Annotated in this window: 98 protein-coding genes and 1 tRNA gene (1 of these 99 only partly in view); 50 read left to right on the top strand and 49 right to left on the bottom strand. The window is 75.5% G+C overall.

All coding sequences use genetic code 11. The features are described from left to right. Positions 1-95: 95 nt before the first annotated feature. Positions 96-1,043 (bottom strand): pentapeptide repeat-containing protein, encoded by a 948-nt coding sequence (locus GWJ10_RS05445; protein ID WP_163185874.1) that lies wholly within the window; start codon positions 1,041-1,043, stop codon positions 96-98. 141 nt (positions 1,044-1,184) lie between these two features. Then, positions 1,185-3,215 (bottom strand): acetate--CoA ligase, encoded by a 2,031-nt coding sequence (gene acs / locus GWJ10_RS05440; RefSeq protein ID WP_163185871.1) that lies wholly within the window; start codon positions 3,213-3,215, stop codon positions 1,185-1,187. A 343-nt stretch (positions 3,216-3,558) separates the two neighbouring features. Here acs and GWJ10_RS05435 point away from each other — a divergent pair, with 343 nt between their 5' ends. From GWJ10_RS05435 to GWJ10_RS05425, 3 genes are all read left to right on the top strand, one after another. Then, a complete protein-coding gene (locus GWJ10_RS05435; protein ID WP_163185868.1) occupies positions 3,559-4,233 on the top strand; it encodes a LuxR C-terminal-related transcriptional regulator in 675 nt (224 codons plus the stop codon). A gap of 125 nt (positions 4,234-4,358) precedes the next feature. Continuing rightward, positions 4,359-4,832: a hypothetical protein gene (locus GWJ10_RS05430; RefSeq protein WP_163185865.1), complete on the top strand. Its 474-nt coding sequence runs from the start codon at positions 4,359-4,361 to the stop codon at positions 4,830-4,832. Positions 4,833-4,899: 67 nt separating this feature from the next. Then, positions 4,900-5,616, top strand: coding sequence for a hypothetical protein (locus tag GWJ10_RS05425; RefSeq protein WP_021483279.1), 717 nt, complete (start codon positions 4,900-4,902; stop codon positions 5,614-5,616). Positions 5,617-5,702: 86 nt separating this feature from the next. On the opposite strand, the gene GWJ10_RS05420 is transcribed toward GWJ10_RS05425, so the two are convergent. From GWJ10_RS05420 to GWJ10_RS05410, 3 genes are all read right to left on the bottom strand, one after another. Further along, entirely contained in the window at positions 5,703-6,524 is an 822-nt protein-coding gene (locus GWJ10_RS05420) for an RNA methyltransferase (RefSeq protein WP_346773824.1), read from the bottom strand. 2 nt (positions 6,525-6,526) lie between these two features. After that, on the bottom strand, positions 6,527-8,002 hold the full coding sequence (locus GWJ10_RS05415; RefSeq protein ID WP_163185862.1) for an NAD-dependent malic enzyme: 1,476 nt from the start codon (positions 8,000-8,002) through the stop codon (positions 6,527-6,529). Positions 8,003-8,416: 414 nt separating this feature from the next. Next, entirely contained in the window at positions 8,417-9,238 is an 822-nt protein-coding gene (locus GWJ10_RS05410) for an HAD-IB family hydrolase (protein ID WP_076403453.1), read from the bottom strand. Between the two features lie 141 nt (positions 9,239-9,379). On the opposite strand from GWJ10_RS05410, the gene GWJ10_RS05405 reads away from it, so the two are divergent. The 8 genes from GWJ10_RS05405 (at position 9,380) to GWJ10_RS19775 (ending at position 15,320) form a co-directional block, all read left to right on the top strand. Continuing rightward, positions 9,380-10,096 (top strand): pilus assembly protein FlpE, encoded by a 717-nt coding sequence (locus GWJ10_RS05405; protein ID WP_163185859.1) that lies wholly within the window; start codon positions 9,380-9,382, stop codon positions 10,094-10,096. A gap of 140 nt (positions 10,097-10,236) precedes the next feature. Further along, the gene (locus GWJ10_RS05400; protein WP_163186337.1) at positions 10,237-11,496 is read left to right on the top strand and encodes a TadA family conjugal transfer-associated ATPase; all 1,260 of its coding nucleotides are present in this window, start codon (positions 10,237-10,239) and stop codon (positions 11,494-11,496) included. Positions 11,497-11,563: 67 nt separating this feature from the next. Next, entirely contained in the window at positions 11,564-12,214 is a 651-nt protein-coding gene (locus GWJ10_RS05395) for a hypothetical protein (RefSeq protein ID WP_163185857.1), read from the top strand. Positions 12,215-12,257: 43 nt separating this feature from the next. Further along, positions 12,258-12,857 carry a type II secretion system F family protein gene (locus tag GWJ10_RS05390; protein WP_163185855.1) on the top strand — a complete coding sequence of 200 codons (600 nt, stop codon included), beginning with the start codon at positions 12,258-12,260 and terminating at the stop codon, positions 12,855-12,857. 101 nt (positions 12,858-12,958) lie between these two features. Next, on the top strand, positions 12,959-13,762 hold the full coding sequence (locus GWJ10_RS05385; protein WP_163185853.1) for an aminoglycoside 3'-phosphotransferase: 804 nt from the start codon (positions 12,959-12,961) through the stop codon (positions 13,760-13,762). Between the two features lie 355 nt (positions 13,763-14,117). After that, complete coding sequence (locus GWJ10_RS05380; protein WP_043655695.1) at positions 14,118-14,324, top strand: DUF4244 domain-containing protein; 207 nt, start codon at positions 14,118-14,120, stop codon at positions 14,322-14,324. A 4-nt stretch (positions 14,325-14,328) separates the two neighbouring features. Then, a complete protein-coding gene (locus GWJ10_RS05375) occupies positions 14,329-14,718 on the top strand; it encodes a TadE family type IV pilus minor pilin (RefSeq protein ID WP_241005680.1) in 390 nt (129 codons plus the stop codon). Positions 14,719-14,951: 233 nt separating this feature from the next. Beyond that, entirely contained in the window at positions 14,952-15,320 is a 369-nt protein-coding gene (locus tag GWJ10_RS19775) for an Rv3654c family TadE-like protein (RefSeq protein WP_163185851.1), read from the top strand. Positions 15,321-15,528: 208 nt separating this feature from the next. Here GWJ10_RS19775 and GWJ10_RS05365 read toward each other — a convergent pair whose 3' ends face one another. Further along, entirely contained in the window at positions 15,529-18,090 is a 2,562-nt protein-coding gene (locus GWJ10_RS05365; protein ID WP_241005679.1) for a DEAD/DEAH box helicase, read from the bottom strand. Between the two features lie 100 nt (positions 18,091-18,190). On the opposite strand from GWJ10_RS05365, the gene GWJ10_RS05360 reads away from it, so the two are divergent. Then, a complete protein-coding gene (locus GWJ10_RS05360) occupies positions 18,191-18,838 on the top strand; it encodes a hypothetical protein (RefSeq protein ID WP_076403448.1) in 648 nt (215 codons plus the stop codon). 106 nt (positions 18,839-18,944) lie between these two features. On the opposite strand, the gene GWJ10_RS05355 is transcribed toward GWJ10_RS05360, so the two are convergent. Further along, a complete protein-coding gene (locus GWJ10_RS05355) occupies positions 18,945-20,315 on the bottom strand; it encodes a M18 family aminopeptidase (protein ID WP_076403446.1) in 1,371 nt (456 codons plus the stop codon). A 90-nt stretch (positions 20,316-20,405) separates the two neighbouring features. Here GWJ10_RS05355 and GWJ10_RS19770 point away from each other — a divergent pair, with 90 nt between their 5' ends. Continuing rightward, the gene (locus tag GWJ10_RS19770) at positions 20,406-21,161 is read left to right on the top strand and encodes an alpha/beta hydrolase (protein WP_240949205.1); all 756 of its coding nucleotides are present in this window, start codon (positions 20,406-20,408) and stop codon (positions 21,159-21,161) included. A 106-nt stretch (positions 21,162-21,267) separates the two neighbouring features. Here the strand turns inward: GWJ10_RS19770 and GWJ10_RS05345 are convergent, their stop codons facing one another. After that, positions 21,268-22,692, bottom strand: coding sequence for a hypothetical protein (locus tag GWJ10_RS05345; RefSeq protein WP_163185847.1), 1,425 nt, complete (start codon positions 22,690-22,692; stop codon positions 21,268-21,270). Then, positions 22,689-23,408 carry a sigma-70 family RNA polymerase sigma factor gene (locus GWJ10_RS05340; protein ID WP_163185846.1) on the bottom strand — a complete coding sequence of 240 codons (720 nt, stop codon included), beginning with the start codon at positions 23,406-23,408 and terminating at the stop codon, positions 22,689-22,691. The genes GWJ10_RS05345 and GWJ10_RS05340 overlap by 4 nt, the downstream gene beginning before the upstream one ends. A gap of 52 nt (positions 23,409-23,460) precedes the next feature. Here GWJ10_RS05340 and GWJ10_RS05335 point away from each other — a divergent pair, with 52 nt between their 5' ends. Continuing rightward, on the top strand, positions 23,461-25,776 hold the full coding sequence (locus tag GWJ10_RS05335) for a sodium-translocating pyrophosphatase (protein WP_163185845.1): 2,316 nt from the start codon (positions 23,461-23,463) through the stop codon (positions 25,774-25,776). A 66-nt stretch (positions 25,777-25,842) separates the two neighbouring features. Here GWJ10_RS05335 and GWJ10_RS05330 read toward each other — a convergent pair whose 3' ends face one another. Together GWJ10_RS05330 and GWJ10_RS05325 are read right to left on the bottom strand one after the other, a co-directional pair. Then, entirely contained in the window at positions 25,843-28,140 is a 2,298-nt protein-coding gene (locus GWJ10_RS05330; protein WP_241005678.1) for a glycoside hydrolase family 3 N-terminal domain-containing protein, read from the bottom strand. Between the two features lie 123 nt (positions 28,141-28,263). Beyond that, the gene (locus tag GWJ10_RS05325; protein ID WP_163185844.1) at positions 28,264-28,899 is read right to left on the bottom strand and encodes a TetR family transcriptional regulator; all 636 of its coding nucleotides are present in this window, start codon (positions 28,897-28,899) and stop codon (positions 28,264-28,266) included. Positions 28,900-28,994: 95 nt separating this feature from the next. Here GWJ10_RS05325 and GWJ10_RS05320 point away from each other — a divergent pair, with 95 nt between their 5' ends. The 6 genes from GWJ10_RS05320 (at position 28,995) to GWJ10_RS05295 (ending at position 35,480) form a co-directional block, all read left to right on the top strand. Continuing rightward, a complete protein-coding gene (locus tag GWJ10_RS05320; RefSeq protein WP_021482095.1) occupies positions 28,995-29,705 on the top strand; it encodes a DUF981 family protein in 711 nt (236 codons plus the stop codon). A gap of 83 nt (positions 29,706-29,788) precedes the next feature. Then, complete coding sequence (locus GWJ10_RS05315; RefSeq protein WP_163185843.1) at positions 29,789-30,400, top strand: hypothetical protein; 612 nt, start codon at positions 29,789-29,791, stop codon at positions 30,398-30,400. Positions 30,401-30,508: 108 nt separating this feature from the next. Next, positions 30,509-31,039: a hypothetical protein gene (locus GWJ10_RS05310; RefSeq protein WP_143310993.1), complete on the top strand. Its 531-nt coding sequence runs from the start codon at positions 30,509-30,511 to the stop codon at positions 31,037-31,039. Between the two features lie 110 nt (positions 31,040-31,149). Further along, positions 31,150-32,853: a 50S ribosomal protein L11 methyltransferase gene (locus GWJ10_RS05305; protein WP_163185842.1), complete on the top strand. Its 1,704-nt coding sequence runs from the start codon at positions 31,150-31,152 to the stop codon at positions 32,851-32,853. Between the two features lie 42 nt (positions 32,854-32,895). Continuing rightward, a complete protein-coding gene (locus GWJ10_RS05300; protein WP_163185841.1) occupies positions 32,896-33,897 on the top strand; it encodes a LysR family transcriptional regulator in 1,002 nt (333 codons plus the stop codon). A gap of 86 nt (positions 33,898-33,983) precedes the next feature. Continuing rightward, positions 33,984-35,480 carry a S1 family peptidase gene (locus tag GWJ10_RS05295; RefSeq protein WP_163185839.1) on the top strand — a complete coding sequence of 499 codons (1,497 nt, stop codon included), beginning with the start codon at positions 33,984-33,986 and terminating at the stop codon, positions 35,478-35,480. An 84-nt stretch (positions 35,481-35,564) separates the two neighbouring features. On the opposite strand, the gene GWJ10_RS05290 is transcribed toward GWJ10_RS05295, so the two are convergent. Continuing rightward, the gene (locus GWJ10_RS05290) at positions 35,565-36,263 is read right to left on the bottom strand and encodes a vitamin K epoxide reductase family protein (protein WP_241005677.1); all 699 of its coding nucleotides are present in this window, start codon (positions 36,261-36,263) and stop codon (positions 35,565-35,567) included. Positions 36,264-36,604: 341 nt separating this feature from the next. Between GWJ10_RS05290 and GWJ10_RS05285 the strand changes: the two genes are divergently transcribed. The 3 genes from GWJ10_RS05285 to GWJ10_RS05275 are packed head-to-tail and all read left to right on the top strand — an operon-like array spanning position 36,605 to position 42,698. Further along, positions 36,605-38,302, top strand: coding sequence for a DUF3375 domain-containing protein (locus GWJ10_RS05285; protein WP_163185837.1), 1,698 nt, complete (start codon positions 36,605-36,607; stop codon positions 38,300-38,302). Continuing rightward, a complete protein-coding gene (locus GWJ10_RS05280) occupies positions 38,299-39,054 on the top strand; it encodes a DUF4194 domain-containing protein (RefSeq protein WP_206158348.1) in 756 nt (251 codons plus the stop codon). The genes GWJ10_RS05285 and GWJ10_RS05280 overlap by 4 nt, the downstream gene beginning before the upstream one ends. Beyond that, complete coding sequence (locus GWJ10_RS05275; RefSeq protein WP_163186325.1) at positions 39,054-42,698, top strand: ATP-binding protein; 3,645 nt, start codon at positions 39,054-39,056, stop codon at positions 42,696-42,698. Before GWJ10_RS05280 ends, GWJ10_RS05275 begins: the two co-directional genes overlap by 1 nt. A gap of 4 nt (positions 42,699-42,702) precedes the next feature. On the opposite strand, the gene GWJ10_RS05270 is transcribed toward GWJ10_RS05275, so the two are convergent. Then, positions 42,703-43,401 carry a TetR/AcrR family transcriptional regulator gene (locus GWJ10_RS05270; RefSeq protein WP_163185835.1) on the bottom strand — a complete coding sequence of 233 codons (699 nt, stop codon included), beginning with the start codon at positions 43,399-43,401 and terminating at the stop codon, positions 42,703-42,705. A 148-nt stretch (positions 43,402-43,549) separates the two neighbouring features. Between GWJ10_RS05270 and GWJ10_RS05265 the strand changes: the two genes are divergently transcribed. After that, positions 43,550-44,671 (top strand): phosphatase PAP2 family protein, encoded by a 1,122-nt coding sequence (locus GWJ10_RS05265; protein ID WP_241005676.1) that lies wholly within the window; start codon positions 43,550-43,552, stop codon positions 44,669-44,671. A 155-nt stretch (positions 44,672-44,826) separates the two neighbouring features. Then, positions 44,827-47,604 carry a type I DNA topoisomerase gene (gene topA / locus GWJ10_RS05260; protein WP_076403430.1) on the top strand — a complete coding sequence of 926 codons (2,778 nt, stop codon included), beginning with the start codon at positions 44,827-44,829 and terminating at the stop codon, positions 47,602-47,604. Between the two features lie 161 nt (positions 47,605-47,765). Here the strand turns inward: topA and GWJ10_RS05255 are convergent, their stop codons facing one another. From GWJ10_RS05255 to GWJ10_RS05245, 3 genes are all read right to left on the bottom strand, one after another. After that, the gene (locus GWJ10_RS05255; RefSeq protein ID WP_043658558.1) at positions 47,766-48,911 is read right to left on the bottom strand and encodes a glycerol dehydrogenase; all 1,146 of its coding nucleotides are present in this window, start codon (positions 48,909-48,911) and stop codon (positions 47,766-47,768) included. Positions 48,912-49,057: 146 nt separating this feature from the next. Then, the gene (locus GWJ10_RS05250) at positions 49,058-49,795 is read right to left on the bottom strand and encodes a hypothetical protein (RefSeq protein ID WP_163185833.1); all 738 of its coding nucleotides are present in this window, start codon (positions 49,793-49,795) and stop codon (positions 49,058-49,060) included. Beyond that, positions 49,792-50,208, bottom strand: a complete 417-nt coding sequence (locus tag GWJ10_RS05245) for a PadR family transcriptional regulator (protein ID WP_163185830.1) — start codon at positions 50,206-50,208, stop codon at positions 49,792-49,794. The genes GWJ10_RS05250 and GWJ10_RS05245 overlap by 4 nt, the downstream gene beginning before the upstream one ends. Before the next feature lie 93 nt (positions 50,209-50,301). Between GWJ10_RS05245 and GWJ10_RS05240 the strand changes: the two genes are divergently transcribed. Beyond that, positions 50,302-50,808 (top strand): MarR family winged helix-turn-helix transcriptional regulator, encoded by a 507-nt coding sequence (locus GWJ10_RS05240; protein ID WP_163185828.1) that lies wholly within the window; start codon positions 50,302-50,304, stop codon positions 50,806-50,808. A 1-nt stretch (position 50,809) separates the two neighbouring features. After that, positions 50,810-52,093: an MFS transporter gene (locus GWJ10_RS05235; protein WP_163185825.1), complete on the top strand. Its 1,284-nt coding sequence runs from the start codon at positions 50,810-50,812 to the stop codon at positions 52,091-52,093. A 69-nt stretch (positions 52,094-52,162) separates the two neighbouring features. On the opposite strand, the gene GWJ10_RS05230 is transcribed toward GWJ10_RS05235, so the two are convergent. Continuing rightward, positions 52,163-54,817 (bottom strand): ABC transporter permease, encoded by a 2,655-nt coding sequence (locus GWJ10_RS05230; RefSeq protein ID WP_163185822.1) that lies wholly within the window; start codon positions 54,815-54,817, stop codon positions 52,163-52,165. Next, complete coding sequence (locus tag GWJ10_RS05225) at positions 54,814-55,599, bottom strand: ABC transporter ATP-binding protein (protein ID WP_163185819.1); 786 nt, start codon at positions 55,597-55,599, stop codon at positions 54,814-54,816. The genes GWJ10_RS05230 and GWJ10_RS05225 overlap by 4 nt, the downstream gene beginning before the upstream one ends. Positions 55,600-55,725: 126 nt before the next feature. Here GWJ10_RS05225 and GWJ10_RS05220 point away from each other — a divergent pair, with 126 nt between their 5' ends. After that, positions 55,726-56,820, top strand: coding sequence for a Gfo/Idh/MocA family oxidoreductase (locus tag GWJ10_RS05220; RefSeq protein ID WP_163185816.1), 1,095 nt, complete (start codon positions 55,726-55,728; stop codon positions 56,818-56,820). A 21-nt stretch (positions 56,821-56,841) separates the two neighbouring features. Here GWJ10_RS05220 and GWJ10_RS05215 read toward each other — a convergent pair whose 3' ends face one another. After that, complete coding sequence (locus GWJ10_RS05215; protein ID WP_021482922.1) at positions 56,842-57,051, bottom strand: hypothetical protein; 210 nt, start codon at positions 57,049-57,051, stop codon at positions 56,842-56,844. Positions 57,052-57,173: 122 nt separating this feature from the next. Between GWJ10_RS05215 and GWJ10_RS05210 the strand changes: the two genes are divergently transcribed. Continuing rightward, complete coding sequence (locus GWJ10_RS05210) at positions 57,174-57,677, top strand: MarR family transcriptional regulator (RefSeq protein ID WP_051027593.1); 504 nt, start codon at positions 57,174-57,176, stop codon at positions 57,675-57,677. An 86-nt stretch (positions 57,678-57,763) separates the two neighbouring features. On the opposite strand, the gene GWJ10_RS05205 is transcribed toward GWJ10_RS05210, so the two are convergent. Beyond that, the gene (locus tag GWJ10_RS05205; RefSeq protein ID WP_163185813.1) at positions 57,764-58,492 is read right to left on the bottom strand and encodes an HAD-IA family hydrolase; all 729 of its coding nucleotides are present in this window, start codon (positions 58,490-58,492) and stop codon (positions 57,764-57,766) included. A 100-nt stretch (positions 58,493-58,592) separates the two neighbouring features. On the opposite strand from GWJ10_RS05205, the gene tmk reads away from it, so the two are divergent. Beyond that, on the top strand, positions 58,593-59,357 hold the full coding sequence (gene tmk, locus GWJ10_RS05200) for a dTMP kinase (RefSeq protein ID WP_241005675.1): 765 nt from the start codon (positions 58,593-58,595) through the stop codon (positions 59,355-59,357). Then, the gene (locus tag GWJ10_RS05195) at positions 59,354-60,490 is read left to right on the top strand and encodes a DNA polymerase III subunit delta' (protein ID WP_163185808.1); all 1,137 of its coding nucleotides are present in this window, start codon (positions 59,354-59,356) and stop codon (positions 60,488-60,490) included. Before tmk ends, GWJ10_RS05195 begins: the two co-directional genes overlap by 4 nt. 6 nt (positions 60,491-60,496) lie before the next feature. On the opposite strand, the gene GWJ10_RS05190 is transcribed toward GWJ10_RS05195, so the two are convergent. The 3 genes from GWJ10_RS05190 to GWJ10_RS05180 form a co-directional block, all read right to left on the bottom strand. Then, positions 60,497-61,486 (bottom strand): TIGR03557 family F420-dependent LLM class oxidoreductase, encoded by a 990-nt coding sequence (locus tag GWJ10_RS05190; RefSeq protein WP_021483001.1) that lies wholly within the window; start codon positions 61,484-61,486, stop codon positions 60,497-60,499. Positions 61,487-61,556: 70 nt separating this feature from the next. After that, positions 61,557-61,937: an SHOCT domain-containing protein gene (locus GWJ10_RS05185; protein ID WP_051027601.1), complete on the bottom strand. Its 381-nt coding sequence runs from the start codon at positions 61,935-61,937 to the stop codon at positions 61,557-61,559. 109 nt (positions 61,938-62,046) lie between these two features. Further along, complete coding sequence (locus GWJ10_RS05180) at positions 62,047-63,360, bottom strand: low temperature requirement protein A (protein WP_163185805.1); 1,314 nt, start codon at positions 63,358-63,360, stop codon at positions 62,047-62,049. Between the two features lie 126 nt (positions 63,361-63,486). Here GWJ10_RS05180 and GWJ10_RS05175 point away from each other — a divergent pair, with 126 nt between their 5' ends. The 4 genes from GWJ10_RS05175 (at position 63,487) to GWJ10_RS05160 (ending at position 66,360) form a co-directional block, all read left to right on the top strand. Beyond that, positions 63,487-64,095: a hypothetical protein gene (locus GWJ10_RS05175; RefSeq protein ID WP_163185802.1), complete on the top strand. Its 609-nt coding sequence runs from the start codon at positions 63,487-63,489 to the stop codon at positions 64,093-64,095. 88 nt (positions 64,096-64,183) lie between these two features. Then, positions 64,184-65,737 (top strand): alpha/beta hydrolase, encoded by a 1,554-nt coding sequence (locus GWJ10_RS05170; RefSeq protein WP_163185799.1) that lies wholly within the window; start codon positions 64,184-64,186, stop codon positions 65,735-65,737. Positions 65,738-65,849: 112 nt separating this feature from the next. Then, positions 65,850-65,922, top strand: a tRNA-Thr gene (locus tag GWJ10_RS05165). Positions 65,923-66,078: 156 nt separating this feature from the next. Further along, positions 66,079-66,360: a hypothetical protein gene (locus GWJ10_RS05160; protein ID WP_163185796.1), complete on the top strand. Its 282-nt coding sequence runs from the start codon at positions 66,079-66,081 to the stop codon at positions 66,358-66,360. Positions 66,361-66,455: 95 nt separating this feature from the next. On the opposite strand, the gene GWJ10_RS05155 is transcribed toward GWJ10_RS05160, so the two are convergent. The 3 genes from GWJ10_RS05155 to GWJ10_RS05145 all read right to left on the bottom strand — a co-directional run bounded on the left by GWJ10_RS05155 (position 66,456) and on the right by GWJ10_RS05145 (position 70,171). Further along, on the bottom strand, positions 66,456-67,223 hold the full coding sequence (locus tag GWJ10_RS05155; protein WP_061266606.1) for a hypothetical protein: 768 nt from the start codon (positions 67,221-67,223) through the stop codon (positions 66,456-66,458). Between the two features lie 92 nt (positions 67,224-67,315). After that, positions 67,316-67,915, bottom strand: coding sequence for an alpha/beta family hydrolase (locus GWJ10_RS05150; protein ID WP_163185794.1), 600 nt, complete (start codon positions 67,913-67,915; stop codon positions 67,316-67,318). Positions 67,916-68,050: 135 nt separating this feature from the next. Then, on the bottom strand, positions 68,051-70,171 hold the full coding sequence (locus GWJ10_RS05145; RefSeq protein ID WP_163186319.1) for a heavy metal translocating P-type ATPase: 2,121 nt from the start codon (positions 70,169-70,171) through the stop codon (positions 68,051-68,053). A gap of 596 nt (positions 70,172-70,767) precedes the next feature. Between GWJ10_RS05145 and GWJ10_RS05140 the strand changes: the two genes are divergently transcribed. Further along, the gene (locus tag GWJ10_RS05140) at positions 70,768-71,262 is read left to right on the top strand and encodes a hypothetical protein (protein WP_163185791.1); all 495 of its coding nucleotides are present in this window, start codon (positions 70,768-70,770) and stop codon (positions 71,260-71,262) included. A 67-nt stretch (positions 71,263-71,329) separates the two neighbouring features. Here the strand turns inward: GWJ10_RS05140 and GWJ10_RS05135 are convergent, their stop codons facing one another. Beyond that, positions 71,330-72,040 (bottom strand): hypothetical protein, encoded by a 711-nt coding sequence (locus GWJ10_RS05135; protein WP_163185788.1) that lies wholly within the window; start codon positions 72,038-72,040, stop codon positions 71,330-71,332. 46 nt (positions 72,041-72,086) lie between these two features. After that, positions 72,087-72,419 (bottom strand): cupin, encoded by a 333-nt coding sequence (locus GWJ10_RS05130; RefSeq protein ID WP_076403395.1) that lies wholly within the window; start codon positions 72,417-72,419, stop codon positions 72,087-72,089. 164 nt (positions 72,420-72,583) lie between these two features. On the opposite strand from GWJ10_RS05130, the gene GWJ10_RS05125 reads away from it, so the two are divergent. Next, positions 72,584-74,647, top strand: coding sequence for an AarF/UbiB family protein (locus GWJ10_RS05125; RefSeq protein ID WP_163185785.1), 2,064 nt, complete (start codon positions 72,584-72,586; stop codon positions 74,645-74,647). 2 nt (positions 74,648-74,649) lie between these two features. Here GWJ10_RS05125 and GWJ10_RS05120 read toward each other — a convergent pair whose 3' ends face one another. Further along, positions 74,650-75,603: a universal stress protein gene (locus GWJ10_RS05120; protein WP_076403393.1), complete on the bottom strand. Its 954-nt coding sequence runs from the start codon at positions 75,601-75,603 to the stop codon at positions 74,650-74,652. A gap of 169 nt (positions 75,604-75,772) precedes the next feature. Then, positions 75,773-76,420, bottom strand: a complete 648-nt coding sequence (locus GWJ10_RS05115) for a hypothetical protein (RefSeq protein WP_241005674.1) — start codon at positions 76,418-76,420, stop codon at positions 75,773-75,775. Positions 76,421-76,700: 280 nt separating this feature from the next. On the opposite strand from GWJ10_RS05115, the gene GWJ10_RS05110 reads away from it, so the two are divergent. The 8 genes from GWJ10_RS05110 to GWJ10_RS05075 all read left to right on the top strand — a co-directional run bounded on the left by GWJ10_RS05110 (position 76,701) and on the right by GWJ10_RS05075 (position 86,716). Continuing rightward, positions 76,701-79,268, top strand: a complete 2,568-nt coding sequence (locus GWJ10_RS05110) for an ATP-dependent Clp protease ATP-binding subunit (RefSeq protein ID WP_031315080.1) — start codon at positions 76,701-76,703, stop codon at positions 79,266-79,268. Between the two features lie 520 nt (positions 79,269-79,788). Beyond that, positions 79,789-80,907 (top strand): ABC transporter substrate-binding protein, encoded by a 1,119-nt coding sequence (locus GWJ10_RS05105; protein WP_163185782.1) that lies wholly within the window; start codon positions 79,789-79,791, stop codon positions 80,905-80,907. After that, a complete protein-coding gene (locus GWJ10_RS05100) occupies positions 80,904-81,767 on the top strand; it encodes an ABC transporter permease (RefSeq protein ID WP_163185779.1) in 864 nt (287 codons plus the stop codon). The genes GWJ10_RS05105 and GWJ10_RS05100 overlap by 4 nt, the downstream gene beginning before the upstream one ends. Further along, positions 81,743-82,561, top strand: coding sequence for an ABC transporter ATP-binding protein (locus GWJ10_RS05095; RefSeq protein WP_163185776.1), 819 nt, complete (start codon positions 81,743-81,745; stop codon positions 82,559-82,561). The genes GWJ10_RS05100 and GWJ10_RS05095 overlap by 25 nt, the downstream gene beginning before the upstream one ends. Next, positions 82,558-83,967: an LLM class flavin-dependent oxidoreductase gene (locus tag GWJ10_RS05090; protein WP_163185773.1), complete on the top strand. Its 1,410-nt coding sequence runs from the start codon at positions 82,558-82,560 to the stop codon at positions 83,965-83,967. Before GWJ10_RS05095 ends, GWJ10_RS05090 begins: the two co-directional genes overlap by 4 nt. Then, complete coding sequence (locus GWJ10_RS05085; protein WP_163185770.1) at positions 83,964-85,040, top strand: LLM class flavin-dependent oxidoreductase; 1,077 nt, start codon at positions 83,964-83,966, stop codon at positions 85,038-85,040. The genes GWJ10_RS05090 and GWJ10_RS05085 overlap by 4 nt, the downstream gene beginning before the upstream one ends. Positions 85,041-85,144: 104 nt before the next feature. Beyond that, positions 85,145-86,017, top strand: a complete 873-nt coding sequence (locus tag GWJ10_RS05080; RefSeq protein ID WP_163185767.1) for a methyltransferase — start codon at positions 85,145-85,147, stop codon at positions 86,015-86,017. 156 nt (positions 86,018-86,173) lie between these two features. Then, positions 86,174-86,716 (top strand): hypothetical protein, encoded by a 543-nt coding sequence (locus GWJ10_RS05075; protein WP_163185764.1) that lies wholly within the window; start codon positions 86,174-86,176, stop codon positions 86,714-86,716. Between the two features lie 3 nt (positions 86,717-86,719). Here GWJ10_RS05075 and GWJ10_RS05070 read toward each other — a convergent pair whose 3' ends face one another. Continuing rightward, on the bottom strand, positions 86,720-87,436 hold the full coding sequence (locus GWJ10_RS05070) for an ATP-binding protein (RefSeq protein WP_346773823.1): 717 nt from the start codon (positions 87,434-87,436) through the stop codon (positions 86,720-86,722). Positions 87,437-87,508: 72 nt separating this feature from the next. Between GWJ10_RS05070 and GWJ10_RS05065 the strand changes: the two genes are divergently transcribed. Then, positions 87,509-88,198, top strand: a complete 690-nt coding sequence (locus GWJ10_RS05065) for an NUDIX domain-containing protein (protein ID WP_163185761.1) — start codon at positions 87,509-87,511, stop codon at positions 88,196-88,198. A 64-nt stretch (positions 88,199-88,262) separates the two neighbouring features. Here GWJ10_RS05065 and GWJ10_RS05060 read toward each other — a convergent pair whose 3' ends face one another. The 3 genes from GWJ10_RS05060 to GWJ10_RS05050 form a co-directional block, all read right to left on the bottom strand. Further along, positions 88,263-88,928, bottom strand: coding sequence for an LUD domain-containing protein (locus GWJ10_RS05060; RefSeq protein ID WP_076403382.1), 666 nt, complete (start codon positions 88,926-88,928; stop codon positions 88,263-88,265). After that, complete coding sequence (locus tag GWJ10_RS05055) at positions 88,925-90,409, bottom strand: LutB/LldF family L-lactate oxidation iron-sulfur protein (RefSeq protein WP_241005691.1); 1,485 nt, start codon at positions 90,407-90,409, stop codon at positions 88,925-88,927. Before GWJ10_RS05055 ends, GWJ10_RS05060 begins: the two co-directional genes overlap by 4 nt. 122 nt (positions 90,410-90,531) lie before the next feature. Then, positions 90,532-91,326, bottom strand: coding sequence for a (Fe-S)-binding protein (locus GWJ10_RS05050; protein ID WP_163185758.1), 795 nt, complete (start codon positions 91,324-91,326; stop codon positions 90,532-90,534). Between the two features lie 174 nt (positions 91,327-91,500). On the opposite strand from GWJ10_RS05050, the gene GWJ10_RS05045 reads away from it, so the two are divergent. Beyond that, the gene (locus GWJ10_RS05045) at positions 91,501-92,244 is read left to right on the top strand and encodes a GntR family transcriptional regulator (protein WP_061266622.1); all 744 of its coding nucleotides are present in this window, start codon (positions 91,501-91,503) and stop codon (positions 92,242-92,244) included. Between the two features lie 42 nt (positions 92,245-92,286). Here GWJ10_RS05045 and GWJ10_RS05040 read toward each other — a convergent pair whose 3' ends face one another. The 4 genes from GWJ10_RS05040 to GWJ10_RS05025 form a co-directional block, all read right to left on the bottom strand. Next, positions 92,287-93,618 (bottom strand): DUF6596 domain-containing protein, encoded by a 1,332-nt coding sequence (locus GWJ10_RS05040; RefSeq protein WP_163186307.1) that lies wholly within the window; start codon positions 93,616-93,618, stop codon positions 92,287-92,289. Between the two features lies 1 nt (position 93,619). After that, positions 93,620-93,976 carry a YciI family protein gene (locus tag GWJ10_RS05035; RefSeq protein WP_061266624.1) on the bottom strand — a complete coding sequence of 119 codons (357 nt, stop codon included), beginning with the start codon at positions 93,974-93,976 and terminating at the stop codon, positions 93,620-93,622. Next, positions 93,976-94,146 carry a hypothetical protein gene (locus GWJ10_RS05030; RefSeq protein WP_157464288.1) on the bottom strand — a complete coding sequence of 57 codons (171 nt, stop codon included), beginning with the start codon at positions 94,144-94,146 and terminating at the stop codon, positions 93,976-93,978. Before GWJ10_RS05030 ends, GWJ10_RS05035 begins: the two co-directional genes overlap by 1 nt. A gap of 144 nt (positions 94,147-94,290) precedes the next feature. Continuing rightward, positions 94,291-94,707, bottom strand: coding sequence for a TIGR03618 family F420-dependent PPOX class oxidoreductase (locus GWJ10_RS05025; RefSeq protein WP_061266625.1), 417 nt, complete (start codon positions 94,705-94,707; stop codon positions 94,291-94,293). 124 nt (positions 94,708-94,831) lie between these two features. Between GWJ10_RS05025 and GWJ10_RS05020 the strand changes: the two genes are divergently transcribed. Next, positions 94,832-95,857: a beta-ketoacyl-ACP synthase III gene (locus GWJ10_RS05020; protein WP_163185755.1), complete on the top strand. Its 1,026-nt coding sequence runs from the start codon at positions 94,832-94,834 to the stop codon at positions 95,855-95,857. Positions 95,858-95,880: 23 nt separating this feature from the next. Here the strand turns inward: GWJ10_RS05020 and GWJ10_RS05015 are convergent, their stop codons facing one another. Further along, the gene (locus GWJ10_RS05015) at positions 95,881-96,417 is read right to left on the bottom strand and encodes a DUF488 domain-containing protein (protein WP_163185753.1); all 537 of its coding nucleotides are present in this window, start codon (positions 96,415-96,417) and stop codon (positions 95,881-95,883) included. Positions 96,418-96,524: 107 nt separating this feature from the next. Between GWJ10_RS05015 and mgrA the strand changes: the two genes are divergently transcribed. Then, positions 96,525-97,574 carry an L-glyceraldehyde 3-phosphate reductase gene (mgrA, locus tag GWJ10_RS05010; protein ID WP_137279660.1) on the top strand — a complete coding sequence of 350 codons (1,050 nt, stop codon included), beginning with the start codon at positions 96,525-96,527 and terminating at the stop codon, positions 97,572-97,574. Between the two features lie 84 nt (positions 97,575-97,658). Here the strand turns inward: mgrA and GWJ10_RS05005 are convergent, their stop codons facing one another. From GWJ10_RS05005 to GWJ10_RS04995, 3 genes are all read right to left on the bottom strand, one after another. Continuing rightward, a complete protein-coding gene (locus tag GWJ10_RS05005; protein ID WP_163185750.1) occupies positions 97,659-98,996 on the bottom strand; it encodes an RNA polymerase sigma factor in 1,338 nt (445 codons plus the stop codon). 33 nt (positions 98,997-99,029) lie between these two features. Beyond that, positions 99,030-99,467: a YciI family protein gene (locus tag GWJ10_RS05000; RefSeq protein WP_061266628.1), complete on the bottom strand. Its 438-nt coding sequence runs from the start codon at positions 99,465-99,467 to the stop codon at positions 99,030-99,032. A 117-nt stretch (positions 99,468-99,584) separates the two neighbouring features. Further along, a complete protein-coding gene (locus GWJ10_RS04995; RefSeq protein WP_034656282.1) occupies positions 99,585-100,382 on the bottom strand; it encodes an ATP-binding cassette domain-containing protein in 798 nt (265 codons plus the stop codon). A 249-nt stretch (positions 100,383-100,631) separates the two neighbouring features. Between GWJ10_RS04995 and GWJ10_RS04990 the strand changes: the two genes are divergently transcribed. Beyond that, entirely contained in the window at positions 100,632-102,917 is a 2,286-nt protein-coding gene (locus tag GWJ10_RS04990; RefSeq protein ID WP_241005673.1) for a SpoIIE family protein phosphatase, read from the top strand. Positions 102,918-102,981: 64 nt separating this feature from the next. Here the strand turns inward: GWJ10_RS04990 and GWJ10_RS04985 are convergent, their stop codons facing one another. The 7 genes from GWJ10_RS04985 to GWJ10_RS04955 form a co-directional block, all read right to left on the bottom strand. Then, positions 102,982-103,455: an ATP-binding protein gene (locus GWJ10_RS04985; RefSeq protein ID WP_163185744.1), complete on the bottom strand. Its 474-nt coding sequence runs from the start codon at positions 103,453-103,455 to the stop codon at positions 102,982-102,984. Then, positions 103,452-103,787, bottom strand: coding sequence for an STAS domain-containing protein (locus tag GWJ10_RS04980; RefSeq protein WP_228485224.1), 336 nt, complete (start codon positions 103,785-103,787; stop codon positions 103,452-103,454). The genes GWJ10_RS04985 and GWJ10_RS04980 overlap by 4 nt, the downstream gene beginning before the upstream one ends. Positions 103,788-104,014: 227 nt before the next feature. Next, positions 104,015-107,623: an Ig-like domain-containing protein gene (locus tag GWJ10_RS04975; protein ID WP_163185741.1), complete on the bottom strand. Its 3,609-nt coding sequence runs from the start codon at positions 107,621-107,623 to the stop codon at positions 104,015-104,017. A gap of 225 nt (positions 107,624-107,848) precedes the next feature. Next, positions 107,849-110,077, bottom strand: a complete 2,229-nt coding sequence (locus tag GWJ10_RS04970; protein WP_163185738.1) for a beta-galactosidase — start codon at positions 110,075-110,077, stop codon at positions 107,849-107,851. A gap of 140 nt (positions 110,078-110,217) precedes the next feature. Further along, a complete protein-coding gene (locus GWJ10_RS04965; RefSeq protein ID WP_021481965.1) occupies positions 110,218-111,558 on the bottom strand; it encodes a sugar ABC transporter substrate-binding protein in 1,341 nt (446 codons plus the stop codon). Between the two features lie 84 nt (positions 111,559-111,642). Next, positions 111,643-112,599, bottom strand: coding sequence for a carbohydrate ABC transporter permease (locus tag GWJ10_RS04960; RefSeq protein WP_163185735.1), 957 nt, complete (start codon positions 112,597-112,599; stop codon positions 111,643-111,645). 2 nt (positions 112,600-112,601) lie between these two features. Next, positions 112,602-113,417 carry the 3' portion of a sugar ABC transporter permease gene (locus GWJ10_RS04955; RefSeq protein ID WP_061266633.1) on the bottom strand. The gene runs 123 nt beyond the window's last position, so the window shows 816 of its 939 coding nt (coding positions 124-939); its start codon lies beyond the right edge, outside the window; its stop codon occupies positions 112,602-112,604.

Genomic DNA, 113,417 nt, shown 5'->3' with positions numbered 1-113,417 from the left:
CCGCCGAGATCGGCACCCTGAGGTGGGATCGGCGGTCGCGACTGCCGATCCGGTCTCCCGGTGCCGATCTCGCGGGTGCGCGGCCGCGGGATGCGTCAGGCGAGCACGGCCGGGAGCGCCGTGCGCTCGTCCCGGCGGACGGCGCCGACCTGCGCCGGGGTGAGGAACAGCGCCCGGGAGAGGTCGGTGCCGCGGGCGTCGGCGCCCCGCAGGTCGGCGCCGAGCAGGTCGACGGCGTCGAGCCGGGCCCCGCGCAGGTCGGCACCGAGAAGCAGCGCGCCCCGCAGGTCCGACGCCGTGAGGTCCAGCCCGCGGAGGTCCGCGCCGACGAGGTCCGCCCCCGGCCGCAGCCGACGACGCACCCCCGCGCTCGGAGCCCGGAGTGCCGTCGGGGCGTCGGACCGGGCGGTGCCGTGCGGCGACGCGGCGCCGCGGCGGCCGGCCCGGTGCTGGCCGTCGCGCGCCTGCCAGCCGTCGCGGGCCGCGTCGCGCACGAGCGCGCTCGCCCGGTCGACCAGCGGGCCGACGGCGCGACGGACGGCGCCGACGTCGAGCGCGAGCAGGTCCGCCGCGGCGAGGTCGGCCAGGGGTGCGGTGCGGTCGAGCGCCTGCCGGGCGTCGTCGTGCACGGCGGCGGCCGCGGGGAGCGCGAGCACCTCCGCGAGGTACCAGAGCAGCTCCTGGAGCTGCGTGACGACGGGCAGGGCGGCGAACGCGTCGCGCGCGGCGGCGGGGTCGTCGCGCCAGGTCGCGCCGTCGTGCGCCGCCCGGACGGCGGCCGTCACGCGCTGGCCCGCGCCCAGGCAGTCGTAGGCGACGCAGCCGGGGAAGCCGGACTCGGGCAGCCGGGCGTGGATGCCGCAGCCGAAGTCCGTGCGCAGGTTCGGGCAGGGCGTGCCGGCGGGCTTGTCGATCGCGAAGTCGGCGGACCGCACGAGGTGCAGGCCCACGCAGCAGAGGCCCGTGCAGCGGGAGCAGTCGCTGCGCAGGTCGAGCTGCTCGACGAGGAGGGCGCGGCCGTCGGCCGCGGGGACGCGGGGCACGCCTCGACGCTACGCCGTCGCGGGGACGCCGGGCACGGGCATATCGCGGTGCGCACCGGCCGGGCGCTCGGCGCACGAGAACGGGGCCGGTGCCGTCATCGCGCGGACGACGGCACCGACCCGTGGTCGGCGAGCGGCGCGTCAGTCGCCCGACGACGACGGCTTCTGCAGGCCCGCCGAGATGAGCTCCATCACGGACGAGTCCGCGAGGGTCGTGGCGTCGCCCACCGTCCGGTTCTCCGCGACGTCCCGCAGGAGGCGGCGCATGATCTTGCCGGACCGCGTCTTCGGGAGCTCGGGCACCACGAGGATGCGCTTCGGCTTGGCGATCGGGCCGATCTCCTTCGCGACGTGGTTGCGCAGCTCGGTCTGCACGGCCGCCGCGCCGTCGGCGTCGGACGCCCGGCCGGCGTGCTCGCCGCGCAGGATGACGAACGCGACGACGGCCTGGCCCGTGAGGTCGTCGCTCGCGCCGACGACCGCGGCCTCCGCGACGATCTCGTGCGAGACGAGCGCCGACTCGATCTCCGTGGTGGACAGGCGGTGGCCCGAGACGTTCATGACGTCGTCGACCCGGCCGAGCAGCCAGATGTCGCCGTCCTCGTCCTTCTTGGCGCCGTCGCCCGCGAAGTAGATGCCCGGGAAGCGCGACCAGTACGTGTCCTTGAAGCGCTCGAGGTCGCCCCAGATGCCGCGCAGCATCGACGGCCACGGCTCGGACAGCACGAGGTACCCGCCGCCGCCGTTCGGCACGGAGCGCGCCTCGTCGTCGACGACGTCCGCCACGATGCCCGGCAGCGGCACCTGGGCGGAGCCCGGCTTGGCCGCCGTGACGCCCGGCAGCGGCGAGATCATGATCGCCCCCGTCTCCGTCTGCCACCACGTGTCGACGATGGGCGTGCGGTCGCCGCCGATGACGCGGCGGTACCACATCCACGCCTCGGGGTTGATGGGCTCGCCCACCGACCCCAGCACGCGCAGCGACGACAGGTCGAACTTCGCGGGGATCTCCTCGCCCCACTTCATGCACGCGCGGATCGCCGTCGGCGCGGTGTAGAGGATCGAGACCCGGTACTTCTCGACGATCTCCCACCAGCGGCCCTGGTGCGGGGAGTCCGGGGTGCCCTCGTAGATCACCTGCGTCGCGCCGTTGAGCAGCGGGCCGTAGACGACGTACGAGTGGCCCGTGACCCAGCCGATGTCGGCGGTGCACCAGTAGACGTCGGTGTCGGCCTTGAGGTCGAACACGTTGCGGTGCGTGTACGCGGCCTGCGTGAGGTAGCCGCCCGTGGTGTGGAGGATGCCCTTCGGCTTCCCGGTGGTGCCCGACGTGTAGAGGATGAACAGCGGGTGCTCCGCCTCGACCCACACCGGGGTGTGCGTCGTGTCGGCGGCCTCGAGCGCGTCGTGCCACCACACGTCGCGGCCCTCGGTCCACGCGGTGTCCTGGCCGGTGCGGCGCACGACGAGGACGTGCTCGACCGTCGTCGGCTCCGCGCCCTCCTTCGGCGCGAGCGCCTCGTCGACCGCGGGCTTGAGCGCGGAGGCCGCGCCGCGGCGGTAGCCGCCGTCGGCCGTGATGACGAGCTTCGCCTCGGCGTCGGCGATGCGGCTGCGCAGCGCGTCGGCGGAGAACCCGCCGAACACGACCGAGTGCGGGGCGCCGATGCGCGCGCACGCGAGCATCGCCACGACGGCCTCGACGACCATCGGGAGGTAGATGACGACGCGGTCGCCGGTCTCGACGCCGAGGGCCGCGAGCGCGTTGGCCGCGCGCGAGACGTCGCGCTGCAGCTCGGCGTACGTGACGGTGCGCGTGTCGCCCGGCTCGCCCTCGAAGTGGATCGCGACCCGGTCGCCCAGACCCGCCTCGACGTGGCGGTCCACCGCGTTGTACGCGGCGTTGAGCGTGCCGTCGGCGAACCAGCGCGCGACGGGCGCCTGCGACCAGTCGAGGGTCTCGGTGAACGGGGTCTGCCACGTGACGAGGTCGTTCGCCTGCCGCGCCCAGAACGCGAGCCGGTCGGCCCGCGCCTCCTCGTACAGCTCGGGCTGCGCGTTCGCCTGCGCGGCGAACTCGGGGCTCGGGGGGAAGCTCCGGGTCTCGTGGAGGAGGTTCTCCAGGCTGGACGTGGTGGCCGCTGCTGCGGCCTCGGGCTCGTTCTCTGGCACGCTGACCTCCGGTGCGCATCGACTCTGGTGCGGTCCCGCCGACCGCGGCGGCCGCCCGGGGGCGGCGTGACGGTACGACGGTACGACGGGGCGGACGGCCGCACGACCGGGGCCCCGACCTGGCGAGTGTAGACCTCCTGCGGTGAGCGCGGTCACATCCGTCCGGGATTCGGCGAGAGTGCTCGCAAAGGAGCGGGCGAGCGCCCCGGACGGCGGGGGAGCGCGCCGTCGGGGGACCCGCCGGGCACCCCGGCGCGCTGTTGCCGCCCGGGGGGTGGTGCCCCACCATGGGCTCACGTTCCTCGCGGAGCGTGCGGCCTCGCGGCGAGGCACAGGGGGCGGGTTGGCGTACGCGGCGGTGCGGGGCGCGCGGTCGCGCCCTGCCGCGCCCGCACGCCGGGACGACGGCGTCGACGTCGCGTCCCGCGACCGCGTGCTCGCCGTCGCCGTGGCCGCCGGGCTGCGCGCCGTCGGTTGCCGCGGGGCGCGCACGGTGCCCGAGGACGCCCTCCGGCCGGGGCCCGGCGGCCGCCGCGGGCTCGTGCTCGTGGCCGACGACGCGGGCTCCCTCCCCGGCCCGCCGCTGCTCGCGGTCCTGCGGCGCCCGGGCCCGGTCGTGGTCGTGGGCGCCGCGGTCGCCGCGGACCGGCTGCTCGTCGCCGCGCGCGCCGGCGCGCTGGTCGTCGCCGCGGAGCGCCCGTTCGGCGACCAGGTGCGGACGGTCGCCCGCATGCTCGCGGGGGACGTGCGCGCGGGCGACGCGCTGCTGGTGGACCAGCTCGTGGGGGTCGTGCGCGACCGCCGGGCGGTGGCGTCGCTCACGGGACGGGAGACCGAGGTGCTGGAGCACCTCGCGGGCGGACGGTCGGTGGCCGAGATCGCGGCTGCCCTCGTGCTGTCGGTCGCGACCGTGCGCGCCCACGTCCGCTCGATCCTCGGCAAGCTCGGCGTCTCGTCGCAGCTCGCGGCCTCCGCCGCCCTGGCCCGCGCACGGGGCGGCCGTCCCGTCCGCAGATAGTCAGAACTGACGATGTGGGGCGGTCGGCGCCCGGCGGATCCTGGCGACGGACCCGGACGAAGGCACCGGGCCGACGGCGGGGCGACGCAGCCCCGCCGACGCACGAGAGGGGGCACGACATGCTGGTGGTCTGCACACAGGACGACGACATCCGCGAGGCCGTCGAGGAGCACGGTTCCGGGGCGGACGCGTGGGGCGAGGTCGTCCTGCTTCCGAAGGGCTCACGGGCCGCGGCGGAACGGGCGCTCGTCGCGGCGCTCGCGACGGCGCGGGGCCCGGTCTGCCTGTCCGCGCACGGCAACGACGAGGAGATCGGCGACGAGGGGAACGGCGCCGACGACTGGGGGTGGAACCGGCGGCAGGTCGCCCGGCTCCTCGCCCGGGCGCCCGGACCGGTCGGCCCGGTGCTCGTGCACGCGTGCGCCGAGAACGTCTCCAACTTCTCGGCGGGGCTCGCCCTCGCGCTCGAGGAGGAGCGGGTGCTCGAGGGCGTCTGGGTCTACGGCTACAACCGGCCCGTCCCGGCGGACGCCCGCTACCCGCGGCCGGACGCGCTGAGCAGGCAGGTCGACCTGCAGGGCACGCAGGTCGTCTTCTGACCTCGCGCCACGGGGGCGGGGCGGTCGCCGCGCTCCGACACCGCACCACACGTCATCGGAGGAAGTCATGTCGCTCGTGAGAGACATCGTCAAGCAGTTCGACAACAGCGACGAGCTCGCGCAGACGCAGCGCGAGGTCGTGGAGTCGCTCGCCCGGCTCGGCGAGACGAAGGCCGAGCTGTTCGAGGCGAAGATCCAGGAGTCGCTCCGCGGGGCGGGAGGCACGAACTCGACCGTGCCCATCACGTCCATCCTCGCGTCCAAGAAGGAGGTGCACGCCTTCACGTCCACGTCGACGGAGCACCTCGCCGACACCGTGAAGTCGTCGCTCAAGTCGTTCGTCTCGGGGACGGCGGACAGCATCATCGACGGGGTGGGCGGCCTCATCTCCGAGGCCCTCACCGTGTTCCTCGGCGGCGCGTCGGCGTCGACGGGCACGATGGAGGAGTACTACGTCGTGACCGAGGGCCTGTCCATCGTCCGGGTCGACCTCAAGGCGTGGTACCTCAACGTCTCGGCCCGCGGCATCTACGAGAAGATGGAGCGCATCAGCGCGTTCGTCGCGGTCAAGTCCACGGTGGACCTGACGAAGATCGACTTCAACACGTTCCTGTACCTCTACCAGAACCAGCTGACCGCGGCTCACCTCGACAAGAACCAGGTCAAGCAGGCGCTGCAGGAGGCGAAGGAGATCTACCAGGAGTTCAACGGGGCCGGCCTGCGCACGCAGGCGGTGCACCACATCACCCGGGCCCCGGGCAGCACGGCGCCGCGCTCGTCCTGACGCGGGGACGACGGCGGGTGCGGCGCCCCCCCCCCGGGACGCCGCACCCGCCGTCGGGCGTGCGCCGACCGCCGCCGTGCGTGCCGTCAGCGCGCCCGGCGCTGGCGCACGGCCTCGTACAGCACGACCGTCGTCGCGCTCGCGGCGTTGAGCGAGCTCGCCGAGCCGAGCATGGGGATGCTCACCATGACGTCGCACGCCTCGCGCCAGCCCGCGCTGAGCCCGGTGGTCTCGTTGCCCGTGACGACGAGCGTCGGGCCCGTGAGGTCGTGGTCGGCGAGCTCGACGTCGCCGTGCTCGTCGGTCCCGACCAGGGTCAGCGGGGCCCCGGAGGAGCGCTGCGCGGCGACCCAGTCGAGGACGTCGCGCCCCGCGGGGACGCGGACGGTCGGGACGGAGAAGATCGAGCCGGTGCTCGCGCGCACGGCGCGCGGGTCGTACGGGTCGGCCGCGTGCCCGGCGACGACGAGCCCGCTCCCGCCGAACGCGTCGAGCGACCGCGCGACGGTCCCCACGTTGCCCGGGCTCGTGGGTCGGTCGAGCACGACGCCGAGGAAGTCGGCGTCCACGGTGCCGCCGCCGATCCGGCCCAGGTCGTCGGGCGGCGTCGCGACGACGGCGAGGAGCTCGGGCGTCTCGTCCTCCTTGCCGCCGAGCTCGCGCAGGAGCGCGGACGACACGGCGAACCGCTGTGCGCGGACCCGGTCGAGCATCGTGTGGGCCCACGACGACAGCGACCGGTCGGCGTCGACGAGCCACGTCCGCACGGTCCACCCGGACTCGACGGCGAGCGTGATGGGCCGGACCCCCTGGACGACCATCTCGCCCGCCCGGTGCCGCTTCGTGCGGTTGGTGAGCAGGGCCTCCCACTGCTGGAACGCCGCGTTGCGGGTCGTGACGCGCTGCACGCTCAGGCCTCCGGGGCGGTGGTGGTCGGGGCGGACGTCGTGGTCGCGACGCGCGGGAGGCCGCCGGTCAGCGCGGGAGGCTCGGCGACGCCGTCCTCGCGCGCGGCGCGCTCGACCGCCGCGGCGACGAGCGTCGTCACCTCCGGGTTGAACACGCTCGGGATGATGTAGGTCGGGTTGAGCTGGTCCTCGTGGATCGCGGACGCGAGCGCGCGGGCGGCGGCGAGCAGCATCGCGTCGGTGATCCGGTGCGACCGCGCGTCGAGCAGGCCGCGGAACACGCCCGGGAACGCGAGCACGTTGTTGATCTGGTTCGCGAAGTCGGAGCGCCCGGTGCCGACGATGGCCGCGTGCTCCGCCGCCTCGACCGGGTCGACCTCGGGCCGCGGGTTCGCCATCGCGAACACGATGGCGTCGGGGGCCATGCGCGCGACGTCGTCGCCGGTGAGGACGTCCGGCGCGGAGACGCCGATGAACACGTCCGCGTCGACGACGGCCCCGCGCAGCGTGCCGGTGACGCGCCGCGGGTTCGTGTTGACCGCGGTCCACGCGAGGGACGGGGACAGGCCGGGGCGGCCCGGGTGCACGACGCCCTCGATGTCCGCGACGACGACGTCGTGCGCGCCCGCCGCGAGGAGCAGCTTGAGCACCGCGGTCCCGGCCGCACCCGCGCCCGAGAGGACGATGCGCACGTCGGGCAGCTGCTTGCCCACGACCTTGAGCGCGTTGGTCAGCGCGGCGAGCGCCACGATGGCGGTGCCGTGCTGGTCGTCGTGGAACACGGGGATGTCGAGCTCGGCCCGCAGCCGTGCCTCGATCTCGAAGCACCGGGGGGCCGAGATGTCCTCGAGGTTGATGCCCGCGAACACGGGCGCGATCGCCTTGACCGTCCGCACGATCTCGTCGACGTCGGTCGTGTCGAGCGCGATGGGGAACGCGTCGATGTCGGCGAACCGCTTGAACAGGGCCGCCTTGCCCTCCATGACGGGCAGTGACGCGAGCGGGCCGATGTCGCCCAGCCCGAGCACGGCCGACCCGTCGGTGACCACCGCGATGGTGTTGCGCTTGATCGTCAGGCGGCGGGCGTCGTCGGGCTTGGCGGCGATGGCCTCGCACACGCGCGCGACGCCCGGTGTGTAGATCATCGACAGGTCGTCGCGGTTGCGGATCGGCACCTTGGACTCGATCTTCAGCTTGCCGCCCAGGTGCAGCAGGAACGTGCGGTCGGAGACGCGGTCCACGACGACGCCCGGGAGCGCGCGCAGCGCCTCGACGATCTGCCCGGCGTGCTCCTCGCCGCGCGTCGCGACCGTGACGTCGACGGTGATGCGCTCGTGGCCCGACGCCGTCACGTCCAGGGCGGTGACGATGCCCCCGGTGTGCTCGATCGCCGTCGTCAGCTCGCTCACGGCGGTGGGGCGGGCCTCGACCTGGAGGCGGGCGGTGATGGAGGAGGAGACACTCGGCGCTGACGTCATGGGCCCCAGTATCGCCCGGCCGGCGGGCCGCGACGCGGGAACGGGGCGCGTGAGCCCGGACACGACGACGGCGCCCTCGCGGACGCCGTGGTCGCCAGCGGCGGCGGTGAACAGGCGCGCTCGCTCCAAGTCGCTGCAACGGGTCGGGGGCCGTCGTGGCCTGGTCCGTCCCGGTCAGCGCGTCCTTCGGTGGACTGCCCTGCGCGTGGGTACCGCCGCGGTGCTGTTGTCCCTCCATCACAGCCCGCCGGGGCGACGGGCGCAAGCGCTCCGGGGGTTCTTCCACATCGTGTTCTACCGGGGTTCGAACACGCCGGTGCGGTTGGTCCGGGAGGTCCGGATCGGGCCCTTCGGCGGTCGTCCGCGGGGGCCGGACGGGCGGGTCAGCCGCGCGGGCGGCGACGCTGAAGAGGGTCAGCCGCGCGAGCGGCGGCGCCAGGCCCGCCACACGAGCCACCCGACGACGCCGAGCCCGACGAGGCCTGCGGCGGCGAGCACCGGCGTCGGCGCGGCGAGCTGCGAGCGCAGGGCGACGGGCCGCGAGAACGTCAGCGCGCCCCACCCGTGCTCGGCGGCGAGACGACGCAGCGTCCGGTCGGGGTTGACGACGAACGCGTGGCCGACGGCGCCCAGCATCGGCGCGTCGGTCACGGAGTCCGAGTACGCGTAGCTCGCCGCCAGGTCGTAGCCCTCGCGCTCCGCGAGCTCGCGCAGGGCGACGGCCTTGTTCTCGCCGTACGCGTAGAAGTCGATCGCGCCGGTGTAGCGCCCGCCCTCGACGGCCATCCGGGACGAGATGGCGTGGTCGGCCCCGAGCACCGCGGCGATGGGCTCCACCACCTCGCTCCCCGAGGCGGAGACGATGACGACGTCGTGCCCGTGCTCGTGGTGCGACTCGATGAGCTCGACCGCCTCCGCGTACACGACCGGGTCGATGTGCTCGTGGAGCGTCTCCTCGACGATGCGAGAGACGGTCGCGACGTCCCAGCCGGTCACGAGGTTCGACAGGTGCGCGCGCATGCGCTCCGTCTGGTCCGCGTCGGCCCCGCCCACCATGAACAGGAAGTGCGCGTACGCGCTGCGCAGCACGTCCCCGCGGTTGATGAGCCCGCCCGCGAAGAACGGCCGCGAGAACGCCGCGGCCGACGACGTCGCGATGATCGTCTTGTCCAGGTCGAAGAACGCGGCGACCCGGCCGGCGCGCGGCGGGTCCGTCGGGTCCGGGAGCGGGGTCACGGTCGCGAGCCTAGCGGCGGAACGTGGCCGTCCCCAGGAGCGCTCGCCGACCGGCCCGTCCCCAGGGCGGGTCGGGGGCCGACGGCGGCCCTCGCCCAGAGGGCACGATGGTCCCCGGTCGACGGAGGGCGGGGGAGCGCGATGGACGGAGCGGTCGTGGCGGTGGTCGGTGCGCGCGGCGGGGCGGGGGCGAGCGTCGTCGCCGCGTCGTTGGCCCGGGCGGTCGCGCGGCGGCGCGCGCCGACGTGCCTGGTCGACCTCTCCCTCGTGGGCGGGGGCCTCGACGTCCTGCTCGGTGTCGAGCAGGACCCGGGCGTGCGCTGGCCGGACCTCGCCGACGCGCGGGGCCGGCTCGACGGCGACGACCTCCTTGCGCGCCTGCCCCGCTGGGGCACCGTGCCGGTCGTCAGCACCGAGCGCGGCGGAGGCCCGGAGCAGGCGGCGCTCGCCGACGTCGTCGCCGCGCTCGCCGAGGCCACGGCGGCGAGGTCCGGGGTGCTCGTGCTCGACGCCGACCGTGCGGCCCTCGGGGCGGGTGCGGCCGGGGCGTCGCTGCTCGAGGCGTGCGACGAGGTGCTCCTCGTGACCCCGCTCGACGTCGCCGGGGTCGCGGGCGCCGCTGCGGTGCGCGACCGTCTGCCGGGCCGGGCCGCCCTCGTCGCGCGCGGCCCCGCACCCGGTCGGCTCTCGCCGCCCGAGGTGGCCGCCGCGGTCGGGCTCGACGTCGCCGCCACCGCCGGGTGGGACCGTGCGCTCGCCGGCGCGGTCGAGCGGGGGCACGGACCGTGCGTCGGGCGCGGGCCGGTCGTCCGGGCCGGTCGCGAGCTCGCCGCGCGCTACCTCGGGCCCGCCCGGTGAGCGCGCGGGAGGCGCGTGCACCGCGCGGCGGGCGTGGTCGTGACGGGGGTGCCACGGACGGGGCGCAGCGCCGTGGGGAGGCGCCGCCGCGTGCCGAGCGCGGCCGGGTCGCCCTGCTCGACGGCGTCCGGGACCGCCTCGTGCGGTCGGGCGACGAGCCGGGCGGCGCCACCGAGGCGCTCGGCGACGCGGCCGTCGCGGACGCGCTGCGGGCGTCGGGCCGGGTGCTCGGCACGACCGCGCTGCGCGAGCTGACCCGGACCGCCCACGCGGAGATCTTCGGGGCCGGGCCGCTCCAGCGGTACCTCGACGAGCCCGGCGTGACGGACGTGCTCGTCAACGGGCCCGACGACGTGTGGGTCGACCGCGGCGCCGGTCTCGAGCGGGTCGAGGTCGCGCTCGGCGGCCCCGAGGCGGTGCGGGCGCTCGCGGTGCGCCTCGCCGCGGCGGGCGGGCAGCGGCTCGACGACGCGTCGCCCGTCGTCGACGCCCGCCTTCCGGACGGGACCCGGTTGCACGCCGTCGTCGCGCCCGTGTGCGCGACGGGGGCCGTCGTCTCGCTGCGCGTCCTGCGGACCCGGACGTTCCGGCTCGACGACCTCGTGGCGGGCGGCACCGTCCCGCACGCGTGGGAGCCGGTGCTGCGCGGCCTCGTCGCGCGGCGCGCGAACGTCCTCGTCTCCGGCGGTACCGGCACCGGCAAGACGACGCTCCTCGCCGCCCTCCTCGCGCTCGTCCCGCCCGACGAGCGGGTCGTCTGCGTCGAGGAGGCGCGCGAGCTCGACCCGGACCACCCCCACGTCGTCCCGCTCACCGCGAGGCGTCCCAACGTCGAGGGCGCGGGCGGCGTGGACCTCGCCGACCTCGTGCGCGCCGCGCTACGCATGCGGCCCGACCGCATCGTGCTCGGCGAGTGCCGCGGGCCGGAGGTCCGCGAGGTGCTCATGGCGCTCAACACGGGCCACGACGGCGGCCTCGCGACGATCCACGCCAACGACGTCGAGGTGGTCCCCGCCCGGCTGGAGGCGCTCGCGGCGCTCGCAGGTATGGACCGGGCCGCCGTCGCCGCGCAGGCCGCGGGCGGCCTCGATGTCGTGCTGCACCTGCGCCGCGTCCGCAGCGCGGGCACGACCCGGCGCGTCCTCGCGCAGCTCGGCGTCGTGCGGCAGGACGAGCGCGGCGCGCTGCGCGTGGACGTCGCGGGGTCGTGGGACGGGACCGTCGTGCCGCCGGGCGGTGGGTCGCCCTGCGGCGGGTCGACGGTAGGCGGGTCGCCGGGCGGCGGGTCGCCGGGCGGCGGGTCGACGGGAGACGGGTCGCCGGGCGGCGGGTCGACGGGCGCGGCGGGGCCGGTCGCGGGACCGGCGTGGGACGAGCTCGTGGGGCGGTGGTCCGCATGACGCGACGACGTGCCGGGAGTCTCCGCGCCGGTGCGGCCCGGACGGTGCGCGGCGGGGGAGTGCGCGCATGACGGTCCTCGTGGGTCTCCTCGTCGGTGCCGCGGTCTGGTGCGCCACGGCCCGGGGCGGTCGGTCGGCGCGCAGGGTCGTCGGTCGGTCGGCGTCGCGCGGCGTGCGGTGGTCCGTCCTGCGCCGCCCGGCCCGACCGCAAGCGGTGCCCGAGCTCGTGCGCGTCGTCGTGACGCAGGTCGGGGCGCTCCTGCGGTCCGGAGCCGCGCCGGGTGTCGCGTGGGGTCGTGCGGTCGGGGTCCGGGTCGACGGCGGGGGTGTCCCGCGGGTCGCGGACCTCGCGCCGCACGTCGGCGGCCCGGCGACGGCGCGTGCCCTCGTCGCGGCGTGCCGGCTGGCCGCGGAGCTCGGTGCGCCGCTCGCGACCGTGCTCGACGAGGTCGCCGCGTCTGTGGCCGCGGACGCCGAGGCGCGGGCCGAGCGGGAGGCGGCGCTCGCCGGACCGCGCGCGACCGCCCGCGTGCTGCTCTGGCTCCCGGTCGTCGGGGTCCTGCTCGGCTACGTGCTGGGCGCCGACCCGCTCGCCACCGCGACCGACGGCGGCCTCGGGACGGCGGGCGTGCTCCTCGGGGTCCTGCTGCTCGTCGCGGGCCGCACGTGGTCAGCTCGGCTCGTCGAGCGGGCGCGCACCGCAGGGGACGACGGGTGATCGCGCGGCGCGCGGCGCGGCCCGCCCGGGAAGGAGAGCACCGGTGACCCTCGTCCTCGTGGCGCTCTGCGTCCTGGCGGCCGCGGCGCCGTGGTGGTCCGCGCGCACCGAGGTCGGACGGCGCCTCGTCGCCGTCGGGCGGGCAGCGCCCGGGCCCGACGATCCCGCCGACGGCCCGGGCGGCCGACGGCGCCGGGATGACGACCGCGAACCCGGCATCGAGACCGGGGTGCTCCTCGAGCTGCTCGCGGCCGCCGTCGGGTCGGGGGCGGCGATCCCGCGAGCGCTCGACGTCGTCGGGTCGTGCGTCGGGGGCCGCGACGGTGCGGGGCTGCGCGCCGCCGGCGCGGCGCTCCTCCTCGGGGCGTCGTGGGACGGTGCCTGGGCGGGTGCACCGCCGAGGCTCGGGGTCGTGCAGCGCGCGCTGCGGCCCGCGTGGCTGCACGGCGCCGCTCCGGCGTCGTCGCTGCGGGCAGCGGCCGGGGCGTCGCGCCAGGACCGGACCGGAGCGGCCAAGGCTGCCGCGGCACGGCTCGCCGTGCACCTCGTGCTCCCGCTCGGCGCGTGCTTCCTGCCCGCGTTCGTGCTCGTCGGGCTGCTGCCCGTCCTCGTCTCCCTCGGGGCGGGTCTGCTCTCCGGATAGGCGTCGGAGGTCCGGAGGCAGAGGCGGCCGTCGGTGTTGTTTTCGGGCCGGCGCCGGGGCCGGTGTCGGGTCGGGTCGAGTGGGGTCGCTACGGTGGCCGCATGGACCCGTCCCCTGTCTCCCATGTGCCTGCCGCGCTCCGGGACGACGCCTGGCGGGACGTCGGGAGCGGCGAGTCCTCGGCCCGCGTGCTCGTCAGCGCGGACGGCGCACGGCACGCCAAGGTCGTGGGCCCGGACCAGGCGGCCGACCTGGCGGACGAACGGGACCGCGCGCTCTGGGCGGCTGCCCACGGGATCGCCGTCCCCGAGGTGCTGGCGTGGGAGGACACCGGGGAGCAGGCCGTCCTCGTGACGCGCACGGTGCCGGGCGTGCCCGCTGACACAGTCCGCCCCGACCAGGTCGACCGCGCCTGGACGAGCGTCCTCGCGGCGGCGCGGACCCTCCACGACCTCTCCGTGGCCGACTGCCCGTTCGACCGGAGCCTCGACGCCATGGTCGCCCTCGCCCGCGACGTGGTCGACGGCGGCCGCGTGCACCCGGAGTTCCTGCGGCCGGAGCAGGAGACCCGTGACCCCGCGGACCTCCTCGCGGAGCTCCTCGCCGAGCTGCCGTGGCGGCGGGAGCAGCAGGCGACGGACCTCGTGGTCTGCCACGGCGACCTGTGCCTGCCCAACGTCCTGCTCGACCCCGAGACGCTGGAGCTCCGGGGGTTCGTCGACGTCGGGCGGCTCGGGGTCGCCGACCGGCACGCCGACCTCTCCCTCCTCCTGGCGAACGCCCAGGACACCTGGCCGGAGCACGTGCGTGCCCTGGAAGAGTCACTCGCGCCGCGCTACGGGTCCCCGGTCGACCCCGGCAGGCTCCGCTTCCACCTCGAGCTCGACCCGCTCACCTGGGGCTGACCGCGCCCCGGTTGGCTGGGGCTGGTCTATCGACCCGTCGCCGGGGGTGCTGCTCGCGCGACCTGACGACGGGTGCTGATCGTGCGACGGGTTGCCGGTGGCTCGACCTGTTGACCGGATGCTGTTCGTGCGACGGAGTGCTAGCGGCTCGACCCGTCGACCGGGTGCTGATCGTGCGACGGAGTGCTGGTGGTCCGACCCGTCGACGCGGGCGGAGCGCGCGCTGCCGTGCACAGGTCGTCGTCTTGAGAGCCCCGTCCACCGACGCCCCGCGGTGGGGTGCGGCAGGAGTGCAGGTCCCGGCAGAGTCTCCCCGACCGCCCGCACGACGTGGGCCACACGAGGGGAGCCGGAGATGACACGACAGCCGCGACGCGCGTTCGCGCGCCTGACGGGGACGAGCACGGGGCAGGACGGCGAGGCGGGTCTCGCGACGGCGGAGTACGCCATCGCGACGGTCGCGGCCGCGGGCTTCGCCGGGCTGCTCATCGTCGTGCTGAAGAGCGGCGAGGTGCGCGAGATGCTGCTCGGCATCGTGCGCAGCGCGCTCTCGCTGGGCTGAGCCCGTGCGACGGGACGCCGGGGCGGAGAACCGCCGGCTGAGGGGCCGGGTCCGTCAGGGCGGAGAGCGTGGTGCGGTCACGGCCGAGCTCGCGGTCGCCCTGCCGGCGGTCGTCCTGGTGCTCGTCGTGGTCCTCACCCTCGCCGCGGCGGCGGGCGCCCAGATGCGCTCCGCCGACGCGGCGAGGGCCGCCGCCCGGGCGGTGGCCATCGGTGAGGACGACGCGACCGTGCGCGCGACCGCGCTCCGGGTCGCCGGAGCCGGCGCGACGGTCGGCGTGCTGCGCGGCGACCCGTGGGTCGAGGTGCGCGTCACGACGCCCGTCGTGGGCGGGTGGCTCGCCGGGTCGCCGTTGCGCGCGAGCGGCGCGGCCGTCGCATGGGCCGAGCCGTGATCGCGGCGCGGCCTCCGGGGGGACGGTGCACCGAGACCGAGACCGAGACCGAGACCGAGACCGAGACCGAGACCGAGACGGAGACCGAGACGGAGACCGAGACCGAGACCGAGACCGAGACGGAGACCGAGACCGGGACCGAGACCGGGACCGGTGCCGAGACTCGGGCCGGAAGCGGGATCGAGACCGCGATCGGGACCGAGGCCGACGGCCGGCCGGGTGCGAGGCCGGGGGTGGCCGTGCACCTCGACGTCGAGCACGGAGCAGGCACGGTGCTGGTGCTCGGGGTCGTCGCGGCGGTCCTCGTACTGGCGCTCGCGCTCGCCGGGCTCGCGCAGGCGCAGGCGGCGCGTGGCACGGCGCAGACCGGAGCCGACCTCGCGGCGCTCGCGGCGGCGACGGCAGTCCGCGACGGGTGGGAACCCTGCGGCCGGGCGCGCGAGGCCGCGGCGCGCAACCGGGCCGTGGTCGTCGCGTGCACGGAGCAGGGCGCCGGGGTCGTCCGGGTGGACGTCGAGTCGAGAGCCGGCGTGACGTTCCTCGGCGCCACGCTCGGCCGCGCGACCGCCGCCGCACGGGCCGGCCCGGCGAGCGCGCGATGAACGGCCGCCACCGTCTGCTCCGGCTCGGCACACGCGAGAGGCCGGCGCTCCTGACACGGGCCGGCGAGGGCGCGACGAGGGTCCGCGACCGGCACGGTCAGCGGTCCGCCGGGTCGTGCGAGCGGAGCGTGACCTGGGGAGAGCGGCCCTTCGCGCGGCGGGAGCGACCGGACGGCACCAGGCCTCGACCTTGCGGAGGTGCCGTGCCCTATCGCGGGAGACCTGCGGTCCGCCCCGCGGCATCGGCGTCGGTGTCGGCCTCGGTCGCGGCGGCCGGGGCATACGCCAGCACGGCGTCGAGCAGCCGGACGGCGGCGGCCTTCTCGAGCGGGGCGTTGTACGACCCGCACTTGGGCGACTGCACGCACGCCGGGCAGCCGTCGTGGCACGGGCAGCGGGCGATGGCGTCGCGCGTCGCGCGGAGCCAGGTCGCGCCGAGCTCGAACCCGCGCTCGGCGAAGCCGGCCCCGCCGGGGTAGGCGTCGTGGACGAACACGGTGGCCTCGCCGGTGTCGGCGTGCAGCGCGGTCGACACGCCGCCGAGGTCCCAGCGGTCGCACGTCGCGAGGAGGGGGAGCAGACCGATCGACGCGTGCTCGGCGGCGTGCAGCGCACCGGGCAGCTCGTCGGCGTCGACGCCCGCCTCCTCGATCACGGAGGCGGGGACGGTCCACCAGACGGCCATCGTCGGCAGCGTGCGCTCGGGAAGATCGAGGGTCTCCGTGCCGAGGACCTGCATGTCGAGGAGGCGGCGGCGCTGGAAGCTCACCACCTGGGAGCACACGTCGACCGGGCCGTAGCCCCAGCCGACCGGACCCCAGCTGCGCTCGACGACCTCGCGGCCCGTCGCGACGTCCCCGTCCGTGGGCTCGTCGACGATCGTGATGGACGTGGTCGACCGGGACCACGTGCCGTGGTCGACGTCCTGCCGACGCACGAGCGCGACGTGGTCCGCGAGGTCGAGGTGCTCGACGACGTAGGTGCGGCCCTGGTGGACGTACACGGCGCCGTCGTGCACGGAGCCGTCCGCGGAGGCGGCGTCGACGGTCCCGAGCAGCCGGCCGGTGCGCGCCTCGGCGACCCGGACGGGCGCGCCGCCGGAGCCGCGCAGGTCGGTCATGCCCGACGCGGGCTGCGCGTGCGTCCAGTACCAGCCGGACGCCCGGCGGCGCAGGGCGCCGCGCGCGACGAGCACGTCGAGCAGGCCGCGCACGACGTCGGGCACGCCGAACGCGGCGAGGTCCTCGGAGCGCAGCGGGACCTCCGCCGCCGCCGCGCACAGGTGCGGCGCGAGGACGTAGGGGTTCGCGGGGTCGAACACGGTCGCCTCGAGCGGCGCGTCGAACACCGCCTCGGGGTGGTGCACGAGGAACGTGTCGAGCGGGTCCTCGCGCGCGACGAACGCGACGAGGCCGTCGGCGCCCGCCCTCCCGGCGCGGCCCGCCTGCTGCCAGACCGACATGCGGGTGCCGGGCCAGCCGGCGATGAGGACGGCGTCGAGCCCCGAGATGTCGACGCCCAGCTCGAGCGCGTTGGTCGTCGCGAGGCCGAGCACGTCGCCGGTGCGCACCGCGTCCTCGAGCTCACGCCTCTCCTCGGGCAGGTAGCCGCCGCGGTAGGCGGCGACGCGGCGCACGAGCCGGGGGTCGACGACGCGCACGCTGTCCTGCGTCTGGACCGCGACGGACTCCGCGCCGCGGCGCGAGCGCGTGAACGCGAGCGTGCGGGCGCCCGCGATGACGAGGTCGGCGAGCAGGTCGGCCGTCTCGGCGGTGGCGCTGCGGCGGGGGTGCTCCGGCCCCTCGGCGGGCGTCGCGACCGCCGGGTCGTCGTCGTGGCCCTCCGCGGGCCCGTCGTCCGCGGACGCCTCGAAGCCCACCACGACGGGCGGCTCCCACAGGGCGAACGTCTTGCGCCCCGCGGGGGAGGTGTCGCGCGCGACGGTCACGACGTCGTCGGGCTCGACGCCGACGAGCCGTGCCGCGCTCGTCGCCGGGTCGGCGGTCGTCGCCGACGCGACGACGAACGCCGGAGGCCGGTCGCCCTCGCGCGCGTAGTGCGCCGCGAGCCGGCGCAGGCGCCGCAGGACGAGGGAGACGTGCGCGCCGAACACCCCCCGGTAGGCGTGCCCCTCGTCCACGACGACGTACCGCAGGTCCCGCAGCAGCCGCGTCCAGCCGCGGTGGTGCGGCAGGAGCGCGAAGTGCAGGAAGTCCGGGTTGGTGAGCACGACGTCGGCGTGCTCGCGCACCCACCGGCGCTCGTCCTGCCCGGTGTCGCCGTCGCACGTCGCGACCCGCACGTCGCGCGTCCCGGCGGCGTCGAGGAGGCGCTGGAGCCCGGAGAGCTGGTCGGCCGCGAGCGCCTTCGTGGGCGAGAGGTAGAGCACGGCGCCGCGCCGTGCGACCGACTCGATGCGGCCGGGGTCGAGCACGCGCGCCGCGGCGTCGGCGCGCACGGCCGTGAGCGCCGGGAGCCAGAACGCGAGCGACTTGCCCGAGCCCGTGGAGGTCGCGAGCGCGACGTGCCGGCCCGACCACGCGGCGTCGGCCGCCTCGACCTGGTGCTCCCAGGGGCGCTCCACGCCGAGCGCGCGGTACCCGGCGACGAGCGACGCGTCGGCCCACGCGGGCCACTCGCCCTGGGTGCCGGGGCGCGCGGGCAGCTCGCGCACGTGCCGCAGCCGCTCGTCGCGCCGTCCGCCCGCGCGCAGCACGTCGAGCAGCGTCGCGCTCGTCGGTCGCGGGGAGGTGGTGGGGGCGTGCAGCACGTCTCCGAGTGTCCCACCTCGGGCCCACGGTTCGGCCGAGGGCCGCGCTCGGGACCTCCGGCCCTCGCGCGGGGAGGGGCGCACGGCCGACGATCGACGCATGGCAGCGTGGCGTGGGATCCGGGTCCTGACGACGACGGCGCTCGCCGCCGGGGCGCTCCTGCTCACCCGGCGCATGACCCAGACGTGGGGCACCTGGGAGGGCGAGCACGAGTGCGTGCTCCCCGGCGACGACCTCGTCCCCGACGCGCGCGCCGTCGTCGCGACGCGGGCCGTGACGGTCGGCGCGCCGCCGGCCGACGTCTGGCCGTGGCTCGTCCAGCTCGGTCAGGGGCGCGGCGGCTTCTACTCCTACGACGCGCTCGAGAACCTGGTCGGCCTGGGCATCCGCAGCGCGGAGTCGATCGAGGAGCGCTGGCAGGGCCTCGCCGTGGGCGACGACGTCCACCTGGCCGACGAGGCCGTCCTCCGGGTCGCGGCGCTCGAGCCGGGCTCTCACCTCGTGCTGCTCGGCGCGCCGGGGCCAGGGCAGCCGGACACCATGCCGTTCCGGTTCTCGTGGGCGTTCGTCGTGCGACCGCTGCCGCCGGGGTCGGACGGCACCCCGCGGTCGCGCCTGCTCGTCCGCGAGCGGTATCTGCCGCTGGGCGCCGCGGGCCGCGCGGTCGTCGAGGCGGTGCAGCCGGTGAGCTTCCTCATGACGCAGAAGATGCTGCGCGGCGTCCGCGCCCGCGCCGAGCGCCCCTGACGGGCGCGACCAGGCGATCGCGGCTGCCCGACCAGGCGGTCTTGGTCCGTCCCGCGCCCAGGACGAACCAGAACCGCCTGCTCGGCCGGTGGGGTGGGCGGGAGACTCAGCCTTGGAAGATCTTGAGCACCGCACGCGAGAGGTACCACGGGTCCACGACGGCGGTGAGCTCGCGCGCGGAGTGCATCGAGAGGATGGGGACCCCGACGTCGACCGTGCGGATGCCGAGGCGGGTCGCGGTGAGCGGCCCGATGGTCGAACCGCAGGGCACGGTGTTCTTCGAGACGAACTCCTGGCTCGGCACCCCGGCCCGGGCGCAGGCGCGCGCCCACGCCGCGGCGCCGTGCGCGTCGGTCGTGTAGCGCTGGTTCGCGTTGATCTTGAGGATCGGCCCGCCACCGGCGAGGGGACGGTTCGCGGGGTCGTGCCGCTCCGGGTAGTTGGGGTGCACCGAGTGGCCGACGTCGCTGGACACGCACAGCGACCCCGCGAGCTGGCGGTGCCGCTCCTCGTCCGTCGCGCCGAGGCCGGCCGCGACCCGGGCGAGCACGTCCGCGAGGAACGGGCCGGACGCGCCGGAGCGCGACTCCGACCCGATCTCCTCGTGGTCGAACGCGGCGAGCACGGGGATCGCAGCGCCCTCGACGGGCCGGTCGGGCGTGCCCGCGACCTCGAGCAGCGCGACGAGACCGGCGTGCACCGACAGCAGGTTGTCGAGCCGCCCGGACGCGAGGAACGCGTCGTGCGCGCCGAACACGCGGGGCGACTGGGTGTCGGCGACCACGACGTCGTACCCGGCGACCTCGCTCGCCCGCACGCCCGCGTGGTGCGCGAGCTCGGCGAGCACGTCCCCGCCGCTCGTCCCGTGCGGCGCGCCCGCGACGTCGGACCCGGCCGGACCCGACGCCGACGCGAGGCCCCACACGGGCTGCGTGTGCTGCTGCTTGTCGAGCGTGAGCCCGTCGTTCGCGGCGCGGTCGAGGTGGATCGCGAGCTGCGGGATGCGCAGCAGGGGGCCCGTGCGCACGAGGTGCTCCTCGCCGTCGGCCGTGACGAGGCGACCGGCGAGCTCGAGCTCGCGGTCGAGCCACGAGTTGAGCAGCGGGCCGCCGTAGATCTCCACGCCCGCCTGCCACCAGCCCTCGCGGCCGACGCTCGGGCGCGGCTTGAGCTTGAAGCCGGGCGAGTCGGTGTGGGCGCCGAGGATCGCGAACGGCGTGGTCGCCGTCGCGCCCGCGGGCACGGCCCAGGCGATCACCGCGCCGTCGCGCACGACGACGTACCGCCCGCCCGCGGGCCCGTCGCCCTCGGTCACCGACGGCCAGGCCGCGGTCTCGTCCAGGCGCTCGAAGCCGACGGCCTCGAGCCGGCGCGCGACCTCGTGCGCCGCGTGGTACGACGACGGGGACGCCTCGACGAACGTCGCGAGGTCGTGCGCGTGGGCGAGGGCGCGGTCGTGGAGGGTCGGGTCGGTCACGGGGGTGCTGGGCGTCGACACAGGCTCCACCCTACGCACGCCCAGGAGCGCTCCGTAGGGTGGTCGCGCACCGCGAGAGAGGGAGTCCGCATGACCTGGGTCGTCCTGCCGGGCCTGGCGCTCACGCCCGAGGACTTCGCCCCGCTCGCGCGCGCCCTCGGCACCGCGTCCGGCACCGACGACGTCCGCGTCCTCGACGCGTGGCGCGTGCCCGTGACGGGACCGGTCGACGTGGTGCGGGAGGGCCTGGGCGTCGACGGGTCGCGGCCCGTGGACCTCGTGGGGCACTCCGTCGGCGGACTCACCGCGATCGAGTGGGCGCTGCGGCACCCGGACGAGGTCCGCCGGCTCGTGCTCCTCGACCCGACGAGCCCGTGGGAGGCCCATCTCCCGGCCCTGCACACGGGACGGGTCACGGCCCGGGCCGGCACCGCGGCGGCGGGCGTGCTCGCGACCGGGCTCGCCGTGACGGGCGCGACCCTGCGCCGCGTGGGCGTCCGGGTCGTCACGCGCGCCCCGGACCGCCTCCCGCACGACGTCGCGCACGCCCGCTACGGCTCGCGCGAGGCGTGGACGCTGCTCGCCCACCAGTGGTTCGCGAGCTGGGAGCAGGCGCCGCGCGTGCGCGACCTGCTCGACGACGGCCGCCGTCTGCCCGCGGGCGCCGAGCCGCTGCTCGTCACCGGGCTGCGGGCGAGCGCCCGGTTCCTGCGCGCGCAGCGCGAGCTGTCGGACCGGCTCGGGGTCCCGCGGGTCGGGCTCGCGGGGGAAGGCCACCTCTACCCGCTCACCCGGCCCGACGCCGTCGCGCGCCTCGCAGTGGACGCCGACGCGCGCCGTCCGTGAGGCCGGACGGCCGCGCCGTCGCGCCCGCCCGGCGACGGAGCGGGCGACCCCGCTCCGTCGCCGGACGCCCGTCGCCGACCATGGGGACGAGTCGGACCGCCGGTTCTCACCGGACGACGAACGTCGCCTGCTCCGACACCAGCCAGCCCTGGAAGAGCGGTGCACCTCCGGCCGTCTGCGTGGCGCCCCACGAGCCGTCCTTCTGGAGCAGGCTGTACGACGTGATGGTCCAGGGCAGGAGCCCCTGATAGGTGTACGTGCCGGGAGTCAGCATCTGACCCGTGGCGGCGCCGTCGCCACAGTGGATCTCGGCGGAGTACTCGAACGGCACCGGCGTCTCGGTCCCGTCGACCATCGTCCGGAGGTCGGCCGCCATGCGCGAGCTCGACCTCGTGGAGCTGACGATCGTCCCGTCGCGCAGCACGACGTAGGCGTTCGCCGCGGCCGGGAAGGTGGCTTCGGCCCGGGCGAGAGAGTCCCCGTAGAGCATCGAACCCGTGCTCCGGGGACTGGTCGTCCCGACCTCGATGTTGCCGGGCAGCGCGAGGTACGCCAGGAGCGAGGTGGACGGCGCGGGCGCGGGCATACCGCACTCCAGGTCGGCGGAGGTGGGGCCGGCCGGGAACGCCCTGGTCGGCCCGTCGGCCGCGTGCTCGAGGCCGTCGGGACCCTCGGGCTCCGTCTCCTCCTCGCCCGCGGGTTCGACGACGAACGGCACGGTCGCGGAGACCAGCCAGCCGTCGAACAGCGGGTCGACGCCCGCCGCGCCCGGCGTCTCGGCGCCCGGCTCCGTCGTCGCGGAGGACACCGTCCAGGGCACGATGACGGCGAGCTCGTACTCGCCCGGCAGGAGCGAAAGGGACTCGACCGTGCCCAGCGGGGGGCAGGCCGCGAGCGAGTCGACGGCGATGGTGAGCGGCACCTCCGACCCGCTCGTCAGGCTCGTCGGCACGCGGTCGTCCGGGACGCGGGGCAGCGCCGAGGTGCTGGAGACGACGATCCCGTCCTGGACGAGGACGTACCCGGCGCGCGCTGCGGGATCGAGCACGGTCACGTCCGCCCCGTCCGTGACCCGAAGCGTCGCAGCGACGTCCACGAGCATGGTCGAGCGGACCGTGGGACGGGAGGTCTCGACGGAGACGGTGGCGAGCAGGTCGGGACCCGTCGCGGCCGGTGCCGGGTTCCCGCACCGGAGCTGCTCCGTCGTCACGGGCGCGGGGAGCTCGATCGAGGGCGTCGGAGCGGGGTCCGTCGGCGTCGGCGTCCCTGTCGGGTCGGGGCTCGGGGCGGGCGCGGGCATGAGGGGCTCCGGGCTGCGGTCCCACGCCGCCGTGACACCGACGCCGCCGAGGACCAGCACGAGAGCGGCGGCAGTACCGACGAGCCCGGCGCGGCGGCGGCGGACACGCCGTACCGCGCTGTGCAGGCGCTGACCGGCGACCGCGTCGTCGGTCGTGGGCTGCACCGCGTCCGCGGCGGAGCGCAGCGCCCGCTCGAGGTCGAAGGGCTCGTCGGTGATGGGCCGGTTCATCGCGCACCTCGCAGGTTCTTCACGGTCAGGTCGTCGTCGTCGGTCGCTCGGACCGGCCCGAGCCGGGCCGCGAGCTTGGTGGTCGCGTCGCTGAGGTACCGCTTGGCGGTCCCTTCGGTGATCCCGAGCTGCGCGGCGACGTCGCGGACGGGCAGGTCGCTGAAGTACCGCAGGACGACGCACGCGCGCTCCCGCGGCGAGAGCGTGGTCAGCGCCTCCAGGATGTCGAGGCGCACCTCGGGAAGGGCCGGCCCGTCCACCTCGGGGCGCGGGCCGAGGAGGTGGCGCACGCCGTCCCACCGCTTGCGACGGCGGGTCCCGTCGACGTACGCCGTGAGGATCGTCCGGCGGACGTAGCTCTCGGCGAGCTGGAAGTCCGTCGCCGCCCGCCCGCGGCGAAAGGTCCGGAACAGAGCTTCCTGGACGAGGTCCTCCGCCTCTGCGGCGTGCCCCGTGAGCAGGAAGGCGTACCCCACGAGCGCCCTCCGCCGGGTGCGGACGATCTCGTCCAGCACCGTTTCCCAACGCGCCATCGCGCATGCCTCCCTGCCTGTCGTGAACACCGTCGCCCCTCTCAACGCCCGCCGCGAGAGTTCGGTTGGGGCCACATCCTGACTTTCACCCGACCGCGCGCCGGAGTCGGGCGAAAGACGCGCTCGTGACGTCCTGCACGAGTGGTCGTGACGTACGACACACGTGCGTAGACTCACCCCCATCGCTCCGGCAGGGGACCGGCGCGACGGTCGCGCGGTTCGTCAAGGAGGACGGATGCTCACGCTCGGTACGGAAAGTCTCACCATCGTCGCGGTCATCGCGGCGATCGCCCTCGTGGCCCTCGCCTTCGCGGTCGTGCTGCGCAGACAGGTCCTCGCCGCGGACGAGGGCACGGCGAAGATGCAGGACATCGCCCAGGCGGTGCAGGAGGGCGCCGGCGCGTACCTGAGCCGCCAGTTCCGCACGCTCGCGCTGTTCGCGGCGATCGTCTTCGGACTCCTGTTCCTGCTGCCGGGCGACGGCGGCATCCGCGTGGGGCGCTCGGTCGCGTTCCTCGTGGGCGCGGGTTTCTCGGCCGCGATCGGCTACCTCGGGATGTGGCTCGCGGTGCGCGCGAACGTGCGCGTCGCGTCGGCCGCGACCCGGCCGGGCGGACGCTCGGAGGGCGCGCGCATCGCGTTCCGGACGGGCGGCGTCGTCGGCATGTCGGTCGTCGGCCTCGGCCTGCTCGGCGCCGCGGGCGTCGTGCTCGTCTACAAGGGCGACGCCCCGGCGGTGCTCGAGGGCTTCGGGTTCGGCGCCGCGCTGCTCGCGATGTTCATGCGCGTCGGCGGCGGCATCTTCACCAAGGCGGCGGACGTCGGCGCGGACCTCGTCGGCAAGGTCGAGCAGGGCATCCCCGAGGACGACCCGCGCAACGCCGCGACCATCGCGGACAACGTGGGCGACAACGTCGGCGACTGCGCGGGCATGGCGGCCGACCTGTTCGAGTCGTACGCGGTGACGCTCGTCGCGGCGCTCATCCTCGGCAAGGCTGCGATGGGCGAGGAGGGCCTGGTGTTCCCGCTCGTCGTGACGGCACTGGGCGCGCTCGTCGCGGCGCTCGGCGTGTTCATCACGCGCGTGCGCGGCCAGGAGAACGGCCTCAAGGCCATCTACCGCGGGTTCTACCTCTCGGCGCTCATCGGCGCGGTGCTCGCCGCCGTCGCCGCGTTCGTCTACCTGCCGTCGTCGTTCGCCGCGCTCGACGGCACGGCCGACCTCGGCGAGCTGTCCGGGATCGCGGCCGACCCGCGCGTCGTCGCGAGCCTCGCCGTCGTCATCGGGATCGTCCTCGCGGGCATCATCCTGTGGATCACGGGCTACTTCACCGGCACGACGTCGAAGCCCACCCTGCACGTCGCGGCCACCTCGCGCACGGGCGCGGCGACGGTCGTGCTGTCCGGCATCGGGGTCGGGTTCGAGTCGGCCGTGTACACGGCGGGCGTGATCGCCGCGGCGATCTGCGGCCTGTTCCTCCTCGCAGGCGGGTCGGTGTGGCTCGCGCTGTTCCTCGTCGCCCTCGCCGGGTGCGGGCTGCTGACGACGGTCGGCGTCATCGTCGCGATGGACACGTTCGGTCCCGTCTCCGACAACGCCCAGGGGATCTACGAGATGTCGGTCGGCGAGTCGGGCGACGGCGACGCGGAGGCCGCGCAGATCCTCACGGACCTCGACGCGGTGGGCAACACGACGAAGGCGATCACCAAGGGCATCGCGATCACGACGGCCGTCCTCGCGGCGACCGCCCTGTTCGGGTCGTACGCCGACGCCGTGAGCCACGCGCTCGCGGACGTGCAGGGCGTCGGGAGCGGTCTCGTCACGGCGATGCTCGACTACCAGATCATCTCGCCCATCACGCTCGTGGGCGTGATCCTCGGTGCCGCGACGGTCTTCCTCTTCTCGGGTCTCGCGATCGACGCGGTGACGCGCGCGGCGGGGGCGATCGTGTTCGAGGTGCGCCGCCAGTTCCGCGAGCACCCCGGGATCATGACGTTCCAGGAGCGCCCCGAGTACGGCCGGGTCGTCGACATCTGCACGCGCGACTCGCTGCGCGAGCTCGCGACCCCCGGCCTGCTCGCGGCGTTCGCGCCCATCGCCGTCGGCTTCGGCCTGGGCGTCGGGCCGCTGGCCGGCTTCCTCGCGGGCGCGATCGGCGCGGGCGTGCTCATGGCCGTGTTCCTCGCCAACTCGGGCGGGGCGTGGGACAACGCGAAGAAGATCGTCGAGGACGGCGCGTACGGGGGCAAGGGCTCGGAGGCGCACGCCGCGACCGTCATCGGCGACACGGTCGGCGACCCGTTCAAGGACACCGCCGGCCCGGCGATCAACCCGCTCATCAAGGTGATGAACCTCGTGTCGGTGCTCATCGCGCCCGCGGTCGTGCTCATGAGCGTGCCCGAGGACGCCAACCACGTCCTGCGCATCGCGATCGCGGTCGTCGCGGCCGCCATCGCGTTCGGCGCGGTGATCATGTCGCGGCTGCGGGCCGCGCGCGTCGACCGCGAGGAGTCCGCCGTCGAGCGGGAGCGCGTCGCGACGGGCGCCTGAGGCCCGGCCGCCGCAGACGACGGAGGGCGCCCGGGTCGACCCGGGCGCCCTCCGTCGTGCGCGGGACTAGCCCGCGACGGTGAACGACGCGCGCAGGAGCGCGTCCTCGCGCGACGACGGCCCGACGCGCAGCTCGAACGCGCCCGGCTCGACGACGCGGCGCCCGCGCGCGTCGACGAGCGTGCAGTCCGCCACGGGCACCTCGAGGCCGACGGTCGCCGACTCGCCCGGCGCGAGGTTCACCTTGCTGTAGGCCTTGAGCTCCTTCTCGGCCCACGTCACCGACGTGACGGTGTCGCTCACGTAGACCTGGACGGTCTCGCGCACCGGGCGCGACCCGGTGTTCGTCAGCGTGACCTCGGCGCGCACGACGTCGTCGGGCCCGTGCTCCGTGCCGAGCACCCGCAGGTCGGCGTACTCGACGCTGGTGTAGCTCAGGCCCTCGCCGAACGCGAACGCGGGGCTCTGCGTGAGGTCGGCGTAGCGGACGCCGTGCTGGCCGCGCACCACGTTGTAGTAGGTGGGCTGCTGGCCGGCGTGGCGTGCGAACGAGATCGGGAGCCGGCCCTCGGGCTCGATCAGCCCGAGCACGAGCTCGGCGACGGCCTGGCCGCCGCGCATCCCGGGGTTGGCCGCCCAGACGACCGCCGCCGCCGCGTGCGCCGACGGCGGCAGCACGAGCGGCTTCGACGCGACGACGACCACGACCACGGGGGTGCCGGTGGCGACGAGGGCGTCGAGCAGCGCGACCTGGCCGCCGACGAGCTCGAGCGTCGCGGTCGAGCGCCCCTCGCCCACGAGCTCGATGCGGTCGCCCACCACGGCGACGGCGAGGTCGGCGTCGCGCGCGGCGGCGACGGCCTCGGCGATCAGCGCGTCGTCGGGCGCGGCCGGGACGACGACCTGCGGCCGCGGCTGCCCGTCGGGGAACAGCTCGCCCTCGGGGTCGGGCGCGAGCGTGAGGATGTCGGCGCCGCGCGCGTGGGTCACGGCCCAGCCCTCCGGGGCGAGCGCGCGGAAGCCGTCGAGCACGGTCGTCGTCATCTCGCGCGGGTGGCCGTCGGGCAGCCAGTCGGCCTGGCCCGACGCGCCCGCCCAGTCGCCGAGCTGCGTGTGGTCGTCGTCCGCGTTCGGGCCGACGACGGCGATCCTCCGGGCGGGCGCCCCGGCCGGGGCGAGGGCCCGGCCGTCGGGCGTCCCGGCGTCGTGGTCGAGCCCGCCCGCGAACGGGAGGGTGCCGTCGTTGGTGAGGAGCACGAGGGAGCGGCGCGCGACCTCGAGGTTCACCGCGGCGTGCTCGGCCGACGCGATGACCGCCTGCTGGCGCGCGACGTCCGGGCGACGCGGGTCCTCGAACAGGCCGAGGCGGAACTTGAGCGTGAGGATGCGCCGGACGGCGGCGTCGATCGCCGCCTCCTCGACGAGGCCGCGGTCCACCGCCTCGAGCGCGCCCTCGAAGAAGCGCGGAGTCGTCATGACCATGTCGTTGCCGGCGCGCACGGCCGCGGCGGACGCGTGCACGTAGTCGGGCTGGATGTGCTGCTCCCAGACCATGCGGCCCACGTTGTCCCAGTCGGTGACGAGCGTGCCGGTGTACCCCCACTCGCCGCGCAGGACGTCGTCGAGCAGCCAGCCGTTCACGGTGACGGGCACGCCGTCCATGGACTGGTAGCCGAGCATGAACGTGGCGCAGCCCTCGCGCGCGACCCGCTCGAACGGGGGCAGGAACCAGGACCGGAGCTTGCGCTGCGAGATGTCGGCCTCGCTCGCGTCGCGCCCGCCCTGCGTCTCGGAGTAGCCCGCGAAGTGCTTCGCCGTAGCGAGGACGCCCGTCGGGTCGGACAGCCCGTCGCCCTGGTAGCCGCGGACCATCGCGGACGCGAGCTCGCCGATGAGGAACGGGTCCTCGCCGAACGTCTCGTCGACGCGGCCCCAGCGCAGGTCGCGGGCGATGCAGAGCACGGGGGAGAAGGTCCAGTGGACGCCGGTCGCGGCGACCTCGACCGCGGTCGCGCGCGCGACCTGCTCCACGAGCGCGGGGTCCCACGTCGCGGCCATGCCGAGCTGCGTGGGGAAGATCGTCGCGCCGACCCAGAACGAGTGGCCGTGGATGCAGTCCTCGGCGATCAGCAGGGGGATGCGCAGCCGCGTCCGCCCGGTGAGCTCGTGCGCGGCGAGGACGTTCTCCGGCGACGTGTGCAGCAGCGAGCCCGCGTGCTTCTCCAGCACCGCGGGGCCGACGCCGTCGCGCGCGTCGAGCTGGAGCATCTGTCCGACCTTCTCGGGCAGCGTCATGCGGGCGAGGAGGTCCTCGACGCGGTCGGCCACGGGCACGGCGGGGTCGAGGTAGGGCAGGGTGCTCAAGGACGGTCCTTCCACGGCGGCGGCGACGGCACCCGGCGGCGCCGCGGGTGCGGGCACGGCGTCGGCGGACCGGGCGCCGTCACTCTACCGGAAACCAAGTAACTGGTCAGTAAGTTTGCGCCGTCAGTGCCAGTGGTCGAGGAAGCGGGCGACGGTCCGCGTCGCGTGGTCGAGCACGTGACCGTCCTCCGCGGCGGCCCCCGAGAGCAGCGCCGCGTCCACGACGTGCGCGACGAGGTCGGTGTCGGTCACGTGCCCGTGGCCCGACGCGTCGAGCACCGTACGTGCCGCCGCCAGCAGGCGCGGGCGCGACGCGCGCATGATCGGCCGCAGCGCCGGGTCCCGCATGGCCGTGAGCATGGGGTCGAGGCGCACGTCGACCACCGAGTCGTCCACGTGCGGGGCGTACAGCGTCTCGATGAGCTCGCGCGCCGTCGCGGCGCTCGAGCGACGCCGGTGGGCGAGGGTGTCGGCGTGCTCCTGCGCGGCCGTCGCGCGCACGTCCTCCGCGGACTCGACGGCGGCGGCGACGAGCGAGGCGCTCGTCGGGAAGTAGTACGACGCCGACCCCTGCGGCACGCCCGCGGCGCGGGCGACCTGCCGGTGGGTCACGGCGGCGAAGCCCTGGTCGATGAGCAGGTGCGCGGCGGCGTCGACCATCGCGCGCTGTCGCTCCGCGCTGCGCCCCTGCACCGTGGTGCGCGCGCCCCGCGCGCCGCTCGTCGCCGACCGGTCCCGGGCACCCGCAGCGTCGTCCACGCGGCCATCGTAGTGAGGAATAACCTATACGTGCGTATGGTTATCGCCCTCGGACCGCGAGCGCGGCCCGTGGAACGAACGAGGAGTGGAGAAGGATGGTCGCCGCCGAGGGGCTCGTCATCGACTGGGCACAGATGCCCACCTACAACACCGTGATGTCCGTCGCCGTCGGCGCCGGGCTGATCCTGCTGGTCATGCTCGGCCGCGAGCTGCTGCGGGCGCCCGGGAAGATCGTCGTGGAGGGCTGGTCGCTCGCGTTCGGCGTGCTGGGCACGATCCTCACGGCGACCGGACTGCACATGACGCTCACGTGGCCGCTCGCCGCGGGCGGCTTCCCGTTCGACAACATCATCTTCGGCGAGACGAGCCTCGCGTTCGGCGTGCTGCTCCTCGCCGCCGCGTTCTACCTCTGGACGCGCGGCCGCGCCGCGCTCGAGCGGGCCGACGCCACCGAGCACCTGCAGGCCGTCGCGCGCCCCGTGTCGGTGTTCGTGCTCGGCATGGGCCTCGGTCTCGTCGCCATCGCGATCGCCGGCGTGACGTACCAGCTCTTCGCCGCGCCGCCGGAGGAGCCGATCTCCGGCGCGTTCGCCGCCTACCCGCTCGTCGAGGCGATCTTCATGTCCGGGCTCATCGCGCTCGTGGGCGTCGGCGCGATCCTCTTCCCGTTCGCGGTCCGCTCCGGGCGGCGCGTCGTGCGGGTCGTCATCGGGTGGGCCTGGGGCCTGTCCGGCGTCGCGTTCCTGCTGTTCGGCGCGATGAACTTCTTCACCCACATCGGCCTCATCGTCAACACGATGGGCTGACGCCGCGGCGACCCCGAGGACCCCGCCGGCCGACCAGGCCCGCGGGGTTCTTCGCGCCCGCGGGAGGCGTCATCATAGGGGCCATGCAATCACCGGTGCGCGCCGTGGCCCACGCCGCGGTCCTCGCCGTCGTCGCCGGGCTGTGCCTCGCCGTCGTCGCGAGCGGGGCGTTCGACGTCGTTGCCCTCCCGGGCGCAGCACCCGCCGCCGCACCGCCCCCGCCCGCCGCCCCCGCGGCGTCGTCCCCGGGTGCCGGGGACGGCGCGGACGACGGCGCGGCACCCGCCGACGGCACGGACCCCGACCCGTCGGACCCCACCGCGCCCGACGACGGCACGGACCCGGGGGCGGGCGCCGTCGACCCGGCGTGCCGGGAGGCGGAGGTCGCGTGGGGCGCGGCGGCCAAGGCGCAGGTCAACCTCACGGTCGACCACCCCGAGGCCCTCGTCGAGGGGTTCACCACCGCCCGCGACACGCTCGCCGGGGCCACCCCGCCCGTGGCGGTCGCGCGCGACTGGGCCGTCGTCACGACCTACCTCACGATGATCGCGGACGAGGTCGAGGCCACCGGCACGCGGGACACGGGCGAGCTGTCGCGGGCGATCGACCGTGTGGGGCGCCGGATCGACACGGCGGCGCTCACGTCGTCGTCCCGGGCGGTCACCGAGTACTTCCGGGCCGGCTGCGCGCGCTGACCGGCACGCGCCGGAACTTCACCCCGTGGCGATGGCCACATGGGGAGCGGTCCCCACTTCGACGTTTTGAGGGCGCGCGACGCGCGTCCGTGGGAAACCATGGGCGTCATGCGCACCCGACTGACGATCACCAAGACCACGACCGCCCTCGCGACGAGCGCCCTCCTCGTGCTCGGCCTGGCCGCCTGCGGTGGCTCCGGCGACGACGCGAGCACCGACTCGGAGACCACGCCGGCGGAGGAGACCAGCACGTCGGCCGAGGAGGAGACCACCCCGTCCGAGGAGCCCACCGAGGAGGAGTCCGGCGACACCGAGGCGTCGGGCGACTTCTGCACCGCCTACGACGCCCTGCTCGACGCCCAGACGACCCTGAGCTCGATCGACACGAGCGACCCGGCCGCCGCCGTGACGCAGTTCGAGACGTTCACGGCGTCGCTCGAGGCAGCCGAGGCCCCGGCCGAGATCAGCACCGACTGGGACAACGTCACGGGCGTCTTCCGCCAGCTCACGGACACGCTCGAGACCGCGGTCGCCGACCCGGCGAACGCGGACATCTCCTCGATCACGTCGCTCATGACGGACGAGACCTTCCAGACCTCGGCGCAGAACGTCGCGGTCTACGGCACGCAGAACTGCTGACGACGACCTCCCCCACGGACCCTCGGCACGCCTCGGCGAGCCGGGGGTCCGTCGCGTCCGGGGCGGCGCGGGCCCTCGGCAGCCGCGCGCAGATCGGTGAGGATGGAGCCATGCCTCCCGCCTCCAGCACCCCGAGCCCGTCGTCGCGCACCGTCGCGGACGGGCCCGGCCCCGTCCCGCCCGGCGCCGGCCTCGCCCCCGCCGACCTCGCGGCCGCCGCGGCGACGCTGCGCGAGGACCTCGCGGCGGCGGACTTCACGGTCGACGGCGTCGAGCGTGTGCTCGGTCCCGTCGCGTCCGCCGCGCTGCACCGCGAGCAGGCCGTCCCGGCGCGGCGCGCGCTGCGCGACCGCGGTCGGGAGGAGGCCGACCCCACGGCCGCTCTCGCCGCCCTCTTCCTCCTCGGCGACGACGTGCCCCGGCGCGCCCTCGACGCGGCGCTCGGGCGGACGGGGGTCGACGGCGCACGGCGGCTGGGCCTCGTCGAGACGGCGGGCGCGGGCGACGACGACGCGGTGCGCGCGCTCGTCGACCTGCGGCCGTACGCGGCGACCGACGCCGCGGGCCCCGTCACGTGGTGGCTGTCGTCGGACCTGGGCGAGCTCGCGACGGGCCGCCGGCTCGCCCCGGACCACGTGCTCGGCGCGGGCGGCGCGTCCCTGACGCTCGCCCAGGTGACGGTCCGGACGCCGGTCGGGCGCGTGCTGGACCTCGGGACGGGTTGCGGCATCCAGGCCCTGCACGCCGCGCGGCACGCGCGCGCCGTCGTCGGCACGGACATCTCGCGCCGGGCGCTCGGCTTCGCCGCGTTCAACGCCGCCTTCAACGCCGCCTTCAACGCCGCGTTCGACGAGGACTCCGGGGACTCCCGGGCGGCCGGGCCCGGAGGCGCCGCACCGGCCGGGCGGGTCGAGCTGCGCGAGGGCTCGATGCTGGAGCCGGTCGCGGGCGAGCGGTTCGACCTCGTCGTGTCGAACCCGCCGTTCGTCATCACGCCGCGCGCCGCCGGTGGCGCGCTCCCGGACTACGAGTACCGCGACGGCGGCCGGTCGGGCGACGACCTCGTGCGCGACCTCGTGACCGGGGTCGGCGCCGTGCTCGAGCCCGGCGGCGTGGCACAGCTCCTCGGCAACTGGGAGCACCGCCGGGGCGTGCCGTGGGACGAGCGCGTCGGCGCGTGGCTCGACGAGGCCGGCCTCGACGGCTGGGTGTTCCAGCGCGAGGTGCTCGACCCCGCGGAGTACGCCGAGACCTGGATCCGCGACGGCGGCACGACCCCCGAGCGCGAGCCCGCGGCGTGGGCGGCTGCGTACGGCGCGTGGCTCGACGACTTCGCCGCGCGCGACGTGGAGGCCGTCGGCTTCGGCATCGTCACGCTGCGCCGTCCGCTCGCGGGCGCCCGCCCGACGCTGCGGCGGCTCGAGGAGCACACCGGGTCGGTGCGCCAGCCGCTCGGCGCGCACCTCGCGGCGTCGCTCGCGGCGCACGACTGGCTCGCGGCGCGCGACGACGCGGCCCTCGCGAGCGAGCGGCTCGCCGTCGCGCCCGACGTCACGGAGGAACGGTTCCACACGCCCGGCGCACCCGACCCCACGGTCGTCCTGCTGCGCCAGGGCGACGGTCTGGGCCGCGCCGTGCGGGCGACGACGGGGCTCGCCGCGCTCGTCGGCGCGAGCGACGGCGAGCTGACGGTCGGCCAGCTCGTGGGAGCGATCGCCGCGCTGTTCGAGGTCGGCGCCGAGGACCTCGCGGGCGACCTCCTGCCCGACGTGCGCGGGCTCGTGCGCGACGGCTTCCTCGCACCCGTGGGCTGACGCGCGCGACACGCCCCGGCCGCACCGATACGTTGGGGCGGCATGGACCTCGAGGTGCGGCACCTGCGCATGATCGTGACGGTGGCCGAGACGGGCAGCGTGACCAAGGCGGCGGCGTCGCTGGGCCTCGCGCAGCCCGCCCTCACCGCCCAGCTCAACCGGATCGACCGCACGCTCGGCGGGTGCGTCTTCACGCGCGACCGGCAGGGCGCGCGCCCCACGGAGCTCGGCGAGCTCGTGCTGCGGCACGCGCGCGTCGTGCTGCCCGCCATGTCCGCGCTCGTCGACGACGCCCGGCGGCTCACGAGCGAGCACGGCACGGTCGGCCGCGTGCACGTGGGGACGGTGAGCTCCGCGATCGGCGGCCTGTTCGCGAGCCGGCTGCACACCGCGCTGCCCGGCGCGCTGGGGGTCGACGACCTGCTCGTCACGACGGCGACGTCGTGGTCGGTCGAGGAGACCGCGGACCGGCTCGCGAGCGGGACCCTCGACGTCGCGCTCGTCGGCATGTGCGGCGACGCGTCCCCGCCCGCGACCGGGGGCCTGGTGTGGACGGCGGTGTCCACCGACCCGGTGTTCGTGCTCGTCGACGAGTACCACCCCGTCGCCGGGCGCGACGCCGTCGGGCTGGGCGAGCTCGCCGACGCGCTGTGGCTCACGGCACCCGGGAGCGGGTGCTTCGAGCGCTGCTTCGTCGGGGCGTGCGCGCGGGCGGGCTTCACGCCGCGCGCGATGGGGGAGTCGGACCGCACGTCGTGCATCGACCAGGTGCGCGGCGGGCACGCCGTCGCGCTCGTCCAGCCCGTGCTCCTCGACGCCCCCGGCGTGCGGACCGTCGCGCTCGAGGGCGCCCCGCTGCGCTGGACGCACCACGTGGGGTGGCGGCGCGACGCCGTCGACCGCCTCCCGGTCGACGCGGTCCTGCGGGCCGCGACGGGCGCGCACCGCGACGCCGTGCAGCGCTCGCCCCGCTACCGGCGGTGGCGCGCCGAGCACCGGTGGAGACCGCGTAGGGGCGAGCCCCCACATAGCGCCCGCGTATGACCTGATCGTGATCTGGGCGCGCCCTGGACGTGTCCCTAGCGTGGCCTCGACCGGGCCACCCGGGCCCGGCGAAGGGAATGGACGACATGACACGACCACTCCGCAGGAGGCTCGCCGCGGTCACCGCCGCGGCGACGCTCCTGGCGGGCGGAGCCGCGACGCACGCCGTCGCCGCCACGCCCGCACCCGACGACCAGCGCGCGATGGTGCGCGCGGTCCCCAAGACGGCCCCCGGCCTGGAGCGCGCGCTGGAGCGCGACCTGGGCCTCAGCGCGCGGGACGCACGGACGCGCCTCGCCTTCCAGTCCGACGCGGCGGGCACCGAGGCCGCGCTCGAGCGGCGCCTCGGCGCCGACTACGCGGGCGCGTGGGTCGACGACGCCGCGAACGTCCTCTACGTCGGCGTCACCGACGCCGCCGACGCGCGCACGGTGCGCGCCGAGGGCGCCACCGCGGTCGACGTCGACCACACGCTCGCCGACCTCGAGACGTGGCGCGCGACGCTCGACGGCGCGCTCGCCGACGACCCGGCGGCGCTGCCGGGCTGGTACGTCGACGTGACGCGCAACCGCGTCGTCGTCGCGGTGCGCGAGGGCGGCCAGGCCGACGTCGCGGCCCAGGTCGCCGCCGCGGGCGTGCCCGCCGACGCGGTCGCGTACGAGGAGACGACGGAGTCCCCGCGGCCGCTGATCGACGTCGTGGGCGGCAACGCGTACACGATCGGCGGCGGCAGCCGGTGCTCGGTCGGCTTCGCGGTCCAGGGCGGGTTCGTCACCGCCGGGCACTGCGGCTCGACCGGTGCGCGCACGTCCGGGCCGGCGGGCACGTTCCGCGGGTCGAGCTTCCCGGGCAACGACTACGCGTGGGTCCAGGTCGACGCGGGCAACACGCCCGTCGGCGCGGTGAACAACTACGCCGGGGGCCGCGTCGCGGTCGCGGGCGCGACGCAGGCGCCGGTCGGGGCCTCCGTCTGCCGCTCGGGCTCGACCACCGGCTGGCACTGCGGCACTGTCCAGGCGTACAACGCGTCCGTCACCTACCCGCAGGGGACCGTCACCGGCCTCATCCGCACGACGGTGTGCGCCGAGCCCGGTGACTCCGGCGGCTCGCTCCTCGCGGGCAACCAGGCGCAGGGCGTCACGTCCGGCGGGTCCGGGAACTGCAGCTCCGGCGGGACGACGTACTTCCAGCCGGTGGGCGAGATCCTCTCGGCGTACGGCCTGACGCTCCTCACGAGCGACGGCGGGGGCGGCACGCCGCAGCCGCCGACGGGCTGCAGCGGCTACGCCCGCACGTACTCCGGGTCGCTCGCCGCGGGCACGACGGCGGTCCAGCCCAACGGGTCGTACTACACGGCCGGGGCCGCCGGGACGCACCGCGCGTGCGTGAGCGGTCCGAGCGGTGCCGACTTCGACCTCTTCCTCCAGCGCTGGAACGGGTCGACGTGGACGACGGTCGCGCAGTCGACCTCTCCGGGCGCGAACGAGTCCGTCTCCTACTCGGGGGCCGCGGGCTACTACCGGTTCGTCGTCCAGGCGTACTCCGGCTCGGGCGCCTACACGCTGGGGGCGACGACGCCCTGACCCGCCCGCCGCGCGCCGAGCACGAGGTTGCTGTCGTTCCCGTCCGCTTCCCGGGAGCAGCCTCGTGCTCGGCCGCGTGGGCCGTCAGGCCAGCAGCGCCGGGCCGTACTTGAGCAGCACGAGGGCGGCGAGGCCCACGAGCCACGCCGCGACGAGGTAGCCGTACGCGCCCGACCGCACGAACCCGAGCAGGCGCGCCTGGGCGCCGCGCGGCAGGTAGAGGTTGTCCTCCAGGACGTTCCAGTGCAGGAGCGACGCGAACACGAGCGTCGTGGAGACCGTGATGAGCAGGCACCACGGGCACAGCGCCCCGATGACGAACATCGACTGGTAGAAGAGCCAGTACGCGAACACGACCCCGAGCAGGTAGACGCACTGCGCGGCGAAGAGGAACCACCGGGGGAAGCGGGTCCCGCCGAGCGCCGCGACCGCCGTCGTGATGACGATCGGCTCCGCGATCAGCCCGAGGAACGCGTTGGGGAAGCCGAACACCTGCGCCTGCCACGACTGCGCGACCGTCCCGCACGACAGCACGGTGCTGACGTCGCACGACAGCACCGCGCCGGGGTCCCCGGCGAGGAGGACCGCGTCGTACGACAGCACGAACGCCGCGGTGAGGCTCAGCAGCCCGAACAGCAGCATCTCGCCGAACAGCACGCCGCGGGAGTGGGTCCAGCCGGTGGGCCGGGCGAAGGGGTCGAAGCCCGCGTCCGGCGTCGGGCCCGACGCCGTCGGGCCGGGCGAGCGGGCGTCGTCCGCGAGCGCGGTGGTCGTTCCGGTCACGGGCGGTCCTCGGGTCCGCGGGGCCCCGCCGGAGAGGTCCGGCGGGCGGGGCAGAAGGTGGCGCCGGCCGGCAGGGTGGGCGCGCTGCCGGCCCGGCGCCGCACCCAGCGTACGAACGTGCGCCGCGGGGCCGACAGGGACCATGGTCCCGGATCCGGGGCGCTTCTCGGGCGGTCCCGGGCGACCGGTCGGACGCCCGCCGAGCCCGTCGGGAGGGCAGCCTCGCGGTGGGTCGTGGGGGCGGTGCGGGCGGTCCGCCCTAAGATCTGGGGGCGCCCCCTCGCGTGGCGCGCCCTGGCCGCCGCGCCGGGCACCGACCCGCCCCGCCCGAGAGGACCTGCGTGCAGCACGACGACGTCGACTCCCTGCGACGGTCGAGCGCGGCGTGGCGGCTCCTGCGCGCGGACACGGCGCCGCTCGTGCTCTCGTTCCTCGGCACGCTGTTCGTCGAGGACAACGTGCGCGCCATCCCGGAGAGCGAGCTCGTCGCGCGCCTCGACGACCACCTGTGGGCCGTCGACGGCCGGGCCGCGCGCGCCTCCGGCACGGAGCCGCGGTACCCGCGCGCCCCGCAGGCGTACGTGGACCACTGGACGCACCCGGACCAGGGCTGGCTGCGCGCCTGGTACCCGCCCGGCTCGGCGGAGCCGCACTACGACGCGACGCCCGCCGTCGAGCAGGCCGTGCGCTGGGTCGCGTCGCTGCGCGGGCGCGGGTTCGTCGGCACCGAGTCGCGGCTCAACACCGTCTTCGGGCTGCTGCGCCAGCTCGCCGTCGGCACGCAGACGGACCCGGCGGAGCGCCTGCGCGAGCTCGAGGAGCGCCGTGCCGCGATCGACGACGAGATCGCCCAGGTCCGCGCGGGGCGCGTCGCCGTCCTCGACGCGGCGGCGCAGCGCGACCGCTACCAGCAGCTCACCCAGACGGCGGCCGACCTGCTCTCCGACTTCCGCGAGGTCGAGGCGAACTTCCGCTCCCTCGACCGGGAGCTGCGCGAGCGCATCACGGGCTGGGACGGCGCGAAGGGCGAGCTGCTCGAGGAGGTCGTGCGGTCGCGCACGGCCATCGCGGAGTCGGACCAGGGGCGGTCGTTCCACGCGTTCTACGACTTCCTCCTCGACCGGCGTCGCCAGGAGGAGTTCGCCGCGCTCGTCGAGCGCGTGCAGTCCCTCGACGCGATCGCGCCCGACGTCGTCCGGCCGGCCCCCGGGACGCCCGGCCCGGCCGTGGACGCCGCCGCGCAGGCCGCGGCCCGGGAGCAGGAGCACCGCCGCCTGCGCCGCGTCCACTACGACTGGCTCGACGCCGGCGAGCGCACCCAGGCGACCGTGCGGACCCTCTCCGAGCAGCTCCGCCGCTTCCTCGACGACCAGGTCTGGCTCGAGAACCGGCGGGTCATGGACATCCTGCGCGGCGTCGAGGCGAAGGCGCTCGCCGCGCGCGACGTCGCCCGCGCGGCAGGCCGCGCCGGCGCCCCGCCGGGGATGCCGGTCGACGCCGTCGCCCCCGAGGTCGTGCTGCCGACGGAGCGGCCGCTCTTCACGCCGCGGCCCACGGCCCGCCTGGACTCCGACCACGTCGAGGTCGGCGACGACGACTTCGAGGTCGACGCGCTGTACGACCAGGTGCACGTCGACCCGGAGCGCCTCGCGCGCACGGTCCGCGCGACGCTCTCGCGGCCCGGCGGCCCGGGGGAGGTCGCGCTCGCGGACCTGCTCGCCGACGCGCCGCTCGAGCACGGGCTGGCCGAGCTCGTGACGTACCTGTCGCTCGAGGACCCGCGGTTCGTCGTCGTGCACGACGACGAGCGCAGCGACGAGGTGCGCTGGGAGGGCGAGGCCCCGGCGGGGCCCGTCGCCGAGGACGGCGCACCCGAGCCGGTGGTGCGCGTCGCGCGCCTGCCCCGCGTCACGTACGCGCGGCGGACGAGCGGCTCCCCGCCCGGCGGGCCCCCCGCCCCGCACCCCGCCCCGCACCCCGCCGTGCTCGACGCACGACCCGACGCACGACCCGACGCCGTCCCGGAGGAGACCCCGTGAGCACGACCCGCACCGCGCGCGACCCGGAGCTGTCCGTCGTCGTGACGTCGCTGCTCAAGGGCGTCGTCTACCGCGAGTCCGGCGAGGCGCTGTGGCGCGACCTGCTCGCCCGCGAGGCGCAGGTGCGCGACGCCGTCGCGATGCTCGGGCTGCAGGTCGTCGTCGACGAGGGCGACGGCTACGCCTACCTGCGCTCCCAGCCCGAGCACGAGCGCGACGAGCGCGTGCCGCGGCTGATCCCGCGCCGCGAGCTGCCGTTCGACGTCAGCCTGCTGCTCGCCCTGCTGCGCAAGCGGCTCGCGCAGGCGGACTCGGAGGGCGGCGAGACGCGCCTCGTGCTCACGCGCTCGGAGATCGTCGACCTGCTGCGGGTCTTCCTCACCCAGGACGCGGGCGCCGCGGCGAACGAGGCGCGGCTCGTGGACCGGGTGGACGCGCTCGTGCGGCGCGTCGTGGAGCTCGGCTTCCTGCGCCCGGCGGGGCGCCCGGACCGGGACGGGCCCGACGCCGCCCCGCCGGGAGACTCCGGCGACCCGGCCGACGCCGAGGCCCGGCGGTACGAGGTGCGCCGCATCCTCAAGGCGTTCGTCGACGCGCAGTGGCTCGCGGACTTCGACGCGCGCCTCGCGCAGTACCTGGAGCTCGCCGCCGAGGGCGGCGGTCCGGGGGCGGGGACGCGCACGGGGGCGGCGGGCGCGGGGACTGGCCCGGCGACGGGCACGGCGACGACGACGACGAGGACGGTGGCGTGATGGAGGGCCTGTTCAGCGCGGTCGAGCTGCACGACCCGGCGGCCGACGTCGACGCGCGCGCCGGGTTCCGGCTCGAACGGCTCGAGGTGCTCAACTGGGGCACGTTCGACCAGCGCGTGTGGGCGTTCGACCTCGACGGTCGTAACGCCCTGCTGACCGGCGACATCGGCTCGGGCAAGTCGACCATCGTCGACGCGGTGACGACGCTGCTCGTGCCGTCGCACCGGATCTCGTACAACAAGGCCGCCGGGGCGGGGGCGCGCGAACGGTCGCTGCGGTCGTACGTCGCGGGGCACTACAAGTCCGAGCGCGACGAGGCGACGGGCACGACGCGCCACGTGGGCCTGCGCGAGCGCGGCACGTACTCGGTCGTGCTGGGGCGGTTCTCGAACCGCGGGTTCGACCAGGAGGTCACGCTCGCGCAGGTGTTCTGGCTCGCCCCGGGCCAGGCGGGCCAGCCGGACCGCTTCTTCGTCACGGCGGACCGCCCGCTGACGATCACCGAGGACTTCGCGGGCTTCGGCGGCGACGTCACGGCGCTGCGCCGCCGCCTGCGCGAGTCCGGCGCGCAGGTGCGCGACCACTTCCCCGACTACGGGCGGGACTTCCGCCGCCTGCTCGGCATCCCGTCGGAGCAGGCGATGGACCTGTTCCACCAGACGGTGTCGATGAAGTCGGTCGGCGACCTCGGCGAGTTCGTGCGCGAGCACATGCTCGAGCCGTTCGACGCCGACCGCTGGACGGACCGGCTCGTCGCGCACTTCGACGACCTGACGAGCGCCCACGACGCCGTCGTGCGGGCGACCGCGCAGATCGAGCGGCTCGCGCCCCTGCTCGCGGACTGCGACGCGCACGACGCGCTCGGGGAGCGGGCCGAGGCGCTCGTCGCGCGCCGCGACGCCCTGCGCGCGTTCACCGCGTCGCGCCGCGTGGCGGACCTCGACGGTCTCACCGCCGCCCTCGACGAGCGCGTGGCCGACGGCGAGGCCCGCCGCCGCCGCGTCGTCGACGAGCTGGGGCTGCTCGGCGCCGAGCGCCAGCGGCTCGAGCTCGAGCGCGCGGGCCACGGCGGCGACCGGCTCGCCGCGATCGAGGGCGAGGTCGCGCGCCGCGAGGTCGAGCGCGCCGCGCGCGAGCGCCGCGTCGCCCAGCTCGCCGGCTACGCGGCGGCGGCCGGCCTGACGCTCGGCGCCCCGGACGGCGCCGACGCCGCGGCGGGGGACTCCGGCCCGGCGGGGCCGGGGCAGGGCGCCACGGCGGGCGCGGTGGCCGCCGCGCTCGTCGATGCCGACGCGTTCGCGGCGCTCCGCCGCGCGGCCGACGACGCCGCCGTGCGCGTGCGCGACGACCTCGCCCGGGCCGAGGAGCAGGCGAGCGAGGTCGCGGCGCAGGTGCGCGCCGTCGAGCAGGAGACCGCCGACGTCAAGGCCGAGCTCGCGAGCCTCGCCGACCGCCGGTCCAACCTGCCGCGCACCCACCTGGAGGTCCGGGACCGGCTGTGCGACGGCGTCGGGCTCGCACCGGGCGACGTCCCCTTCGTGGGCGAGCTGCTCGCCGTCCGCCCCGAGCACGCCGACTGGGAGGGTGCGGCCGAGCGCGTGCTGCGCGGCTTCGCGCTCTCGCTCCTCGTGCCGGCGGTGCACTACGACGCGGTGTCCGCGTGGGTCGACCGTGAGCACCTCGGGCTGCGGCTCGTCTACCACCGGGTGCCCGAGCGCGTCCCCGCCGCCCGGCCGGCGCCGCGCGAGGACGGCGTCCCGCTCCTCGCCGACTTGCTCGACGTGCGGCGTCTCGACGACGCGCCGACCCTCACGGCGTGGGTCGAGGCCGAGCTCGAGCGCCGCGCCGACCACGCGTGCGCGCCGGACCTCGACGCGTTCCGCCGGCTCCCGCGCGCGATCACGCGGGCCGGCCAGGTCAAGCACTCGCCCGACCACCACGAGAAGAACGACACGCGCGCGGTCGACGACCGCCGGGGCTACGTGCTGGGCTGGTCGACCCAGGCGAAGATCGACGCGCTGCTCGAGCAGGCCGCCGAGGTCACGGCGCGTCGCGACGCGCTCGCACGGCGTCGGGACGAGGCGGCCGCCACGCGCGAGGCGCTCCAGGCCCGTTCCGCCGCGCTCGGGCGGCTCGACGTCTACCGCGACTGGGACGAGCTCGACCGCGGGGCCGAGACGGCGCGCATCGCCGAGCTCGCCGAGGAGAAGCGGCGGCTCGAGCAGGCGAGCGACGAGCTCGGCCGCCTCGCGGCGCTCCTCCACGACAACGCGCGCCGCCAGGCGGAGCTCGAGGCGGAGCGCGACCGCGTCGTCGCGACGCTCGGCGCCGACCGGCACGCGCTCGACGAGGCGCGGACGGCGCGGGCGCGGGCGCGCGCCGTGCTCGACGGCGCGGGCGAGACGCTCGACGAGGAGACGACGGCGGCCCTCGCCGCGGAGTTCGACCGCGAGCTCGCCGGGTTCGGCGCAGCGGACCCGGGCGGCGCTGCCGACGGCCCGACGCGCGCGGCCGACCTCGACGCGGTCGAGAACGCGGTGCGCTCGCGGCTCACCGCCGAGGCCGAGCAGGCGCAGCGCGAGCGCGCGGACCTCGGGACGCGGATCGCGGGGCAGATGGCCTCGTTCCGGTCGGCGTACCCGGTCGAGACGGCGGAGCTCGACGCGGACGTGCGGTCGGCCGACGGCTACCGCGAGATCCACGACCGGCTCGTGCGCGACGACCTCCCGCGGTTCGAGGCCGACTTCAAGGCGTACCTCAACACGAACGCGATCCGCGACATCGCGGGCTTCGCGGCCGAGCTCGCCAAGCAGGCCGACGTCATCCGCGACCGGATCGACACGATCAACGACTCGCTCCGCGCGATCGACTACAACCCGGGCCGGTACATCCGTCTGGAGATGTCGCGCACGCCCAACCTCGAGGTGCGCGAGTTCCAGCAGGACCTGCGCGCGTGCACCGACGGCGACGGGATCCTCGCCGAGGACGACCGCGCGCTCGCCGAGGGCGACGGGTCGCTCGCCGACGGCGCGCTGTCGTACTCGGAGGACCGGTTCCTGCGGGTCAAGGCGCTCGTCGAGCGGTTCCGCGGCCGCGAGGGCATGACGGACCTCGACGAGGCGTGGCGCCGCCGCGTGACCGACGTGCGCAACTGGTTCGTGCTCTCCGCGTCCGAGCGGTCCCGCGCCGACGACTCCGAGCACGAGCACTACTCCGACTCCGGCGGCAAGTCCGGCGGCCAGAAGGAGAAGCTCGCGTACACCGTGCTCGCGGCGTCGCTCGCCTACCAGTTCAAGCTCGACTGGGGCGCGGTGCGGTCGACGGCGTTCCGGTTCGTCGTCATCGACGAGGCGTTCGGGCGGGGGTCGGACGAGTCGACGCGCTTCGCGCTCGAGCTGTTCCGCCGCCTCGGGCTGCAGCTGCTCATCGTCACGCCGCTGCAGAAGATCCACGTCATCGAGCCCTACATCTCGGCCGTCGGGTTCGTCGACAACCCGACGGGCCGGTCGTCGCGCCTGCGGACGCTGTCCATCGCCGCGTACCGCGAGGGCCGCCGGGAGGGCGACGCCGCGCCGTCGGACGGCGGTGCCGAGCCCGCGGCCGAGCCGGTGCCCGATCCCGTGCGGGAGAGCGTGGCGACGTAGCGCGTCAGGCGAGCGGGCGGGGGCGGCGGGCGCCCGCCAGGGTCGCGGCGAGGACGGCCTCGATCGCGAACGCGGTCGCCTCCGCGAGGTCGACGGCGGCGGGGTCGAGGAGCCACTGGGTCTGGAGGCCGTCCATCGCGGCGATGATCGTCGAGGCGGCGAGGTCGAGCGCACGGTCGTCCGGCACGGCGGCCGTCTCGTCGCCCGCGGCCCGCCGCTCCTCGACGACCTCGCGGAGCGCACCGGCGACGTCGGCGCGCAGCCCGGCGAAGCGCGCGGTGACCCACGCGCGGGCGGGATGGTCGTCCGTGACGGCCTCGCCGGCGAGAACCGTGTAGGTCTGCACGATCCCGGGGCGCTCGGCGTTCGCGGCGGCGGTCGCGACGAGGTGCCGGAACAGGTCGAGCCCGCCCGGCATGTGCTGCCCCTCCAGGTGCGCGACACCGTCGCGGTCGCGGGACGCGAGGACCTCGGTGAGCAGGCGCTCCTTGGACCCGAAGTGGTGCAGCACGCCGGCGTGCGTGATGCCCACCTGCTCGGCGACCTCGGCGAGCGACCCCTGGTGGTAGCCCCGCGACCCGAAGACGCGCATCGCCGCGCGCAGGATCTCCTCCCTCCGCTCGGCGGTCCCGGGGCGCGGGCGCCGGGGCCGCGGGCTCCGGGAGGACGCGGAGTCGCTCGGCGCGGAGGAGGCGTCGGTCATGCCGTCACCCTACTGGCGGCCCGTGACGCCGTGCCCGGGCCACTCGGCCCGGACGGGCGGGCGCTGCCCCGGACCGGTCCGGGGCAGCGCCCGCAGCTCTTCCCGCCGTCTTCCCCGAATGCGCACACGCGTCCTCTACGGTGGTGGGATGCCTTCCGACCACGCCCCGACCCGGCCGCTGCCGACCAGCGGCGGGGCGGGTACGCGGCCGCTCCCGGCGACGCAGCCGATGCCGCCCACGCCCGGACCGGCGGCCGCGCCGCCGCCCGCCGCAGTGCCCCCCGCGGGCCCCGCCGCAGCGCCCTCCGCCGGGAACCCGTACCCGCCCGTCCCGCAGGCCGCCGCGGGCGGTCCCTCCGCCCCGGCGCCGCGCCGGGCGCCGCACGCGCACGCCGTCCCGGGTCCCGACGGACCGAGCACCGGCTCGCGCGTGGTCGCGGCCGTCGTCGCGCTGCTCGCGGTCGCGGGGGCGTGGCTCGTGTGGCGGTTCTTCGTCGACACGTTCGCCGGACAGATGCTCGAGCGGGCCGCGTTCGACGGCGCCGTGACCGGCCAGGGAGAACTCTGGGCGGTCGCCGAACCCGTGCTCGACACGGTCTCGGTCGCGTTCGTGGTCGGCGGCCTGGGCGCCGCGATGGGCATCGCGCTCCTGCGCCGCCGCTGGGGGCTCGCGGTGCAGGTCGCGTTCCTCGTCGTCGGCGCGAACGTCACGACGCAGCTCGTCAAGCACTCCCTCCTCGGCCGCGAGGAGCTCATCGGCGGCTGGCACTGGGAGAACTCGCTGCCCAGCGGCCACACCACCGTCGCGGGGTCGGTCGCGGCCGCGCTGCTGCTCGTCGTGCCGCGCGGGGCGCGGCCGCTCGTCGCCGTCCTCGGGGGCGCGTACACCGCGGCCACCGGGGTCTCGACCCTGGTCGGCCAGTGGCACCGCCCGAGCGACGTCGTCGCCGCCGTCCTCGTCGTCCTCGCGTGGGCCTCGCTCGTGTGCGTCTTCACGCCGAGGTCGTCGCTCGACCCGGGCGCCGGGCCCACGCCCGGCTCCACCGTCACGGCGGTGCTCCTCCTGCTCGGCGCGGCCGCGGCGGGCGTCGGGGCGCTGCTCGCGCTGCGCGCGACGCCCGCGACGTGGGGCACGACGGCGGCGCAGGAGATGACGGCCTACGCGGGCGGCGTCGCGGGCGTGCTGGCGGTGACGGCCGCGGCGTTCGCGGTCCTGCTCCTCGTCCGTCAGTCCACAGCCCGCCCCGACCGTCGTCCCGTTCGGGGGTAGGGTGCGTGCGGCTGGCGCGACGGGAGTAACGTCGTAGGCTGCCACGGCGGGCGACCGGACGGTCGTCCGGGTCGCCGGGGCCCCGGCGGGGCCCGCCGCCGTCGGGCAGGGAGCGCCCGCCACGGACACGTACGCACGGACGAAAGCAGGATCGGATGCCACGCAAGCTCGTGATCGTCGAGTCGCCCGCCAAGGCTCGCAAGATCCAGGGCTACCTCGGCGACGACTACGAGGTCGAGGCGAGCGTCGGGCACATCCGCGACCTGCCGCAGCCGTCCGAGCTGCCCGCGGACATGAAGAAGGGCCCGTACGGGAAGTTCGCGGTCGACGTCGACCACGGCTTCGACCCGTACTACGAGGTCTACGCGGACAAGAAGAAGAAGGTCGCCGAGCTCAAGCGCGCGCTCAAGGACGCCGACGAGCTCTACCTCGCGACCGATGAGGACCGCGAGGGCGAGGCCATCGCGTGGCACCTCCTCGAGGCGCTCAAGCCCAAGGTCCCGGTCAAGCGCATGGTCTTCCACGAGATCACGCGCGAGGCCATCCAGCGGGCGCTGCAGAACACGCGCGACCTCGACGAGCACCTCGTCGACGCGCAGGAGACCCGCCGCATCCTCGACCGCCTCTACGGCTACGAGGTCTCGCCCGTGCTGTGGCGCAAGATCGCCCAGGGGCTCTCGGCCGGCCGCGTGCAGTCGGTCGCGACGCGCCTCGTCGTCGAGCGCGAGCGCGAGCGCATGGCGTTCGTCCCCGCGGAGTACTGGGACGTCACGGGCACCTTCGAGCACGCGGACGCGTCGGCACCGGACGCGGGCAAGGCCTTCGGCGCCCGGCTCGTGCAGCTCGGCGACGCGCGCGTCGCCTCGGGCCGCGACTTCGACGACCGCGGGCAGCTCAAGCCTGCGGCGGCGCGCGACGGCGTCGCGCACCTCGACGAGACGACGGCGCGCGCCGTCGTGACCGGCCTCGCGGACGCGGCGTTCGCGGTGCGCTCGCTCGAGACCAAGCCGTACACGCGCCGTCCCGCGGCGCCGTTCACGACGTCGACCCTCCAGCAGGAGGCGAGCCGCAAGCTGCGCATGTCGTCGCGCCAGGCCATGCGCACCGCGCAGTCGCTGTACGAGAACGGCTACATCACCTACATGCGTACGGACTCGCCGTCGCTGTCGGCCGAAGCCACGACGGCGGCCCGCCGCCAGGCGGCCGAGCTGTACGGCCCCGAGTTCGTCCCGGAGAAGCCGCGCGTCTACGCCGCGAAGAACCAGGGCGCGCAGGAGGCGCACGAGGCGATCCGCCCCGCGGGCGACTCGTTCCGCACGCCCGCGCAGGTCAAGCGCGAGCTGAGCGACGACCAGTTCAAGCTCTACGAGCTCGTGTGGAAGCGCACCGTCGCGTCGCAGATGGCGGACGCGAAGGGGTCGACGGCGTCCGTCCGCCTCGGCGCGACCCTCTCGGCCGCCGCGGGCGACGTCGCGGGCCGCGACGCGGTGTTCGCCGCGTCGGGCACCGTCATCACGTTCCGCGGCTTCCTCGCCGCGTACGAGGAGAGCTCGGACGTCGACCGCTACGCCGAGGACGCGCCCGTCGTCGGGGCCAAGGGCGGTGACGAGGCGCGCCTGCCGCAGATGAGCGAGGGCGACGCCCTGCGCGCCGACGACCTCACCGCCGACGGGCACTCCACGTCCGCGCCGCCCCGGTACACCGAGGCCAGCCTCGTCAAGGCGCTCGAGGAGCTCGGGATCGGGCGGCCGTCGACGTACGCCTCGACGATCTCGACGATCCAGGACCGCGGGTACGTGCTCTCGCGCGGGCAGGCGCTCGTGCCGAGCTGGCTCGCGTTCGCCGTCGTGCGGCTGCTCGAGGAGCACTTCGACCGGCTCGTCGACTACGACTTCACCGCGCGCATGGAGGCCGACCTCGACGAGATCGCCGCCGGTCGCCGTGACCGCGTCGCGTGGCTCACCGAGTTCTACTTCGGCGACGCCGCGAAGGGCGAGGACGCCGAGGGCCTGCGCGACCTCGTCGCGAACCTCGGCGACATCGACGCGCGCGGCATCAACTCGGTGCCGATCGGCGAGGGCATCCAGCTCCGCGTCGGGCGCTACGGGCCCTACGTGGAGGACCTCTCCGTCCCCGTCAAGGAGGGCGAGAACCCGCCGCGCGCGTCCGTGCCCGACGACGTCGCCCCCGACGAGCTGACCGTCGCCAAGGCGCGCGAGCTGCTCGCCGCGGGCGCCGACGACGGCAAGGTGCTCGGCACCGACCCGGTGTCCGGCAACGAGATCATCGCGAAGGCGGGTCGCTACGGCCCGTACGTCACCGAGGTGCTCGACCTGCCGCCGATCGACACGAGCCTCTCGGCCGCCGCGCAGAAGAAGGCGAAGGCCGCGCAGCCCAAGCCGCGCACGGCGTCGCTGCTCAAGACGCAGTCGCTCGACACGATCACGATCGACGACGCGCTGCGCCTGCTGTCGCTGCCGCGCGTCGTCGGGACGGACCCGGAGTCGGGCGAGGAGATCACCGCGCAGAACGGCCGCTACGGCCCCTACCTCAAGAAGGGCACCGACTCGCGGTCGCTGCCCGACGAGGAGTCGATGTTCACCGTCACCCTCGACGAGGCGCTCGAGCTGTACAAGCAGCCCAAGCGCGGGCGCGGCCAACGTGCCGCGACGCCGCCGCTGCGCGAGCTCGGCGACGACCCGAACAGCGGCAAGCCGATCGTCGTCAAGGACGGCCGGTTCGGCGCGTACGTCACCGACGGCGAGACGAACCGCACCCTGCCCCGCGACGTCACGCCCGAGTCGATCACGCCCGAGCAAGCGATCGAGCTCCTCGCGGAGAAGCGCGCGCAGGGCCCGGCGAAGAAGCGCACCACGGCCCGCAAGCCGGCCGCGAAGAAGGCCCCTGCCAAGAAGACGGCCGCCAAGAAGTAGCCGCGGTCAGCCCCGTCAGCCGTCGGCCGACCAGGTGATCTTGGCGCGTCCGGGCTGCCGGACGCGCCAGGTCGACCTGCTCGAGGGGGTGGGACCGCCTGGTCGGCCCATCCCGGGCCGGGCCCCTCCGGCGACGGCGGGGCCCGGGGCGGTGGGAACGGTCAGTGCGCGGTGTGCTTGACCGGCTCGGGGAGGCCCGCCTCGGCGCGGACGCGGCGGGAGAAGCCCTCGATGGAGCGCAGGGCGTCGACGAGCTCCGGCACGCGCACGGGGAACGGCATGGCGTGGATCGTCTCGCCCTCCGCGGTGGCGGCCTCCGCGACGCGCGTGAGGTCGTGCACGTCGTCGGCGGTCAGGCCGATCTCGGTGAGCGTGTTCGGCAGGCCGACGCGCGTGGTGAAGCGCACGAACTCCTCGATCTCCTCGGTCGGCGCGCCCTCCAGGACGAGCTGCGTCACGGAGCCGATGTTCACCTTCTGGCCGTGCGTGAGGCCGTGCGTCTGGGGCGCGGCGGTGAGGCCGTTGTGGATCGCGTGCGCCGCGGCGAGGCCGCCGGACTCGAAGCCCAGCCCGGACAGCAGGGTGTTCGCCTCGACGACCTTCTCGACCGCGGGCGTCACGAGGTGGTCCTTCACCGCGTCGATCGCGGGCAGCGCGTTCTCCCAGAGGATGTCCCACGAGAGCTGTGCGAGCGCCGTGCCCGTGACGAGGGGGAGGCCGCCCGCCATGGTCGACGCGTTCGCCTCGGCGACGGCGCGCGCCTCGATCCACGTCGCGAGCGCGTCGCCGACGCCGGCGACGAGGAACTTGACGGGCGCGTTCGCGACGAGGCCCGTGTCGACGAGCACGAGGTCCGGGTTGTGCGGGAAGAACCGGTACTCCTCGAACGCGCCGTCCTCGGTGTAGATCACGGACAGGGCGGAGCACGGGGCGTCGGTGGACGCGACGGTCGGCACGGATACCCAGCGGATGCCGCGCAGGTGGCCCGCGGCCTTCACCGCGTCGATGGTCGAGCCGCCGCCGATGCCGACGATCACGTCGGCGCCGAGCTCGTCGATCTCGCGCGCGAGCCGGTCGACCTCCGCGGCGGTGGCGTAGGTGCCGAACCCGGTGCGGTGGCGGGGGAGGTCCTGCTCCTGGAAGGACACCGCGACGGTGTCCTGGACGATGCCCCACACGACGTCGTCGGCGACGAGCAGCGGCTTCGTGCCGATCGGTCGGACGAACTCGCCGAGCCGCGTGAGCGCACCGCGGGCCTGGACGTAGCGCAGCGGGCTGATGAGCGTGCGGACGGGAACCTCGGACATCGTGGCCTCCTGTGGAGTCGGTGGGTCGCCGTCGGGCGCGCCGCAGCCGTGCGAGGCCGGTGCCCGCCGGCCATCCCCACCGTGTCACGCGTCCCCGGGGACCACCACCGGGACGCCGGTTCGCGTGACCTAGGTCCCCTCCGGGCTCAGCGGACGAGCACCGTGATCGTCCCGAGCACCACCGTCACCGCGGGCAGGAGCAGCACGCCCCAGCGCCCGGTGCGGTCGGTGCGGGCTTGCGGTGCGTCGTCGAGAGGGTCGACGACGGGGTCGCCCGAGCCCTGCTCGCGCAGGCCCCAGACGGTCCCCACGACGAGCGCGACCGCGGCCGCGACCAGGACCGGGACCGCAGGGAGGCTCGCGACCGGGGCGCGCAGCGTGACCGCGACGGCCACGAGGGCAGCCGTCACGACCATGTTCCCGAGGACGGTCAGCACGGGATGGGCGAGCGCGGCACGCAGCAGCCGGTCGCCGGCGCGCCACAGCCCGACGAAGCCCGCGAGCGCGGCGACGAGGACGAGCAGCATCCCGGCCGGCACCACGAGGGCGCCGCCGTCGAGCGCGGGCCGCAGCGACCACAGCACGCCGAGCATCCCGACCGTCTGCACGGCGGAGGCGGCGACCGTCCGCCCGATCGAGGAGCTCGACTGCGCGGGGTCCTCGGGCAGGTCGAGCGAGCGCGCGTACGCCACGGGATCGCCGAACGCCTCCTGCGCGGTCTCGCCGGAGTCGACGACGTGCGCGTCCACCTCGGCGAGCACCGCGCCGATGCGCGCTCCGGCGACGCCCTGGAGCCGCAGCTCCAGCAGGAGCGCCTCGGCCCAGCGCGGGTCGACGTGCGGCGCGTGGCGGCGCTCGATCGTGTAGCGGGTCGTGTCGCTCATCGGGGGGTCCTTGTCGGGGTGGGATCGGGAGGGGGTGCGTCGGCCGGGATCGCGCCGTCCGGCGAGGGCGCGCCGGACGCGCCGGCGACGAGGGTGGTCGCCGCCGTCGTCACGGCGTCCCAGCGGGAGGTCGCGGCGGTGAGTGCGACGCGACCCTGGTCCGTGACGGCGTAGTACCGACGGCTCGGCCCACGGTCGCCCTGGTGCCAGGAGGTCGTGACGAGGCCGTCGTCCTCCAGCCGCTGCAGCAGCGGGTAGAGCGTGCCGCCCTTCACGGTGCCGAGGCCCGCGTCGGCGAGCGACCGCGTGATCGCGTAGCCGTAGGTGGGGCCGTGGGTCGCGACGACCGCGAGCACGCACAGCGGCAGCACGCCGCGCAGGAGCTCGCGGTCGAGCCGCTCGTCGAACGTCATGGGCTAGACAGTACGGCTATCTAGTTAGGGAGGCAACCTAGTCGTCCCCGGGCAGGCAACCGACGATCGCATGAGTGCTGTTATAACAGTGCTATGACTTCGCTGGACCCGACCACGGTCCCTGGCCGCTGGGACTCCCTGCACGCCGTGCTCCGGCGCCTCGACGACGAGATCGAGACCGTCTACGCGGACCGCGGGATCGTGGGGGTGCGCCCGCGGTTCGTCTACCCGCTCATCCGGCTCGCGCACACGGGCCCCCTGACCATCCGGGAGCTCGCCGCCTCGCTCGGGCGCACGCACTCGGCGATGAGCCAGACGGTCACCGCCATGCGGCGCGAGGGCCTCGTCGAGACCGCGCCGGGCGCGGACGCCCGCACGCGCCGCGTCGCGCTCACGGCGCGGTCGCGCGAGCTCGTCCCGCTCCTCGAGGCGGAGTGGCGGGCGACCGAGGAGTCCGTCGCCGAGATCGACGACGAGCTGCCGCACGCCCTGAGCGCGGTCGTCGTCGAGCTGGAGCGCGTGCTCGCCCGTCGCTCGCTGCGCGAGCGGCTCGTCGAGCGCCTCGACGGGGCCGGCCACCCGGCGCCGCGGGAGCGCTGAGGTGCGCGACCACGTCCTCGACCTGCGGCCGTTGCGCGCGACCCGCGCGTACCGGGACCTGTGGGCCGGGTCCGCCGTGGGCGGCCTCGGGTTCCAGATCGCGAACGTCGCGGTGCTGCTCCAGGTCTGGGAGCTCACCCGCAGCCCGCTGTGGACGGGCACGATCGGCCTGGCCACGGCGGTCCCGCTCCTGACGCTCGGCCTGGTGGGCGGGCACCTCGCCGACGTCCACGACCGGCGCACCCTCATGCGCCTCGCCGCGGTCGGGCAGGTGCTCTCCGCTGCTGGTCTCGCCGCGCAGGCGCTCGCGGGCAACCGGTCGGTGTGGCTCCTGCTCGGGCTCGTCGCCGCCGGCGCGGCGTGCAACGCGCTCGGCTCGCCGGCGCGCCGGACGGTGCCGCCCCGGCTGCTGCCGCCCGACCAGGTCGCCGCGGGTCTCGCGCTGCAGAACCTCGCGTTCCAGGTGGCCATGCTGGTCGGGCCCGCGCTCGCCGGCCTGGTCCTGGCGCGCTGGGACCTGCCCGCGGCGTACGGCCTCCAGGCGGTGGCCGCCGTCGTCGCGCTGCTCGGGCTCGTGCGCCTCCCGCCCCTGCCCCCGCTCCCCGTCGGTCCCTCGGCCACGACGGGCCCGGCCGCCGCACCGCCCGGGCCCGCGCCGCGCCGTCGGGCGGCCGCGGGCGGGTGGTCGATCGTGTGGCGCAAGCCGACGCTGCGCGGCGCGTTCGCGACGGACGTCGCGGCGACCGTGCGCGCCATGCCGATCTCGCTGTTCCCGCTCGTCAACGAGATCCGGTTCGACGGCGACCCCCGCACCCTCGGCCTGTTCCTCTCGGCGGTCGCGGTGGGAGGGATCGGCGCAGGCCTGCTCTCCGGGGCCGTGACGCGGGCGACGCGCTCGGGCGCGCTCCAGCTCGCCGCGGCGGCGACGTGGGGCGTCGCGCTCGCCGGGTTCGGGCTCGCGGGGCCGCTGTGGCTCGCCCTCGCGTGCCTGGCGGTCGCCGGTGCGGCGGACACGGTGTCGGTCGTGACGCGCGGCGCGCTGGTGCAGCTCGAGACACCCGACGAGTTCCGCGGCCGCGTGTCCTCGGTCGAGCACGTCGTGGGCGTCGCCGGCCCCGAGGTCGGGAACTTCCGCGGGGGAGTGCTCGCGTCGCTGACGTCCGCGCCCGTCGCGCTGGTGGCGGGCGGGCTGGTGGCGAGCGCCGTCGTCGGGCTCGTCGCGTGGCGCAACGCCCCGCTGCGCCGCTACCGCACCCCGGCCCCGGCCCCCCTCCCGGTCCCGTGAGTGCGTGAAACAGTCGCGCCGGGGCCTCCGGGACGCGACGAATTCACGCACTCAGCGGGAGACGGGGTGTCAGTCGACGGTCACCGCGTCGAGGACCGGGAGGCGGGCGGCACGGATCGCGGGCCAGACGCTCGCGACTAGCCCGATGACGACGGCGACGCCGAGGATCGCGAGCACCTGGCCCCACGGCACGGCGAGCGTGCTCAGCCCCTCGTCGGCGAGCACGCCCGGCAGGGCGGCGCCGATGCCGATGCCCGTCGCGACGCCGAGCACCGTCCCGTAGACGGCGGTGAGCACCGACTCGATCGCGATGACCCCCGCGAGCTGGAGGCGTCCCAGCCCGACGGCGCGCAGCAGCCCGATCTCGCGCGTGCGCTCGATGATCGACAGCGCGAGCGTGTTGACGATGCCGAGCAGCGCGATGACGATCGACAGCGCGAGCAGGGCGTAGAGGATGACGAGCACCTGGTTCACCTGGTCGGCGAACGCGGACGCGGTCTGCTCCCGGTCGAGCACCGTGACGACGAGGAACGGCTCGACCGCCGACGTCAGGGCGGTGCGCAGCTCCTCGACGTCGGCGGGGCTCGCGCCGTCGGCCGCCGACACGTAGACGATCCGCACGCTCGCCTGGGCGGCCGGCACGACGGCGTCGAACACGTCGTCGCGCACCAGGACGCCGGTCCCCACGAGCTGGCTGTCGATCACCGCGCCCACGCGCGCCTCGACGGCGGAGTCGCCCTCGCCGAGCCGCAGCGTGTCGCCCACCTCCCAGCCGCGCTCGCGCGCGGTGCGCCGGTGCACGACGACGTCCCCGTCCTCGAGCGTGGCCGTCGGGTCCCCGGCGAGCGTCACGGGTTCGAGCGCGGTGTCGAAGAACCCGGCGGGCACGCCCGCGACGTCGGTCCCGCGCGCGCCGTCGGCCGTGCTGCCGTCCGTGCCGGAGCCGCCGCCGACCGTGGCGACCGACGCCGACCCGAGCCGCACCGTGTCCACGACGGCGGCGCCCGGCGTCGCGGTCACGGCCTCGACCGCGCCCTCGGGCACGACGAGCGTCGCGGAGTCGACCACCAGGTCGGCCCGCACCTCGTTCTCGACGATGCTCCGCACCGACGCCTGGGTCGAGGCGGCGATGACGCCCGTGACCGACACGAGCGCCATGCCGATGAGCAGGGCTCCCGCGGTGCTCGCGGTGCGGCGGGGGTTGCGCGTGACGTTGCCGCGCGCGAGGCGGCCGAGCGGGCGCAGCGCGACGACGAGCGGCCACGCGAGGACCGCGAGCACGCCGCGCGCGACGGCCGGCGACCCGACGAGCACGCCCACGAGCACGAGCCCGGCCCCGACGCCGAGGAGCAGGCGGGGGCTCAGGTCGTCGACCCAGGCCCAGCCGGTCGGCGCGTCCACGACGGAGGATCCCAGGTACGCGGCGAGCCACAGCACACCGGCGCCCGCCGCGACGACGACCACCCCGCCCACCGCCCGCAGCCCGGTGCCGCGGTCGGGCGCGACGTCGTCGCGCATCGCCTGCACGGGCGGGATCGCGGCGGCCCGCCGCGCGGGCAGCACGGCCGCGAGGACGCTGACGACCGCCCCGAGCGCGACGGCGGCCACGACCTGCGAGGTCCCGAGCGGGACCCGGCCGGAGAACTCGAAGCCGGCGAGCGCGAGCCCCCACCGGATGACCCGCACCAGCCCGGCCCCGGCGAGCACGCCGAGCCCACCACCTACGAGCCCGACGACGAGCGCCTGGACGAGGACCGACGCGAACACCTGGCCCGGCGACGCGCCGAGCGCGCGCAGGAGCGCGAGCTCGCGCAGACGCTCGCGCACCGACATCGCGAACGTGTTGGCGATGATGAACGCGCCGACGAACAGCGCGATGGCGGCGAACACGAGCAGGAAGGTCTCGACGAACCCGAGCACCTCCTCGACCGCCTCGCTCGCCTCGGCGCGCGCCTGCTCGCCCGTGACGGCCTCCGCGCCGGACGGGAGGACCGACGCGACGCGGTCCGCGAGGGCGTCCTCGTCCACCGGTCCGCTCGCGTCCGCCCAGACCGCGATCTGGGGCACCAGCCCGTCGGGCGCGTAGACCTCGCGCGCCGTGTCGCCGTCGATCCCGACGAGGACCGCACCCGCGGCGGCGGCCTCGATGCCGAACACGCCGGACACGGTCACGGGGCGCGGCTCCCCGCCGAGCACGACCGTGGTCTCGTCGCCCGTGGCGAGGTCAGCGGTCTCGGCCGCGCTCTGCTCCAGGACGATCTCGCCCGCGCCGGGCCACGCGCCGTCGAGCAGCGTGAGGCTCGGGTCCTCCGGGTCGACGGAGAACGCCGTGCTCGGCGGGCCCGTGGTCACGACGGCGGTGCCGTCGGCCGCGACGAGCACGACGGGGCCGGACACGTCCGCCACGGCCCGCTCGACGCCGTCGACCCCCTCGACCTCCGTCGTGAGGTCGGCCGGGACGAGCGTGCGGTCGCCCGCGAACCCGCCCCCGCCGGCGGTGCCGCCGCCACCGGGCCCGGACGCGTCGCTCTCGACCTCCTGCGCGCCGCGCACGTAGACGTCGGCCGTGAGCGTCGTCGCGATGATGTCGTCGAACGTGGAGGAGAGCATGCCGCGGAACGCGAACGTGCCGACGACGAACGCGACGCCGAGCGTCACGGCGAGCACCGACAGGACGAACCGCACGACGTGCGCGCGCACGCCCCGCAGCGCGACGCGGATCATGCGCCGGCGTCCGCGGCGAGCGCGAGCGCGTCGAGGATGTCCTGCTGCGTGGGGTCGTGCAGCTCGCCCGAGAGGCGCCCGTCCGCGAGGAAGACGACGCGGTGCGCGTACGACGCCGCGCGCGGGTCGTGCGTGACCATGACGACCGTCTGGTCGAGCTCGTCGACGGAGCGCCGCAGGAACGTGAGCACCTCGCCCGCGGAGCGCGAGTCGAGGTTGCCGGTCGGCTCGTCGGCGAACACGATCGAGGGCCGCGACACGAGCGCCCGCGCGCACGCCACGCGCTGCTGCTGCCCGCCGGACAGCTCGGAGGGGCGGTGGTGGAGGCGGTCGGTGAGCCCGACGGCGGTCGTCACCTCGTCGAACCAGTCGCGGTCCACGCGGGTGCGCGCGATGTCGAGGGGGAGCGTGATGTTCTCCGCGGCCGTGAGCGTCGGGACGAGGTTGTACGCCTGGAAGACGAACCCGACGCGCGTGCGGCGCAGCGCCGTGAGCCGCCGCTGCGACATCCGGCTGATCTCCTGCCCGTCGATCACCACGCTGCCGGAGGTCGGGGAGTCCAGCCCGGCGAGGCAGTGCATGAGCGTCGACTTGCCGGACCCGGACGGCCCCATGATCGCCGTGAGCCGGCCGCGCTCGAAGTCGACGTCGACGCCGTCGAGCGCGCGGACGGCCGTCGGGCCGGAGCCGTAGACCTTGACGAGGTCGCGCGCGCTCGCCCGTGCCTCCGGCTCGGGTCCGGCGTCGGTCGGCGTGCCGGTCCGGGGCGCGGGGGTCGTCATGCCCCCATCGTGACGTGCCGCGCGGCGGCGCGCACCACCCGTGCGGGGGAGGGTGGCTCGCGCGCCCGACGCGCGGCCTGTGGACGAGCGGCGGCGAGGCCCGCGCAGGGCGATAGCGTGGGCCGCATGAGCACCGTCGCCCCGCCGCCCGCCGCGCACCCCGACGAGACCCCGGCCGCCTCCGGCGTCCACCCGTTCCCCGACCTGTCCGCCGAGGTGACGGGCACGGTCCCCGACCCGCGCAGCGCGCCCCCGATCCGCTGGGGCATCCTCGGCGCGGGCGGCATCGCGTCGTCGTTCGCGGAGGCGGTGCGCCTGCACACCCAGGGTCGCGTCGCCTCGGTGGGCTCGCGCGACCGCGTGCGCGCCGAGCGCTTCGCGACCGCGCACGGCGTCCCGACGACGCACCACGGCTACGACGAGCTCGTCGAGGACCCGCAGGTGGACGTCGTGTACGTCGCGACGCCGCACTCGCACCACCACGAGCACGCCCTGCTCGCGATCCGCGCGGGCAAGCACGTCCTCGTCGAGAAGGCGTTCACGCGCAACGAGGCCGAGGCGGTCGAGGTGCTCGACGCCGCGCGCGAGGCGGGCGTGTTCGTCATGGAGGCCATGTGGACGCGGTTCCTGCCGCACGTCGCCGCGCTGCGCGGCGTGATCGCGCGCGGCGAGATCGGTGACGTCGTGAACCTCAGCGCGGACCACGGCCAGTGGTTCCCGTTCGACCCCGAGCACCGGCTCTACGCGCCGGAGCTGGCGGGCGGCGCGCTGCTCGACCTGGGCGTCTACCCGGTGTCGTTCGCGCACGACCTGCTGGGCGCGCCGTCGACAGTGACGGCCGTCGGTGCACTCACGGAGACGGGCGTGGACGGGCAGGTGAGCATCGTGCTCGGCTACGGCGACACGCAGGCGACGCTCTCGACCACGCTGTGGTCGCGCACCGCGAACACGGCGGTGATCTCGGGCACGGCGGGCCGCATCGAGGTCGAGGGCACGTTCTACGCGCCGACGTCGTTCCGGGTCGTGCGGCACGACGGCGCGTCCTGGTACTACGACGGCTTCTCCGGCGAGGGCAAGCAGTACCAGGCCGCCGAGGTCGCGCGCCGCGTCGCCGCGGGCGAGACGGAGAGCCCGCGCATGTCGTGGGACTCGACGCTCGAGGTCATGCGCACGCTCGACGAGGTGCGTCGCCAGGTCGGGGTCGTCTACCCCGGGGAGTGACGCCCGCGGGCGGGCGTCGCGTCAGTCGGTGTGCTCGACGACGTAGCTGCGGCCGTCGGGGCCGGTGACCCGCTCGAAGCGGGTGCGCAGCTCCTGGTCGCGCTCGCGCTCGGCGTCGGACACGCCGCGGCCGTCGGCCTCCTGTCGCCCCAGCTGTGCCGGGCCGAAGATCGGCAGGAAGCCCTCGGTGATGCGCATGCCGAGCGTGCGCTTGTCGTTCTTGCGCGCCACGGTGTCCTCCGCTGGTGTCGCGTCGCCGGCCCGGGGGCCGGTGGCTGGTGCTCGTCCGCTGATGGTTGGTGCACCAATGATTGGCGTACCAAGAATAGCGCGATCCTCGGTAGCATGGCGCCATGACGAGCGAGGAGAACGGCGGGGCGTCCGCACCGGGCGCGGCGACGCTGTTCGCGGACCCGCTCGCGCTCGAGGCGCAGGTGTGCTTCGCGCTCTCGGCGGGCGCGCGCGGCATGGTCGCCCTGTACCGGCCGCTGCTCGAGCCCCTGGGCATCACCCACCCGCAGTACCTCGTGCTGCTCGCGCTGTGGCAGGACGACGCGGCGGGCACGACGTCGACCGTCGGCGACCTCGCGGCGCGGCTGCACCTCGACGCCGGGACGCTCTCGCCGCTCCTCAAGCGGCTCGAGAGCCTCGGCTACGTGCGCCGGTCCCGCTCGCCCGACGACGGCCGCCAGGTCCGCGTGACGCTCACGCCCGAGGGACGGGCGCGGCGTCGTGACGCGGAGCGCATCCCGCCCGCGATCGTCGCCGCCACGGGCCTCACCCTCGACGAGCTGGCGGAGATCCACGCCGCCGCGTCGAAGGTCGTCGCGGCCGCCCAGCGAGCGTCCGTCTACTGAGGATCAGCCCGCTGCAGCCCGCCGAGCAGGGGGGTTGGCCCGTCAAGGGAGGAGGACGGGAGACGACCGCAGGGTCGGCGGGGTGGTCAGGCGTCCGTGATCCGGATGCCGTCCGGGCCTGCGGCGAAGCGCACCGCCGCCAGACCCGCCGCCAGCGCGTCGGGTGCAGGGGACGCGGACGCCAGCTCGTCGGCCGTGTGCGTGCCCGTCACGACGAGCACGGCGCACCCCGCGGCGCGGGCGGACGCGACCCCGGCCGGGGCGTCCTCGACGACGAGGCACCGCGCCGGGTCCACGCCCAGGCGCTCCGCGCCGAGGAGGAACGGGTCCGGGTCGGGCTTGCCGTGGGCGACGTCGTCCGCGGTGACGACCACCGACGGCGCGACGAGGCCCGACGCGGCCATGCGCGCCGCCGCGAGGGGGCGGGTGCACGACGTGACGATCGCCTGCCGCTCCGGGGGCAGGGCGGCGAGCGCGTCGCGCGTCCCCGGCAGGATCGTCACGCCCTCGTTGTCCTCGAGCTCGAGCTCGTGGATGCGGTCGTACGCGGGCTCGACCTGGTCGGCCGGCAGGAGCGTCGCGATGAGCGTGCGCGCGGGGGTGCCGTGCTGGATCTGGAAGTCCTCGGCGTCGGGCAGCCCGTGCTCCGCGGCCCAGCGACGCCAGTTCCGGTCCACCGCCGGGACCGAGTCGATGAGGGTGCCGTCCATGTCGAACAGCACGGCGTCGAACGTCCGCCCGGCGAACGCGACGCCGGGGGTGGGCAGAGGAGCGGGCGCGGGGTCCGTCGCGGGGGCGGTCACGGGATCGGGCATGGCCCGAGGCTATCCCGCGCGTCCGGCGCCTGCGGCCGTCCCGCACGACCGGCGGCCGGGGGACCGGCCCGTGTCCGACGTCGCGACTAGGGTGGTCGCCGTGAGCGCACCCGGGTACTTCATCTCCTTCGAGGGCGGCGACGGCGTCGGCAAGTCGACGCAGGCGCGCCTGCTCGGGCAGTGGCTCGGCGAGCTCACGGGGCGCGAGGTCGTGCTGACGCGCGAGCCGGGCGGCACGGAGCTCGGCAAGGAGCTGCGCGCCGCGGTGCTCCACGGGCAGGACATGGACCCCCGCACGGAGGCGCTCATCTACGCCGCGGACCGCGCGCACCACGTCGCGAGCCTCGTGCGCCCCGCGCTCGAGCGCGGCGCGATCGTCGTCACGGACCGCTACCTCGACTCGTCGGTCGCCTACCAGGCGGGCGGGCGCGAGCTCGGTGCGGACGAGGTCGAGCTCATCTCCCGCTGGGCCGTGCAGGACCTCCTGCCCGACGTGACGATCCTGCTCGACCTCGACCCGGCGGTCGCCGCCGGTCGCATCCGCCGCCAGCACGACCGCCTCGAGCGCGCGGGGGCGGAGTTCCACCGCCGCACGCGCGAGGCGTTCCTCACGCGCGCGGCGTCGGACCCGGACCGCTGGGTCGTCCTCGACGCCGCGGGCTCGGTCGACGACCTCCAGGCGCAGATCCGGGTCGACGTCGCCGCGCGGCTCGAGCTCACGCCCGTCGTCGAGGAGGCCGAGGACACGGTCGCCGCGCTGCCCGACGGCGGCTTCGACGACACGGACAGCGCGATCGGCTACGCGCCGGGCACGGACCTCCTCCCGGGCGCCCCGGCGCGGCCTGCCGGGGACGCGCGCGCATGAGCGTCTGGGATGACGTCGTCGGGCAGGAGCAGGCCGTCGCTACGCTCTGCGCCGCGGCCACCGACCCCGCCGCGATGACCCACGCGTGGCTGCTCACCGGCCCGCCCGGGTCCGGCCGCTCGAACGCCGCGCGCGCGTTTGCGGCCGCGCTCCAGTGCGAGCAGGGCGGCTGCGGGCGCTGCCAGGCGTGCCGCACGACGCTCGCCGGGACGCACCCGGACGTGACGCTCGTCGCGACCGAGCTCGTGACCATCAAGATCGACGACGTGCGCGACCTGGTGACGGTCGCGAGCCGCAGCCCGTCGCAGGGCCGGCGTCGGGTCATCGTCGTCGAGGACGCCGACCGCATGGCGGAGCGCACCACGAACGTCCTCCTCAAGGCGATCGAGGAGCCCGCTCCGCACACGGTGTGGATCCTCTGCGCCCCGAGCCCGCAGGACGTGCTCGTGACGATCCGCTCGCGGTGCCGCGGGGTCGTGCTGCGGGTGCCGCCGGTCGAGGCCGTCGCGGGCCTGCTCGTGCAGCGCGACGGCGTCGACGAGCACGTCGCCCTCGTCGCGGCGCGCGCGGCCCAGAGCCACATCGGCCTCGCCCGGCGCCTCGCGCGGGACGCGGGGGCGCGCGAGCGCCGCACGTCCGTGCTGTCGCTCGCCCGGCGGGTCCGCGGGGTGGGCGACGCCGTGCTCGCGGCGGGAGAGCTCGTGGACCTCGCGCAGGCCGAGGCGAAGGCGGCGACGGAGGAGCGCGACGCCGCGGAGAAGGCCGAGCTCCTGCGTGCGCTCGGCGTCGCGGACGGCGAGACGCTCCCGCCGCGGCTGCGCTCCCAGCTCCGCGACCTCGAGGCCGACCAGAAGCGGCGCGCGACGCGCCACCAGCGCGACGTGCTCGACCGCGCGATGGTCGACCTGCTCTCGCTGTACCGCGACGTGCTCGTGGTCCAGCTCGGGGCGCAGGTCGAGCTCGTCAACACCGAGCTCGCCGAGACGGTGAGCGCGCTCGCGCAGGACTCGACGCCCGAGCAGACGGTGCGGCGCATGGACGCGATCGGCGTCGCGCGCGAGCGGCTCGAGGGCAACGTCGCGCCGCTGCTCGCCGTGGAGGCGATGGTCGTCGCGCTGCGGCCCCAGGGCTGACGGCCGCTAGCTCGACGGTGCCGCCGCGCGGAGCTTCTCCAGGAGCGGCCCGGCCGCGGTCTCGAGGAACTCGCGCTGCCCGACCTCGCCCACCTGGACGAGCGCGAGGTCGGTGAACCCCGCCTCCCACCACGCGGACGCCGCCTCGACGACCGCGTCCAGGTCGGGACCGCACGGGATGGACGCGGCCACGTCCTCGGGCCGCACGAACGCCGTCGCCGCCTCGAACGCCTCGGTCGTCGGCAGGTCCGCGTTGACGCGCCAGCCGCCGCCGAACCACCGGAACTGCTCGTGCGCGCGCGCCACGGCGGTCTCCTCGTCCGGGTCCCAGCAGATCGGCATCTGCCCGACGACGCGCGACGGCGCGAGCTCGGCGCGCTCGCGGACCGAGGACCACCGCTGCACGACGCCGGCCTCGGGCTCGGTCGTGACGAGGTGGTCGGCCAGCGGGGCGAACCGCTCGATCGACTGCGGGCCGGAGACCGCCACGCCGATCTCGACCGTCTCGTCGGGCAGGTCCCAGAGCTTGGCGGAGTCGACGCGGTAGTGGACGCCGTCGAACGTGAGGCGCTCGCCGTCGAGCAGCGAGCGGATGATCTCCACCGCCTCCTCGAGCATGTCGTGCCGCTCGCCGACGGCGGGCCAGCGCTCGCCCGCCACGTGCTCGTTGAGGTTCTCGCCGGCGCCGAGCCCGAGGGTGAAGCGGTCGTCGGACAGGAGCGCCACGGTCGCGGCCTTCTGCGCCACGACCGCGGGGTGGTAGCGCAGGAGGGGGCAGGTCACGTACGTCATGAGGCCGACGCGCTCGGTCGCCTGGGCGACCGCCCCGAGCACGGACCACGCGTACGGGGCGTGGCCCTGGGCGTCGAGCCAGGGGAAGTAGTGGTCGCTCATCACCTCGAAGTCGAAGCCGACGCGCTCCGCGTCGACCGCGTGCTCCACGAGCGCACGAGGGCCGGACTGCTCGGTCATGAGGGTGTAGCCGAAGCGGGTCATGTCTCGATCGTGGGACGGGCCGGGCGCACCCGCACGCGGGTACGCCCGGCCCGGGGGAGGGAGGGGACGGTCAGGCGAGCGCCTTCGCCTTGAGCTGTGCAAACTCCTCGGGGGTGATGGCGCCCGAGTCGAGGAGCGACTTGGCGTGGGAGATCTGCTCGGCCGGCGACGTCGTCGCGACCTGGCGGATGTAGGCGTCCGTGTCGTGCTTCGCCTGGACGACGGCCGCGGCCTGTCGCTCCGCCATGCCGCGCCCCCGCGCGATGAGGTAGACGAGCGACGTCAGCACGGGCAGGAAGATGAGGAAGATGATCCAGACTGCCTTCCACCACCCGGAGAGCTCCCGGTCACGGAACAGGTCCGCGATGATCTGGAAGAGCACGATGAGGTACGCGATGAAGAAGAAGCTCCACACGAGGAGCCAGAAGAAGTCCCAGAAGTCCACGGTCACGCCCTTTCTCGACGGGTCCCGCGACGCGACGGCCTGCTGCCCCGCGCCATCAGGGCGAACGTAGCGACGTCGCGACGATCGCGCCCGGCGAGGCGCGCGGTTCCGCGGCTCACGACGTCCCGGCCGGTGTCCCGGGCGGAGGCCCCGCGGGCGCGCCCGGCCCGTCCGACGGCCCGTCCGACGGCGCGCCCGACGGTGGGATCGGGGCCCGCCGCGCGCGGACGACGTCGCCCACGATGACCGCCAGCAGGACGCCGTCCGTCACCCAGTTGAGCGCGAGCGGCGAGAGCCACGCGTGGACGGCGAAGAGCACGCCGACCGCGACGGCGCCCAGCACGTGCGGGAGCGACCAGCGCCCGCCCGTCGCGCGCCGGAACAGCGCGTTCCCCACGAGGTACGTCGCCGCCGCCCCGCACACGAGGCCGGCGGTCCAGGCGTCGGCGTGACCGCCGTCGTGCCCGAGCGGGTGCAGGAGCACGAGCTCGTCGGCGACGGCGGTGAGCACGATCCCGGCGACGATGACGAACGGGACGTACGTGTACGCCGTCTGGGCGACCATCCCGCGCTCGGCGCGCGACGTGAAGTACTCGGTGGCACGCCGCTCGGACCGGTCGAAGAACAGCAGCCACATGAGCACGGTGCTCGCGAACGCGGAGCAGAACGCGGAGACGGTCGTGAGGTCGAGGGGGAGCTCGGCGAACGCGGCGCCCGTGACGATGATCGACTCGCCCAGGCAGATGATGACGAACAGGCTGACCCGTTCGGCCATGTGCTCCCCGCGGACCACCCACGTGCTCGCGCGCGACGCCCCGAGCCCCGGGAGCCAGAACATCGCGCGCGGCCCGGCGACGTCGATCGCGGCCGCGACCGCCCACAGCAGCAGGCGGTGCTCCTCGACGAGGCCGCCCGCGACCCACAGCGCGCCCGACGCCGCGAGCCACGTCGTGATGCGGACGAAGTTCACCGCGTTCTCGGGCCAGACGCGGCCCATCGCGACCATCGTGAAGAGGCTGCGCCCCACCTGCATCGCGACGAGCATGACGGCGAACAGCAGGCCCTTGTCGCCGAACGCCTCCGGGATCGCGCTCGCGAGGACGAGGCCCAGCAGCATGAGCACCACGAGCAGCCCTCGCACCGGCAGGCGCTCGGGGTCGAGCCAGTTCGTCACCCACATCGTGTCGACCCACACCCACCAGACGGCGACGCCGAGCAGGAGCGTGTGCCCGAGCGCCTCGACGCCGGGGTGCGCGATGAGCCCGTGCGAGAGCTGGGTGACCGCGAACACGAACACCAGGTCGAAGAACAGCTCCACGTAGCCGACCCGGCTCGAGTCGCCGCCGTCGCCGTGCCGCAGGAGGTCGGTGCGCAGGCCCCAGGGCAGCGGGGGCCGCTCGGTGCCGCGGGTCGGGTGCGCTGCGTCCATGCGGGGATGCTCCCACCCCGGGTCACCGTCGGGTCACGATCCCGCGGCGCGTCGGCGGTTCGGCGCGCGCGAGGTCCCGGCGCGGACCACGATGGTCGCGCACCCGTCGCCGACCGAGGAGTCCCCATGGTTCCCGCCCGTCGTCCCGCCGCCCGCACCGCGCGCCTCACCGCGGCGCTCGCGCTCACGGCCACGGTCGCCCTGCTCGGGGCGTGCGCGTCCGACACCGACGGGGGCGGTGACGGCACGAGCGCCACCGAGGAGACCACGGAGCCCGACGGCGACCCCTCGACGGACCCCTCCACGGAGCCGACCGACGACGCCACCGACGAGCAGCAGGGCCTGCCCGACGCCGCGACGATGGACGTCGTCGCGGGCGCGCACGGCAAGGGCCTGCCCCCCGGCGCGGACGCGCCGACCGAGGGCGGCACCGGCGCCGCGTGGAGCGCCGAGCCGGGCCTCCTGCTCGTCGTGACGTTCGGGTCCAGCACGTGCCCGCTGCTCGCCGAGGACGGCGCCGCGGTCGAGGGGAGCGACGTCGTCGTGTCGTTCGTCGACATCCCCGCCGACACCGCGTGCACCATGGACTACGTCCCCGCGACGTCCGTCGTCGCGGTGCCCGACGGCGTGGACACCAGCGCCGACGTGAGCGTCGTGCTCGGGGACCGCGGGACCGTCGTCGTGCCGCCGCCGGCCGAGGGCGCGGCCGGCGAGTTCGCCTGGACCGCGGGGTGACGACCCCCGCGGTGAAGAGCGCGTGAAAGGACGGGCCGCCGCCGGTGGGCCGTCTCCCGCGCGACGGGCGAGCGGCTACCGTGTCCGGGTGACGACGTCCCCCTCCTCCCGCCCCGCTCGCCGCGCCCTGGCCTGCGCCGCGACCCTCGTGCTGGCTCTCGTCGCGGGCGCGTGCTCGGCGCCCCCGAAGCAGCAGACCCCGGTCGAGGACGTCCCGACCGCGTCGTCGACCGGCACGGGCGAGACGGGGCCGGAGGGCTTCGAGGAGTTCTACGGGCAGACCCTCGCGTGGGAGGACTGCGGAGCCGGCTGGGAGTGCACGACGGCGCGCGCCCCCCTCTCGTGGCAGGACCCGGCGGCGGGCGAGATCGAGCTCGCGGTCAAGCGCCAGCCCGCGACCGGCGAGCGCATCGGCTCGCTCCTCACCAACCCCGGCGGGCCTGGCGCGTCGGGCGTCGACTTCGTCGCGTCGCTCGCGCCGACCGTCGGCGAGAGCGTCACCGCGGCCTACGACCTCGTGGGCTTCGACCCCCGCGGCGTCGGGCAGTCCTCGCCCGTCGTGTGCCTCGACGACGCCGCGAAGGACGAGTCCCTGTCGCGCGACTTCGACACGGACGAGGCGGGGCTCGAGGCGCTCGCGGCGGACCGCCGCGCCTGGGCCGACGCGTGCGCCGACAACACGGGCGAGCTCCTCGGGCAGGTCGACACCCAGAGCGCGGCCCGCGACATGGACATGCTGCGCGCCGTCCTCGGTGACGAGAAGCTCGCGTACCTCGGCTACTCCTACGGCACGCAGCTCGGGGCCACGTACGCCGGGCTTTTCCCGGACAAGGTCGGCCGCATGGTGCTCGACGGGGCGATCGACACCTCGCTCGACCCGGACGAGATCTCCGAGCAGCAGGCCGTCGGCTTCGAGAACGCCCTGCGCGCGTACGTCGAGGACTGCCAGGCCGGCGCCGGGTGCCCGCTGAAGGGCGACACGGACGCGGGGATGCGCCAGATCCGCTCGCTCCTCGACGCCGCGAAGGCGAACCCGCTCCCGACGGACTCGGGTCGCAGCGTCACGCAGACCCTCGGTTTCTACGGCGTCGCCGTCACGCTGTACAACGACCAGAGCTGGCCCGTGCTCACGCAGGCGCTCACCGAGGCGTTCGAGGAGGGCACCGGCAACGGCCTGCTCTACCTCGCCGACTTCTACAACGACCGGAACGCCGACGGCACGTACTCGTCGAACTCGGCCGAGGCGTTCCGGGCCGTGAACTGTCTCGACGGGCGCCAGGACGACGACCCGGCCGCGATGCAGGCCCAGCTCGAGCGGCTCGAGGAGGAGGCCCCGACGATGGGCTACTTCTTCGCGTTCGGCGGGCTCACGTGCGAGGGCTGGGCGTACCCCGTCGTCGACCAGGAGTTCGACCTCGCCGCGGAGGGCGCCGCGCCGATCCTCGTCATCGGCACGACCAACGACCCGGCCACCCCGTACGTGTGGGCCGAGGGCCTCGCCGACACGCTCGACTCCGCCGTCCTGGTCACCTGGGAGGGCGAGGGGCACACCGCGTACGGGCGCGCGAACGACTGCCTGAGCGACGCCGTGGACGCCTACCTCGTGGACGGGACCGTCCCCGAGGACGGGCTCCGCTGCTGACGCGGAGGGCGCCCGACGGCGACCCTCGGGCCCGCTTTGGAATCTGGCCCGGTCGTTGGGTACAGTAGGCGCTCGTTGCCACCGGTTCGCCGAGCGGACCGGGACGTAGCACGCCGCCTTAGCTCAGTCGGCAGAGCGATTCACTCGTAATGAATAGGTCAAGGGTTCGATTCCCTTAGGCGGCTCGGTGACGAAGGCCCGGAACCCACGGTTCCGGGCCTTCGTCGTGCTCAGGGGGCGGCGCGGAGCGGTGCGACACTCGAGCACCGACTCGTGGCGGCCGGACGGCGCACGGGCCGCACGATGCACGTCGGCCGCACGACCCGACCCCGAGGAGCGAGATGTCCCGCAGCGTCGCAGTCACCCTGATGGGCCTCGGCCTCGTGCTGGTGGTCGCCGGCGTCGTCACCGGCTACACCGTGGGCGTCATCTCCGACAACCCGCTGGCGGAAGACGGCGTGCCGCGCGTGCACGTGACCCTTCTCCTGGGTTGTGCGGCCGCGACGGCGGCCGCCGGAGGGATCGTCGCCGTGCTCGGGCTCCTCGGGCTCTTCGCCAGGCCGGTCCGCACGCCGAGGTCCGTGCGCAGCCGCGAGACCCGGGACCACAGGACAGCGGCCTGAGCGGCTGAGCAGCGCCGCGCGCTCCCGGTGCTCGCGGGCCAGCGGGGAGCGCCGGTCCGGCTGGACGACGGCGGGCACCGCCCGCCGCTGAGGCCTCAACCCACGCGGCGCACGAGCAGGATCACGCCGCCGGCCGCGGCGGCGACGAGCCCGCCGATGCCTACCGCGGCGAAGGTCGGGAAGGTCTCGCCCGCGGGCGGGGGCGGCGCCGTGCGGTCGACGGACGCGAGCGGGACGCGCGCCGGCTCGGGGCCCGCGGTCGTGGGCGCGGCGGTCGGCGTCGGCTCGACGGGGGCGGCCGTGGTCGGTTCCTCCGTCGGCTCGACGGTCGGCTCCTCCGTGACGTCGGGCTCCGGCGCGTCCGGCGTCTCGACGGGCGCCTCCACGACCGCCGCGGCCGGCGGCGCCTCGGCCGTCGGGGCCGAGGTTGCGGGGGCGTCGGGGGTCGGCGCCGGGGGCGCCGTCGTGGGGGAGGGCTCGGCCTGCGCCGTCGTGCAGACGGGGTCGTCCCCGTTCCACCGCGCGTGCTGTGCCCGCAGGCCGGACACCTGGGCCCACGTGACGCAGTAGCCGTCGGGGAACGTGCGCGACGGCACCGAGAAGGCCAGGAACCCGTCCGCGGAGTCGCGCGGGCCGTAGGAGTCGGAGTAGTACCGCTCGCGGCTCCCGTCCGGCGCGCTCACGGCGTAGGAGACGGCGCCCCACTCGGACCAGAGCCGCTCCGGGTCGAACGAGACGCCGTCGACGCTCACCTCGAGCCCGCTCTCGCCGTCCCGGCCGACGGCGGTCGCGGGTGCGGCGGCGACGGCCACCACGAGCAGCGCCAGCGGTGCGAGGGCGAGCAGGCGGCCAGCGGCGCGCATCAACACCTCCGGGTCGTTCGGGAGCGGTCCGCGGCACATCGTACGCAGTCGTGCGGGCGGGTCGGAACGTCGGGGCGGCGCCCTGCGGCGGGTCAGGCCTCGAGCGTCGCGAGCCACCGGACGACGGCCTCGCACACGGCCGCGTCCTGCCCCTTGAGGTCGTGGGCGCCGGGCAGCTCGACGCGCGTGACGGGCCCGGGGATCGCGGCGGTGTGCTCGGCGAGCTCGTCCGGCGTCGCGAACGGGTCGGTGCGCCCGGAGACGAGGAGGACCGGCACGTGGAGGTCCGGGAAGTGCTCGGTCCGCAGGCGCTCGGGCTTGCCCGGCGGGTGCAGCGGGTAGCTGACGAGGGCCAGCCCGGCGGCGGGGAGCCCCTCGGCGACGGCCATCGAGCACATGCGTCCGCCGTACGAGCGGCCACCGAGCAGGAGGTGGTCCGTCGTGGTGCCGAGCTCGGCGGCGAACGCCTCCGCCTCGGCGCGGACGTGCGCGATCGCGACGGGCGGCCGGTCGGGCATCCGCTTGCCGGCGATCCGGTAGGGGAAGTCGACGCGACGCACGGGGACGGGCGGGTCGAGGGCGGCCAGCGCCTCGTCGATCGCGACGAGCGCGCGGTGGTCGCGGCTCGCGCCGGCGCCGGGCGTGAGGAGGACGCCGGCGACGGGCCGGTCGTCGGGCTGCGGCGTGGTCACCGGCCCAGTCTCGCAGCGCGCACGGGGTCCCTCACGGTCGAGCACGACCTTCCGCGCGGCCGACCACGAGGTTGCTGTCGCCCCGCGGGGCAGGACGACAGCAACCTCGTGGTCGAGGGGGCCTCGCGGCCCCGGTCACCGCGACGCGAGCCGGGCCGGGTCGAGGTCGGTGCGGCGCAGCAGCTGCGCGTTGAGCGCGACGATGACCGTCGACGCGGACATGAGGATCGCGCCCACCGCCATCGGCATGACGAACCCGACGGGCGCGAGCACGCCCGCGGCGAGGGGCACGGCCGCGATGTTGTAGCCCGCGGCCCACCACAGGTTCTGCTGCATCTTGCGGTACGACGCGTGCGACAGCTCGATGATCGACAGCACCGCCCGGGGGTCCGAGCTCGCGAGGATCACCCCGGCGGACGCGATCGCGACGTCGGTGCCCGCACCGATCGCGATGCCGACGTCCGCCTGCGCGAGCGCCGGGGCGTCGTTGACGCCGTCGCCGACCATCGCCACGACGCGCCCGCCGTGCTGCAGCTCGGCGACCTTCGCGTCCTTGTCCTCGGGGCGGACGCCCGCGAAGACCTGGTCGATGCCGAGCTCGCGCCCGACCGCGCGGGCGACGGGCTCCGCGTCGCCGGTGATCATGACGACCCGGATGCCGCGCCGGTGCAGCGCGTCGACGGCCTCGCGCGACTCGGGACGGATCGCGTCCGCCAGGGCGAACGCGCCCACGACCTCGCCGGACCGCGCGTCCGACGCGGTGCCGGTGCCGTCGTCGCTCGCGACGACCACGTGCAGGACGGTCGACCCGTCCTCGGCCCACGCCGCGGCGTCGGGCAGGGGGTCGAGCCCACGCTCGCGCAGGAGTGCCGGCCCGCCGACCGCGACGCGGCGCGCGCCGTCGGGGGTCGGGACGGTCGCCTCGACGCCGACGGCCGTGAGCGACCGGAAGTCGGTGGCGCGGGGGACGTCGTCGCCCCGCTCCTCGGCCGCCCGCACGATCGCGCGGGCGAGCGGGTGCTGGCTGTCCGCCTCGGCCGCCGCGGCGAGGGCGAGCAGCGCGGCCTCGGACGTGCCGCCCGCGGTCGCGAGGTGCACGACGACCGGCTCGCCCGCGGTGAGCGTCCCGGTCTTGTCGAACAGGACCGTGTCCACGGTGCGCATGCGCTCGAGCGCCAGGCGGTCCTTGACGAGGACGCCCGCCTTCGCGGCGCGCTCCGTCGAGAGCGAGACGACGAGCGGGATCGCGAGGCCCAGCGCGTGGGGGCACGCGATGACGAGGACGGTGATCGCCCGGATCAGCGCCTGCTCGGGCGTGCCGAAGACGAGCCACAGGCCGATCGTCAGGGCAGCGGCCCCGAGCGCGTACCAGAACAGCCACCCGGCGGCGCGGTCCGCGAGGCGCTGGGTCTTCGTCGACGACGCCTGCGCGTCCGCGACGAGCCGCTGGATGCCCGCGAGCGCCGTGTCCTCGCCGACGGCCGTGATCCGCACGCGCAGCGCGTCGTCCGTCGCGACGGTCCCCGCGACGACGGCGTCCCCGACGGTGCGGCGCACGGGGCGCGACTCGCCGGTGATCATCGACTCGTCGACGTCCGCGGACCCGGACGCGACCTCGCCGTCCGCGGGCACGCGCCCTCCCGGCCGGACGACGACCAGGTCGCCCACGCGCAGGTCCGTCGGCGCGACGGTCGTCACGGTCCCGTCCTCGGCGACCCGCTCCGCCTCGTCCGGGAGCAGCGCGGCGAGCGAGTCGAGCGCGGACGCCGTCTGCGCGAGCGAGCGCATCTCGAGCCAGTGGCCGAGCAGCATGATGACGACGAGGAGCGCGAGCTCCCACCAGACGTCGAGCTCGTGCGCGAGCAGGCCCAGGCTCGCTCCCAGCGAGGACACGAACGCGACCGTGATGGCGAGCGAGATGAGCGTCATCATCCCGGGCTTGCGGCTCCGCAGCTCGCTCACCGCACCGGTGAGGAACGGGCGCCCGCCCCAGGCGTAGATCACCGTGCCGAGGACGGGGGACACCCAGGGCACCCACGCGGCGTCGGGCAGGTCGTAGCCCAGGAGCATCGCGAACATGGCGTTCAGCGCGACCGTGGGGACCGCGAGGACGAGCATGATCCAGAACAGCCGGCGGAACTGCCCGACGTGGTCGCCGTGCCCCCCGCGACCCCCGTGACCCGCCATGTCGTGACCCTCATGCCCGGCCGTGCCGTGGCCCTCGTGCCCGGCCGTGCCGCCCTCGTGCCTGGCCATGCCGTAGCCCTCGTGCCCGGACGTGCCGTGGCCCGCGGTGCCGTGACCCGCGTGGTGGTCCTCGTGCCCTGTGTCGTGGCCGCGGTGCGCGGCCGGGTCGTGCGTCGCGTGGTCGACGGCGGCGGTCGCCGCCGCGCCGGGGTGCCCGTGCGCCTCGGTGTGCGTGTGCGCCTCGTGGTGCCCGTGCTCGCCGTCCGCGCCGGTCCGACGCCCGGGGCCGTGCTCCGTGCGGTGGTCCACCGTGTCTCCTCTCGGCCGCTGATACCCCTAGGGGGTATCCCTCCTCTCGATCATGCCCCCGTGGGGCCGATCCGTCAACCGTTCTTGCTCGACCCGTCCGCGAGGGGCGGCGTGAGGAGCACGGGGTGGGCTCCCGCAGCACGACCGGGCACCGGACCACCACGCGCCGGGGTGCGTCGTCGCCCGTTCGAGCGCGAGGCGCAGCGCCTGCTCGCCGCCCGCGACGTCGCTCAGGGTGGGCCCGGGCGCGGGACCCGGCGAGCGGCGCGCCGCGCCGCCGGGTGGGCCGCCCCGCGAGCGGCTACGTTCGGGAGGACCCGGTCGACCGAGCCACCACCCCACCGCAGGAGGACCCCATGACGTCCCAGGACGCAGCCGCGCCGCGCGCCACGACGGCGGTGCTCGCCCGGGCCCTCGCGCTCGGCGTCGCCGCGGGCTCGCGCAGCAGCCTCGGGGTCGCGGCGCCGGTGCTGGCCGGCCTCGTGCGGCCCGGCGGGTCGGGCCGGTCGGGTCACGGACCCGGGCCGCTCGCGCGCGGTGGGGCGCTCCTGGGCGTCGTCGGCGAGCTGGTCGGCGACAAGCTGCCGCAGACGCCGAGCCGGCTCGCGCCGCCCGGCCCCGTCGTCCGCGTCGCGAGCGGCGCCGTGGGCGGGGTGCTCGTCGCCCGGCACCGGACCGGTCCGGTCGGGCTGGTCCTCGCCGCCGTCGTGGGAGCCGCGGGCGGGGCCGTCGGGACGTGGGGCGGTGCGGCGTGGCGACGCCTCGCCGTCGGCGAGCGGCCCGACTGGCCCGGCGCCGTCGCGGAGGACGTCACGGCGCTGGCCCTCGCCGCCTGGGCCGTCCGGGTCTGAGCGCCCGCCACGGCGACCCGGGGCGCGACGTCCCGGGAGTGAGTCTCCCGGGCGGGAGGGCCGTCCGTCAGCAGCCCGCCTGCTCGTAGCGGCACAGCAGCTCCCACGCGGCACCGGCCTGCTCCGCGACCGTCTCGCGGGCCGCGCCCACGGTGCTCTCCCCGCCGTCGAGCGCGACGAGGGTGACCGCGGCACCGCGCCGCGTGGTCGCCAGGTAGGTGCCGAGCGCCGTCTCCAGGTCCCCGCTCCCGCCCGACCCGTAGTAGTCGGTGGCCAGGCCGCTGCCCTGGGCGCCGACGTCGAGCGGCTCGGTCGTGTACGTCGAGCCCTCCGCGCCGCCCTGCGCCGCGCACGCGGCGAGCAGGTCCGCGAGCCGCGCGGCCTCCGCGGTCGCGGCGTCGGCGTCGGCGAACACCGCGACCTGGTGGACCCCCACGGTGCCCTCGGCCGCGCCGTCGCCCTCGGTCGCGGTGCGCATCGCCGTGGCGTCCGCGGGGCCGCCGTCCGCGCACGCCTCCGGGAGGTGCCAGTCCGCGACCCCCTCCGCCTCCTCGCGTCCTCCCTCGCCGCCCCACGCCCCCGCGGGGAGGAGGACGTCGGCGGGCGCGTCCGTCGGGAGCGCCGCGGCGGGATCGCCGGGTGCCGGGGTCGCGGCAGAGGTCGAGGGGGCCGGGGCCGACGGTTCCGGGGTGCCCGGAGCGTCGCCGGGGGTCGCGGTGCAGGCCGCGAGGACCAGGGCGCTCGCGGCGAGGACGGTCGTCGTTGTCGAGGCTCTCATCCGCACCACCCTGGCAGCCGTGCGGGCGGTTCGCAGGAGCAGGCGCTCAGCTGCCCGGGACGCTCGTCACGGTCGTCAGGAGGAACGCCGCGTCCTCGACCGCGCTCACCGCGTGCCGCTCGTGCGTGAGCACGCGCAGCTCGCCTTCGCCCAGCTCCACGTCGCCCTCGCCGAGCGCCGTGACCCGGACCCGCCCGCGCAGCACCTGGATCGACGCCGCGGGCGGGGAGTTGTGCTCCCCGAGCTCGACGCCCGCGCGCAGCGCGAGGATCGTCTGGCGCAGCGGGCCGTCGTGCAGCACGACCTCGGCGCTGCGACCGTTCGGCGCGGTGCGGGCGGTCGTGAGGTGGGCTTCCGTGAGGAGGTCGACGTTCGTCATCGGGGCTCCGGCCTGTCGGGGAGCTCCATCATGCCGCGCCGCGGACGTCGCTGCCGCCCGCGCCGCAGCCGTGCGGCGCTGGTCGCCGCGACCGGCTCGGGCGGGCGGGGCGCGCCGGTGGCGCGTGCTGGTGGTCTGCCGTGCGGTCCGGAAGAGTGGCCGCCATGCAGGTGGTCTCCGGTCTCCTCGTCGGTCTGTTCGGCCTCGTCTTCACCGTCGGCATGCTGCTGCTCCTCGCCGCGACGGCGCGGCGCGTCATGGGCGCGCCGGTCGGCTGGATCCGCTCGGCGGTCGTGGCCCTCGCGATGCTGTCGGTCGCGTCCTGGGTGCTCACGGGCGGCCTGCTCGACGCCGGCTGGTCGCGCCCGGACGGGACGCTCACCGTCGCGCCGGGCGTCGCGCTCGTCGCGGTCGTGCTCGCGTTCGCGTGGGCGTTCGTGCTCGGGCTGTGCGTGCTCCTCGTGCTCGAGCTCCTCGTCCCGACGGGCTCCGTCCCTGGGCCGTGGCGCGCGCTCCGCGGGCTGCGCCAGGGCCGCCGCGAGACGCGGCGGTACGCCCAGATCCTGGGGATCGGCGTCCGGCACGGCCTCGGCGGGGCGCTCACGCGCGGGGCGCGGCAGCCGGACGGGTCGCGCCTGTCGCGCACCGACCAGCGGCGCCAGGCCGCCGCGCTGCGCGACGCCCTCAGCGACGCCGGCGTGACCTTCGTGAAGTTCGGCCAGGTGCTGTCCACGCGCCGCGACCTGCTCCCCGCCGCGTTCGCGGACGCGCTCGCCACGCTCCAGAGCGAGGTCCCGCCCGCGCCGTGGTCGCACGTGGAGGCGGCCGTCGCGGGCGCGCTCGGGCGCCCGGTCGACGAGGCGTTCGCCGACTTCTCGCCGGAGCCCCTCGCCTCGGCGTCCGTGGGCCAGGTCCACGCGGCCCGCCTGCTCGACGGGCGCGACGTCGTGGTCAAGGTGCAGCGCCCGGGCGCCCGTGCCCAGGTCGAGACGGATCTCGCGATCCTCGGGCGGCTCGCGCGCCGCATCGAGCGCGACACCGCGTGGGGCCGCTCGCTCGGCGTCGTCGACCTCGCCGACGGCTTCGCCGCGTCGCTGCGCGAGGAGTTCGACTACACGGTCGAGCTGGAGAACACGCTCGCGCTGCGCGCCGCGCTCGCGCGGGGAGCGGCGGGGGACCGGCGCCCCGACGACGCCGCCGACCCGGGCGCAGGGCCGCGCGTCCGGGTCCCCGACGTCTACCCCGAGCTCTCCGGCACGACGTTGCTCGTCATGGAACGGCTCGACGGCGTTCCCCTCGGCCGCGCCGCGGGCGTGCTCGCGGGCCTCGACGACGCCGTGCGCGCCGACCTCGCCTCCCGCCTCCTCACCGCGACGCTCGAGCAGGTGCTGGTCGCGGGCACCTTCCACGCCGACCTCCACCCCGGGAACGTGCTCGTCACCGCCGACGGCCGTCTCGGCCTGCTCGACATGGGCTCCGTCGGCCGGCTCGGCGAGCCCGACCGGCTCGCGCTCGCGGCGGTGCTGCTCGCGGTCGACGCCGACGACGCCGTCGCCGCGACCGACGCCCTCCTGGAGCTGCTCGACGCCCCGGTCGACCTCGACGTGCGCCGCCTGGAGCGCGCCGTCGGGCAGGTGATCGTGCGGTTCCGCGGCGCCGGCGCGAGCGGCGCGATGTTCACCGCGCTGTTCCGGCTCGTCACCGACGCGGGCCTCGCCGTCCCGTCGCAGGTCGCCGCCGCGTTCCGCACGTTCACGTCGCTGGAGGGCACGCTGCGCCTGCTCGACCCCGGGTTCGACCTCGTCGCCGGGGCCCGCGCGACCGCGCAGCCGCTCGTGCGGCGCGTCGTGACGCCGGAGGGCCTGCGCGAGCGGGCGACGAGCCTGTTCCTCGGCCTCGCGCCCGAGCTGGAACGGCTCCCGCGCCGGCTCGCGAAGATCACGAGCGACGTCGAGGCCGGGCGGCTCACCGTCAACGTCCGCTCGTTCGCGCACCCCGAGGACCGCGCGTTCCTCACCGGCCTCGTGCAGCAGGTCGTGTCCACCGTCATCGCTGCCGCGGCCGTCGTCGCGGCGGTCGTGCTGGTCTCCGCGGACTCCGGCCCCGAGCTCGTCGAGGGCCTGCGCCTCTTCGCCGTGCTCGGTGCAGCGCTCGGGTTCGTGGGCACCGTGCTCGCCGTGCGCGTCCTCGTGTTCGCGTTCCGGGGGACGGCCGCTCGGCGCGGGTGACCTCAGTCGTCGTGCGCGCCCGACGGGTGCGTCGCGTCCGCGGGTCGCACGACCGTGACCGGGCAGTGCGCGTACTCGACCGCGTGCCGGCTCACCGAGCCCAGGAGCAGCCGGTCGAACCCGCCGACGCCGCGGTTGCCGAGCACGAGCCGCTCCGCGCGCGACGACGCCTCGATGACCCCCTTCGCGGCGTGCACGTGCTGCACGCTGCGCACGAGGCGGTCGTCGGGCAGGTCGACCCCCGCCGCCTCGAGCGCGGCGTCGAGCTTCTGGGCGGCGAACTTCTCGTAGTCGTCGATGGGCGGCGTCCATCCCCACGAGTCGGGCAGGGGCGCGAGCGAGACGATCTGCCAGCAGAACAGGGCCTCGAGCGTCGCGCCCGTGCGCCGCGCGACGTCGGCGCCGTGCCGCAGCGCCTGGACCGACGTCGACGACCCGTCGACCCCGACGACGACGGGCCGCGCGTGGTCGTGGCGCACGTCGGGCGTCCCGCGCACCACGGTCACGGGGACGGTCGCGTGCTGCACGACGGCGGTCGGCACCGACCCGAGGACCATCCGACCGAGGCGGCCCCGGCCGCAGCGGCCGAGGACGAGCAGGTCGGCGTCGTCGCCGTCGGCGGCGTCGGGCCGCACGTCGTCCTGGGCGGCCTGCGCGACGCGTGGCTGGGCGAGGGCGAGCAGGACGGCCGCGGGGCTGCCGCGCTCGGCGACGGCCGTCGCGGTCACCGCGTCCGGGCCGATCCCCGTGCGGGCGCGCGCGGCGTCGAGCCACTCCTGGGCGAGCGCCCGCTTCTCCTCGGCCGCCGCGTCGGGGCCGTCGCCCGGCCCCTGCCGCGACTCGAACGCGAGCACCGCCGTCAGGGGCACCGCCCGGTCCGCCGCCTCGCGCAGCGCCCAGTCGAGCGCGCCGCCCGACTCCTCCGACCCGTCGACACCGACGATCACGCCGCGCATCTCGCCACCTCCGCCCGGTCGGCCGACCGCGTGCGCCGTCGGCGTGCTGTCCCGACGCCGTCGGCGGCGCCGGTGCTGACTCGACCCTAGGCCGCGGGGCCGCGCCGCGCCCGGGACGGGCGTCCCGAGGTCGTGGACGAGAGTCCCGCGGCGCGGCGCGTGGAGCCGGTCAGAACCGCGGGTCGGGCTCGTCCTGGAGGATGTTGCGCAGGGGGCGGGTGACGACGTCGACCCGCGCGAGCAGGTCCGCCGGGCCCGAGACGACGAGCGCCCGGTCCCCGACCGGCACGTACGCCGCGGCGTGCTCCCGCACGGTGACGTACAGGCAGGGGCGGGTCTCGCCGTCGACCCGGAACGTGGTGGGCACGACGGGCGCGACGTCCACCTCCTCGACGATCGCGCGCATCGCGGCGCGGTACTCCTGGTAGGAGTCGAGGAAGTCGTCGTCGCCGGGGGTGTCCGAGTGCAGGGGCGCGGCGAGCGCCCCGCTGAGCGCGGTGCGGGCGATGTCCTCGGCCTGCTCGTCGTGCGCGGCCCGCACCCGCAGCGTCTCGACGTCGAGCGTCTCGCCCGTGAACGACACGTAGGAGCGCAGGAAGCGCTCCTCGGCCGGGTCGTGCGCGCCGTGGCCTGCACCCGTGAGCGTCTCCTCGTCGAGGTCGAGGCCCCAGGTGAGCGGGTCGTCGACCTCCGCGACGGCGCCGTGGAACCGCGCGACCACCTGCTCCCACGACGCGGCCGAGCCCGCGGGGCGTGCCTCTCGCTCGTCCGCGTCCGGTGCGGGGGTGTCCTCCGGCGGCTGGTCCGGTTGGTGCATCGCTCTCGCCACCCTTCTGGACGTCGTGCGGGGCGCACTCCCGAGCCTGCCCGTGGCGCGGGCCGCGGTCAACGCCCCCGGCGCGTGTCGGGCCGGGTGATCTCCGCCGTCGTGCACCCGCGACCGCCCGGCAGGTCACGGCGCGACCCCTCTTTCACGCCCCTGGCGAACAACGGCATACGGAGGGGGTGCGGCTCGTTCGAACCGCATAGAGTCAATGCGGTCAGGCTTGTACCCGTCGTCCGGCGGGCAGGTGTACGCCGCTCACGAGGAGCAGCACATGTTCGAGAGATTCACAGACCGAGCCCGTCGGGTCGTCGTCCTCGCCCAGGAAGAGGCGCGGATGCTCAACCACAACTACATCGGCACCGAGCACATCCTCCTCGGCCTCATCCACGAGGGCGAGGGTGTCGCGGCCAAGGCGCTGGAGTCCCTCGGGATCTCCCTCGACGGCGTCCGCACCCAGGTGACCGAGATCATCGGCGAGGGCCAGCAGGCCCCGAGCGGGCACATCCCGTTCACGCCGCGCGCCAAGAAGGTGCTCGAGCTGTCGCTGCGCGAGGCGCTCCAGCTCGGCCACAACTACATCGGCACCGAGCACATCCTGCTCGGCCTCATCCGCGAGGGCGAGGGCGTCGCCGCCCAGGTCCTGACGAAGATGGGGGCCGACCTCAACAAGGTGCGCCAGCAGGTCATCCAGCTCCTGTCCGGCTACCAGGGCAAGGAGCCGGTCGCCGCCGGCGGTCCCACCGAGGGCCAGCCGTCCGGCTCGGCCGTGCTCGACCAGTTCGGGCGCAACCTCACCCAGGCCGCGCGCGAGGGCAAGCTCGACCCGGTCATCGGGCGCAGCCTCGAGATCGAGCGCGTCATGCAGGTGCTGAGCCGCCGCACCAAGAACAACCCCGTCCTCATCGGCGAGCCCGGCGTCGGCAAGACGGCCGTCGTCGAGGGCCTCGCCCAGGACATCGTCCGCGGGGACGTCCCCGAGACGCTCAAGGACAAGCAGCTCTACACGCTCGACCTCGGCGCGCTCGTGGCCGGCTCGCGCTACCGCGGTGACTTCGAGGAGCGCCTGAAGAAGGTCCTCAAGGAGATCCGCACGCGCGGCGACATCATCCTGTTCATCGACGAGATCCACACCCTCGTCGGGGCGGGTGCCGCCGAGGGCGCGATCGACGCCGCGAGCATCCTCAAGCCGATGCTCGCGCGCGGCGAGCTGCAGACCATCGGCGCGACGACGCTCGACGAGTACCGCAAGCACGTCGAGAAGGACCCGGCCCTGGAGCGCCGCTTCCAGCCCATCCAGGTCGCCGAGCCGTCGCTCCCGCACGCCATCGAGATCCTCAAGGGCCTGCGCGACCGCTACGAGGCGCACCACCGCGTGTCCATCACGGACTCCGCGCTCGTCTCCGCGGCCACGCTCGCGGACCGGTACATCAACGACCGGTTCCTCCCGGACAAGGCGATCGACCTCATCGACGAGGCGGGCGCGCGCCTGCGCATCCGCCGCATGACGGCCCCGCCGGAGCTCAAGGAGCTCGACGAGGAGATCGCCGAGGCGCGCCGCGAGAAGGAGTCCGCGATCGACGCGCAGGACTTCGAGAAGGCCGCCGGCCTGCGCGACAAGGAGAAGCAGCTCACCGCGAAGCGCGCCGACAAGGAGAAGGCGTGGAAGTCCGGTGACCTGGACACCGTCGCGGAGGTGGACGAGGAGCTGATCGCCGAGGTTCTGGCCATGGCCACGGGCATCCCGGTCTTCAAGCTCACCGAGGAGGAGTCCAGCCGCCTGCTCAACATGGAGGACGAGCTGCACAAGCGCGTCGTCGGCCAGGAGGCCGCGATCAAGGCGCTGTCGCAGGCCATCCGCCGGACGCGTGCGGGCCTCAAGGACCCGAAGCGCCCCGGTGGGTCGTTCATCTTCGCCGGCCCCACGGGCGTCGGGAAGACGGAGCTGGCCAAGGCGCTCGCCGAGTTCCTCTTCGGGGACGAGGACGCGCTCATCCAGCTCGACATGTCGGAGTTCTCCGAGAAGCACACCGTCTCGCGGCTGTTCGGCTCGCCCCCCGGCTACGTCGGGTACGACGAGGGTGGCCAGCTCACCGAGAAGGTGCGGCGCAAGCCGTTCTCGGTCGTCCTGTTCGACGAGGTGGAGAAGGCCCACGCGGACATCTTCAACTCGCTCCTGCAGATCCTCGAGGACGGTCGCCTGACCGACTCGCAGGGCCGCGTCGTGGACTTCAAGAACACCGTCATCATCATGACGACCAACCTCGGCACGCGGGACATCGCCAAGGGCGTCCAGACCGGCTTCAACGCCGGCGGCGACCTGGTCACGTCCTACGAGCGCATGAAGGCGAAGGTCAACGACGAGCTCAAGCAGCACTTCCGGCCGGAGTTCCTCAACCGCGTCGACGACGTGGTGGTCTTCCCGCAGCTCTCGCAGGCCGAGATCATCCAGATCGTCGACCTGATGATCGCCCGTCTCGACGCCCGCCTGCGGGACAAGGACATGGGCATCGAGCTCACGCAGCCCGCGAAGCAGCTCCTCGCCGAGAAGGGCTACGACCCGGTCCTGGGTGCTCGTCCGCTGCGCCGCGCGATCCAGCGCGACATCGAGGACGTGCTCTCGGAGAAGATCCTGTTCGGCGAGCTCAAGGCCGGCGAGATCGTCCTGGTCGACGCCGAGGGCGAGGGCCTGCTCGGAGAGTTCACCTTCCGGGGTGTCTCGAAGGGCGAGCACGACCGCGGCCCGGTGAGCGTGGGCGCGGCCGCGGCGCTCGACGCCCCCACCGGCGTCTCGGTCCGCGACCTGCCCCCGACGGGCGAGCTGCAGGCCGGCGCGGAGTGACGCACTCCTGAACGCCTGACACACGGGCCCCGATCCTCCTCCGGGAGGGTCGGGGCCCGTCGTCGTCCCGGCGCCCCTCGCCCGCCGAGCAGGTGGTCGTGGCGCGTCCGGGACGACCGACGCACCACCATCGCCTGCTCGGCCGACACGGACCGCCTGGTCGGCGGGCGAGGGGCCGTTGCACGGCGTTACGTCTGCTCTTGTCGTGGGACGGGGGGCGACGGCCCTTTGCGGGGTCTGCGCACGCTGGCACAGTCGCCCGCATGCCGACGACACCGGGGGGCCTCGTCGCCCTCCCCGCCACCGACGCCGGGCACGTGCCCGGACTCGCGTGTCGTCGCGCCCTGCGTGCGCGCCTGCGCCGTCGGGCCGCGTGTCGTCCGACCCCGTGCCGCTGAGCACCCCGACGCACTGACCGACGGCCGCCCCGGGCCGCCGTCGGGCCGTCCCACCACCCTCCCGCGCACGGCACCCGCGCGCCCTCGTGCGTCCCCGTGCGCTCTCCCTGAGAGGACCCGTCATGCCTGCTTCCCCGCTCCGTCCGTCCGCACCGCCCGGCCGCCGGAGGGCGACGGCCGTCGCGCTCGGTCTCGTCGCGCTCCTCGCCGCCGGTGCGTGCAGCACCGCCGAGGCGTCCGGGGGCGGTGACCCGGCCGACGGCGGCACCCTCGCGCCCGACGCCGAGCTGCCCACCGAGGTGCCGGAGGGCACCGTCCTGCGGGTCGGCGACCCGACGACGCAGAAGGCGTTCGAGCTCGCGGGCGACGACCTGGACAGCGACTTCTCGTTCGAGATCGAGTGGGCCAACATCTCGGGCGGCCCGGCGACGACGGAGGCGTTCCGGGCCGGCTCGCTCGACGTCGGCGCCGTCGCGGAGATCCCGCCGATCCACGCGACGTGGACGGGCCTGGACGTGCAGGTGTACGCGTCCGTCTACCGGGAGAACTGGGAGGACGCGCCGGTCTACGAGTTCGCGGGGGCGCCGGGGGTCGAGCTCGACTCCCTCGAGGACTTCCGCGGTCACCGCATCGCGTTCAGCCCGGGCCAGGCGCAGGGCGCGATCGTCCTCAAGGCGCTGCAGGAGGCCGGGCTCACGCAGGACGACGTCGAGCTCGTCGAGCTCCCGAGCACGGGCGACGTCTACTCGACGGCCCTCGCGGCGGGCGAGGTCGACGTCGCGCCGCTCGGCGGCACGCAGCTCTTCCGGTACCTCGCGACGTACGAGGCCGACGGCGCGACGTCGGTCCAGCACCACCTGCGCGACGACGCGTCGCACCTCTACGGCCCGACCGAGGTCGTGCGCGACCCGGCCAGGGTGGCGGCGCTGCGGGAGTACGTCGCCGCGTGGGCGGCCGCGAAGATCTGGGTCGCGGAGCACCCCGAGGAGTGGAAGCAGGGCTACTACATCGAGGACCAGGGGCTGAGCGAGGAGGACGCGCAGTATCTCGTCGACCACGCGCCGGTCCCGGACGTCCCGTCCGACCTCACGGAGGGCATCGAGCGCACGCAGGCGACGGTCGACCTGCTCGCGGCGGAGCTCGACGAGCAGCCGCTCGACGCGGCGGACCTGTTCGACGTGCGCTTCGGCCCGGTCGCGGGCGAGGCGGCCGCCGCCGCGCGGGACGGGGGCGCGCAGTGAGCGCCGCGGTCGTCGAGCGGGTCGACGTCGCGGTCCCGCGGGACGACGCCGCGCCGTCGACCCCGGCGGACGTGCGACCGCGCGGCACGCGCCTCGGGCTCGGCCGGCCGGTCCCGCTCGCGGCGCTCGTCGGGGTCACGCTCCTCGCGGTCGTCTGGTCGGTGGGGTCCGCGACGGGGCTCGTCGACCCGCGCGTGCTGTCCGCGCCGTGGACGGTCGTCTCGACGGGCGCGGAGCTCGTCGCGAACGGCAAGCTCGGGGCGCACCTCGGCGTCTCCCTGACGCGCGCCGCGCTCGGGCTCGCGGCCGGCATCGTCGCGGGCGTCGTGCTCGCGCTGGCCGCTGGGCTGAGCCGGGTCGGCGACGCCGTGCTCGACGGCCCGATCCAGGTCAAGCGCGCCATCCCCAACCTCGCGCTCCTGCCGCTGCTCATCCTGTGGTTCGGCATCGGCGAGGAGATGAAGGTCATCACCATCGCGCTCGGCGTCTTCATCCCCATCTACCTGCACACGCACAACGGCCTGCGCGCGATCGACAGCCGCTACGTCGAGCTCGCCGAGACGGTGCAGCTCTCGCGGTGGCAGTTCGTGCGCCGCGTCATCCTGCCGGGCGCGCTGCCCGGTTTCTTCCTCGGCCTGCGGTTCGCGGTCACGGGGTCGATGCTCGCGCTCGTCGTCGTCGAGCAGGTCAACGCGACGGCCGGGATCGGCTACATGATGGAGCTCGCCCGAACGTATGGGCAGACGGAGATCATCCTCGTCGGCCTCGTGGTCTACGGCGTGCTGGGCTACACCGCGGACCTCGCCGTCCGCCTCCTGCAGAGGAGGGTGCTCTCGTGGCGGCGCACGCTGGAGGACTGACCGCGCAGGAGGCCCGCCCGACGACGCCCGGCGCGGCCGTGCGGGTCCGCTCGCTCGTCCGGTCGTACGGGGAGCAGCGCATCCTCGACCACCTCGACCTCACCGTGGACGACGGCGAGTTCGTCGCGATCCTGGGCCGGTCCGGCTCGGGCAAGAGCACGCTCCTGCGCGCGCTCGCCGCGCTCGACCACGGGGTCGCGGGCTCGGGCGAGGTCGTCGTGCCGGACCAGGTGTCCGTCGTCTTCCAGGACTCGCGGCTCCTCCCGTGGGCGCGCGTGCTGGACAACGTGGTGCTCGGTCTCGACGCCGGGGCGCGCGGGCGGAGCGCCGCGCGGGACGCCGGCCGCGCGAGCCTCGCGGAGGTCGGCCTGGCCGGGCGCGAGCGCGCGTGGCCGAACGAGCTCTCGGGCGGCGAGCAGCAGCGCGTGTCGCTCGCCCGTTCGCTCGTGCGCTCGCCGCGGCTCCTGCTCGCCGACGAGCCGTTCGGCGCGCTCGACGCCCTGACGCGCATCCGGATGCACGCCCTGCTGCGCGACCTGTGCGCGCGGCACCGCCCCGCGGTCCTGCTCGTCACGCACGACGTGGACGAGGCGATCGTGCTCGCGGACCGCGTCGTCGTGCTCGACGAGGGGCGGATCGCGGCCGAGCGCCGCGTCGACCGGAGCTACGGCCCCACCGAGGCCCGCGACCCCGCCGACCCCCGCTTCGCCCGGCTCCGCACCGAGCTGCTCGACGCGCTCGGCGTCGTCCGCGACGCCCCGACCACCCCTGACCGGAAGGACACCGCCGCATGACCCGCCACGCCTCCTCGGGCCACCGCCCCGGCCGCCTGCACCTCAACGCGTTCCTCATGAGCACGGGCCACCACGAGGCGTCGTGGCGCCTGCCCGAGAGCGACCCGTCGTGGACCTCGACGAACATCGCGCACCTGCAGCGACTCGCGCAGGTCGCGGAGGCGGGGAAGCTCGACTCGATCTTCTTCGCGGACGGCCCCGGGCTGCGGTCCGACGTCGGGCGCCGCCCGGCGGGCTCGCTCGACCCGCTCATCGTCCTGACGGCGATCGCGACCGTGACCGAGCACATCGGCCTCATCGCGACGGCGTCGACGACGTACAACTCGCCCTACAACCTCGCGCGGCGCTTCGCGTCGATCGACCACGTCTCGGGCGGCCGCGCCGGGTGGAACGTCGTCACGACGGCCGGGCCGGAGATCGCGCGGAACTTCGGCCTCGACGACCAGCCGGCGCACGCCGTGCGGTACGAGCGCGCGGCCGAGTTCCTCGACGTCGCGTTCCGGCTCTGGGACTCGTGGGAGGACGACGCCGTGCTCGCCGACAAGGCCGCGGGCGTCTGGGCGGACCCGGCCAAGATCCACGGGCCCGCGCACGTCGGCACCCACTTCTCCGTGCACGGCGCGCTCACGACGCCGCGCTCGCCGCAGGCGCGCCCGCTCATCGTGCAGGCCGGGTCGTCCGAGGACGGCAAGGACCTCGCCGCGCGCTACGCCGAGGCCGTGTTCACCGCGCACCAGACGCTCGCCGACGCCCAGGCGTTCTACACCGACCTCAAGGCCCGGGCGGCCGCCGTCGGGCGGGACCCGGGCACGGTGAAGATCCTGCCCGGCATCGTCCCCGTCATCGGGTCCACGGAGGCGGCGGCGCTCGCGCGGGAGCGCGAGCTCGACGAGCTCATCGTCCCCGAGTACGCGCGCGCCCAGCTCGCGAAGACGCTGCGCCTCGCGCCCGAGGACCTGCCGCTCGACCGCGAGCTGCCCGACGGCCTGCCCACCGAGGACGAGATCGAGGGGGCCAAGAGCCGGTACACGCTGATCGTCGAGCTCGCGCGCCGCGAGCGGCTCACGGTGCGCCAGCTCATCGGGCGCCTCGGCGGCGGGCGGGGCCACCGCACGTTCGCCGGCACGCCCGAGCAGGTCGCCGACGCGCTCCAGGACTGGTACGACGCCGAGGCCGCCGACGGGTTCAACATCATGCCTGCGGTGCTGCCGTCGGGGCTCGAGCAGTTCGTCGAGCACGTGCTGCCCGTGCTGCGCGAGCGCGGCCTGTTCCGCACCGAGTACGAGGGCCGGACGCTGCGCGAGCACTACGGGCTCGAACGGCCCGCCAACCGCTACCCGGACGCGGCCCCCGCCGGGACGTCGTCCGACGGCGGGGCGCGAGTCGTCGAGGGGGCCTTCGCATGAGCGCGGAGCACCTCTGGTACATCCCGAACCAGGTGCGGCCGGGGCACCGCGGCGACGACACCACCGAGGACCACAACAGCCTCGACACCCTGACGAGGCACGCGCAAGCCCTGGAACGCCACGGCTTCGCGGGCGCGCTGCTCGGGACGAGCTGGGGGCGTCCCGACACGTTCACGGTCGCGACGGCGCTCGCCGCCCGCACCACGACGTTCGAGCCGCTCGTCGCCATCCGGCCCGGATTCTGGCGGCCCGCGCACTTCGCGTCCGCCGCCGCGACCCTCGACCACCTCAGCGGCGGCCGGCTGCGCGTCAACGTCGTGTCCGGCACCGACGGGCAGGAGGCGTACGGCGACGGCGAGGCCGACCCGGCGCACCGCTACGCCCGCACGCGCGAGTTCCTGCAGATCGTCCGCAGGCTGTGGACGCAGGAGGAGGTCACGTACGCGGGCGAGCACTTCTCGGTGACGCGCTCGTCGCTGGGGCCGCGGCCCGTCGTCCGCGGCGACCGCGCCCACCCGCGGATCTACTTCGGCGGCGCCTCGGAGGCGGCGGAGCGCGTCGCGGCGACCGAGGCCGACGTACAGCTCTTCTGGGGCGAGCCGCTCGACGGGATCGCGGAGCGCATCGACCGGCTGAGGCGGCTGAGCGCCGGGCTCGGCCGTGAGCACGCACCGCTCGAGTTCGGGCTGCGCGTCACGACGTTCGTGCGGGACACGACCGAGGAGGCGTGGGCCGACGCCGAGGCGAAGGTCGCGCAGCTCGCGGCCCGGTCGCCGGAGCGCGAGGCGTGGTCGGCCCGCGACCGGGGGCGGAGCACCGCCGTCGGGCAGCAGCGCCTGCTCGACCTGGCCGAGCGGGGCGAGGTGCTCGACGACAACCTGTGGACCGCCCCGGGCCGGTTCGGCGGCGGGGGAGCGGGCACGACGTGGCTCGTCGGCTCGGCGGGCGACGTCGCGAAGTCGCTGCGGCGCTACCAGGACCTCGGCGTCACGCACTTCGTCCTGTCCGACACCCCGTACCTGCGCGAGATCGAGCGCCAGGGCACCCGGCTCCTCCCGCTCCTGCGCGACTGACGGTCAGCGTCGCCGGGATCGGTCGCCGGGATCGGTCGCCGGGATCGGTCGCCGGGATCGGTCGGCGGTCCCCGGGCGGCGATACCCGGAGTACCGTCCGGAGCGTGGACCAGAGCCGGCTCGACGACCTCACCGCCCGCCTGCGTGCCGCCGGGTGCGTCTTCGCGGAGGACGAGGCCGCGCTCCTCGCCGAGCGGGCCGACGACGCCGCGCACCTCGAGGCGCTCGTCGCGCGCCGGGTCTCGGGCGAGCCGCTCGAGCACGTCCTCGGGTACGTCGACTTCCACGGGCTGCGGGTCGCCGTCGACCCCGGGGTGTTCGTGCCGCGCCAGCGCACCACGCTGCTCGTCGACGAGGCGGTCGCGCTCGCGCGGCGGGCCGGGCGACCGGCCAGGCTGCCCGACGGCGGCCCGGGGAGCGGCCCCAGCGGTCGTCCGGAGGGTGGCCCGGACGGCCGGACGGTCGTCGTCGACCTGTGCTGCGGCGCCGGGGCGCTAGGGCTCGCGACCGCGGTGAGCCTCGGCGGCGACGAGACCGTCGCGCTGCACGCGAGCGACGTGGACCCGGCCGCCGTCGCGTGCGCGGCGCGCAACGTCGCGGCCGTCGGTGGGACCGCGTACGAGGGCGACCTCTTCGACCCTCTGCCCGCCGGTCTGCGCGGGCGGGTCGACCTCCTCCTCGCCAACGTGCCGTACGTGCCGTCGGGCGAGATCCCGCTGCTGCCGCGCGAGGCGCGCGACCACGAGGCGCACGTCGCCCTCGACGGCGGCGGCGACGGGCTGGACGTGCTGCGCCGCGTCGCGGCCGAGGCGCCCGCCTGGCTCGCCCCCGGCGGGCACCTGCTCACCGAGTCCGGCGAGCGTCAGGCAGCGGGCGCCGTCGCGGTGCTCGGCCGCGCCGGGCTGGTCGCGCGCGTCGTCCGGGACGACGACATCGGCGCGACGATCGTCGTCGGGACGCTCCCCGCCGAGACGTGAGAAGTGGCCCCCGCGACGCGCGGGTCAGGGGCCACTTCTCACGTCTCGGCAGGCTCGTCGAGGGGGGACGTGCGCCGTGGTGCAAGGCGCGGGCCGTCCGTGACACAGAGTGGACGAGGGCCCGACGGGCGGGCGGGCCCGCGAGAGGGGACGTCGGTGAGCACCGCACGAGCGCGACGGCGCGCGCACGGCCTGGCCGGTGCGCTGCTCGTCGCCGTGCTCCCGGCGTGCAGCGGTCCGGGAGGTCTGGTCACCGCGTGCCCGGCGGTCGGGTACTCGGCTCGCCTGGAGGTCCGGCTCGACGACTCCTGGCCGGACCGCGACGCGTACGGCGTCACGGTGGCCTGCGTCGGCGCCGACCCCTGCGCGCTCGTGCGCGACGGTACGCTCCGGCCCGGCCCGGAGCCGGCCCCCACGACGATCCCGGTCGATCCGGTCGACCCGGTCCCGCCCCAGGCCGTCGAGATTTCGCCCGAGCCGAGCGGAGAGGCGCAGGACGCGCCGTCCGTCGGCGAGTGGACCGGGTCCGCGCTGAACGGTCCGGTCGGCACGGTCGTCGTCCGTGTCGTCGAGGTCGCCTCGGGCGACGTCGTCGTCGAGCGCGAGATCGACCCGACGTGGGAGAGCGCGGACGGTGCCGACTCGGAGTGCGGCGGACCGTCGGTCGCGACGATCGAGGTCGCCGCCCCGCCGGGGTGACGCCTACGCCGAGGCGGGCCGCAGCAGTGCGCGGATCTCCTTCTCGGCCTGCGCGGGCGTGAGCGCGCGGCAGCCGAGCGACTCCCAGTGCCGCACGAGCGCGGGCTCGGCGCGCAGCAGCGCCCAGCCGCGCCGGAACAGGGTGAGCGGCGGCTTGCGCATCTCGGCGAGGTCGCGCAGGAGGCGGAACCAGAACGTCACGAGGCGCGGTCGGTAGAGGCAGATCGCGTCGGCCAGCACGTCCTGCGCGCGACAGGCCGCGACGATCTCCGCCGCGAAGATGCCCTCCGCCAGGACGACGCGCGAGCCCGTGACGTCGACTTGGGTCGTGCCGGTGCGGCGCGACGTCGGGATGTCGTAGACCGGCACGTCGGCGTGGCCCGTGCGCGCGAGGTCGACGAGCGCCGCGACCGCGCCCTCGGCGTCCCACGAGCGGGGGTCGTCCCAGTCCACGATGCCGAACCGCTGCGGCAGGTCGGGGTGGTCGTGGTCGAGGTAGAAGTCGTCGAGCGCGACGACCGGGAGCCCGAGCCGGCGGGTGAGCGACGTCTTGCCCGAGCCCGAGGCGCCGGTGAGCAGCACGATCCGCGTCGGGACCTCGCGCGACCCGGGCGGGAGGTCGAACAGCGCCGGGTCCCCGGCGGGTCCGGTCGGCACCGGGCCGGTCCGGGTGGCGGCGTCGGTGGGGCCGCCGTCGACATCGTGCTGAGGGTCGCTCACGGGACACCATTGTCGCAGCGTCCGGCGCGAGCCCCGAGGCGGGGCGTCGGGTGCGGCGCGTAGCCTTCCCCGGTGACCCCTCCGGACCCCGCCGCCCTGCTCGCCCGCGACGCCCTCGACCGCCTCGACCGCTGGGAGCCCGTGGATCCCCGTCAGGAGGCGCTCGCGGCGGAGTACCGCGCGTTCGTCCGCGGCGACGCCGGCCCGCGCGCCGAGGCGGTGCGGCGCGACGGCGGTCCGCAGCACCTCACGGCGAGCTGCTTCGTGCTCAGTCCCGGTCTCGACCGCGTGCTGTTGTGCTTCCACCGCAAGGGCCGGTTCTGGGTCCAGGTGGGCGGCCACACCGAGCCGGAGGACACGACGCTCGCCGGTGCGGCCTACCGCGAGGCGCGCGAGGAGAGCGGCATCGAGGACCTCGTCCCGTTCGACCCGGACCCCGAGCCGGGCGTCCCGCTCGACGCGGACCCCGAGCCGGGTGCGGAGTCCGTGGTCGGGGCCGGTGCCGCGCCGTCCGCCCCGGTGGACGTGCACCGGCACGACCTGGCCGCGGCGTTCGGCACCTGCCGGACGCACTGGGACGTCGGGTTCGTCGCGTTCGCGGACCCGGACGCGCGCACGGTCGTCAGCGACGAGAGCGAGGACGTCGCGTGGTTCCCGGTGGACGCGCTGCCGCCCGGCACGCCCGACGACTTCCCCGTCCGCCTGGCGACGGTCCTCGCGGAGGTGCGGCACCGCCGTCGGGCAGGACTCCCCGCGAGGTAGAGCCCCGGTCGCGCGAGGTAGAGCCCTGGTCACGACCAGGGCTCTACCTCGGCGGACCGGGCCTCTACCTCGGTGGGGCGAGGACGACGTGGAGGGTGCGAGGGCCGTGCACGCCCTCGACGCGGGAGAGCTCGATGTCGCTCGTCGCGCTCGGGCCGCTGATCCAGGTCTGCGGGCGCCCGGGGTGCGCGGCGAGCAGGCGCACGGCCTCGGGCACGGTCTGCACCACCTGGTCCGTGCGCACGACGCACACGTGCAGGTCGGGGACGAGCGTGATCGCCCGGCGGCCCTGGTCGGGCTCGCCGTCGAGCACGATCGTCCCGGTGTCGCCTACCGCGACGCGCGCCGCCGTGACGACGGCGTCCGTGCGGTCGAGCTCGTCGGGCGTGCGCGGGTCGTCGCGCGCGTCCCGCACGACGGCGGTCCCGGCGCCCAGGCCCGCGAGCCATGCCTCGTCGAGACCGGCTGGCACGACGACGGACGTCGCGTCGGCGAGCAGGTCGCCGACGACCGTGGCCACGTCCGCCGACGTCTCGGCGCGGTGCACGTGCGCCCGGTAGTCGACGAGCCGGTCGACGAGCACGTCCACGACCTCGGGCGAGCCCGGGGCGAGCTCGCCGTGCTCGCGATAGGCGCGCGGCACGCTGCCCGACGCCGCGGGGCCGCCCGCCGCCGTCGACCCGCCGAGCGCGGTGCGCACGCGGGCGAGGACGTCGTCGCGCGCGCTCACCGGTCCTCACCTCCCTCGGTGCGGGGCTCGTCGGCCGGGCGGTCGCGCCACCAGTCGCGGAAGGTCTGCTTCGCGGGCGCCGGGAGGTCGCGCGAGCGGGTCCACGCGGACGCGGGCGGCGGGAGGGTCGAGATCCGTCCCTTCGGACCGGCGACCAGGCGCCCGACCCCCGCCGCCTTCTCCGCGAGCTCGAACCGGCGCGCGTCGGACATGACGAACGAGGCCGCCTTCATCGCGGCGCCCCACCCGGTGGGGCGGCCGCGGTCGGCGTCGACCTCGCGCGCCCGGAGCTCGACGAGGATCGACGGGATGTCGATCTTCACGGGGCACACCTCGTAGCACGCGCCGCACAGCGTCGAGGCGTAGGGGAGCGACGCGTTGGGGTCGTGGTGGCCGGAGAGGCCGCCGGCGGACTTCGTGAGCTGCGGCGTGAGGATCGCGCCGATCGGGCCGGGGTACACCGACCCGTACGCGTGGCCGCCCACCCGCTCGTACACCGGGCACACGTTGAGGCACGCGGAGCAGCGGATGCAGTGCAGCGCGGCCCGCCCGACCTCGTCGGCGAGGACGTCGGTCCGCCCGTTGTCGAGCAGCACGAGGTGGAACTCCTGCGGGCCGTCGCCGGGCGTGACGCCCGTCCACAGGGACGTGTAGGGGTTCATGCGCTCGCCCGTGGACGACCGCGGCAGGAGCTGGAGGAACACCTCCAGGTCGGTGTACGTGGGCACGACCTTCTCGATCCCCATGACCGTGATGAGGGTCTCGGGGAGCGTGAGGCACATGCGGCCGTTGCCCTCGGACTCGACGACGGTCAGCGTCCCCGTGTCCGCGACGCCGAAGTTCGCGCCGCTGATCGCGACCTTCGCCGAGAGGAACTTGCGGCGCAGGTGGGCGCGCGCGGCCATCGCGAGCTCGCGCGGGACGTCCGACAGGTCCGGCGGGGCGTCGCCCATGCGGGCGAGGAAGATCTCGCGGATCTCCGCCCGGTTGCGGTGGATCGCGGGCACGAGGATGTGCGACGGCATGTCGTCGGCGAGCTGCACGATGAGCTCCGCGAGGTCCGTCTCGTACGCCGCGATCCCCTCGGCGGCGAGCGCCTCGTTGAGCCCGGTCTCCTGCGTCGCCATGGACTTCACCTTGACGACCTCGTCGACCCCCTTCGCCTTCACGAGGTCCGCGACGATCCGGTTGGCCTCGTCCGCGTCGCGCGCCCAGTGCACGACGCCGCCCCGCGCCACGACGTTGCGCTCCAGCTCCTCGAGGAGCTCGGGCAGGCGCGCCATGACGTCGGTCTTGATCGCGGAGCCCGCGTCGCGCAGCGCCTCCCAGTCCGGCACCTCGCCGACGACGGCGGCGCGCTTGGCGCGGATGGTCGACGTCGCGTGCGCGAGGTTGCGCCGCAGCTGCGTGTTCTGGAGCGCCTCGCGCGCCGCGTCGGGGAACGACCCGCCCCAGCGCAGCGGGGCGTCCGGGTGCGGCACGTCGCCGAACGCGTCCGACGCCGCCCCCGCACCTGCCGAGGTGCCGTGCCCGCCCGGGTGGGCGACGTCGTCGGGCAGGGTGCGCGCGCCGCGCCGGACGGGCAGGCCGAGGAACGTACGGCTCACCGGGCACCCCCGCGCGTCGACGGGCCGACCCCGGCGGGGGCGGGCGTGTCCTTCGTGGACGCGAGGATCTCGGCGAGGTGCAGCGTGCGGACGCCCGCGCGGATGCGCGACAGGCCGCCGCCGATGTGCATGAGGCACGACGCGTCGCCCGCGGTGAGGACCTCGGCGCCCGTCGACTTCACGTGCGTCATCTTGTCGGCGAGCATCGCCGTCGACGTCTCGGCGTTCTTCAGCGCGAACGTGCCGCCGAACCCGCAGCACGCCTCCGCCGCGGGCAGCTCGACGAGGTCGATGCCCTCGACCGCGCGCAGGAGGCGCAGCGGCTTGTCGCCGACGTGGAGCATGCGCAGCGAGTGGCACGTCGGGTGGTAGGTGACCCGGTGGGGGAAGTAGGCGCCGACGTCGGTCACGCCGAGCACGTCGACGAGCAGCTCGGACAGCTCGTACGTCTTCGCGGCGACCGCGTCGGCGGTGCGCGCGAGGTCGTCGAGTCCGGCGCGCCGGCAGACCATGCCCTGCTGGTGGCGCACGGACCCGGTGCACGACCCGGACGGGACGACGATCGCGTCCCACTCGCCGTCGAGCACGGGGGAGAACGCCTCGACGTGGTTGCGCACCACGGGGACCGCCTCGTCGAGATACCCCGTGTTGACGTGCATCTGGCCGCAGCAGGCCTGGCGCTCGGGGAAGAACACCTCGTGGCCGAGGCGCTCGAGGAGGAGGGCGGTGGCGCGCGGTGCCTGGGGGAACATCGCGTCGCCGATGCAGGTCGCGGTGAGGGCTATGCGCATCAGGGCTCCGGGGGAGGCGAGTCGGGTCCAGTCTCGCCGGGCCGCGTCGGTGCCGCCTGCCGAGACCGCCGCGGTGAGGCGCCGCGGCTGTGGTCTGACCACAGGCCGTCCACTGTAGACCACGAGGGCGGCGTGGTCTGACCACAGCGTGCCGGGGTCGCCTACCCTGAGCGGGTGCGCACCCACGAACGCGTCCTCGCCCGCATCGAGGCGGACCTCGCCGCGGGCCGCTGGGCGCTCGGTGAGCGCCTCCCCGCCGAGCGCGCGCTCGCGGAGGAGCTCGGCGTCTCGCGGCCCTCGGTGCGTGAGGCGCTCCGCGTGCTCGAGGCCATGGGCATCGTGCGCACCGCCGTAGGCTCCGGGCCCGACGCCGGCGCCACCGTCGTCGACCGGCCCGCCGCCGGGCTGGGGGCGGCCGTGCGCCTGCACGTCGCGTCCGGGACGCTCGCGGTGCGTGACGTCGTCGAGACGCGCGTGCTGCTCGAGACCTGGGCCGTCCGCGCGGCGGCCGAGTGGGTCGTCGCCGGACGGGACGCCGGTGAGCGGAGGGTCGAGCCGGGAACCGGCACGCCGGAGGTCGCCGGGGTGCTCGCCGCGGCGCGCGCGCTGCTCGACCGCATGGACGACCCGGCGCTCGCGGCCGAGGAGTTCCGTGAGCTGGACGCGTCGTTCCACGTGCTGCTCGTCCGGCTCGCAGGCAACCCGCTCGTCGAGGCCGTCATGACCGGGCTGCGCGGCGCGATCGAGTCGTACGTCGCGGCGGGCAGCGCGGGGCTGCCGTCCTGGGAGCGGACCGCGGTGCGCCTGCGCGCCGAGCACCGCGCCGTCCTGGGAGCGGTGGTCGACGGTGACGGCGAGCGCGCGGCGCGCGAGGTCCGCGCCCACATCGAGGGCTTCTACGCCGAGACGGGCCTCTGAGCGGACCGTCGCGCGCGCGTCCCGCGACGGGTCTCGCGGCGGCTAGGCCGGTCTCGCGCGGGGCAGGTCGGCCAGGCGGCGCTCCAGGAGGCGGCGGTCGCCCTCGCGGTCCACGAGCGTGAGGGCGCGGCGCAGGTCGACGGCAGCGTCCGCGGGGCGCCCGGCCCGCACGAGCAGCTCGGCGCGGACGGCGGGCAGCAGGTGGTAGCCCGCGAGCGCCTGCTCGTCCGCGACGGCGTCGACAGCGGCCAGCCCCGCGTCCGCGCCGTGCACCTCCGCGACCGCGACCGCGCGGTTGAGCGCGACGACGGGCGAGCCGGTGAGGTCGAGCAGCACGTCGTAGAGACCGAGGATCTGCGGCCAGTCGGTCGCGGCCGCGTCGGTCGCCTCGTCGTGGAGCGCCGCGACGGCGGCCTGCACCTGGTACGGCCCGGGCCGCCCGACGGCGAGCGCCGCGTCGAGCGCGGCCAGCCCCTCGGCGATCTCGTCGTGCCGCCAGCGTGCGCGGTCCTGCTCGGCGAGGGTCCGCGTGACGCCGTCGGGGCCCACGCGCTCGTCGCGGCGCGCGTGCTGGAGCAGCAGCAGGGCGAGCAGCCCGCGGGCCTCGGGCTCGTCGTCGAGCAGGCGAGCGGTGAGCCGCGCGAGCCGGACGGCGACGTCGGCGAGCGCGCGCCGCTCGGCCGAGCCCTCGACGGCGTCGGCGGGCTCCGCCCAGGCGTCGTACCCCTCGGTGAACAGGACGTACAGCACCGCGAGGACGCCCTCGACGCGCTCGGCCCGCAGCGCGGCCGGCGGCACGCGGAAGGTCATGCCGGTCGCGCGGATGCGACGCTTGGCCCGGACCAGGCGCTGCGCCATCGTCGCCTCGGGGACGAGGAAGGCGCGCGCGACCTGGGCGGTCGTCATGCCGGTCAGCGACCGGAGGGTGAGCGCGACCCGCGCCTCGGCGGGCAGCGCCGGGTGGCAGCACGTGAAGAGCAGGCGCACGAGGTCGCCGTCCGGGTCGTCGGCGTCCCAGGCGTCGTCGTCGAGGCCGCGCGCGACCTGGTCGAGCACCGGGTCCGCGGCTCGGCCCCCGCCCCGGGGACCCGGGTCGACGCGCTCGCCCAGGCGGCCCGCGGCCGCGACCCGCTCCGCCTCGACCCGACGACGGCGCAGGACGTCGATCGCGTGGCGGCGCGCGGTCGTCGTCAGCCACGCGCCGGGACGCTCGGGCACGCCGTCGCGGCCCCACGTCCGCAGCGCCGCGGCGAACGCCTCCTGCGCGGACTCCTCGGCCAGGTCGAGGTCGCCCGTGCTGCGCGCGACGGCGCCGAGGACGCGTCCCCACTCGGTGCGGAACGCGTCCTCGACGGGGTCCGTCGCGGCCGGCAGGTCAGGACCCGTCGAGGTCCAGCGGCCACGCGGGGTGCAGCTCGATCGCGCCGCCGTACGCCATGGGGTGCTCGGACGCGATGGCGATCGCGGTGTCCAGGTCGGGTGCCTCGAGGACGTCGAAGCCCGCGATCGACTCCTTCGTCTCGGAGAACGGCCCGTCCGTGACCAGCACCTTGCCGCCCCGGACCCGCACGCCCACGGCGTCCTCCGGGGGGCGCAGCCGGTCGCCGACCACCGCGGCGCCGCTGCCGTAGTGCCGCCCCACCCACTCCTCGATCGGGGCCGCGGCCTCGGCCTCCTCGGGGCGCAGCCCCGGGTCGTCCGGGGTGCCGAGCACGAGCATGAGGTAGCGCATCAGAGGTCCTCCGCCCTCGTCGCCGCGGGCCGGCGGAGCGCCGTCGGCCCGGAGAGCGCCCCGTCGGCGACGGACGTCCCGTCCCCGACGCTGCGTCCGTCACGGTACCGCGCACGGTCCGGCGGGTGCTCGCGGTCCGCCGCGAGGATCGTCTCCAGGAACGTCGTCATCGTGCCTCCTCCTCCCGCACGGCCCGGGCGGCCGTACGGGAGGACGACGAAGCCCGGTCGCCGAGATCGACACCTTTCTCGCGACCGTCCCTCGCGGGGCGTCGCAGTGCGGCCTCGGGGACGGACGGCGGGCGGCCGACGGCGCTACGCGTCGTCGCCGGCCTTCGCCTCGCCCCAGCCGTACCAGCGCTCGACCTCGACCCAGGCGCTGACGCGCGGGTCGGTGCGGTTCGCGTACTCGTGGCCGGTGTAGTGGCGCGAGATGCGGTCGATGTCGGCCAGGCCCTCGTCGGCGCGCAGCTCGACGACGCGACCGATGAGCGTCACGTGCGTGTACCAGTTCTCGTCGAGCACGGTGAGCGAGACCCGGGGGTCGTTGCGCAGGTGCTTGAGCCGCACGCGGGACTCGTCGAGGTTGACGAGCACGCGGCCGTCGTCCTCCCAGACGTACCAGGTCGCGGCGGTGACGGGCGCGCCGTCGGAGCGCACCGTCGCCATGACGGCGGCGTTCGGGCGGCGGAGCATCTCGACAAGACGGGAGGGCAGCGGCGGACGGGACACGACGGCTCCTTCGGTGGCACGACGGCGGACCTCCCGACGGTACGTCACGGGTGTGGCGCACGACCTCCCGGAGCCCCGCCCGGAGCGTTCTGACGACGAGCGGCCGCGTGACATGATCGTCCTCATGCTCACTCCCGCCACCGGCGCGGCCGGGTCGCGCATCGTCGGCCTCGGTCACTTCCAGCCCGAGAAGACGCTGACGAACGACGACATCGCGCAGCTCGTCGAGACCAACGACGAGTGGATCCGCTCGCGGACGGGCATCGTCACGCGGCACGTCGCGGACGACGACACGACCGTCGCCGACATGGCGACCGCGGCGGCACGCCACGCGCTCGACGACGCGGGCGTCGACCCGGCCGAGGTCGACCTCGTCGTCGTCGCCACGGCGACCGCGACGGACCGCTCGCCCAACACGGCGGGCCGCGTCGCATACCACCTGCGCACCGGCGTCATGCCCGGGCAGTCGACGCCCGAGGAGGCGTCCGAGCTCGACCTGCGGGGCGTCGTCGGGCCGGCGGTGCTCGACGTGAACGTCGCGTGCTCCGGCTTCGCCCACTCCGTCGGCCTCGCCGACCAGGCGATCCGCGGCGGCTCGGCGCGCACGGCCGTCGTGATCGGCGCGGAGAAGCTCACAGCGTTCACCGACTGGACCGACCGCAGCACGTGCATCCTCACCGCCGACGGCGCGGGCGCGGCGGTGCTGCGCGCGACGGACGAGCCCGGCGTCGGCCCGGTGACCTGGGGCTCCGAGCCCGACCTCACCCCGGCCGTGCTCATCGAGGCGCCGCAGGAGAAGTTCGCCCAGGACGGCCGCGCCGTCTTCAAGTGGGCCATCACGCGCGCCGCCGAGCGCGCGCGCACGGTCGTGGAGCGCTCCGGCGTCTCGCTCGACGACATCGAGGTGCTCGTCGCGCACCAGGCCAACCTGCGCATCATCGAGCCGCTCGCGAAGGCGCTCGGGATGGAGTCGAAGGTCGTGGTGACGGACATCGTCGAGTCCGGCAACACGTCCGCGGCGTCCATCCCGCTCGGGCTCTCCAAGTGGTGGCACGCGGGCAAGATTCCCGCGGGCGTCCCGGCCCTGCTCTTCGGCTTCGGCGGCGGGTTCGCGTGGGCGGGCCAGGTCGTGGAGACCCCGACCCGCTGACGCGGGACGACGAGCCCGCTGCGTCAGCCCGCCGTGTGGTCCGGCTCCGGCGGGTACCAGACGCGCGTGCCCTCGACGCGGGCGAAGGACGTCAGGGTGTGGGGCCGTGGCGCGGCGTCGGAGACGATGTCGCGCACCTCGACGCCGCGGACGACGAGCGCGTCCCCGACGAGCGACCGGTGGCAGCGCCACGGGACGGCCTCCGCGCACATCAGCACGAGGTCGCCGTGGGCGCTGCGCCGCACGAGGTCGTCGACCGCGGCGCCGAACTCCGGCGTCTGCATGTGGTCCGCGTACCCGCGGAACGACAGGTTGCGCCACGCGCCGTTCGGGCTGTCGGGACGGGCGTGCCGCAGGCCGCCGAGCGCGCGCACCCAGCGGTACGTGATCCCGTGGGACCGCAGGACGGGCGCGAGCGCGTCCTGGCCGAACTGGGGGTTGTGCCGCGACCGCGGGACGGTCCGGACGTCGACCAGGCGGCGGATGCCGTTCGCCCGGAGGAGCGCGAGGAGCTCCTCGACCGGACGCGTGGAGTGCCCCACCGTGTACACGACGCTCACCCGGCCACTCTAGGAAGGCGCTCCGTCGCCGGCACGGGGACCGGGCCCGGGCGGCGCGGTCGTGGACCGGGGTGGGCGCCGCGGCCGGCGCGCGCCAGAATGGGCCCATGCCTCTCGCCCCGCGCTACCTCGCCGCCGACGACCGCTACGACACCATGACCTACCGGCGGACGGGGCGCAGCGGCCTCGACCTGCCCGCGATCTCGCTCGGTCTGTGGCACAACTTCGGTGACGTGAACCCGTTCGAGACGCAGCGCGCGGTGCTGCGCCGCGCGTTCGACCTCGGGATCACGCACTTCGACCTGGCGAACAACTACGGCCCGCCGTACGGCTCGGCGGAGGAGAACTTCGGCCGGCACCTCGCGCAGGACCTCGGCGCGTACCGTGACGAGCTCGTCATCTCGTCGAAGGCCGGCTACGACATGTGGCCGGGCCCCTACGGCGACGGCGGCTCGCGCAAGTACCTGCTCTCCTCGCTCGACCAGTCGCTCCGCCGGATGGGCCTCGACTACGTCGACGTCTTCTACCACCACCGTCCGGACCCGAGCACGCCGCTCGAGGAGTCCATGCGCGCGCTGCACGACGCGGTCCAGCAGGGCAAGGCGCTGTACGTGGGCGTCTCCAACTACTCGCCGGCGCGCACGCGCGAGGCCGCGGCGATCCTCGCCGACCTCGGCACCCCGCTGCTCATCCACCAGCCGAGCTACTCGATGCTCAACCGCCACGTCGAGGACCCGGCGCACGAGGACGCGTACGACGGCGTGCAGACCGAGTCGCTGCTCGACGTCGTGGGCGACCTCGGCGTCGGCACCATCGTGTTCTCGCCGCTGCAGCAGGGTCTGCTCACGGACCGGTACCTCTCCGGGTCGGCGCCCGAGGGGTCGCGCGCGGCCCGCCCGGACTCGCCGTTCCTGTCGGAGAAGAACCTCGACGAGACGTACCTGGAGCGCGCCCGGGCGCTCAACGAGATCGCGGGTGCCCGCGGCCAGACCCTCGCGCAGCTCGCCCTCTCCTGGGTGCTGCGCGACGACCGCGTCACCTCCGCCCTCGTCGGGGCGAGCAGCGTCCGCCAGCTCGAGAACAACGTCGCGGCCCTCTCGGCACCCCCGCTCACCCCGGAGGAGACGGCCACCATCGAGTCCGTCCTCGCGAGGTAGAGCCCTGGTCGCGCGAGGTAGAGCCCTGGTCGCGCGAGGTAGAGCCCTGGTCGCTACCAGGGCTCTACCTCGCAGGTGGTCGGGTCAGGCGGGGTGCGCGTCCGCGGACGACGACGCGGCGGCGGCGCGCTCGAGCAGGAGCCGGCGCTCGTGGCGGGTCGGGGCGAGGGCCGCGGCGCGCTCGAGCACGTCGGCCGCCTCGGCGTGCCGACCCAGACGGGTGAGCAGGTCGCCGCGCACGGCCCCGTAGAGGTGGTGGCGCGCGAGCCGCGGGTCGTCCGCAACGCCGTCGAGCACCAAGAGCGCGGCCGCGGGGCCGTCCGCGAACCCGACGGCCACGGCGCGGTTGAGCTCGACGACCGGCGAGGGCGCGACGGACGCCAGCGCGTCGTAGAGCGCGACGATCGCGTCCCAGTCGGTCTCCGCCCAGGTCCGGGCACGCGCGTGGCACGCCGCGATCGCGGCCTGGAGCGAGTAGGGGCCGAGCGCCCTGCCAGTCTGCGTGCCGAGCGCGAGCGCGCGGTCGAGGGCGGCGAGCCCGTGGCGCACGAGGAGCCGGTCCCAGCGCGAGCGGTCCTGGTGCTCGAGGAGCACCGGCTCGCCGTCCGTCCCGGTGCGCGCGGCGAACCGGGACGCCTGGAGCTCCATGAGCGCGACGAGCCCGTGCACCTCGGGCTCGGCCGGGAGAAGCCCGGCGAGCACACGCCCGAGGCGCATCGCGTCGTCGGCGAGCTCGCGCCGCACCCACGTGTCGCCCGACGTCGCGGCGTAGCCCTCGGTGAAGACGAGATACACGACGTCCAGCGCGGCCGGAACGCGCGCGGCGAGCTCGTCGGCCTGGGGAACCGCGAACGGGACGTTCGCCTCGGCGAGAGTCCGCTTCGCCCGGGAGATGCGCTGCCCGACGGTCGCGGACGGCACGAGGAAGGCGCGCGCGATCTCGTCGGTGCTGAGGCCTCCGACGAGGCGCAGCGTGAGCGCCACGCGGGACTCGCGCGGCAGCACGGGGTGGCACGCGACGAGGACGAGCGCGAGCAGGTCGTCGCCCACCGGGTCCTCGACGACCGCGTCGGGAGCCGGGACGGACCCGACGAGGACGGCGCGGCCGTCGGCGGGGTGCGCCGTCGGGCCTCCCCTCCCGCCGGGCACGGCGAGCTCCGCCGCGAGCCGCGCGTACTTCTCGTCGCGCGTGCGCTCGCGGCGGACCAGGTCGACGGCCCGACGGCGCGCGACGGTCGTGAGCCACGCGCCGGGGTTGTCCGGCACACCCCGCGCGGGCCACTGCTCGAGCGCCGCGACGAACGCCTCCTGCGCGACCTCCTCGGCGAGGCCGACGTCGCGCAGCGTGCGGGCGAGACCGGCCACGAGCCGCGGCGACTCGATGCGCCACACGGCCTCGACGGTGCGGGAGACGTCGGTCATGCCCGGGCCCGGCCTCGTCGTGCGCGTCCGGCGTCAGGCGCCGTGCTGCGCGCGGATCTGCTCGGCGAGGCGCTCGTCCTTCTCGCGCTGCTCGGGCGTGTACTCGGCGCCGAAGTCCTCGGCCTCGAAGATCGGGCGGATCTCGAGCACCTCCTCGAGGCCCGCGCTCGGGTCGCTCGGGCACTTCCGCGCCCACTCGACCGCCTCCTCGAGCGAGGAGACCTGCCAGATCCAGTACCCGGCGACGATCTCCTTGGACTCGGTGAACGGCCCGTCGACGACCGAGGTCTCGCCGCCGCGGAACACGACCCGCGCGCCCCGGGACGTCGGCTGCAGGCCCTGCCCGTCGAGCATGATGCCGGCCTGGACGAGCTGCTCGTTGTACTCGCCCATCTGCGCGAGCATCTCCTGCGTCGGGGCGATCTTGTCCTCATCGGCCCCGCTGCCCTGGATCATGACCACGACTCGCATGACGTTCCTCCTCGGTGAGTGCCTCCTCGACCGTAGTGTCGTGGAGACGGGTTCACCAGGACGTCGGACGGCGCACCCCGGTTTTCGACACGGCCCGCCGACGAGTTCTCCCGGACGTCAGCGGAAGCGCTGGACGGCGAGCGGGGCGGCCTCGGCGAGTCCGCGGACGGCCGGGTGGTCGGCGCCCGGGGCGGTGCCCGCGAACACGTCGCGCAGCGACCCCGACGCGACGAACGTCCCGTCGGCGAGCACGTGCACGGTGGGGCACATCCGCTCGACGAGCTCGAGGTCGTGCGAGACCAGCAGCACGGCGGTGCCGAGGGCGGTCGTCGCGTCGGCGAGGCGGCGCACGACGTCGCCGCGCATCGCGGGGTCGACGGCGGTGAGCGGCTCGTCGAGGAGGAGCGCCCGGGGGCGCGTCGCGAGCGCGACGGCGAGCGCGACCCGCTGCTTCTCGCCGCCCGAGAGCGACTGCACGGTGCGCGGCGCGTAGCGAGGCTCGAGCGCGACGTCGCCGAGCAGGTCCTCGACGGAGCGTCCGCTCGGGCGGCCGGCGCGCCGCGCGTCCTTGAGCGCCGCGGACAGCGTGCGGTCCACCGTCCAGCGGGGGTCGATGCCGATGCCGGCGAGGCCGTCCTGGGAGACGCGGCGCACGTCCGCCGTGAACTGCTTCTTGTCCCGGCGGGAGAGCTTGCCGACCGTCCGCTCGGCGTAGGTGACGTGGCCCGCCGTGGGGCGCACGAGGCCGACGAGCGCGCGCACGATCGTCGACTTCCCGGCGCCCGACTCCCCGACGATCCCGACAGGCGCGGTGCCGGGCGTCACGTCGAGGTCGATGCCGTGCACGACGTCGGGACCTCCGTAACCGGCCGCGAGGCCGCTGGCGCGCAGGAGGGGGGTCGTCGTCGTGCTCATGGGTCACCTTCTGGTCGTCGGGGTCCGGGCGGGCGGTCCGGGCTCCCGCTCGTCCGACGAACGACGCTACCGCGGAGTTCCGTGGCGTCGCTCACGGGGCTCGCCCGCCGACGTCCCGGGAGGTCGGCGCACGAACGGGTGGCGGGGCGCGGTAGCCTGAGGCACGCGTCTCCGGATCCTCGAGCCAAGGTGGTCCGCCGACCGTAGTACGGCAACCGTCCGCGGGACGTGATGCCCGGACGGAGGATCGTGACCAGGACGGTCGACGAGCCGGAGCTCCTCGCGCCCGGCGAGGCGGTGGACCTCGACAACTGTGCCCGCGAACCCATCCACGTCCCCGGCATGATCCAGCCGCGCGGGGTCCTGCTGGTGGTCCGCGAGGCGGACGGCGTGCTGCTCCAGGCGTCGGCGAACGTGGAACGGCACCTCGGCGTCCCCGCGGAGGAGCTCGCGGGCGGGCGGCTCGCCGACGTGCTCGGCGAGGAGCCCGCGCGCGATCTGCTCGCGCACGCGGCGAACGGGACCGACCTCGCGTCGCGCAACCCCGTGCCCCTGCACCTCGACCGCTGGGACGGCAGGCCGCTCGACGTCGACGCCGTGCTCCACCGGCCCCCGCTGCCCGAGGAGGGCCCGGGCTCCGAGCCGGTGCTCGTCGTGGAGATCGAGACCGCGTCGGGCGCCCGCCCGCTGACGTTCCCCAACACGTACCTCGCCGTCCGGCAGGCGCTGCGCGACCTCGAGCGCGCCGCGACGCTCGACGAGCTGTACGACGACGCGGCCCGCCACGTGCGCGAGCTCACGGGCTTCGACCGCGTGATGATCTACCGCTTCGACGCGGCCTACAACGGGGAGGTCGTGGCCGAGGCGCGCCGGGACGACCTCAACGCGTTCCTCGGGCTGCACTACCCGGCGTCGGACATCCCGCCGCAGGCGCGCGCGCTGTACGAGAAGAACTGGATCCGGCTCATCGCGGACGTGGACTACGCGCCCCAGCCGATCGTCCCGACGCTGCTCCCCACGACGGGCGCGCCGCTCGACCTCACGTACTCGACGCTGCGCAGCGTCTCGCCGATCCACCTCGAGTACCTGCGCAACATGGGCGTGCGGGCGTCGATGTCGATCTCGCTCCTGCGCGACGGCCGGCTGTGGGGGCTCGTCGCGTGCCACCACTACTCCGGCCCGCACGAGCCGCCCTTCGAGGTCCGCACCGCGGCGGAGTTCCTCGGGTCCGCGCTCTCCGTCCGGCTCGTCTCCCAGGCGGAGGACGAGCGCGAGACCGAGGTGCGGCGCGCCGAGGGCGTCCTCGCGCACCTGGCCGCGGACAGCCGCGACGAGAGCGTCCCCATCGGCATCGCCCTGACGCGCTCGGGGTGGCTGCGCCGCCTCGTGCGGGCCGACGGCGCGGTCGTCGTCGCGGAGGGCGGCCTCATCGCGGTCGGCAACGTGCCCGACGAGGACGGGTGCCGCGCGCTCGTCGCGTGGGTCCTCGGGCACGGCGAGGACCTGGTCATGTCCGACGCCCTGCACCGGGACGCGCCGGACGTCGCGGCGCTCGTGCCCGACGTCGCGGGCGTCCTCGGGATCGTGCTGCCCGAGGGCCAGGTCGTGCTGTGGGTGCGCGACGAGGTCCTGCGGCACGTGGACTGGGGCGGCGACCCGTACAACAAGGAGATCGCGCGCGGCGAGGACGACTCGGTGCGGCTCAGCCCGCGCAAGTCGTTCGAGCGGTGGCGCGAGGTCGTGCGCGGGCACAGCGTGCCCTGGACGTCGGACCAGACGGACGTCGCGACGTCGCTGCGCGGCCACCTCGTCGAGGCCCTCTACCTGCGCGGCCGCAAGGCGGTACGGGCGACGGAGGAGCTCCAGCGGAGCCTCCTGCCCGCGCTCCTGCCCGACGTCCCGGGGTGGACGCTGCAGTCGCGCTACGAGTCGGCCGGCACGGGTCTCGTCGGCGGCGACTGGTACGACGCGCTCGTGCTGCCGTCCGGGCGCCTCGCGCTCGTCGTGGGCGACGTGACGGGCCACGGGCTCCAGGCCGCGGCGACGATGGGCCAGCTCGGGACGACGCTGCGGGCCGCGCTCGTGAGCACGGGCTCCGCGGTCGAGGCGGTGAGGCTGCTGGGGGAGGTCGCGCGCTGGACGCTCCCCGGCGAGGTCGCGACGATCGCCGTCGCGGTGCTGGACCCGGTGACCGGCGTCGTCGAGCACGTGTCCCTGGGGCACCCGCCGCTGCTCGTCGTCGCGCCCGACGGGACCACGAGCTGGACGGAGAGCGCGATCGTGCCGCCGCTCGGCCTCGTGGACCGCGTGCCGCCCGCGCAGCACGTCCAGGTGCCGCCCGGCGGCGCGCTCGTGCTGTACAGCGACGGGCTCGTGGAGCGGCGCGAGGAGTCGATCCTCGACGGCCTGCGTCGGCTCGCGGCGTTCTTCGCGGCGGAGCCGGGGACGGTCGACGTCGACGGCGTCGTGGCCGCCGCGCGCGACCCGCGCTCCGCGGACGACGCGACCCTGCTCCTGGTGCGGCGCGACGCCTGAGGCGCGCCGGGACGCGAGCGTGCGGGGGTCGAGCGTCGCGGCGGGGAAGCGGTGCGGCCGGGTGTCAGCCGATCGGGAGGAGCGCGCTGCGCACGCCCGCACCCCCGCGGAAGACGGGGACGTCGAAGCGCGCCCAGACGTGCTTCTCGCCGGTGCCGGCGCGGAACCAGCCGACGGCCGTCGAGGCGCGCTGCGCGAGCACGAGGCCGAACCCGCCCGCGCCCGGCGAGCGCCGGCCCGCGATGACGGGGACGTCCGGCGAGTGGTCCACGACGTCGATGACGAGCTCGCGCCCGTCGCTGAGCAGGCGCACCTGCGTCGGGGGGAGGCCGTGGCGCAGCGCGTTCGTCGCGAGCTCGCTCGCGACGAGGACGACGCGCTCGGGCGTGGCCTCGAGCGCGCGGTCCGCGGGCAGCGGGACGCCGGTGAGCATGCGGTGCAGGCCCTCCCGCAGGGTGGCGAGGTCCGCCAGCGTGCGCAGCGGCCAGGCACCGATCTCGACGAAGCCGGGCGGTACCGCCGCGTGGGCGAAGGTCACGCCTCGTCCTCGGCAGGTCCGGCGTCGTCGGTGAGCTCGAACAGCTCGGCGACACCGCTGAGCTCGAGCAGGTCGCGGACGCGGCGCGGGACGCGCTCCAGCACGGGTGCCCCCGAGCCGGCCGTGGCGGCGTGGTAGAGCAGGCGCAGGCCGCCCGAGTCCATGAAGGTGACCGCGCCGAGGTCGATGTGGATGCGCCCGTCGGCCGACTGCGCGAGCCGCAGCAGCTCGTCCTCGCGCCGGGCCTGGACCGCGGCGTCGATCTCGCCGCGCATGGTCCAGCGCGTGCCGCCGGCCGTCGTCAGGACGTCTCCGCTCGTGGTGGGGGTCACGGTGGTGGGCTCCTCCTCGGTCCCGGCACTGTACCGGGCACCCGGGATACGGTACGCGGCTCCGCCGACGCACGCGAGGCAGTGTCGCGGCGTGGCCGCGATCATCGGGTGACGTGCCTCTCCCGCGCCGCGCAGGGCGGCGCGGGAGAGGCACGACGAGGGCCGCCCGGCGGGCCGGGACGGCGTCGCGGAGGACGCCGACCCGGCCCGCCGGGCGGCCGGACGGCTCAGCAGGAGCGCGCGTAGAACGCGACCTCGAGCGGTGCGAACCCGTCGACCGTCACGACGGCCGTCCCGCCCGGGACGGACGCCGCGCGCGACGCGAACGACTGGTAGGCGCTCGCGCCCGGCGCCACGGCGGCGACCGTGCGCGTGCCGTACGGAGTCGCGAGGGTCACGTCGAGCGGCGCGTCGCCGTCGTTCGTGGCGCGGACCGCGACGTACACCTTGCCGGCCAGGCACCGCGTCTCGGCGGTGACCGTCACCGGCGCCGCGCCGGCGTCGGCCGTCCAGCGCAGGGCGTACGCCCGCTCCGTGCCGTCCTCGGCCGTGACGCGCACCGTCGTCGTGCCGGGGACGGCGTCGGCGGCCTCGACCGCGACCGTCGCCCAGGGGTCGTGCGCGACCGCCTCGACGGCGGGCACCCCGCCCGCGACGGGCACGTCGTACGCCGTGACGGCCGGGTCGAACCCGGCGAGGGGCTCGCCGGCCACGGTGATGCCCGACGCTGCGGCGTCGGTCCCCGTGCCGGGCACCTTGGCGAGCACCTCGATCTCGGAGACGACCAGGTGGGTGTTCGCCCGTGCCGTGAGGACGACGCGCACGGACGACGTCCGCACGTCCGCGGGGATCTCGACCGCGGGCGCGGGGCCGTCGGGCGAGGCGTCCACCGTGACGGGCGCGCCGACGTCGGTCCACGTGCCGCCCACGAGGGCCTGGAGCCGGACGGACTGCGCCCAGCTCGCGCTGGACCCGTCCTTCCAGAACCGCGTCACGACGCCCGTGACGTCCCGGTCCGCAGGGAGCGTGACGGTGAGCGTGTCGGAGGTGCGCTTGGTGCCCGACACCCAGTTCGACCACGCCTTGTCGGTGAGGTTGCCGTTCACGACGCCGCCGACGGCGTAGCCCGGCTCGGTGAACGTCGCGCTCGCGGTCGTGCCCGCGGCGAGCGCGCCGTTGGCGGACGCCGCCTCGGTCACCTGGACGCGGACGGTGGCCGGGAGCGTGGCGCCCGCCCCGGCGTCGGCCGTGCCCGTGAGCTCGACGACCCCGACGGCGTCGTACGCGTCCGCGGGGGCGTCGTCCCAGACCACCGGGCGCTGCACCTCCGCGCCGCCCGCGGCGACCGCCGTGACGGTCGCGGGCAGGGCCGGGGTGCCGCCCGCGTACGCCTTGGCGCGCGCGGGGAGCGTGGACGTGAGCTCGTCGACGACGACGGTCGCCGTCGCGGCGACCTCGCCGCCGGTCGGCGTGGCCACGGTGCCGGTCACCTCGACGGTGCCGGGCTCGGCCCACGCGTCGTCGTCCGGCACGTCCCACGTCACGGGGAGCGCGCCGCGCGCCCCGTCGCGGTAGACGGGCGTGACGGTCGCGGGGAGCTCGGGCGCGGTGCCCGGCGTCGTGAACGCCTGGACGGGCTCGGTGCCGAGGACCGTCTCGTCGACCACGCGCCAGCGCTGGTTCACGCCGGAGTTCGCGAGGTACGTGCCCACCGGCGAGCCGTCCGCCGTCGCCTGGCCGCCGACCTCGAGGAGGGTCTTCGAGGACGCGTTGACGAGCGTGAAGGTGCCGTCGCCGGTCGTCGAGAGGATCCACTGCGCGGCGAGCGGGGTGTCCGCGACGTCGGCGGGCGCGTCCTGGAGGACGGCGGACGTGTCGGCCGCGACGGCGAGCTGGCGGCCCGTGGCCGCGTTCGTCACGGCGTAGCGCGTGCGGTGCGTGCCGGAGCCGTCGGGGGCACCGAGCGCCGTGAGCTCCCACGCCTGCTCCGCGACCGGTGCGTCGGTGCGGATCACGACGCCCGTGCCCGACGCCGACGGCGCGAGCGAGCGGTCCGCCTGCACGCCGTCGAGACGGTAGGCGTGACCGTCCTGGACGAGCGCGGCGTCGTCCGCGACGCCGGAGACGCCGTCGACGACGAACGTCGTCACGGACTCGGCCGGCACGACGAGCGTCGCGCTCGGGCCGGCGCCGTCCTCGGTGCCGGGCGTGACGGCCACGGGCTCGCCCTCGACGAGGTAGCCGGCCGTGCTCGTGACCACGGGGGTGACGGTCGCATCGGACCCGACCGCACCGAACTTCGACAGGTCGAGCGTCACGGCGCGCTCGGCCTTCGTGGCGTTGACGTGCACGACGGTCGCGGAGGTGCCGTCGGCCGACACCGCGGCCGTGCTGCTCGCGTCGTCCGAGCGGATCAGCGAGTCGCCCGGCTCGATGTAGTGCGTGAAGTTCTGGGTCGCCCAGTACTTCGTGTTCGTGTAGATCGGGCACGTCTCGAGCGTGTCCTCGGCGGTGCAGTCGAACGGGATCTGGATCTCGCCCCAGTTCATGCCGTTCGCGCTCTCGCCGCCGGGCGCCATGTTGGCGTAGTCCTCGACCGGCTGCCAGAACACCCACGCGCTCGGCTCGAGCTCGCGCAGGTCGTCGACGATGTGCTGCGCGCTGCCGAGGCCGGACTCCATGGTCTCGAAGTCCTGGCCCGTCGAGCTCCAGTTCCCGCCGACCTCGCTCATCCACAGCGGCTTGTCCTCGCCCTTGGCGATGTCGCGGACCGTCGTGCGCTGGCCCGTGCCGTAGGTGTGGACGTTGAGCTGCGACACCTGGTCGCGGACCGCCTGCGGGTACGCGTTCCAGTTGGTCGCGAACGTGCCGGGGTTCGTCTCGTCCATCGCCGAGATCACGGCGTCGGTCGAGGAGCCCTCGAGCGCCGCGGCGAGCGCCGGGACGACCTTCGCCTGGAGCGCGGGGCCCATGTGGGCACCCTCCTGGCGGCCCCCGGTGGGGTTGCCGTCGGCGCCGAGCTGCGTGCCCCAGTAGTTGGTGTTGGGCTCGTTGAACGGGTCGATCGTGTCGACCTCGATGCCGTGCGCGTCCTCGAGGCGCTCGGTCACGCCGACCAGGTAGGCCGCGAAGTCGTCGATGCTGTCCGTCTTGAGCTGGTCCGCGGTCGAGCTGAACCCGCCCGAGACGTACCCGCTCACGGTCATGAACCACGGCGGGGAGTTGCTGAACGTCTCCCAGTGCGTGACGTCGTCCTTGATGCGGTCGACCCACCAGCGCTGCGTCGCGTCGGCGTCCTCGTCCCAGTGGTCCGGGTTCTCGGGGTCCCACCAGTCCACGTCGGTGCGCGTCGTGCCCTCGGGCGCCTTCCACCAGCCGTCGACGGCGCCGCCGGCGCGCAGGTAGTCCGGCACGTCGGGAGCGTTCCCGCCGCCGACGTTGTAGCGCGCGATGTTGAGGTTGAGGCCCTCGTCGCCGAACACCATGTCCGCGAGCCGGTCGCGGATCTCGTCCGGGTAGCCGCCCGTGGCGTTGGCGAACCACACGAGGCTCGTGCCCCAGCCCTCGAACGGTGCGCCCGCGTACGACGGGTCGGGCGTCACGGTGACGCCCGCGACGTCGGCGGGGGCCGTCGTCGTGCCGGTCGCGGCGGTCGCGCCCAGGGGCGAGGCCTGCGCGGGCAGGGCCGCGAGCGCGCAGCCCGCGACGAGCGCCCCGGCGCCGAGGCTCGCGACGACGCGGGCCCCCGTCCGGAGGGCGGCCGGGCCGCCCGGGCCCGTGCGGCGAGGACCGGGTGGTCCACCCCGCGTGGTCGTGTCGGTCTCGGTCGGGCTCATCCCTGAGCCACCTCCTTCGCGTCGCTGCGAACCGGCGGGGTGCACCGGGTGCGGGTCGTTCCCGCGGGGGTCTGTCGTGCCGAGGCAGAGCCCTGGTCCGCCGAGGTAGAGCCCTGGTCCGCCGGGGCAGAGGCGTGGTCTCGACGACCGCGACCACGGCCTCCACCTGGGCGGTACCAGGCCTCTACGTCGCGGACCACGGCTCTACCTCGTGGAACCGGGGCTCTACCTCGCCGTGGCGGGGTTCTTCCTCGGCGGGGTCGGCGCGGCCGGGCGGCGGACGACCGCGACGCCGCGCGGCTCGAGCAGCAGCGCGCCTCCCGCCGTGCCCTCCACCGGGGCCTCCGCCGTGCCTTCCGCCGTGCCTTCCGCCATGCCGTCCGTCGTGACGGCCCTCGTGCCCGACGCCGTGAGGCGCCGCCCGGCGAGGACGTCGCCCGCGACGTCGGGCACCTCGACCGGGCGCGCCGTGCGGTTGACGAGGAACCAGAAGTCGTCCGTGCCGTCGGTGCGGACCGCGAGCTCGACGTCGCCGCGCACGGCGGCGGGCAGCTCGCTGCGCACGCCCGCGTCGTCGAGCAGGCGGGCGAGGACGGGGACGAGGCCCTGGCGGCCGAAGCGCGTGGAGACGTAGGCGGCGGAGCCCTCGCGGGAGCCCGCACCGTCCCCGGTGCGGACCGTCCGGCGCGTCACGGCGGCGCGGCCGGCCTGCTCGCCGGTCTTGTACCAGCCCAGCACCTCGACGTCGGGGTCGACGACGTCCACCGGCTCGGTCCACACCGTGCCCTCGAGCTGCTCGCCCGCGAGCTCGACCGTCGCGCTCTCGCCGTCCAGCAGCGGGGCGAACTCCTCGACCCGGATGCCGAGCAGGTCGCGCAGCGCGCCCGGGTAGCCGCCGAGCCACGCGTGGTCGTCCTGGTCGACGACGCCCGAGAAGTAGGTCGTGACGAGGTGGCCGCCCGCCTCGACGAACGCCGTGAGGCGGTCGCGCAGGCCGGCCGGGACGACGTGCAGCACCGGCGCCACGACGACGTCGTACGTCGCGAGGTCCGTCGCGGACGGCACGACGTCCGCGCGGACGCCGAGCGCGAGGAACGCCGAGTACCAGTCGAGCGCCTCCTGGCGGTAGCGCAGCCGGTCGGTGGGGTGGGAGTCGAGCTCGCTCGTCCACCACGAGTCCCAGTCGAAGACGATCGCGGCGCGCGCGGGCTTCTGCGTGCTGCCCGCGACGGGCGCGAGGTCGCGCAGCGTCGCGCCGAGCGCGACGACGTCGCGGAACAGGCGCGAGCGCTCGCCCGCGTGCGGGACCATGCCCGAGTGGTACTTCTCCGCGCCGGCCGCGGACTGGCGCCACTGGAAGTAGCAGACCGCGTCGGCGCCGTGGGCGACGTGGGTGAGCGAGTCGCGCGCGAGCTCGCCCGGCTTCTTCGCGACGTTGACGGGCTGCCAGTTCACCGCGCTCGTCGAGTGCTCCATGAGGAACCACGGGCGGTGCCGGGCGATGCCGCCCGTGAGGTTCGCGGAGAACGACAGCTCGTCGAGCGCCTGCGGGCCGGGCAGCACGTAGTGGTCGTTGGAGACGAAGTCGAGCTCGTCCGCCCACGCGGCGTAGTCCATGCCCTTCGTCTCGCCCATGACCATGAAGTTCGTCGTCACGGGCACGTCCGGCGTGACGCGGCGCAGGATCTCCGCCTCGGCGCGCAGGTACTGGCGGAGCGCGTCGGACGAGAAGCGCTTGAAGTCGAGCTGCTGGGTCGGGTTCGGGTGCGACGCGGCGAGTCGCGGCGGGAGGACCTGCTCCCACGCGCTGTAGCGCTGCGACCAGAACGCGGTGCCCCACGCGGCGTTGAGCGCGTCGAGCGTCGTGTAGCGGTCGCGCAGCCACGTGCGGAAGGCCGCGGCCGCGTCGTCGGAGAAGTCGTAGACGTTGTGGCAGCCGAGCTCGTTCGACACGTGCCACGCGACGAGCGCCGGGTGGTCGCCGTACCGCTCGGCCATGCGCTCGACGAGGCGCAGCGCGTGCTCCCGGAAGACCGGCGACGTCGGGCGCCACTGCTGCCGCGCGCCCGGCCACAGGGTCTCGCCCGTGCGCGTCTGCGGCAGGACCTCCGGGTGCTTCGTCGTCAGCCACGGCGGCGGCGAGGCCGTCGCCGTCGCGAGGTCGACCGTGATGCCGTGCGCGTGGAGCAGGTCCATGGCGTCGTCCAGCCACGCAAAGTCCCACGTGTCCTCGGTCGGCTGGATGCGGGCCCACGAGAAGATCGCGAGCGAGACCACCGTCACGCCCGCCTCGCGCATGAGGCGCACGTCCTCGTCCCAGACCTCGCGCGGCCACTGGTCCGGGTTGTAGTCCGCGCCGTAGGACAGGCCCGACGGCGTGTACGCGCCGGGCTCGCCCGGCGGCGTGTGCGGCCCGGGACGGCGCAGCCAGCGGAACGGGGTGGGGGAAGACATGCAGGCTCCTCAGGTGCTCGCAGAGCGGTCGACGGCGGGGTGGGCCGTCGGCGGGGTGCCGCGTGGTCGCGCCGGGAGGCGCGACCACGCGGCCGACGGGGCAGGGCCGGGCGCCCCGGCGGGCGCCCGGCGGGGCCGGGTCACTCGGTGACGGTGAACCCCTGCTCGGTGCCGTACTTCGCGGACGCGTCCTGCCAGGCCTTCAGGCCGTCGGCGAGGGTCGTGCCCGAGACGTAGGCCTGGCCCACGGTGTCGTTGAAGATCGAGTTCGCGTAGACCTGGAACGGCAGGTACGACCAGCCCTCGACGACGTCGGACGCCGACTGCGCGAGGACCTCGTTGATCTTCTGGCCGCCGAAGTACTCGGACTCGAAGCCCTGGAACTCGTCGGACTCCAGCTCGGCCGTCGTGGCCGGGAACGCGCCGCCGTCCACGCGCGTCTGCACGCCGTCGCCCGCGTTCGCGTACTCGAGGAATCCGTAGGCGAGCGCCTGGTTCGAGCTCGCGGCCGGGACGGACAGCGCGGAGCCGCCGTTCTCGGCGCTCGCGGACGCGCCCTCCTCCCACTGGGGGAGCGGGGCGACGCGCCACTTGCCCGCGCCGTCGGGCACGCCCGACTCGAGGTTCGCGGGCATCCACGCGCCGATCGCGAGCGTCGCGATCGTGCCGTTGCCGAGGCCCTGGTACCACTCGTCGCTCCACGAGCTGACGGGCGCGAGGAGGTCCTCGTCGATGAGCGTCTGCCAGGTCTGCGCGAACTGCGTGCTGCCCTCGTCCGCGAGGTCGATCGTCACGTCCGTGCCGTCGACCTGGAACGGCTGGCCGCCGGCCTGCCAGATGAGCGAGGTCGTGAACCCAGCGTCGCCCGTGTCGTTGGTGATGTACACGTTCGGGTCGGCCGCGTGCAGGGCGCGCGCGGCCTCGACGAAGCCGTCCCACGTCGTCGGCACCTCGATGCCGTGCTGCGTGAAGACCTCCTCGTTGTAGAAGAGGGCCATGGGGCCGGAGTCCATGGGCAGGCCGTAGATGCCCTCGCCCTGCTGGACGGCGTTCCACGGCCCGGGGGTGAAGGTCCCGTCGAGCTCGTCGGCACCGAACGACGACAGGTCGGCGACGGCGTCCGACAGCGCGAACTGCGGGAGCGCGTAGTACTCGACCTGCGCGACGTCGGGCACGCCCTTGCCGGCGGCGATCGCGTTCTGGAGGGCGGTGTACTGGTCGTTGCCGGTGCCCGCGTTGACGAGCTCGACGTCGACGTTCGGGTACTCGGCCTCGAAGTCGCTGACGACCTGCTCGAGCGTGGGCTCCCAGGCCCACACCGTGAGGCTGCCGCCCTCCTCGAGGGCGGCGGCGACGTCGTCGGCCGAGCCGGCGTCCCCGCCGGAGTCGTTGCCGCCGCCCGAGCTGCAGGCGGCCAGGGCCAGCGCGACGACGCCGGTGGCGGCGACGGCGCGCAGGGCGCGGGTGGTGCGGATGGACATGAGGGTTCCTCTCACTTCGTCGTCAGACGGATCGGGCGGGGTGGGTGCGGGGGTGGTGGGCCGGCCCGTGCGGCGGCGCGGGCGTCACTCCTTGACGGACCCGGCCGCGAGGCCGGACTGCCAGTAGCGCTGGAGCAGGAGGAAGGCCGCGACGAGCGGCAGGATCGTGAGGAGCGAGCCGGTGATCACGAGGTCGAAGATCGCCTCGCCGCCGGCGGTCGCGGCCTGCGCGTTCCACGCGTTGAGGCCGAGCGTCAGCGGGTACCAGTCGGGGTCCTTGAGCATGATCAGCGGCAGGAAGTAGTTGTTCCACGTCGCGACCATCGTGAAGAGCAGGACCGTGACGATCCCGGGCGCGAGCAGCGGCAGCGACACCTGGAAGAACGTGCGCGCCTCGCTCGACCCGTCCACGCGCGCGGCCTCGAGCAGCTCCGTCGGGATCGACTCGGCGGCGAACACCCACATGAGGTAGAGGCCGAACGGCGAGATGAGCGACGGGATGATGACGGCCCACGGCGTGTTCGTCAGCCCCATCTGGCTGAACATGAGGAACGTCGGGACGGCCAGGGCCGTGCCCGGCACCGCGACCGCGCCGATGACCGTCGCGAACACGCCGCGCTTGCCGGGGAAGTCGAACTTCGCGAGCGCGTACCCGCCGAGCACCGCGAGGAACGTCGCACCGCCGGCCCCGACCACCACGTACAGCAGCGTGTTCGCGAACCAGCGACCGAAGATGCCGCCGTCGTAGGTGAGCGTCCGGGCGATGTTGTCGAAGAGCGCGAAGTCGCCGCTGAACCACAGGCCGAACGAGGAGAACAGGCTCGACTGCGTCTTGGACGCGTTGACGACGAGCCAGAACAGCGGCACGAGCGCGTAGAGCAGGACGATCCCCGTGAGGACCGTCAGCAGGACGCTGCGGCGGGGGCGGGTGACGCCGTGCGGGGCGCGCGAGCGCAGGCGCACGGGCTTGCGCGTCGTGGCGCTCGTCGTCGTGCGGGACGCGGCGGGGACCGCCGGGCTGGAGGGGGTCGTGGCGGTCATCGTCAGGCCTCCTTGCGCATGCCGCGCAGCTGGACGACGTAGGCCACGATCATCGTGAGGACGCCCATGATGATGGCGACGGTCGCCGAGTAGTTGTACTGCTGGCCGGAGAACGACAGCGAGTACGCGTACAGGTTCGGGGTGAAGTACGTCGTGATCGCGTTGGGCGCGAGGCTCTGCAGGATGCTCGGCTCGTTGAAGAGCTGGAACGAGCCGATGATCGAGAAGATCGTCGCGATGACGAGCGAGCCGCGGATCGCGGGGATCTTGATCGCCCGGACGACCTGCCACTGGGACGCGCCGTCGAGCTCGGCGGCCTCGTAGAGCGAGGTCGGCACGACGCGCAGCGCCGAGTAGAAGATGAGCATGTTGTAGCCCACGAACTCCCAGGTCACGATGTTGCCGATCGACAGCAGCACCCAGTCGGGGGAGAGCGGGTTGGGGATCGTCGTGCCGAGCGCGTCGTTGATGTTCGCGACGAGCCCGAACCGCGTCCCGTACATGAAGCCCCACATGAGCGTCGCGACGACGGCCGGGACGGCGTAGGGGAGGAAGATCGAGATCCGGAAGAAGTTCCGCCCGTACAGGCGACCGGAGTCGATCGCGAGCGCGACGAGCAGGGCGATGCCGAGCATGATCGGGACCTGGACCACGAGGAACAGCCCGACGCGAGACACGCCCGACCAGAACTGCGGGTCCGAGAACGCGCGGGAGTAGTTCTCGAACCCGACGAACTGCGTGCCGCCCACCATCTGGGTGCGGAACAGGCTGAGGTAGATCGAGTACGCGATCGGTGCGAGGAACACGAGCGCGAAGAC

The organism is Cellulosimicrobium sp. SL-1 (assembly GCF_011033075.1).
Lineage (GTDB): Bacteria > Actinomycetota > Actinomycetes > Actinomycetales > Cellulomonadaceae > Cellulosimicrobium > Cellulosimicrobium funkei.
Note: the sequence above shows the minus strand (reverse complement) of the source record. Positions and strands in the feature narration are given on the sequence as shown.

Bases quoted from the DNA above. Each gene is read 5' to 3' on its own strand.
- GWJ10_RS05085 (WP_163185770.1), top strand. From the start codon at position 83,964: ATGAGCGCGGAGCACCTCTGGTACATCCCGAACCAGGTGCGGCCGGGG.
- GWJ10_RS05275 (WP_163186325.1), top strand. From the start codon at position 39,054: ATGGAGGGCCTGTTCAGCGCGGTCGAGCTGCACGACCCGGCGGCCGAC.
- GWJ10_RS05180 (WP_163185805.1), bottom strand. From the start codon at position 63,360: ATGGACGCAGCGCACCCGACCCGCGGCACCGAGCGGCCCCCGCTGCCC.
- GWJ10_RS05035 (WP_061266624.1), bottom strand. From the start codon at position 93,976: ATGCGCTACCTCATGCTCGTGCTCGGCACCCCGGACGACCCGGGGCTG.
- GWJ10_RS05310 (WP_143310993.1), top strand. From the start codon at position 30,509: ATGCGCACCCGACTGACGATCACCAAGACCACGACCGCCCTCGCGACG.
- GWJ10_RS04965 (WP_021481965.1), bottom strand. From the start codon at position 111,558: ATGTCCATCCGCACCACCCGCGCCCTGCGCGCCGTCGCCGCCACCGGC.
- GWJ10_RS05405 (WP_163185859.1), top strand. From the start codon at position 9,380: ATGGACGGAGCGGTCGTGGCGGTGGTCGGTGCGCGCGGCGGGGCGGGG.
- GWJ10_RS05305 (WP_163185842.1), top strand. From the start codon at position 31,150: ATGCCTCCCGCCTCCAGCACCCCGAGCCCGTCGTCGCGCACCGTCGCG.
- GWJ10_RS05030 (WP_157464288.1), bottom strand. From the start codon at position 94,146: ATGACGACGTTCCTGGAGACGATCCTCGCGGCGGACCGCGAGCACCCG.
- GWJ10_RS05110 (WP_031315080.1), top strand. From the start codon at position 76,701: ATGTTCGAGAGATTCACAGACCGAGCCCGTCGGGTCGTCGTCCTCGCC.
- GWJ10_RS05135 (WP_163185788.1), bottom strand. From the start codon at position 72,040: ATGAGAGCCTCGACAACGACGACCGTCCTCGCCGCGAGCGCCCTGGTC.
- GWJ10_RS05395 (WP_163185857.1), top strand. From the start codon at position 11,564: ATGACGGTCCTCGTGGGTCTCCTCGTCGGTGCCGCGGTCTGGTGCGCC.
- GWJ10_RS05005 (WP_163185750.1), bottom strand. From the start codon at position 98,996: ATGACCGACGTCTCCCGCACCGTCGAGGCCGTGTGGCGCATCGAGTCG.
- GWJ10_RS05205 (WP_163185813.1), bottom strand. From the start codon at position 58,492: ATGCCCGATCCCGTGACCGCCCCCGCGACGGACCCCGCGCCCGCTCCT.
- GWJ10_RS04995 (WP_034656282.1), bottom strand. From the start codon at position 100,382: ATGAGCACGACGACGACCCCCCTCCTGCGCGCCAGCGGCCTCGCGGCC.
- GWJ10_RS05385 (WP_163185853.1), top strand. From the start codon at position 12,959: ATGGACCCGTCCCCTGTCTCCCATGTGCCTGCCGCGCTCCGGGACGAC.
- GWJ10_RS05105 (WP_163185782.1), top strand. From the start codon at position 79,789: ATGCCTGCTTCCCCGCTCCGTCCGTCCGCACCGCCCGGCCGCCGGAGG.
- GWJ10_RS05155 (WP_061266606.1), bottom strand. From the start codon at position 67,223: ATGCGCGCCGCTGGCCGCCTGCTCGCCCTCGCACCGCTGGCGCTGCTC.
- GWJ10_RS05320 (WP_021482095.1), top strand. From the start codon at position 28,995: ATGGTCGCCGCCGAGGGGCTCGTCATCGACTGGGCACAGATGCCCACC.
- GWJ10_RS05160 (WP_163185796.1), top strand. From the start codon at position 66,079: ATGTCCCGCAGCGTCGCAGTCACCCTGATGGGCCTCGGCCTCGTGCTG.
- GWJ10_RS05255 (WP_043658558.1), bottom strand. From the start codon at position 48,911: ATGTCCGAGGTTCCCGTCCGCACGCTCATCAGCCCGCTGCGCTACGTC.
- GWJ10_RS05245 (WP_163185830.1), bottom strand. From the start codon at position 50,208: ATGACGTTCGACGAGCGGCTCGACCGCGAGCTCCTGCGCGGCGTGCTG.
- GWJ10_RS05115 (WP_241005674.1), bottom strand. From the start codon at position 76,420: ATGCACCAACCGGACCAGCCGCCGGAGGACACCCCCGCACCGGACGCG.
- GWJ10_RS05210 (WP_051027593.1), top strand. From the start codon at position 57,174: ATGACGAGCGAGGAGAACGGCGGGGCGTCCGCACCGGGCGCGGCGACG.
- GWJ10_RS04975 (WP_163185741.1), bottom strand. From the start codon at position 107,623: ATGAGCCCGACCGAGACCGACACGACCACGCGGGGTGGACCACCCGGT.
- GWJ10_RS05090 (WP_163185773.1), top strand. From the start codon at position 82,558: ATGACCCGCCACGCCTCCTCGGGCCACCGCCCCGGCCGCCTGCACCTC.
- GWJ10_RS05220 (WP_163185816.1), top strand. From the start codon at position 55,726: ATGAGCACCGTCGCCCCGCCGCCCGCCGCGCACCCCGACGAGACCCCG.
- GWJ10_RS05335 (WP_163185845.1), top strand. From the start codon at position 23,461: ATGCTCACGCTCGGTACGGAAAGTCTCACCATCGTCGCGGTCATCGCG.
- GWJ10_RS05230 (WP_163185822.1), bottom strand. From the start codon at position 54,817: ATGATCCGCGTCGCGCTGCGGGGCGTGCGCGCGCACGTCGTGCGGTTC.
- GWJ10_RS05190 (WP_021483001.1), bottom strand. From the start codon at position 61,486: ATGACCCGCTTCGGCTACACCCTCATGACCGAGCAGTCCGGCCCTCGT.
- GWJ10_RS05250 (WP_163185833.1), bottom strand. From the start codon at position 49,795: ATGAGCGACACGACCCGCTACACGATCGAGCGCCGCCACGCGCCGCAC.
- GWJ10_RS05020 (WP_163185755.1), top strand. From the start codon at position 94,832: ATGCTCACTCCCGCCACCGGCGCGGCCGGGTCGCGCATCGTCGGCCTC.
- GWJ10_RS04960 (WP_163185735.1), bottom strand. From the start codon at position 112,599: ATGACCGCCACGACCCCCTCCAGCCCGGCGGTCCCCGCCGCGTCCCGC.
- GWJ10_RS19770 (WP_240949205.1), top strand. From the start codon at position 20,406: ATGACCTGGGTCGTCCTGCCGGGCCTGGCGCTCACGCCCGAGGACTTC.
- GWJ10_RS05195 (WP_163185808.1), top strand. From the start codon at position 59,354: ATGAGCGTCTGGGATGACGTCGTCGGGCAGGAGCAGGCCGTCGCTACG.
- GWJ10_RS05225 (WP_163185819.1), bottom strand. From the start codon at position 55,599: ATGACGACCCCCGCGCCCCGGACCGGCACGCCGACCGACGCCGGACCC.
- GWJ10_RS05295 (WP_163185839.1), top strand. From the start codon at position 33,984: ATGACACGACCACTCCGCAGGAGGCTCGCCGCGGTCACCGCCGCGGCG.
- topA (WP_076403430.1), top strand. From the start codon at position 44,827: ATGCCACGCAAGCTCGTGATCGTCGAGTCGCCCGCCAAGGCTCGCAAG.
- GWJ10_RS05050 (WP_163185758.1), bottom strand. From the start codon at position 91,326: ATGCGCATAGCCCTCACCGCGACCTGCATCGGCGACGCGATGTTCCCC.
- GWJ10_RS05175 (WP_163185802.1), top strand. From the start codon at position 63,487: ATGGTTCCCGCCCGTCGTCCCGCCGCCCGCACCGCGCGCCTCACCGCG.
- GWJ10_RS05125 (WP_163185785.1), top strand. From the start codon at position 72,584: ATGCAGGTGGTCTCCGGTCTCCTCGTCGGTCTGTTCGGCCTCGTCTTC.
- GWJ10_RS05270 (WP_163185835.1), bottom strand. From the start codon at position 43,401: ATGACCGACGCCTCCTCCGCGCCGAGCGACTCCGCGTCCTCCCGGAGC.
- GWJ10_RS05360 (WP_076403448.1), top strand. From the start codon at position 18,191: ATGGCAGCGTGGCGTGGGATCCGGGTCCTGACGACGACGGCGCTCGCC.
- GWJ10_RS05130 (WP_076403395.1), bottom strand. From the start codon at position 72,419: ATGACGAACGTCGACCTCCTCACGGAAGCCCACCTCACGACCGCCCGC.
- GWJ10_RS05340 (WP_163185846.1), bottom strand. From the start codon at position 23,408: ATGGGGGTGAGTCTACGCACGTGTGTCGTACGTCACGACCACTCGTGC.
- GWJ10_RS05300 (WP_163185841.1), top strand. From the start codon at position 32,896: ATGGACCTCGAGGTGCGGCACCTGCGCATGATCGTGACGGTGGCCGAG.
- GWJ10_RS05000 (WP_061266628.1), bottom strand. From the start codon at position 99,467: ATGCGAGTCGTGGTCATGATCCAGGGCAGCGGGGCCGATGAGGACAAG.
- GWJ10_RS05380 (WP_043655695.1), top strand. From the start codon at position 14,118: ATGACACGACAGCCGCGACGCGCGTTCGCGCGCCTGACGGGGACGAGC.
- GWJ10_RS05140 (WP_163185791.1), top strand. From the start codon at position 70,768: ATGACGTCCCAGGACGCAGCCGCGCCGCGCGCCACGACGGCGGTGCTC.
- GWJ10_RS05345 (WP_163185847.1), bottom strand. From the start codon at position 22,692: ATGAACCGGCCCATCACCGACGAGCCCTTCGACCTCGAGCGGGCGCTG.
- GWJ10_RS05265 (WP_241005676.1), top strand. From the start codon at position 43,550: ATGCCTTCCGACCACGCCCCGACCCGGCCGCTGCCGACCAGCGGCGGG.
- GWJ10_RS05315 (WP_163185843.1), top strand. From the start codon at position 29,789: ATGCAATCACCGGTGCGCGCCGTGGCCCACGCCGCGGTCCTCGCCGTC.
- GWJ10_RS05415 (WP_163185862.1), bottom strand. From the start codon at position 8,002: ATGACGTCAGCGCCGAGTGTCTCCTCCTCCATCACCGCCCGCCTCCAG.
- GWJ10_RS05425 (WP_021483279.1), top strand. From the start codon at position 4,900: ATGTCGCTCGTGAGAGACATCGTCAAGCAGTTCGACAACAGCGACGAG.
- GWJ10_RS05145 (WP_163186319.1), bottom strand. From the start codon at position 70,171: ATGGCCAGGCACGAGGGCGGCACGGCCGGGCACGAGGGCCACGGCACG.
- GWJ10_RS04970 (WP_163185738.1), bottom strand. From the start codon at position 110,077: ATGTCTTCCCCCACCCCGTTCCGCTGGCTGCGCCGTCCCGGGCCGCAC.
- mgrA (WP_137279660.1), top strand. From the start codon at position 96,525: ATGCCTCTCGCCCCGCGCTACCTCGCCGCCGACGACCGCTACGACACC.
- GWJ10_RS05240 (WP_163185828.1), top strand. From the start codon at position 50,302: ATGACTTCGCTGGACCCGACCACGGTCCCTGGCCGCTGGGACTCCCTG.
- GWJ10_RS05120 (WP_076403393.1), bottom strand. From the start codon at position 75,603: ATGCGCGGCGTGATCGTCGGTGTCGACGGGTCGGAGGAGTCGGGCGGC.